A 115,343-nucleotide genomic window follows, 5' to 3' on the forward strand; every position below is an offset into this window, starting at 1 on the left:
GTCGCTCGATCGACCGTGTATCGGGCGGTGCAGCGTGCGCAGTTGAAGGACGCGCGGACCGTGGAGGTCGCGCTGGCTCTCCCGCCGGCGGACGAGTCTCTGTGAGCTCGAACGCTCGCCGGATCGCGGACGAGAGAGCTCTGGCGCGCCTGGAGCAGCTGTACGTCGAGATGCCCGCGCTGTCGTGCCTCGGGCTCTGTGAGCAGTCTTGCCACCAGCACATCGATGCCTCTGGAGCCGAGCGGCGCCGACTGCTTGAACAAGGCGTCGACCTCGACGCGCCGACCGCTGATGGCGCCTGCCCAGCGCTGACGCGAACCTTCGGCAGAGGGCGCTGCAGCGTGCATGCGATTCGGCCGACCATCTGCAGACTGTGGGGGTCGTCCGCCGCGATGCCCTGCCCTCACGGGTGCGTGCCCGAGGGTGGGCGGGTCAGCGATGCCCAGGCGATGCGGTGGATGCTCACCAGTTACGACATCGGCGGCCACGGCGATACCTCACCCGAGGTGCGCCGGCTGCTCGAGCAGTGCCTCAACGACGAGTACGCCTCCGCGCTACTCAGCCGATTCCTACGCGGCGACCGGAGCATCTCGGCACAACTCCGCGAGCGCATCCTCCAACTCCGGCGCTGAGCACGATCAGCTGTAGACGTCGGCCGAGCAGTGCGAAGGTGTTGCGTCGTGTCTGGACCTCGGCGCAGATGCGCTGCGCAGCGGACGAACCGGCCCTACTGCAACGCGAGCCGCGCCATCGCGGACGTGTTGCGCTGGCATGTACCCCAGAAGCCCCACGAGCTGATGATTCGGGAACAACCTCCGCAATCCTTCCCGAGACGACACTCGGCATGACGCCCTTCCGAGACCGCAGCCCTCCCATTGATCCGGTCCTGCTGAGCGCGGAACGACCGCCGTCGGTGAGTTGTGTAAAGCTACTGTTTTGAGTGAACTAACTCGGTCCGGCCTGCTGTTCTTCTCGAGCTTCAATCACGAGTTCGGCGATCTCCGCCGCGATCTCGTCGATGGAGGTGTCGCTGGTTGATCGAGCGAATTTGTCGGCGAGGGACGGGCTATGTGCTGAGACGGCGGCGTGGTCGACGTTGTGCCAGACGGGCAGCAGGTTCTGCCGCCCGCCAACGGTGAGGGTGACGATGCCGTCGAGTTCGTACTGCGGCCAGCCCTTCGAGAAGTAGGCGTCACTGAACACGACGGCGGCGAAGCGGCTGCTGCGGATCCCCCTGTCGATGCGACGTCGGAGGCTGTCGCCGATGCGCAGCTCGGCCTCGTCGAGCCACACCGAGATTCCCCGGTCTTGGAGGGCCTGCACGAGAGGGAGCGCGACGTCGGCTTTGTCCTCGCTGGCGTGGGAGAGGAAGACGTCCCAGGTGCGTCCATCTAAGTCCGCGTCCGACTCCGGCGGAAGCGGGCGACGGACGGAGACCTGCCCCGAGACGCCTCGTTCCGGCGCCGCTCGGTACTCGGGCAGGTTCCCGCGAGGGGGCGGCTCTACGGCGATCGTCGCGTTGATGCGACCTTTTGCACCACCAAGGTCGATGGCGAGATACCAGTGCCCATTGGATGGCACCGTGAGTCTTGCAGGGCTCCTCTTGATGAGTCCTCCGGTGTACCGGAACCGTCCACCTCGGCTTGCTGCGTAGGTGCGGTAGTTCGACGAATCCATCAGCAGGACGTTGGCCTGCTGGCGCAGGGTGACGACGACCGTCGCACCTTTCTTCAACTGCCCGAGATCCTTCTTGAGATGTTCCACACCTCGAGCCTACGAGCGGCCTCCGACACCTCGACGAAGATCGGTGGCGGCCAGGTCGTCCCGTCGGCGGTTGACCGCGCAGATCATGCAGGGATCGCTGGCGGCACCTAATCTGTCGCTCATGGACGCAACGACCCCGCGGGTAGTGACCTCTGTTCTTGTCGAGGAACGGGAAGGAGCTGTGGTTGTGACGTGGGGGCTTGGCGAGCCCGCGGGTACCGGCAGCTATTTCGGTTACGAGGTCTACTACTACGGGCCTGACGGAAACGGAGGGAAGCGCTTGGGGGTCCGGTTCGCCGAGATAATCACCGCTCACGTCTGGGACAACGCGAGCTCGACGCAGGCAAACTACGTGGCCGGCGCCGTAAAGGTGCTCGCCGACTCGATCGTCGTCACCTACCGGGACGCGGACATCGGCCTGCCCGAGGTGGGCACCATCGCTGCTGTCGCTCACATCGACGGGCGCGATATGCAGACTGACCTTCCGGTCAGTCTGCTCCGATGAGCCGAATCGCTAGCAGTATCCAGTGGCTGGCTCCCTAGACGTGACCGGGAGCATCTGCCGATGTGGCGGCCGTGGGATGTCGGACCGAGATCGCTGCGACGGAATACGGCGAAGGCCGGGCCGCTCTGCGGTCCCGGCCTTCGCTGTCTCCCCGACGGGGCGCTACTTAGCCGTCGCCTTGTAGGGGACGTCGTACTCTCGGGTCGATCCGTCCGGAGCGGTGACCGTGACCTTGGCGGTGAAGGAGGGAATCTTCTTCAGACCTGTCTTGAGCGTGAACGTCTTCGACGCGCCGGCTTTCAGGGTTCCGGCCTTCACAGTGCCGATCGGAGTGTTGATCGAGACGGTTACCGGGGTCGCGCCGTTGTTCTTCGCGGTGACGGTCATGACCTGCTGGTTACCGACCTTCTTGCTCGTCACGGAGAAGGCGGCGTCGATCGCCGTCTGCGCGGTATCGAGGGTGACGTAAGGCGCGACGGTCACGTCGGAGGCAGGATTCATCACCGTCGCCTGGGCTGCAGCGCCGGAGATGATGTCGATGGCGTTGGAGTCGGTGACGTCGGTGTCTCGGGCGTCGCTGGTGTCCGTCCACTCACCCGCGCCGCCGCCGAAGCGGTAGCCCTGGACGAAGGACGGGCAGTTCGCGCCGTTCCAGCAGTCGGCGCTGTAGACGGGGCGGACGTTGCCGATGCCCTCTCCGTCTTCGGCGTCGCTGAACATCGAGACCTGGTAGCCGGTGCTCTGCAGGTCGATGCCCTCGAGGGCTGCGGCGGGGACAGAGCTGACGATCTTCGAGGGGGTAATGACCTGCAGCTGCGCGTTGGCGGCCCGGGCCAGGTCGGCGCCGTACAGGCCGCTTCCGTAGCGGGACTCGTCGTACCGGCCGTCGGCGACGATCGCGTACTTCCAGGCTCCTTCGGCGCTCGTGTTGGTGCCGGGCAGCAGGGGCGTGGTGGCGGTCGAGGTCTTGTCACGCAGGTAGATGTTGAGGCGCTGGGTGCTCATCCCGTTTCCGCCCCAGGGGTTATTGATGGGTCCTGCGGTGGTGGTGACGAAGCGGATGGTGTCGCCGTCGCGGTAGACCTCGAAGTCGGTGAGGTCGAAGCTGCCGGCGTTGAAGGCGCTGTCGGTGGGGTAGGTGTAGGTGCCGGGCCCGTTGTCGTCTCCGCTCGGGTCGGTGATCGCGCCGATCTTCGTGCCGAGTGCATAGATCGTGCGGCGTTCCACTGTCATGACGCCGTCGGCTGCTGTCGCGGTGATGACCACGCGGTTCGAGATGTCCGGCAGAGTCACCGGGACGGTGAAGGAGCCGTTGACGACAGGGCTGGTGGTCCTGACGCCGTTGACGGTGACCGCGACGGTCGAGGCGTTGCTCGTGCCGGTCAGGGTGATGTCCCGAGCAGGTGACGTGGACCCGTCGGGGAGGCCGTTGATCGTCAGGGTGGGCGCGGTTCCGGTGGGCTGGTCGTCGCTGGTGGCGTTCCAGCTGTCCCAGGTGTCGGCGTCGAAGTTGAGTCGGCCGAGTTCGTCGGCGGCCCAGTTGTCGCCGGCCTTGAGGATGGCGGTTCCTCCGACGGTGTAGTTGTGCAGCGAGAGTCCGTTGCCGTCGGTGGTCTCGTTGCCGATGCTGACCTTCTGTCCGGTCGTGTCGGTGTAGCGCTTGAGCAAGCTCGCCTGGGAGGGGACCTCGAGGTCGTTCCAGCCATCGATGGAGAAGCCGTCGATATCGATGTTCTCGGTGTTGGAGAGTGCGAAGTCGCGGATGGCGCAGTTCGTGGTGCCTTCGACGCGGGTGTCGGTGAAGCGCATGTTCTTGATCGTGGTGGCGACGTCGGCGCGGTCTGTGGCGCCCATGTCCTCGTAGTGGGAGGAGGAGTTGAAAATGCAGGTGTTGTACTTCGCGTCCTTCCAGTACATCCGGTTGTGGATGACGTCGGTGTCGGCGACGGTGACGCCGTCGATGTCGCGCGGGGTCCATCCCCACTGGAAGACGGGTCCGTTCTCGTTCTTCCAGATGACGGTGTTCTCGATGCTGACATCGCTGTGATAGAGCTTCAGCACGTCGTCGTTGGCGTGGAAGAAGGTGTTCTTCATCTCGCCGCTGGGGTAGAGCTCGATGCCGTCGGTCTGCCAGTACCAGCTGCCGACCTGCTGGTAGTTCTGCACCTGCATGTCGAAGTCGCTCACGCCCACCTCGGTGTCGCCCTCGTGGGCGTAGACGACGAAGGAGTGGTACGGCGGGTCCGCGATCGTGACGCCCTGCAGGTCGAGGGTCTGCCCGGCGTTGGAGGATTCGAACTGCAGCATCTTCACGCAGGTGACGTGGCAGTTCTCTTTGACGTTGTGCTGATATCCGTCGGCCGTGTCCGATTCGTAGACGTACTGCTCACCGGAGAGGACCCCGAAGCCGGTGACTTTGTAGGACGGCTGAGTGTCGTCAGGGAAACGGAACGCGCCCTTCACGTAGGCGCCCGGAGCGAGGTAGATCCACTTCACGCTGGCAGGCAGGAGAGCGCGATAGTCGGATCCCATGTAGTAGGTGCCGGGGGCGAAGTAGATGATCTCCTCCGTCACGGTGTCGAGGTCGTCGACCAGGCCGGGCTCGGGGTAGTGGATCGAGCCCGACGCTTCCGTGGGGATGAGGCGATCGCGCTCGGCGCCGGTGGGCGTCGGCTGGGCGAAGACCATCATCGAGTTGCGCGGTTCCGTGTGGACCGCGCGGTTGCCCTCGGCGATGGTCGTGAGCCGGCCACTCGCACCGGAGAGGTCGTTGTAGGCGGTGTAGAGCTGGGAGTCGAACTCGACCGAGAACCGGTAGCCGTCCGGGGTGTAGGGGACCTTCACGCGAATGGTGGTCGGGCTGACGAGCTGTTTCTCGAGCTCGAGGTCGGTGGGCCGGATGGTGACCTCGTCGACGGAGGTGATCGTCTGCCCGGTCGTGAGGGTGACGTCGACCCAGGCGTCGGCGGAGTACTCGAAGCTCGACCAGCTCATCGTGAGGTCGGCGTCGGAGCTGAACTCGGCGCCGTCGTCCTCGGTGTACCCGATCTTCTCGTTCCCGCCCCGGGGGATGCTCATGTAGGTGAAGGAGTCGTTCCGAGCGTCGGGGGCGGTCGCGGTCGCGACCTGGACGTCGTAGTACGTCGACTCGCGGACCGCGTCGTCGGCGACGGGGGTGCCGGCGTTCGCTTCGGGGTTGTCGTGCCACCACGTGGTGAGCTCGGGGCTCTCGATGGTCACCGGCGCGGCGGTGGCGGTGGGGGCGGATTCCGCGTGGGCGGGGGCGAGTGCAGTGGTCGCGAGCAGCGCGGCGGTGGTGATCGCTGTCGCGGCGTGTGCGAGGTGTCGAAGTCTGGTGGCGGGCATGACGATTCTTCCCTTCATCGGTGAAGTGGTGTCGTTGGCCGGTCCCGAGGGGGATCCGTGCACGTCGTTGTGGGGATCGGGTGGACCCGGCTCGTGGCTCGGGTGTCATCGGCGCAGGACGATCACCTCCCAGGGGAGGAGTTGGTGTCCGAGACCGTTGCCGGGGTGGTTTCGGAGGAGGATGTCGGCGGTGCTCCACTGTTCGACGAGGTCGCGGTCGACCTGGGCCGGGGTGCTCGAGCAGTTGGCCGCGACGAGGATCGTCTCGTCGCGTCCGTGGCGGGAGTAGACGAAGAGCTGCTGGTCGTCGGGGGAATGCAGTTCGAAGGCGCCGTCGACGATGGTGGCGGAGGTGTGTCGGAGTGCGATGAGACTCCGGTACCAGGCGAACACGGAGTCCGGGTCGTCGTACTGGGCGGCGGCGTTGATGGTGGTGTGGTTGGGGTTGATGCCGATCCAGGGTTCCCCGCTGCTGAAGCCGGCGCCCGGGGAGGAGTCCCACTGCACGGGTGTGCGGGCGTTGTCGCGGCTGCCGCGCGCGAGACCGGCGAGGACGTCCGCCGGCGCTCTCGGGCCGGCGATCGCTTCGCGGTGGTGATTGAGGCTCTCGAGGTCGCGGAAGTCCTCGATCCGCTCGAAGGGCATGTTCGTCATACCCAGCTCCTCCCCCTGGTAGATGTACGGGGTGCCGCGCAGCAGATGCAGGACGGTGGCGAGTGCTGTCGCTGACTCGTACCAGTGGTCGCGGTCGTCGCCGAAGCGCGAGACGACGCGGGGCTGGTCGTGGTTGTTCCAGTAGAGACTGTTCCAGCCCACGTCGGCCAGGGCGTGCTGCCACCTCGCGAGGGAGCGCTTGAGGTCGACCAGATCGACGCGGGTCGGCGTGAACTTCCCCTCGGTTCCGTGGTCGAGGCCGACGTGCTCGAAGTGGAAGACCATGTCGAGCTCGCGGCGGGAGGCGTCCGTGTACAGGCGTGCTCCCTCGGGGGTCACGTCGACCATCTCGCCGACGGTGAGGAGGTCGGCGTCCCTGCCCTCGAAGACCTCGCGGTGCATCTCCTGCAGGTACTCGTGGACGCGCGGTCCTGATCCGTAGAAGGGGATGCCGTCGCCGAAGCCGCTGCTGCCGGCGGTGCCGTCGGGGAGTCCGGGGTGCTTGGAGATGAAGCTGATGACGTCCATCCGGAAGCCGTCGATGCCGCGGTCGAGCCACCAGTTCATCATCCGGTGGACCGCGGCGCGCACCTCCGGGTTGTCCCAGTTCAGGTCGGGCTGCTTGGAGGAGAACAGGTGCAGGTAGTACTGCCCTGATGCCTCGTCGTAGTCCCAGGCGGGGCCGGAGAAGAAGGAACCCCAGTTGTTCGGCTCGGCGCCCGCGCTGCCGGGTTCGGCTCCGTCGCGGGCGTCGCGCCAGATGTACCAGTCCCGTTTCGCGCTCTCGCGGCCGGAGCGCGACTCCTGGAACCACTCGTGCTCGTCCGAGGTGTGGTTCACCACGAGGTCCATGACCAGCTTCATTCCGCGGTCGTGCAGGGCGGCGATGAGATCGTCGATGTCCTCGAGTGTTCCGAAGGTGGGGTCGACGGCGTAGTAGTCGCTGATGTCGTAGCCGTTGTCGTCCTGGGGAGAGGCGTAGACGGGCGAGAGCCAGAGGACGTCGATGCCCAGTCGCTCGAGGTGATCGAGACGGTCGATGATGCCGCGGATGTCACCGATGCCGTCGCCGTCGGAGTCGGAGAAGCTGCGCGGGTAGACCTGGTAGACGACAGCGCTCTTCCACCACGCGTCTCCTTCGCGGAGGCTCGGGTGGCGCAGGGCGGGCTGGAGAGAGGTCATTTGATGGCTCCGATGTTGACGCCGCGCATGAGGGTGCGCTGGAAGAGGAGGAAGAAGATCAGCGCCGGGAGGATGCCGGCCATCGACGCTGCCGCGAGGGCCGTCGGGTCGCTGGTGTACTGACCGCTGAGCGCGCCGAGCGAAACGGAGACCGTCTGGTTCGAGGAGGAGGGCAGGAGCACGAGCGGGAGGAAGAAGTCGTTCCAGGTCCAGATGAAGAAGAAGGTGACCAGGACGGCGAGGGTCGGCCGGGTAAGGGGGAGCACGATGAGTCGGAGGATCTGGAATCGGCTCGCGCCGTCCAGTCGTGCGGCTTCGAGGACTTCATCGGGGAAGGATCCGAGGACGGAGGCGAGCATGTAGGTGCCGAAGGCGCTCTGTAGCACGGAGAGGATGATGATGACGCCGAGCAGGTTGTCGTAGAGGTTTGTCGCACGGGCGAGGACGAAGAGCGGGTAGACGAGAGCTTCCTGCGGGATCGTGAACGCGAGCATGAACACCGCGAGGATCCACACGCGGCCCTTGATGCGGCCGATGCCGATCGCGAAGGCGCTGAGCAGACTGATCGCCGCGGCGATGAGCGCGACGCTGCCGGAGAGGACGACACTGTTGAGCAGCTTCTGGTTGAAATTCACTCCGACCCAGAAGTCGACGATCGCGGAGAAGTCCAGTTCCGTCGGGACGGAGATGGGGCCGTTGGCGACGTACTCAGCGGAGGGCTTGAACGCGTTGATCAGAGCAAGCCAGAACGGGAAGATCATCAGCAGACCGGCGACGGCGATGACCAGGAGAACCACCCAGCCGCTGAGTCCGCGGCGGGAGCGAGATGTTCCTCCGCGCTTCCTGCGGGTCGGGGCGACCGGGACCGCGGCGGGGGTGGCGGTGTCGAAGCTGGTGACGCTCACTTGTCGAATCCTTCGTCGGTTCGGGTCTGATAGCGCAGCAGCGCGATGGCGATGATCGTCACGAGAATCGCGAGGACGGACGCCACGGCGGCTCCGTAACCGACCTGCGTGGTGGTGAAGAAGTTCGAGAACGAGAAGTACGCGGGCACGATGGTGCTCGTCCCGGGCCCTCCTCGGGTGAGGACGTAGATCGGCGCGAAGACCTTCAGCGCCGCGACCGAGGTGGTGATGATGACCACGGCGATCTCTGGGCGGAGCTGGTTGATGGTGATGCTCCAGAAGCGCCGGAACCAGCCGGCGCCGTCGAGCTCGGCCGCCTCGTAGAGGGCGGGGTCCACTCGTGACAGGCCGGCCATGAAGATGACGACGGTGTAGCCGATCTGCAGCCAGATGAGCACGTTCATGACGGCGAAGATCGAGACGTTCGAGTCGCCGAGCCAGTTCTGCTTCAAAGCTCCGAGACCGACGCTGTCCAGGACGGTGTTGATGATCCCGTACTGCGGCTGGTACAGCCATTTCCACAGCACGCCGGCAACGGCGATCGGGAGGATCTGCGGTAGGTAGAACGTGGCGCGGAGGATGCTGGCAACCCGGGCGCCAAATTTTGGCGCGATGTAGTCGAAGAGGACGGCGGCGATGAACACGCCGAACGCGGTGGGCACGATGGCCATCGCGATGATGAACGCGACGCTGTGCAGGAACGAGGCCCAGAAGGTCGGGTCCGCGACCAGGCGGGTGTAGTTGTCGATGCCGATGAACTGGGGCGTGCCGACGCCGTTCCATCTGGTGAAGCTGTAGAAGAGGTTCATCCCGAAGGGAATGAGGACCACTGCGAGGAACCCGATCGTGCCGGGCAGGAGGTAGATCCAGTAGCCGCGCGCGGACTCGGGCCGTCCCGCGGCGGAGGGCGTCGTCCGCGGACGGAGCCGGGTGATCACAGTCATGGGAGATCCCTTGATGGGTGCGGCGGCGCCGGTGCAGGGCGCCGCCGCACAGTTGGTCGGCGACCTAGTTGCCGGAGTTGGCCTTGCCCTGTTCGTAGGCGGTCTTGATGTTCTCGACGGCCTGGTCGGGGGTGATGTTGCCGAGCACGAGGTCGCTGTTCTGCGCCAGGAGAACGTCGTTCAGTCCGGCGACGGGCCAGTCGGGGTACCAGCCCAGGCCCCCCTCGGTGCCGGTGAGCAGCTCGTTGAAGCGGGGCGTGGTCAGCTGACCGATAGGAGTGGTGATCGCTGACTCCTCGGCGGCGACCGGGACTGCTCCCTCGTTGCCGAGCAGGTTCTGGATCTCAGGGCTCATCGTGATCTCGATGAAGTCGTAGGCGAGCTCCTTGTTGTCCGCCTTCTCCGGCACGACCCAGAGGTTGCCGCCGGACCCGGGCTGGAGGGTGTTGCCGGGGAAGAGGAACTGGTCGAACGTGAAGTCGGTGATCTGGTCAGCGAAGGTGCCGGCCCACCAGCTGCCGGAGACGAACATCGGGTACTGGCCGGCGACGAACGCGTTGCCGGAGTCCTGCGCGCTGATGCCGGTGGAGTCCTTCGCGATGAAGCCCTTGTCGGTCCAGTCCTGAACGGTCTCGGCCGCCTTCTCCCATGCGCTCCAGTCGACGTCGCCGTCGAAGCGCTGGTAGGCGTTCCAGGACTCCTCGTCCATGTTCTGCAGGGCGAGCTCGTAGAGCAGGTGCGTGCCCGGGTAGTCCTGGGACCCGAGTGCGAGAGGGGTGACGCCGTTGTCGACGAAGGTCTGCATCGCCTGCTCGAGCTCCGCGGTCGAGGTGGGGACCGACAGTCCGTACTTCGCGAACTCGTCCTCGTTGTACCAGACCGACACGTACTCGCCGTAGTTGGTGATCCCGTAGCGCTGACCGGAGCCCATCAGGCCGTTCTCGTACAGGCCGACGTCCTGAGCGGAGCTGTCCAGGTCCCAGTCCCGCTCGGTTGCGACGTCGGTGAGGTCGGTGAGCAGACCCGCCTGCGACACGACGCCGGCGGTGGCGTTCCCCTTGAGGTACTCGAGGACGTCAGGGGCGTCGTTGGAGTCGAGGAGCAGCTGACCGGACTGCTGCATCTGGTCGTAGGTCTTGAGCTCGTACTCGACGGTGACGTCGGGGTGCTGCTCCTTGAAGACCTCGACGGCGCGGTTCCAGCCCGCTGCGAGTGCGCTGTCGTCGTTCTCCCACCACCAGACCTTCAGCGTCTGCCCGTCCGCTTCGCCGCCCCCCGAGGAGCAGGCTGCGAGTCCGGTCGTGGCGAGGGTGGCTGCGAGGACGACGGTGGACGTCCGCCGCCACCGGTTTCGAGTGCTGGACACAGGTGACCTCCGTTGGTCGGGTTGCTGGTGGCCGCTCCGCTTGGCGACGGAGTTATGTCTAGACCAGAACTATTAGGAGTGTCAACGCCGTAACTGAACCGTGATCGGCGGCCGCAAATGGTGCACCACGCAACTAATAGGTGTGCGACGATGAGTCGGTGACGACGATGCCCGCCTGGACTGCACGAGCGGACGCCTCCCTCCCCGTAGCGATAGAGGTTCTCCGCAGGGGACCGATCTCCCGCGCCGAGATCGCCCGACGACTCCACCTCTCGCCCGGGTCCCTCAGCAGACTGAGCGCACCGCTGGTCGAGAACGGCCTTCTTCTCGAAGTCGGCGAGCACAACGACGGTCGTGTGGGGCGGCCCACTCGGCTCCTCGACGTGAATGCCGATGGGCAGCACTTCATCGGGATGAAGCTGCGAGCAAACGAACTCTCGTCTGCTGTCACGAATCTTCGAGGAGAGGTCAAGCATGTCGTCACCGCGCCCTTGGCCGCGCAGGACCCGGAGGCGGTCCTCGAGCAGATCGTCGAGATCGCTCGCCGCGAATGCGCCTCCCTTCCCATCAGCGGCATCGGTATCGGGCTCGGTGGCCTGGTGCGAGATCGGCAGCAGGTCGTCAGCGCACCGTTCCTCGGGTGGACGGACGTTCCGCTCGCGTCGATGGTCAGCGACGCGACCGGGATCCGCACCCTCATCGACAACGACGTCATCGCCTTCACCGAGTACGAGCATTGGTTCGGCGACGGACGCGACGACGATCGCTTCGCCGTGATCACTCTCGGCGCCGGTACAGGGTTCGGCCTGATCGCCAATGGCGCCATCGTCACGGATGACGATTACGGCATCGGTCTCGTCGGACATTGGCCACTCGATCCCACCGGCCCCCTGTGCCCGGCAGGGCATCGCGGATGCGCGGCAAGCATGCTGAACTCCGACGCGATAGCTCGTCAGGTGTCTGATGCCCTCGGGCGCTCAGTCACCTACGAAGAAGCGCTCGACCTCGCCCAGAACACGCACCCGGCAGCATCCCGCGTGATCGAGGACGCAGGCCGAGGACTCGGTCGGCTCCTCGCGGCGATCTGCAACCTCACCCTGCCGCAGAAGATCATCATCGCCGGTGAAGGTGTCCGCCTCGCGAGCGTCGCCTTCGACGCCATCACCGCCGGCATTACTCGCGACCGCGACTCCCGCACCACGACACCGCCCCTCGTCATCGCCAACGGAAACAACATCGAGTGGTGCCGCGGTGCGGCCGTGCTCGCCATCCAGGCGTTCGTCCAAGGTTGAGCGACAGTCGCCACCGGATCCTCACAACAACACGGACCGTCGTCAGAACGCCGCCACGTAGTGCTGCGAGTCACCGGTCTACCTCATATAGACACCCCGCGCGCGTGCTCGGCGTGCGCAGAGCATTCGCCGATACGGTCAGTGGCCTGGAGACGACGGCATGTTCCCGGTTTCGGAGTAGGTGACTCGTTCGGAGCCGCGGAGGATGCCTGCTGGCTCGTGTCGAATCCATCCCATCCGGTCCCAAAATCCCCGTGACCGGTTGTCGTCGTTCAGCGCCGTCAGTCTGTGCAGCGGGTATCGCCGTCGGATCGCCTGGAGGGTTTCGCGACCCACCCCGCGGCTGCGCTCTGGCACCGCAACCTCGAGCGCGAGGATGTCGAGTTGACCATGAGGCATCTCTCCCAGGACTCGATGCGACAGCGGGCCGGGGTAGAGAACGAATTTGCATCGGGCTACCTCGGTGTCGTCGCTCCGAGCCGACAGCCAATGATCTGACGCGCCGACCGCAAACTCGCGATCCCACCAAGGCTTCACGAATCGGTCGGACGATTCGAACACGTACCAGTAGGTGCGCTTCTTGTAAGGGAGAACTTCGACGAGCGTCAGTGCGGAGGGGTTCATGCTCAGACGGTAATGAGGTCACGTCGCGCGGTGAAGCCGGTCGTCGATGGGGCAGCGGTGTGCGCGCGTTCGTGATGTCCACTTTGTGGAGGTTTTCGTCGAGCCAAGGTCTGACTATCGGCGTAGCAGCTGCTGCTTCCGCTCCGGCGAGGCGGCGCTCTGATGCTCCCAGGCCGCGCCATGACGATCGTTACTGTGGAGGAGGCATCTGCGTCTCCGGTGCCGGCAGAGGAAGGGTGATCGATCGCGTGGCTTCTCGGGTGGATCTTGTCGATGATCTGACTGGCGCGTTGATCCCGCCTGGACGTGGTCGAACGGTGGATTTCTCCGTTGATGACGACGCTTACGAGATCGATCTGACTGCGGCGAACATCGGGTACCTGCACCTCGCCCTCGCCCGTTTCGTCGACGCTGCGCGGCCACTGTCGCCAGCACGAGTTGCACCTCGAGTGACAGCTGTTGCTGCGAGCGCGGGGCGCAAGAGCCCTGAGATGCTAGCGGCGATTCGGCACTGGGCGCGACGTCACGGATACGAGGTTCCGCGGTCTGGTCGTGTGCCCGCCGACGTGCAGGCTGCGTACGACGCGGCACACTAACCCGGCTCTGATCTCAGAGGTCAATCGAACCTCTGCCGGGTGTGGCGAGTGGGTGTCGCCCTCGCGCGACTTCGCGCTCGCAACCCGGTTGAGGGTCGGTCTACTGCATCTACGAATGCACTGCCGGCTCGGACGCGGCCGTGGTGTCTCCAGTACGAGGCGGCTCGCGTTGAAGCTCGGGTCTGCTTTCGATCTACGATCCGGTCGGGGTCCCGCTGTCCACCTGTGTGCAGGCCAGCGCCAGCGAGAGCTGGGCTGTGCACAGGTGGTCAGGGGGTGTCCGTAAATGACCCAGCCCGAGCCTTTCCGGAATCGCGGTCGGCCGAGGTTCCGTGCGGTCGATGCGGAGGCGCGACATCGGAAGTGACGGGGCGGCGGCTCCTGCGTCAGTGGGAACGAAGAAGCCCCCGCGAGCGAAGGCTCGAGCGGGGGCTTTCCGACGTCAGCGAGGGGGCGCTGCGTCGAGTTAACGCTACTGGGCGGGCCAGGCGGCGAGCGGTTCGTGAGGGGTAAGGGTGGGCATGCCGTCGTCGTCTTCGATGGTCGTTCCGGGCTCGGTGAAGCCGGCGGCGTGCGCGATCGCGGCGAGCACGAGACGGGTGTGCGTGTAGTCGAGTCCGGAGATGTCTTCGCGCAGATCGACGGGTGTGCCGTGACCGAGTGAGGTGGCGATGCGGGCGATGCGTTGTTCGCCGCCGCTGAGCGCGCCGATCTCGTAGCTGAGGCGGTCGAAGTCGACCGCGCTGGTCTTCCAGGCATTGTCGGTTCGGACCCACGGAGCGCCGTCATAGACGAGGCCCGAGCGGATCAGGAGCTCGACCGCAGCGGTGAGCGAGTTTGACCCCTCGGCCCACTCGCGGACCTGCGCGTGAAGCGCGTCGTTGTCGCCGGTCACGCGACCTGCTCCATCGACTCGGTGGAGACGCCGTCCGTCGATCCGGCGAGGTCGGTGTCGCCGGCCGAAGGCCGGCGAGTGCGCGTCACTCGGGCGCGGGTCTGTTCGGGTCGCGGGACACCTGCTGCGCGGAGTTCCTTCTCGGACCAGCCGCACGCGAGTGCGGTGGACCACGCCTTGGCGTGGCGGTTCTGCGCGTCAGAGAGAGCGGTCCGCGCGGTGTCGGTGTCGTTCGCGGCGCTCACGATCGACCGCACCGCTTCGACCCTTCTCTCGACGGTGGATTCGAGGAGGCGGCGAGCCGCCTCCGCTGCCTCATCAGGGTTCCGAGTCACGTCGTTCATACCCCGAGACTACCGAGAACGGCAGTCGAACGGGTACCGATTCGGGTCCTGTCGTATCAACCTGGCCGTGAACACACAGGGTTGATACGCGCAGGACTACGACGCAGAGCAAGCTGTCACTTTAGGTGTCCTAAGTTGCTTGCCGGCCTGGCGCTGTGCTTGGCCAGTGCGCATACTGGTCGTATGGTCCCCGCTGGTTGGCGGGTTCGCTGCGCTGGGCCGAAGGACGGGGATGTGATGACGGAATCGAGCCGGTTGTTCGGTCGGAAGCGTCGTCCGAACGTTCCGCCGGAGCAGCGTCGGGAGAAGAAATACGTCGTGCGGGTCTCCCCGGATGAGGATGCGATGTTGCGAGCTCGCGCCGAGGTTTTGAATGTGACGGTGCCGCGGTTGATGTTCGAGGCGGCGATCGATCCGCAGGTCCGGTCGGACGTGGAGTGGAAGTCAGTCGGTTCGGAGCTAATGCAGCTGCGAACGCTGATGGGACGGCTTTCGAGCAACATGAATCAGCTCGCTCGGTTCGCGAACACCGAGGGCCGTTTCCCTGAGGAAGCAGTGCAGGTGGCGGCGGAGTACCGGGCGTTGGTGCCGCGGGTGAACGAGACGCTGCGACGACTGGCCGGCCAGTGATCCCCAACGTCACGTACGGCGGGGACATGGGCGGTCTCGTGCGCTACCTCGCAGGGGAGGGGCGCGCGAACGAGCACACCGAACAGCACTTGATCGCGGGGGACCCGGCGATCATGGCGATGCACGGTGAGAGCGTCCTCGACCAGGCCGAGGCCGCCGCGATCGCGGCAGAGTTGAACGAGTACAAGAACTTCTTCGGCGTCGAGGTGACCCGCCAGGAGAAGGTGTTCGACAAGGACTCCGGCGAGCAGATCGGCAGCAAGCGCGTCGCCGCCGATGTCTGGCACTGCTCCCTCTCGCTGCGTGCGGAGGAGGGGCAGCTCACCGATGAGCAGTGGGGACGGATCGCGACCGATTTTGTGGACCGGATGGGGTTCGCCGGTGAGTCCTCCGGGAAGGCAGACTGCCGATGGATCGCCGTGCGGCACGGGCTGTCGAAGAACGGCAACGACCACATCCACATCGCTGTCTCCGCGGTACGCGCCGACGGGACGAAGGCGCACGTCGCGTACGACAAGGCGCTCTCGCAGAGAGTCAGCCGGCAGCTGGAGAAGGAGTACGGGCTCGAGCCGTTGCACGCGCCCGAGCGTGAGCTGGGGGAGCGCGGCATGCAGCCGGGCGCGCGCGAGTCCGCGCAGCGCCGCGGCGCCGTCGAGGTCGACGCTCACCGGCTCGAGCGCGCGGTCCGCTCGTCGGCATCAGCCTCAGCGGACGAGGCGGAGTTCGTGCGCCGGATGCGCCAGGCCGGCGTGCTCATCCGCCCGCGCTACGCGGCAGGCCGCGACGACGTCGTCGCCGGCTACTCAGTCGCCTTGCGCCCCGAGAAGGGCACGCCCGTGGTGTGGCACGGCGGCGGGAAGCTCGCCCGCGACCTCACTCTCCCGGAGCTGCGGAAGGGCTGGCCGGACTCACCAAAGTCCGCGCAGACAGCGGTCGATGAGTGGCGCGCGACGGCGAAGAACCCGTGGCGCTACCAGCCCGTCGCGCCCGGCCGTGAAGCGACGGAACTCTCCAGCGACCTCTACTCCTCCTACGCGGAGGACATGGGGCGGCTGCACGACTACCTGAGTCGAGTGAACCCCTCCGATCGCGCGACCTGGGCGCACGCAGCCCGCGAAGCCTCCGGCGCCTACGCCGCGTGGTCACGGCGCCTCGAGTCGACACCCGGGCCGCTGGCCGAAGCGTCACGGACCCTCGCCCGCTCCGCGCACCTGCGCGCGCACGAGTCGACGCCGCGGCCGACGGGGATGCCGTCCATGGCCGGCACGACGATGCTGATCCTCGCTACCGCCGGGAAGCGGAACAAGGCCGCCGAGGAAGCCATGCTGCTGCGCCAGATCGTGCGCACCACGCGAGCGATCATGGACGCCCACAAAGCCGCCGGCGACGCCCGCCGCACCCGCGAGCTCGCCGGGACGATCCGCAACCAGCTGAAGACGGTCCACGAGGGCTACAACGCCCAGATCCAGAAGAACGCCTGGGACGCCCTACCCGAGGACACCCGCCGCGCGCGCGAGACGGTGCAGGCGAGCTTCGCGACCGGCACCCCCGTCCCGACGAAGCTCACCAAGACGGAGCCGAACGTCACCACAACCGCTGCACCGCAGCGCGGCACCGAGCCGCGCGAGCGCGACGGACACGACCGCTAGACCGACACCAGCGAAGGGGAGGCATCACTATGGCTGACGACGACGGAGGCGTGGAAGAGTCCATCAACTCATCCGCGCGGATCGCGCTCACCATCGCGATCCAGCTCGGCGAAAAGCTGGCCCGCGCGTACCAAGAAGCGATGCGCGAAGCGCAACAGCGCAGCGCCATCGAGGCCCGCGAGCTCGCAGCCCGCTACGAGGGCGAACGGGCAGCTGCGCGACAGGCAGTATCGGTCGTCAACGATCCCCAGTGGTGGGATCAGGCGAGCGTGCGCGACGTCGCCCGCGTTGCGGAGACGGCGGCGGCGTGGAAGGACGCGGACCCGCAGATCGCGTCCGCCAATGCGTTGATCGCAGCGGAAGCGAAAGAGCGCTACGGCGTCGACGTCGCCACGCTGCAGGGCATCGCACGCGACACCCCGACCGAGCTGGACCTCGCGAAGCAGTGGGCCTCCACTGCCGCGCCCGATGGATATTACCGACACGACGATGACCGGCTCACGATGCCCGTCGGCGACATCCGCGAGCCCAACCCTTCGGCGGAGCGTGCGCTCATCGCGGACTACCGCGCGGCGGTCGCCGGCGACGTCCCCGCACTCGAGCTGAGTGTCGCCGAGGAGTGGAAGCGCGCCAACGATCCGATCGGCTACCAGGACTACCGCGTCGAGACAGCCGTCGCCTTCGATGACAATGGCCGCGCGCAGACGGCGGATCCGGCGGTGGCAGAATCCGCGCGCGCGGCTCTCGTGCAGGAATGGCGCACCGACCAGGCCGGCGGCCCCACCGTCTTCGCGGCGGACACTGAGCGGGCACAATCCCGGCGCGACGTCACCGAGGCCCAGGTGATGATCGCGGAAGCCGACCGCCTCGACCGCGCCAACGACGCCTCAACCCAGATCACATCGTCCGAGGTCCCCGTCGACTCCGCACGACGTGCCGACGAGCTCGAGCAGCAGGCCGCCCAGTACGACCGTGATGCAGAGGCCGGCGGCACGCCCACGCAGAGCTCCGAGGAGCTGCGCAGCCTCGCTGAGGACGCCAGGGCTCAGGTCGCCCTCTACCGCGACGACAACAGTGCGCCGCACGACCCGGACGACGTTCCGGCGCCGACTGATGAGGGGCGCGCAGTCGCGGCTCGATCCGAAGGGGAACTTGCGTACGACAGCGCCGAACGCCGCGCGCACACGGCAGCGACGATGCAGGCTCAGAACGTCCCGGTGGAGCAGGTGAACGCCCGCATGACCGTCGACGCATCCTTCGCCACTCCCGCCCGCGGCGCGGAGCCCACGAAGCGCACACGCGTTCCTTCAACCCGCGGCAGCCGTGGCCAGGGGGCTCAGATCGAACGATCCAAGCCGGGCCGCTGACACAGTGAGGTCGGGCTTCTGACATCACCCGATTTCTGAGGAACTACATAGGTATCTAGCTATCTAGATCGATGCGGCGACGTTGGTGAGGGGTTCGTCCCGTCAGCTGCTCCCGTCCGGCTAGTCGAGCGCCACAGTGATCTCCTCGGGCCGTTGGTAGCGCCGCCTGCTCTGTCGAGACGAGTGGGTCGTCGGTGTAGCTGGAGACGGCCATGGGGGAGCCGGTCGGCTGAGGGTTGAGCGGACGGTGTGCTCGTCGTGGCCGCCGCAGATGAGGATCCCGACCCTAGGTCGATGGAGATCGCGTCGCATTCGGCCCCGTCGACGACTCCGACGCAGAAACTGCGGGGGAGTCCAACAGCTTGTTGGACGCCATCCTCACAGCCGCGGCCGGCGTCTCGTCGCGGATCCGGGACAATTGCGGGATGACTGGACGCGACATCGAGCTGCCGACCGGCTACGAGCCGTTCTTGCGCTCGCTGACGTCGCGCGTTCAGGACGCGCAGCTGCGCGCTCAGCGCACCGTGAACGCGCAGCTCATCAGCCTGTACTGGGAGCTCGGCCGCGCGATCCTCGACCAGCAGGCCAAGGAGCCGTGGGGCACGAGAGTCCTTGACCGGCTCGCGGAAGATCTGCGCCAAGAGTTCCCGGCGATGACCGGGCTGTCCCGCAGCAACCTCTTCTACATGCGCGCCTTCGCCGCCGCCTGGCCTCACCGGGAGAAAGTCCCACAGGCTGTGGGACATTTGCCCTGGGGCCACGTCCGCCTCCTCCTCGACAAGCTCTCCACCCCCGATGTGCGCGCTGCGTACGCAGCCGCCGCGGTGGAGAACTCATGGACGCGGTCGATGCTGCTCAACCACGTGAAGAACCAGACCCTGGAGCGGGCCGGTCGGGCGCCGTCGAACTACGTCGATCGGCTCGCGCCCGCAGACTCCGCCCTCGCGCGGGAGATCGCGAAGGACCCCTACGTCTTCGACTTCCTTAACCTCACTGAAGATGCCGCCGAGCGCGACTTGGAGAGCGCCCTCCTCGACCGTATCGCCGAGACCCTCCAGGAGCTCGGCACCGGATTCGCCTTCGCGGGCCGCCAGGTTCACTTCGACGTGAGCGGCCGAGACTTCTACCTCGACCTACTCTTCTTCCACACCGAGCAGCTGCGCTACGTCGTCGTCGAGCTGAAAAAGGGCGACTTCGAGCCCGCGTTCACTGGCCAGCTCGGGTTCTACATCGCGCTCGTCGACGAACGGCTCAGACGACCGAGCCACGCCCCGACCATCGGCATCCTCATCTGCGGCGACAAGGACGAACACATCGTCCGCTACGCCCTCAGCCAAGCAGCGTCACCGATTGCTGTCGCGACCTACACCTACGACGCACTGCCCGACGCCGAGCGCCTCGCGCTGCCCGACGAGCAGCGCATCATTGCCGCCATCGACGTCAGCGAGGCCAGCAATGGATAGTCCCACAGCCTGTGGGACTATTGAGGAAAGCGCGGGTTTGCAACCGTTTTGAATGTGTCGCGGGTGAAACGCCGGTTGTGCTCCTACATGACGTGGCAGCCAACGAACGGTCGCGCGCTCAGCCCTTCGTCGTCGCGCTGACCGCCACCACGATCGAGGCCGCGTAGAAGCCTGCGGCGCGCTCCCGTAGCGGTCGCCTCGGGCCGCCGCTCGTCGCCGTTCTGGAGGAAGCCGTGGAACCCACGCGGCTGGAAGGCCATGCCCGACCCGTACCCGAACCACGCCTCGCGTACGTCCGATCATCAACGTGTTCCAGTCCCAGTCCTGGTCCCAGGGAGTCGGCGTACATCTGCGCCTCGAGGACTGGAGTACGCCGGCGGCTTCACCAGGCATCCGAACGAGACCTCTCGTCCACGGCCGAAGGCGCGGCCACCTCTACTGTCGGAGGTCGTCAGTACGCTCTAGCCATGGATCGGATTGTCAGCGCCAGAGGGCGACGTCTCCACGGCAGGTTCCTCATACCGGCGGCGCCACGCATGCTCGGTTGTCCCGACGATCTGGGTGTCTGATGGCCGCTACTGCAACCTCGTGGCTTAACGATCTCAGCTCTCTATTCACCCCAACTGCGACGCAGTTTGATGGAGCGAAGGGACATAAGGCCTCTATCGAAGCGCGTCTTGACTATGTGCTAGGGGTGCATCGGATGTTTGAGATTGGCTCGCTTCGGCATGGCACAGGTGTGTGGCTCCACAGCGATGCCGATTACTTGGTTTCACTTAAGGGAATTCAGCCCATCTCTCCGCTGACGATGCTCAACAAAGTCAGGGATGCGCTAAAAGCGCGGTTCGCTTCAACCACTATCAATATCCGTCAGCCTGCAGTGGTCTGTCACTTCTCGGACGGTATTGTCGAAGTCGTTCCTGGGTATATAAGCTCAGGTGGTGGCTATATGATCGCCGACCCACAGGGTGGCTGGATGAAAAGCTTCCCCGAAGAGCACAACAAGTACGTTAACGAGATCAATGGTAAGCATAGCGGCGGTGGTGCGAAGAAGCTGGCCCGGCACCTAAAAATCTGGAAGTACAAGCGGAACGTACCAGTATCATCCTGTTATCTAGAGATGCGAGCGGCCAAATTTCTTAGTGCGGAAACAGCCTATGTACCCATTATAGATCTCCATTACTCACTTAAGCATCTTGGCACCATCAAGCTTGCGTCAATGAATGACCCGACCGGCCTCGGTTCTCGATTTGGCTCGTGTTCGTCGGAGTCCACGCAGGCAGATGCACTGTCCAAGCTTGCAACGGCTGTCTCGCGCTCTGAGCGCGCCATGTCCTACTACCTGGCTGACAATAATGAGAAAGCGATAGAGCAGCTAAAGTTGCTTTTTAACCGGTGACACTTTAATGACGATTCAAGCCTCTTACACGCCCCCGCCGAGTTCAGGAATCGCGACCCGACAGAACGACGATGAGGCGCTGAGGCTGCTTCTCGCTCAGCGGCGTCTTTATACGCGAGCGAAGCGATGGCAAGGAGCGCGCTGGACTGGCCTACTGATTCTTGGTGTCGCGGCTCCATTCATTTCGCTGCTGATCCCAGGATCGGCGGTTGCAGTAGGAGCAACTACTGGAATATGGCTTTTTGTGGGCCGCACGTTCCTAACGGCGGCCGAAGTTCGGACGATGACCAAAGCGGCCGCGATCCAGGAAGAGCTTGATTTGTATATATTCCAAATGCCGGAGACAATCGAGCGTACTTCGCGACCGAATATTGAAGAAATTGAGTTGCTCGTTCGTGACAAGCAAAGTCTGCGAAGCGTCGCGACGCGTGAGCGGCTCATCGATTGGTACGACGTTGATCCGACGCATCCCGGGGCCGAGACGATCGCGATTGCGCAACGCGCCAACGCCTCCTACACCGATCGGCTCATTCGCACTGCGGTTACCGTCTGGGCGATCGTTACCATGCTGTGGCTCGCGATCCTGCTCACATGGAGCGCGCTCAGCGGTCTCACGTTCGGCTTAATCTTGCTTGGTGTGCTCTTTCCCGTGCTACCTGCCGTTTTAGATGTGGCCGATTATCTTCGCAGCACGTGGCGAGCCGCTCAAGACCGAGCCGACCTCGCCCGCACGATCGAGTCTCGCCTCGAGGAGGACAATCCGATCATCGGTCAGGAGCTAATTTCTTGGCAGACGCAACTCTACGACCTGAGGCGCACAACTCCACAAGTACCGAATTGGCTGTATAAAATTACGCGCAAGCGTAACGAGGCCGTTATGCATGCTGCCTCCAATCGACTCCGGAGAAAAAATCGATGACGTTGACGACAGCGCAAGCAATCACAAAATTTCTCGAAGACCTTACCGCAACCGAATACCAAAAGACCAAGCACATCCCGGCACGCAAAGCGTCGGTCGACAAGAACCTCGAGGAGGCCTTCCCCTCAAGCTCCGATATGCCCTTTTGGGGGGGAATCCTCATGGGGTCGGCTTCAAAGGGAACAATCATCAGGCCGATCGATGATATTGATGTCCTCGCAGTTTTTTCTAACGACAAGGGGGTTTGGCTGAGCAAATACTCTTACGACTCGCAATCATTTATCTATCGTGTGCGTGAAGCGTATGCCGGAACCCTAATTCAGCAGGTCGGTACAAGAGGCCAAGCAGTTCGTGTCTTCTTCCAAACGGGCGGGCACGTCGACGTAGCGCCGGTATTCCACCAGGGAAACAACGTCTATTGGCTACCGGACGGTTCGGGGGGCTGGATTTCGACCGCTCCTACCGTGGCCAACCAGTGGTTCACTAACAAAAACAGAGACCTCGGTCATAACCTCGCGCCGATCGTTCGTCTACTCAAGGCCTGGAACCGAGCGCACTCAAAGCGCTTTCGTTCCTTTCATCTCGAAACAGTGGCGGGATCAATGTTCGGAACGCTCGGTAGCAACTACCGTGATGCTCTTCAAAAGTTTTTTGAATGGGCACCTGGTCTGCTCGATGTCAATGACCCTGGCGGGCAAGGCGGCTTGCTTAGCATGTACCTCACCCGCACATCGAGGCAGGAGCTCATCGGCGCACTCAGCGCAGCTGCGGAACGAGCCCGTAAAGCTAACGAGGCGGAGTCCCGTGGCGACCATGCTGAGGCGAAGCGGCTTTGGCGAATCGTTCTAGGGACAAGCTTCCCGAGCTAGTCGTTTAATGCTCGACATCACACGTGCCCAATATACAAAGCTATGTCTGTGTCGTTTTTGCTTGATAAGCGGAAGCTTCATGGCGTGACGGAGGGTTGCTGATGCACGTCGTCCGGGATGATGTTGATGTCTGTCGTGTTGCATTCGGGTCTATAAGAGATCCGCTCCAATTGATAGCAGTTTAGCGATAATTGGTAAGCGCGGGCATGTTGGAACTGACGACAAAGCAAATAAGGCGCCGCGACGAAAAGGGTGACAGCGCATCGCCGCGAAGACGTATTAGGTTATCGTCATCGCCAGTGGATCCTACGGCCCTGCCATAAGATCCGAAGCGCTACAAGCGCAAGGACTAGTCCATAGTCCTGAAGCCAGTCGGTCGAATCAGTTCAAGCGACGGTTCCGGGAATTTTTGGTCCTCCCAGGGCTCCCCGACTTCCGGAAGCAGGCGAACGATCATGTGTTGTATGCCGGCTTCCTCTGCGAATTCGTCGGTCAGCTGACCAATCGCGTTCCTGATTTCCACGTCTACGGTTGCAATCGGACCAGACCTTGTTTTTATCCGCACAGAACGTATTTCGGCAAGTTCCGCAACCCCAAGGTGCTCGTAAAGAAAACCGCGAAGTGCCGGATTCACAAAATCTGATTGGATCGCATGGGTAATCATTTCCCAGAATGCATTCCTGTCCACGTCGAGCACGGAGTCGACTCCGTCTGCCGCTGCTCGGTCGTGACTACTAAAGAATTCGATTGGGGTGGCAAGGAGAACCATCACTGATGGAAAGAGAGGAGTGAGCGCACGCAGCTTCGTGTCATCTGCAGAATCAAGAGTGAATCCGGACTGAGTGATGGGCAGAACCTCTACAAGGCGGTTTATCCATGAGTCCAGGAGTCGATCCGCCAGAAATGCGAGTTGCTTCACTGAAACGCTGTTTTGAAATAGCTTTCTGAATAGTTGGCACACTGCTGCCGCTTCCAGCAATTTGGGGTCTTGAAGCCTCACTTGCCCATTCTCAGAAATACAGAATTCCTCAGCCGCCAATTCGGCTTCAATTGATTCCGGATCGTTACCGCTGGGGACGACGACAGGAACTCCGTACAGAAGGTCGTTGAGCAAGGTAAGCCAAGCAGAATGTCGAGATTCGGCGGCGACTTGTGCATCGGCAGCGGTGGCTAGTTGACCGCTGATTGATGCTTCAAGTGCGGGACGCAATTGCTCGATAACCTCGGCCGAGAGAAGCTCCCCTCGCCCCCCGATGACCGAGTACTCGTCAACGCCCCAACGAGCAATCCATCGCCAGGCTCCATCGTAAAATGCTGCTTCGACTCGTGAGGGCTTTCGGTGATAGTGGGTCATGACTGCCATTTCGGCACCATCGCTGCTTACAAGCTCCCCGCTATCTCTAGCACGATTCTCTAACGTCAACCCGTCGATTATAAGAACGGCGTGATCACGTGTACGGAGTGCATGGTAGCTCCCGCTTACGTTGCCATTTACTCCATTGAGTGCTATTAGAACTCCGAGCGCAGACGGATCTTCGGAGCGCGCCAACAGAAGCTTCCCAAGGAATCGTTGCCAGTTCGGACTAGAAACAGCATCAGCGTATGCCTTTGCTTCGCAGATCACCTGAGTGACTTGAGTGCCACCGAGTACTGGTGAAACGCGTCGAGCGACAACGTCTAGTTCGTTGCCGCCCTCCCGGATCTCGTTGCGTCGTATGTCCTGATAACCATCGGCCGTCAGCGTCACGTGCACGAGGGCCTCAAGCTGAGCGCCTTTGTCGTCGGCGGTGGTACCCAGTACTAGCATGGGTCGATTCTGTCATCTATTCGTAGTTATTGCGTGCCGACTTACTTGATGTGCTGGGCTGGATGGGCGGGCTCGCTCCCGCCGCAAGATAGTTCAAGCACGTCTGAGGTGGCGCGGGCGAGCGGCCGCTGTGTGCGCGGCGGGCGGTCGCTTCGTTATCCGATAATCGACGTTATGTCAGTTTACTCGCACGGACTCCGCTCGACGGGCTCCGAGGTGTGGTTGCACACGAACCTCGGAACCCGCCGGCTAGGCGCCGGGTGCGAGGCCGAGCTGCGTGAGGATGCCGAGCTCGTCGCTGCTTCCCCAGCGCTCGGCGAGCTTGCCGTCGACGAAGGTGCTGATCTGCATGCCGCGGATCTTCACGGACTTGCCCGTCGGCGCGTGGCCCTGGAACACACCGGTCTGCGTGCCGGTCAGTGTGTAGGCGAACGCGACGCTGTCGTCGTCCGCGACGAGCTTCTCGACCTCGAGTGCCATGTCGGGGAACGCAGTCCGCAGGTCGCCGAAGAACGCGGCGTATCCCTCCGGGCCGGGTGCCTGGCCGGGCGCCGGGTCGTGATCGACCGAGTCGGGCGCGACGAGTGCGTCGAACGCGGCGAAGTCGCCGGCGTTGACCGCCTCGCCGAAGGCCTGCTGGGAGGCGATGTTCTGCTCGCGAGTCATGTGCTGTCACCTGTTCTGCACCGGTCCGGTGCCTCGAGGAGTGGTGCGGGTCGTCAGCGACGGTACGCAAGCCCGTCGAGGGCGGTACAGGGCTTGCGCGCCCCCCCCGGGCGCTTCCCAATGCCGCTTCTCATAATCGCGATTATGTCAGTTTAGCGGGACGACTGCCGCCCTGAGGTTGACCCCGGGGCCGTTCGTCGGCTGGACGAGCGGCCTCAGAGGCACACGCGGTCTCCTGTCGAGTGAAGGCTGCGGGGTCGCTTGTCCCGGCGAATGACGCCTGCCTATCGCGATCCGGCCCCCGCACCCCCCCAATGAGGCCTGCAGCGCTGCGGTGATCGCACCGTCCCTCTGACGCAGGCTCTCGGAATGTCACGGAAACGAAACAGCCCGCACACGTAGGTGAAACGGCCTGCGGCGATGATGAGCGCATGGCGACTGTGACGGCGCGTTCTGCTGACGAGTGGGAGGCTGCCGTTTCGCGCAGCTTCGTGCCGCTGCAGGTCTCCCGGGTGTCGGAGGCGTTCGACGCGGCGATCACGCATCGGCCGCTTGCGCCGGGCACCTTTCTCAGTCGAGTGCGCTGCGATTCCTCCGAACTCGAGCGCAGCGCGGCCCAGGCCGCGCATGAATCCGTCCCGTCCGTGCTGTTCGTCTCGCACGTCTCCGGTACGGCGAGGGTCGCGCAGTCCGACAGGACGTCGTTGCAACGCAAGGGCCAGTCGGTGATGTATGTCACTCACCGTCCGTACCAGCTGAGCTTCCCCTCCCGCATCGATGAAGTCGTGCTTCAGATCCCGATCGTGGAGCTCGGCCTTCGTCATACCGTTGTCGAACAGTTGGCCGCGAGGACATTCGACGCCACGGCACCCTTCCGTCTCGTGCAGGGGTTCCTCACCGAACTGGCGGCCAGCGATGCGTCGCCCGCGGACCAGCAGCTCGCCCGAATGGCGGGCGAACTGCTGTCGCTCGCACTCGGGTCGATGACCGATCACACCGCGCCGGTCTCGGCCGACACTGCACTGGTCGCGATCAGGCGGTTCATCCGCGAGAACGCGGGTGACCGCTCGCTCGACCCCTCATCGCTCGCTGCAGCGTTCCACGTCTCACGGCGACAGCTCTATAACGTCTTTCGGTCGACCGGTGAGACTCCAGCGGAGGCGATCCGCAGCGCTCGAGTCGAGCGAGCCGCTGTCCTTCTCCGCCGCGAGCCCGACCGACCCATCGCTCAGATCGCCTACGAGTCGGGATTCGAGGACCAGTCGACCTTCGCTCGCGCCTTCGCTGCCGTTCATGGAGTGAGCGCCGCTGGCTGGCGCCGGGGCGGGCTCGCCGCCTAGCCTCACCCTCTCTCGGCATCGTGCACGCGATGCCGATCGACGTGCACGCATCGCCTCCTCGGTGACCGTCCTTGCTCCATAGCCTTTCCCCACCTGCAAGCCACTCGGTCTTGCTGCTCAAGCAAGGGCAGAGCCGTGATCCTGGTAGTCACCGCTATGCGACTACGGACCTCGGCGGGGGCAACGGTGGCTAGAGTCCGACTATGGCGCGCGATCACGTTCTGGTTCTGCCCGGTGGCGGCTACATCACGCACACCGAGCACGAGGCGGAACCTGTTGCGGAGTGGCTGAGAGGACTCGGCGTCGAAGCCAGCGTGTACCGACACCCACTGGGTACGGTCCACCCGGCACCTCTCGACGCCGTGCGTTCGGAGATCGCCCGCATGCGTCGAGCCGGGGCGGCGAGAGTCGGCGTCCTCGGCTTCTCCGCAGGGGGGCACGCCGCGGGCCTCGCCGCTCTTGCGCCAGGAGCCGGGGCAGCGGATCTCGCGGTCCTCTGCTACCCCGTTGTCTCGATGGTCCTACCCGGTCACGACGGCTCCCGCGTCGCCCTCCTGGGAGAAAGCGCCACGGATCAGGAGCGGGAGGCCGTCTCGCTGGAACGGCTCGTGACGCCCCGAACACCTCCGATGTTCCTCTGGCACACCGCCGACGACGCGACCGTTCCGGTTGCGCCGGTCTACCGCCTAGCGGAGGCGCTCAGTGCAGCAGCTGTCACTCACTCGGTGCATGTCTACCCCTCAGGAATCCACGGTCTAGGCCTCGCGCAGGGGTCTGGACTGCCCGAGAGCTGGACCACCGAGTGCGCGGCTTGGTTGCGCAGTCTGGGCTGGGGTACCACTTTCTAGGACAGCGGGCGTAGGCGTCCGCACATGCCGAATCTCGGCTCGGCCGCATCGAGTGAAGCTGTCTGCACCTGGGCCAGCGCAAGGTGGGTGAGATCCTGCGAACGCAGGGCACTCAACGCGACCTGCGTTCGGTTCAGCTGCGCCTGCGGACCCTCGGCAACGATGCGATCCCAGCCATCGACCCTCGGTGTGACCAAGCGAGCGGCATCAGCATAGAACTGCTCGAGGACGTGCACTTCTCCAGCGAGCGCGGCGGTTCGGAGAGTGAGGAATCCCGTCACTGCTCGATCCCGGCGCCGCGCCGCGTCTGCCGCTCGCTCGATCTCTGAGGGGCGGTCGGGGAGCGCGGCGATCTCGCGATAGCGAGTCGGGTCGGCGAGGTCCTCCGGTGGGAAGGTCATCACGGCGTCTCCGGCTTCGGGTAGGCCTGCGTTGCTCATCAGGACGATCACACGAAGGTCATCGTCGTTGACGGCGCGATGGATGACGCCCGGGGTGAACCAGGTGATCGTCCCCGCGGTCAGCTCGATCTCCTCGTAACCGTTCATGCTCAAGGTCTGCAGCCGACCGGCGCCGCCGATCACGAGGTAGCACTCGGTGGACGCGAGATGCACGTGCGGACTCCCGCCGCGCAAACCGTCCGGACCGATATCGGTGTACACGTCGAGGAACGACACCGAGGTTCCACCAGGAAACGTGCTCATCACGTGATCCTGACGCGGACGCGGTCGGCCAGCGCGTGAGCCCCTTCGGCACCGCTGTCGGAGATCCCGATTCCGTAGCGGAAGCGGATCGTCGAGTCGGCTGCGAAATCGAGCTCTTCTGAGAAGAACGGGGCCGGGTTCAGGCACGCGAAGTCCTCACTGCGACCGAACCACTGCGGCGGATGCCGAGGATTCTCGTGATGATCGACGATGAGCACTGTCGATGATGCGCCGCTTTCGTCGTGCTGCCCGCTGAAGCCCAGCCACTCGTGGTGCCCGCCGCGCAGCTCGTCGCCTCCAGTGGATGTCGCCGACACAAGCCGGCCTCCCGTGAAGGAGCGCGGGCCTCGCCAGAACAGCCCGCCGTAGCCGGCGTTCTCCCGGCCCTTCGTCGTCGGTGATCCGATACTGATCGCCTCGCCGGAGACGTTGGTCATCGCGGTCGAGAACTGCAGCATCCAGGCATCGTCGTCGAGCAGGACGGCCCTGATGCTCCGGTGCTCCGAGACGAGCATTCGACCGTCCTGGGCGATCCACTCCAGCTCGTGTGCGAAGAGCGCCTCCTCGCCGGCGGTGATGTCGCTGATCGTGCGGTGCTTCTGCTCGCCGTTGTTCGGGAGCTGAACGTAGAACCGCCCATGGACGTAGGTCGGACCGCCCCAGAAGTTCTCCTCCCCCAGGTGTGGGAGGGACCAGGCGATCCCCTTGTGCCAGACGTGGTCGTGCGGGCGGAACAGGCTCACCACCTGATCGCCCCGGGTGCGCAACGGGTGAAGGTAGGGCTTGGGCGACTCGAGCGTCGGCGTGTCCGGGCGGTAGACGTAGCGGAGCAGCGCGACGGCTCCGTCGAAGACGGTCAGATGGGAGTCGATCACGTGCTCGAGGCGGAGCTGATTCATGGGGTCCGATCCTTCAGAGGCGGCCACGGCACCACTCCCCCGTCCATGCTGCGAGTGAAGGGGTCTTCGCCCGTCAGGCTGCCGGCCGCAATGGGGACGCCGCGGAATGCCGAAGCGTAGGTCGCTGCTGCGAACTCCAGGGTGCGGCGGGCCTCGGTCAGGGAGACACCCGGTTCTGTCCCTGCAGTGAAGGCGTCGAAGATCGCCTCGAACTGGAGACGGTGACTGCTGATCGCGTCTGACGGGGACTCGTTCCACGACACGGCGAGCTCTTCCTGGCCGGGCGCGGGGGTGAAGCGCCAGTCCGCGTCGCGGTAGCCGTACAGGTGCTCGACCTCGACGCTCGCATGCTCGAAGTCGAAGCGCAGCGTCGTGGTCTCCCGCGGCGACACCACCGAGTTCACGATCGTCGCGAGAGCGCCGTTCTCGAAGCGGGCGAGGGCGATCGACACGTCCTCGGTGTCGGTAGGACGCGTCTGCCGGGCTGCGAATGCGCTCACCTCCGTCCACGGCCCGAGAATGGAGAGGAGCAGGTCGAACTGGTGAATCCCGTGTCCCATGGTCGGCCCGCCTCCTTCGACCTCCCATCGCCCGCGCCACGGGACGGCGAAGTAGTCGTCGCCGCGGTACCAGAGGGTGTTGCAGGTGGCGACGAGCGGGCGTCCCAGTACGCCCTCGGCAAGCATCCTGCGCAGGCGCAGCACCGCGGCACCGAAGCGGTGCTGGAAGACGGTGAGGACGGGGACGCCGTGCTCCTCTTGTGCTCGCGTGAGCTCGTCCATCTCCTGCAGGGACAAGGCGGTCGGCTTCTCGACGAGGACGGCGGTCCCGGAGCGGACCACCTGGAGCGCGAGAGGGGCGTGCGTCTGCGGTGGCGTGCAGATGTGCACGAGGTCGGGTTGCTCGGCCGCCAGCATGGCATCCGTCCGCGCGTGCACCGTCCCGCCGTGCACGGCGGCGAAGGCCTCCGCGCGAGGCTGGTCGAGGTCCACTACGGCTGCGAGGGTCGCGAGCTCCGGCAGTTCTGCCAAGGCTTGCGCGTGCGCTGCGGCGATCCCGCCGGTGCCGATGATGGCCACGCGGTACGGGGGGCGGTTCGATGTCATCGGTCGGCTTCCATCTGCGTCATCGAGCGGGGGGTGAGGTGTGTCAGGACCTCGAGAGGACCCCGTCGTGCTGGCGCCAGAGGCCGAGCGGGTTGTCGTCGGCGAGCTCCGGCGGAAGGAGCGCGGCCGGGAAGCTCTGGTAGCTGACCGGGCGAAGGAAGCGGTCCATCGCGAGAGTCCCGACCGATGTCGTCCGCGCGTTCGAGGTGGCGGGGAAGGGGCCGCCGTGAACCATCGCGTGTCCGACCTCGACGCCCGTGGGCCAGCCGTTGAAGAGGATGCGGCCGGCGCGCTGCTCGGCGGTTGCAACCAGCTCACGGACCCCGTCGTCGGTCCCGTCGCTGTGCACGGTGACGGTCAGCTGGCCTTCCATGCTCTCCAGAAGGTCGGTCATCGCCGAGGCGTCGGCGACTCGGATGACGAGGCCTGCCGGCCCGAAGACCTCCTCCTGCAGGACCGGGTCGGCGCGGAACGTGGCCGCATTGACTTCGTAGACCTGTGGAAGGCCTGCCACAGCGATCGACGCGTCGTTGGTCCCGGTGGCGATCGTGGTCACGCTGTCGTGGCCGGCGAAGGCAGCTGCTCCGTCGGCGAACGCGTCGGCGATGCCTGCGGTCAGCATCGGGGCGGCGGAGGCGGCCGCGACCGCCTCACTAGCGCCGGCGAGGAAGGCGTCCGCCCCTGGTCCGTCGGCGAGGAACAGCAGTCCGGGATTGGTGCAGAACTGGCCGGCACCCAGGGTCAGCGAGCCCGCCCACGCCTCGCCGAGCACGCGCGCCGCGTCGTCGAGGGCGGAGGGCAGCACGAAGACCGGATTGATGCTGCTCATCTCGGCGTAGACCGGAATGGGGACGGGTCGGCGGGCTGCTGCGTCGACGAGGGCGAGGCCACCGCGGCGGGAGCCGGTGAACCCGACGGCGGTGATCGCCGGATGCTGGACGAGGCGAGTGCCGATCTCGTTGCCGCGGCCGAAGACGAGGGCGAAGACTCCGGGGTGCAGCCCGTTCGCGGCGACGGCGGCGACGATCGCGCGACCGACGAGCTCGGCGGTGCCGGGGTGGGCGCCGTGCGCTTTGACGATGACCGGGCAGCCGGCCGCGAGAGCGGAAGCGGTGTCGCCGCCGGCGACGGAGAAGGCGAGGGGGAAGTTCGAGGCACCGAAGACGGCGACCGGTCCGAGCGGGATCTTCCGCAGTCGGATGTCTGCCCGAGGCAGCGGCGTGCGATCGGGTAGCGCGGAATCGATGCGGGCGTCGTGGTAGTTGCCCTCGCGGAGGACCGCGGCGAAGAGGCGCAGCTGTCCTGTGGTGCGGCCGGTCTCCTGCACGGCGCGCGCTCGTGGAAGACCGGTCTCGGCGACGATGCGGTCGGCGAGTGCTTCTCCGATGCGGGCGATGTTGTCGGCGATCGTCTCGAGGAAGGCGGCCCGCTGCTCGGGGAGCGTGCTCCGGTAGCTGTCGAATGCTTCTGTCGCGAGGTCGGCGGCGAGGTCGAGTTCGGTGGCACCGATGAGTCCGAAGACCGGCGTCAACGCGGCTCCCGTTCGCGGATCCGTGGCGGTGATGGTGCCGTCGGTTCCGCGGACGGCCGAGCCGCCGATGAGGGAGGTGCCCTCGATCGAGGAGGACGTGGCGGTCGTATCGAGGCTCAATGGGGCTCCTTGCCGAGGGTTCCAGCCGCCGTGCAATGCAGCCTCAGATCAGGCTACGAAGCCGATCGATGCACGTCCACGACAACTGCGGCATCATCCGATGCCGTAACGGCATCGGTGAGGAGAAGGTCGAGTGTGCGATGCACCAGCGGGTTGATCGAGTCCCGCGCCCACGCCGCGTCGAGCTGCACCGGGTGGGCAGCGGTCGGGCCTGGCGTGAGCGGAACGAGAGAGAGACCGTGAGGGAGCACCAGCCCCGCCGACGCCGGCACGAGTGCCACTCCGAGTCCGGCATGGACGAAGGAGAGCAGCGTCTGCACCTGGCCGGCGTGATGCACGATGCGCGGATGCTCTCCGGCGGTGGTGAAGAAGGTGAGCACGAGATCATGGAAGTACCGCGCGACGGTCGGCGAGTACATCAGGAACGGTTCCGCCGCGACGTCCGCAGCGGTGGCAGTCGTTGACCGGGCGGCGAGACGGTGCGCTTCGGGGACAGCGAGAACGAGCGGCTCCGAGAAGATCGGGCGCAGTGCGATCCCGGGTCGAGGGGCTACTGGCCGGAGGAGACCGACATCGATCGTGCCGGTGAGCAGTTCGTCCATCTGGTTCGACGAGACGAGTTCGCGGAGGACCACGGTGACGTCGGGGAGCTCGTCGGTGAGTCGGCGCATCAGCCCCGGGAGTGCCGACTGCGCGGCCATGGCGGTGTAGCCGAGGGTGATCGTGCCTGCGCCGCCGGCGGCCACCCGACGAACATCGCTCGTGGTGCGCTCGGCCAGGTTCAGGATGCCGCGTGCGCCCGCGAGAAGGGCTGCTCCGGCGCCGGTGAGCACCACCGAGCGACTTGTCCGGGTGAATAGCAGTGCGCCGAGTTCGCGTTCGAGCAGCTGGATCTGTCGGCTCAGCGGCGGTTGCGTCATCTGCAGCCGGGCGGCAGCTGCACCGAAGTGCAGCTCTTCCGCTACCGCCACGAAGCATTGCAGCTGCGTCAGCGAGAACATCGATGCCCTCCCCGTATCAATCGGTCCAAGAATCGGCTTAGACCTGCATCGATGCAGACTCTAGCGTTCCAAGCATCCGGTCCGATCCCCACCTGAAGGAGTCCCGTGCTCAACGGCATCCTGTTCTTCCCGATCACACCGTTCGACTCGGACGGTGACATCGACCACGCGGCCCTCACCGACCACATCGACACGGCGCTGCACTCCTCGCCCGGCGGAGTCTTCGTCGCCTGCGGCACGGGTGAGTTCCACGCGCTCTCGACGACCGAGATCCAGGCGGCGGTGCGGACCGCCGTGACCGTGACCGTTGGGCGAGCTCCGGTTTTCGCCGGAGTCGGCGGACCGCTCCGCTCCGCCGTCGAGCTCGCGGCGGCCGTCGAAGCCGAAGGCGCCGATGGCATCCTCCTGCTGCCGCCGTACCTCGTCTCCGGACCGACCGCTGGTCTGCTCGCGTACGTGGCCGCTGTCGCCGCGGCGACGACGCTGCCGGTGATCGTGTACCACCGCGCCACTGCCCGCTTCGATGAGGCGAGCGCGGTGCAGGTCGCGCGCATCCCGAACGTGATCGGTCTGAAGGACGGCGTCGGCGATGTCGACCTGATGTCGCGGATCGTGCGCGCCGTCACGGATGCGACGCGCGAGGACGCCGAGGAGTTCCTCTTCTTCAACGGACTGCCGACAGCCGAGGTGTCCCAGCCGGCGTACAAGGCGATCGGGGTGCCGCTCTACTCCTCCGCCACCTTCGCCTTCGCCCCCGAGATCGCGCTCGCGTACTACGACGCGCTCGAGTCCGGCGATACGGCGACGGTGGAGTTGCTCGCTCGCGAGTTCTTCCACCCGCTGGTGCGTCTGCGCGACCGCGTCCCCGGGTACCCGGTCGCACTGGTCAAGGCCGGCGCGGGTCTGAACGGAGTCGCTGCGGGAGGGGTTCGCGCCCCGCTGGTGGATCCCACGCCCGAGCACCTCGCAGAGTTGACGGCGATCATCGCCGCTGGGCGGGCCGCGCTGGCGGCCCGGAGCGCGGCGGCGACCGCCGTCTGATGCACGACGAACGGCCGAGTCGCTCCAGCGGCTCGGCCGTTCGTCGCATCTCCTCCGCGAGTCGCTCCTGCCCAGCGGGTCAGTCGGTCTCGAACAGCGAGAGGGTGAGGATCGAGCTGTACGCGCCGGACTCGACGGTCGACGGCACGCGCAGCGCGAGGTCGGCGGTCGCGGTCCACGAACCGGTCGTCACGATCGCGGCGGAGTCGGGCGCGAAGGCGAGGAACTCCTGGTCGACGAGGCCGACGTCGTTCGTCCCGCCGTCGACGGCCGAGCCGACGGGGCTGCCGGCCGAGACCTGCTCCTGGTTCGGGTCGCTGATCATCCGCGGCGTCCAGCCGAAGTACTCCGCGCCGATCGGGTCCTGACCCGTCGCCCCGGTGAAGTCCGAGGACGAACCGAGCACGTACCAGGCGGCGTCCTCGGAGATCTCGTCGGCCTCGCGGGTGTCGGTGACGGTCACGGTCGGCAGGACGCCCGTGAACTGGCGGACGGTCGCGGTCGATCCGGTCTCGGTCAGCGCGGTACTCGTGCCCGCGACGCTCATGGCGAGCATCCCCGGCTCGTCGAGCTCGGCGATGTCGACGTTCACATCGACCTCTCCGTCCCCGTACTGGATCTCCTCGGCGGAGGCGAGACCGGCTCCGGCGACGCTCGCCAGGACGAGCACGCCGAGGGCGGCCGCGCAGACGCGGGCGCGGTGGTGGTTGCGGTGGTTCATGTCGACTCCTCTGTCGGATGCACCCGGAGGCCGGGTCGGGGAGCCGACGCCGAGGACGGCGCCGGCCGTGAGTGGGGAAGGGAGTGGAGGAGGGGCGCCGGTGGGGATCCGGCGCCCCCCTGCGTCAGCAGCTGCGCGCCGTGTACGGCGCCGACTCGCTGAGCGAGACGGGCGAGCCCGCGACGGTGCCGGTCGCCGCCACCTCGACGGTGCCGGCGGGCATCGTCGACAGGCGGGTGGTGAAGGCCTGCACCGCGCTCTTGCCCGGTGCGATCGGGGCGAAGGTCTTCGACCCGTAGACCGAGGTCAGCGCGACAGTCACGGGAACCGTCGACGCGTTCGTCACCGTCGCCGTGAGGACCGACTTGCCGGCGATGCACCGCGACGAGGTCGCCACGTCGACGTCCAGCGCCGGGGCCGCCGCAGCCCGGGTCAGCGTCAGCACGTAGGTCCCGAAGTCACCCGGGTAGGAGTCGACCGAGACCTCGATCGTGTTCTCACCGGCCACGATCGGCACCGTCGCCTGCGTCGCATCGGCCGCGACCGCCAGGCCGTTCACCTGCACCTGCTGTCCCGACCACCCGCGACGCCAGCTGAGCGTCACCGCGCCGGTCGTCGCGGGGAGCTCGCCCTGGACGAGGTACGGGTTCTCCTCGCCCTGCCGCCCCGGCGCGAAGGCCGGCGACAGCTCCGATCCGGTCACCGCCAGGTCCCGCAGCTGCCGGAGTTGGTTCGGGTTCGTCTGCGCGAGCGAGACCGTGTAGCTGCGCTGCGTGCCGTCCTCGGCGGTCACGACCACGGGGACGATCGTGACGAACTCGGTGTCGTCGTTGCTCCCGGTGGCGAGGTCGATCTCGACCGGCTGGCCGTTCGGCACCGTCGTCCCGTCGACGGAGACGGTCGCGAACGGGCTCGCCGGCGCCGCGGCGATGGTCGCCGTCTCGGCGAACGGAGCGACGGTCCCGCTGTAGCCGAGGCCGTCCTCCGACGCGGTGAGGGCGACATCGGCGCCGTCGCTGACGGCGGTCGCGGAGCTGAGCCCCGCGTCGCCGTAGCCGTACGGTGCGCCGGTGTTCACTCGGAGGTAGTCCACGAGCATGTCGCCGACGTTGGAGCCGTTCGTGAAGATCTGGAAGTAGTCCAGGTCGTCCACGGCGGTGCGCAGCGGCTGGTCGGTGAGGACCGGGGTCGTCATGTCGTCGAGGTAGAAGTCGAACGTCTTCGCGTCGAGGTCGACGACCTCCCGGACGGTGTACCACTGGCCGACGGCGTAGTTGGCGACGTTCTTGATGGTGCTCGAGCCGGTCACGTTGTGCGTCATGATCTTGCCGGCGGAGAGCCCGAAAGTCGCCGACGGGCTCGTCGAGGAGGCGGGGTTAGTGGCGTTCCAGTCCTTCTCGGTGAAGGAGTACATGGCGACCTGGTTCGCCGAGGTGTTCGACGTGGTGCGCTTGACCCGGGATTCGATCGTGACGACTCCGGTCAGGTTCAGCTCAGTCGGGTTGTAGACCGAGAGGACACCGGCGGACGTGCTGCTCTTGTTGAGCCGCAGGTACTTGTTGCCGGCGTCTGCGGCGTCGTCGACGATGCTGATCGTTCCGACGGCCGGGGCGGTCTTGGATACCAGTGCACCGTCGGTCGTAGCGGTGAAGTCGCCGGTGGGCTCACCGTCGAAGGTCTCGTTGAGGGCGTACTCCGTGGGCACGTTCGTGCGCGGGAGGACGAGGTTCACCGTCGCAGTCCGGGCGGCCGTGACGACGATGCCGGACTGCGTGGCCGACTGCAGGCCGTCCTTGGTGGCGGTGAGGGTGTAGGTCGATCCTTGCGGGATGTCCGTGAAGCGGTAGGCGCCTGCGGCGTCGGTCGACTGTGTCGCGATCTCCTGGCCGTCGGTGGTGAGCGTCACGGTCGCGCCGGTGAGGGGCTGGCCGGCGGAGGTCACGGTGCCGGTGATCGTCCCGACAGTGGAGGTGGTGGCGCCGAGCGTGAGATCGCGGCGGATCGTCTCACCGGCGGTCGGTGACACGGCGACGGGCGCGCCGTCCGCGTAGCCGCCGGCCGAAGGAATGAGCGTGTAGGAGCCGGGGGCGGCCTCGATGGCGTAGCGACCGTCGGGACCAGCGGTCACGGTCTGTGCGCCGTAGGTCACGAGGGCGCCGGGGACGGCGACTCCGTCTGCTGCAGCGACAGTGCCGGTGATGAGGGCCTGACCGGTGGCGGGCTGGTAGGACGTGGGCCCGACGTTCGGCGGCGTGCCGATGCCGGTCCCGAAGAAGTCCACGGTGAGAGGGAGTCGGCTCTGGTCGGAGGCTCCGGTGACGGCGAAGCCAGGAGCGACCTTGCTGAGGTCGACGGTGGTGCCGGCGGAGATGAGCGGCGAGTCAGCGGCCGCGATCGCTGCGTTGGAGACGGCGTCCGCTGGGTTCCCTGCGATCTTCGGGTCACCGGTGATCGCGCGGGGATCAGCGGCCACGGCCGTCACCTTCGGACCGGAGTAGGAGTTGTTGCTGAAGGTCACTCCGGGCATAGTGCTCTGGAACTGGGCACCGGCGACGTCGGCTCGGGCGTTCTGGAAGACGTTGTTGTAGAGGTAGTGCCGGTTCTTGTCGAGCAGGAAGTCCGAGGCGCTGCCGGAGGATTCGAAGAAGCCGATGGTGTTGTTCTTCAGCGGCTTCTGCGTGTTGTACATCAGGTTGTTGTAGATGACGTTCACCCCGGAGTCGCCGTGCGGGTTGACGTAGTTGCGGTCGACGTCCTGGATGACGTTGTAGCGCACGACGGCGGTGCTGAAGCTGAAGCCGCAGAGCAGGACGCCTTCGCCGGAGTCGTGCAGGTAGTTGCCCTGGATGAGGATGTTGGAGGTGCCGCGGTCGGGGTCGATCGCATTGGAGTCGGCGGCGTTCACCCGCACCTCCACTTCGGCGACCTCGTTGTTCTGCACGAGGACGTCGTCCGCGTAGTACATCTCGATGCCGGAGACGCCGGTGCCGTCGATCATGTTGTTCTCGACGGTGGCGTGCTGCACGCTCGTGAGGTAAAGCGAGTCCCAGCCGTACGCGGTGTTGCGGTTCGTCAGGTAGTTATCGGTGACGTTCACGTCGGTGTGCGGGCGCCAGTCCGGGTCCTCGGTGATGACGCCGGTGTTGCTCGCCTTGCCGGCGGCGCGGTCGCCCCAGCCGGGCTTGACGTCCTTGTAGCGGTTCTCTCCCATGCCGGAGAACTGTTTGAAGGAGACGTTGGCGAAGGAGGTGTTCGCGACGATGCTGTCTCGCACGGTGACGTCGGAGAACTGCGAGACGGTCCGCCCGTCGCCCTTGAGACCCTCGAACAGGATGCCGCCGGTGCGCTTGGAGCGGTCGAGGCCGGTGTTGCCGATCGACCAGATCACGCCGCTGACGTCGTGGATGAAGACGTTGTGGATGTCGTAGCCGCTCAGTGTGCCGGCGTTCTCGCCCTGCACGTGGATTCCGCGGAGGTCGCCCGTTCTCGGGTTCTCCTCCCCCGCCTTGAGCCCTTGGTTCAGGCCCGGCTCGAACTTCGCGGGGTTGAACCCGTCAGCCACATTGCTGATCTCGAGGTTGGAGATGTCCCAGTGCTGCTGGTTCGTCAGCTGCAGGACGTCGTTGACGACGCCGCGGCCGTTGAGCTCGGGGGCTGCTCCGTTGCCGTAGCTGGAGAGGACGATGGGGTTCTCCGCGGTGCCGGAGCCGCGGGGCGCCAGGAAAGCCGTGGCGTCGGGGCCTGTGACGTCGGTGGGGGTGGTGCCGGACCACGTGGTGTAGTCGTAGGCCTCCTTGGCGACGGTGCTGCCGCTCGCCGTCCAGCTGCTGCCTGCTTTCAGCAGAATGTGGTCGCCGGCGGAGAAGACAGTTTCGTTGACGCGGGTGAGCGTCTTCCACGCGGTTGCGGCGGAGGTGCCGGCGGCGGTGTCGTCTCCGCCGTCCGAGTCGACGAAGTAGCTCGTTCCGGTGCTGACGGGCACGGACGCGGTCGTCACGGCGAGGGAGCCGCTGGCGACCACGGCGCGTCCGGAGGCTTCCAGTGCGCTCTTGTCGGTGAATCCGATGTAGGCGGACAGCGGCGCCGCTGATGCGGTGGGGGCGATCGCGAGGATCATCGACCCGGCGAGGATCGGGGCGAGCAGGGCTGCGAGCGGCCGAGCGAATGTCTTCATGACGCGTGTTCTCCTTCGAACAACGGATGCCGTGACGTGCTGGTGCGGACGCGTTGATGGCGTCCCGTTCGAGGTTCGAGGGGTCTGGGTGCAGGCTCAATGAAGGCTCCCTCCCCGTTCAAGGGGGAACGGGGAGGGAGCCTTCAGGTGGTGGGTCCTAGTTGGCGGCGTCGATCGAGGTCTGCACCTCGGCGATCAGCTGCTCTGCGGCGGCCTCGGCGTCGAGCTGGCCGAAGAGCACCTGCTGGTAGTAGCGCAGGATGACGTTCTCGACATCGCTGGCGCCGTTGGGCGTGATCGGCGGGGCGCTCTCGACCGTCTCGGCCATGGCGTTGGTGAAGTCGAGGGTGATCTTGCCGGTCTCGTCCAGGCTGGACTCGATCGCCTCCTGAGCGGTCGGGTTGGCCGGGACGCCGCGGTCGGTGCCGAACAGCTTCGCCACGTCGGGGTCGCTGGTGAGGAAGTTCATCAGCGCGGCCGCTTCAGCGGGGTGCTCGGACTTGGAGGAGGCGACCCAGTACTGGGTCGGCTTGAGGTACTGGAAGCCCGGCTCCGTGTCCGCCTCGGTCGGCCAGTTGCCGAGGATGAACTTCGCGTCGGGTGCGGCGGCCTGGTAGGCGGTGATCTGTCCGGCCGGGATGAACGCGAAGGCGATCTTGCTCAGCGCCAGGTCGGTCTGGTCGAGGGAAGCGCCGGTGGTCTCGGAGATGTGCTCGACGGTCGGTGCGGCGCCGGAGTCGATCAGCTCGAGCGACTTCTCCCAGGCGGAGACGATGGTTTCCGGGCTGATGGCGACGTCGCCGTCCTCGTTGTAGAGGTTCTCGCCGTGCTGGCGAGCCCACACGCTGAGGCTGAAGGAGTCGGCGCCGACCGTGGAGACGCCGCGGACGGCCCCTCCGGACTTTTCGGAGATCTCCTTGCCGATCGCCTCGTAGTCCTCCCACGTCCAGGTGTCGAAGTCGGGGATCGCGATGCCGTACTCGTCCAGAATCGCCGTGTTGACGATGACGCCGTTCGGAGTGCCGCCGACGGGGAGGCCGTACTGCTTGCCGCCGACCTGGCCGGTCTGCAGGATGCTCTCGGGGAGCTCGCTGGTGTCGAGCTGGTTGGTGACGGTGCTGAGATCCAGAAGCGTGCCCCGGTCGGCGTAGGAGGCCAGGTACAGCTGGTCGAACTGCATCACATCGGGCATGTCGCTTGCGGCGGTGCTCGTGGCGAGACGGTCCCAGTATCCGGTCCAGTCCGCGAACGAGGTCTCGACTGTGACGTTCGGGTATTCCTCCTCGAACAAGGCGACCGCCTCGTTCGTGGCCTGGGTGCGGGCGTCGGCCCCCCACCAGTTCAGGGAGATGGTGACGGGTTCTTCGCTCAGTTCGGCGGAGGTGCTCTGGCCGCCGCCGACGGCGCAGCCGGAGAGGGCGAGGGCGGTGATGGTCGTGAGTCCCACGATCATGATGGTGCGACGTTGCACGGAATGCATGGATGTCTCTTTCTCGGTGAAGTGCTGTGCGGGAAGGGGAGGGTTACTTGCCGCCGGTCGTAGCGATCCCCTGGAGAAGGAAGCGCTGACCGAACAGGAAGACGAGGAAGACCGGGATGAGCGAGACGACGCTCATGGCGAAGAGCGCGCCGTAGTCGGATTGGGACTGCGCGTCGATGAAGGAGCGCAGCGCCACGGGCACGGTGTACAGGTCGGGGTCAGTGATGAAGATCAGCTGGCTGAAGAAGTCGTTCCAGGTCCAGATGAAGGTGAAGATCGCGGTGGTGGCCAGGGCCGGCACCATCAGCGGCAGCATCAGCTGGAAGTAGATCCGGAAGTGGCCGGCGCCGTCGATGCGGGCCGCCTCGTCGAGCTCGCGGGGAATGCCGCGGATGAACTGCACCATCAGGAAGATGAAGAAGGCGTCGGTCGCGAGGAACTTCGGCACGATCAGCGGCAAAAAGGTGTTCAGCCAGCCGAGCTGAGCGTAGAGGACGTACTGCGGGATGATCAGCACGTGGATCGGGAGCATGATCGTCACGAGCATGAGCACGAACGCGAGAGTCTTCAGGCGGAAACGAAGACGGGCGAAGGCGTAGGCGGCCATGGAGCACGACAGAAGGTTGCCGATCACGGAGCCGAGCACGATCAGGCCGGAGTTGATTAGGTAGCTGCCGAACGGCTGCGCGAGTGCGTTCCAGCCATCCGGGTAGTGGCTGAAATCGAAGACGTCCACGAACAGACCGGGATTCGCGAAGATCTGATCGTTCGGCCGGACGGAGCTCGCGAGCATCCACAGCAGCGGGTAGAGCATCACCAGGCAGACCAGGATCAGCGCGACGTGCTTGAGGACTGAGGTCACTCGGCGCCGGCCTTCTCCTACGGGCCCCTTCGCGCGAGCCGTGGCACGCGGGACATCGGTGCCCGGAGGGAGGACGACGCCGGTGGTCTGAGGAGCGATCGTGTCAGTCATCGTAGAAAACCCAATACTTGGAGGCCCAGAAGTTCAGGGCGGTGAACGCGCCGATGATGAGCAGAAGCAGCCAGGCGAGGGCGGACGCGTAGCCCATCCGGAAGCTCGCGAAGCCCTCCTGGTAGAGGTAGAGCGAGAAGAACAGAGTCGAATCCGCCGGTCCGCCGGAGCCGCCCGAGACGATGAACGCCTGCGTGAAGGATTGGAAACCGCCGATGAGTCCGAGTACCAGGTTGAAGAAGATGATCGGGCTGAGCATCGGGAGGGTGATGTTGGTGAACTTGCGCCACGGGTTCGCTCCGTCGGTCGATGCCGCCTCGTAGAGCTCGCGCGGGATCTGCCGCAGACCGGCGAGGAAGATGACCATCGGTGCGCCGAAAGTCCAAACGTGGAGCAGCACGATCGTGCCCAGGGCGGTGTCCGGCGAGGACACCCAGCTGGGGCCGTCGATGCCGAAGATTCCGAGGAACGAGTTGAACAGTCCCTCGGCGCCGAAGACCAAGCGCCAGAGCACTGCGATGGCGACGCTGCCGCCCAGAAGGGAGGGCAGGTACAGGACTGAGCGGTAGAACGGCAGTCCGCGCAATCCCCGGTCGAGCAGGAGCGCGAGCAGCAGGGCAGCGATGAGTTGCAGCGGTACCGAGACGATCACGTAGCCGAACGTGACGAGCAGCGACTTGCCGAGTCGCTCATCGCCCAGCATGCGTTGAATGTTGTCCAGACCGGTGAAATTCGGGGTCTGCAGCAGGTTGTAGTCAGTGAAGGCCAGGTAGAGCGAGGCGATCATCGGCCCGAGGGTGATGGCGACGAGGCCGATGACCCACGGGGCGAGGAAGACGGCGGCGGCTTTGCCGTCGCGGTTGCGCTCGAGCGCGCTCTCGGTCGCTCCGCCCTTCTTGCGGCTCAGCGCTCGAATCTCTCCGATCGCGCTCATGAGGCACCACCTCTCGATGGTGCGGTGAACTGCTGCATCGATGCTCCTTCGGATCGTACAAAGCGCGGCCCGACAGCGTCGAGGGACGTCATAATATTATCGTTACCAGAAACCGCTTTCACACAAATTACACATCCCAACCGAGGATGTCAACAATTCGCGAGGACCGGCGGGCTACCGGGTGGCGGCAGGGCCGACGGAACCGCGCCAGATGACCGTGTTGAGATGTGTGAGGTCTTCCGGCTCAGCCGGCTCGTTCCTGACTGCCGCGATTAGGCGGCGCATCGAGGCGCTGCCGAGCAGGTCGTGATCGACGTGGACTGTGGTCAGCCCGGGCGGCAGGTACTCGCCGACGGCGTTGTTGTCCCAGCCGGTGATGCTGACATCGCCGGGTATGTTCCAGCCGCGGGTCACGGCCGCCTTGATCGCGCCGGCCGCGAGAGTGTCGTTCGCGCAGAGGATCGCTGTGACCCCGCAGTCCTCTGCGAGTCCGGCGACGGCGTTCTCTCCCGTTTTCCCGGACCAGTCTCCGTGTGCCGTGCCGAGGGACACCGCGCTGAGACGTTCGATGCCGCGACGGTACTCGGCTTTGCGTTCGGCCGACGGCGGGTGCCCGGTCGGTCCGCCCACCCAGAAGAAGCGGCGATGTCCGATCGAGTGAAGATGGTCCATGATCTCGGCGATGGGCGCCGCGTCGATCAGCACGCCGTTGCCCTGCAGCAGGTCGTCATAGACGCTAGAGACGATCACGGGGACGCCCCCTGTCCGCGAGTTCGAGTAGTCGTCGTCCAGAAGATCTGTCAAGGACAGCACGCCCTCGACCGATTTCGAGTCGGCCAGCTCCAGGGCGCGTTTGGTTCGAGCTGCCATGCCGCCGGCCACGTTGTAGACCTCGACCTCGTAGCCCGCGAGATGTGCTGTGGACGTCACCGCGGAGACAATGCGCGCTGACCCGAATCCATTGATGTTGGCGGGGAGGATGACCGCGAGCAGGCCGGTTCTTCGCATCCGCATCGACCGTGCCACGACATTGGGTCGGTACTCGAGCTCAGCGATCGCCGCTTCGATGCGCTCTCGGTTGACCTGCTTGATCTGAGGGTCGTGCGCCATGAACCGCGACACGGTCGTGTGCGAGACGCCCGCGAGGCGGGCGACGTCGAACATTGTCGGTCGGCGCGTCGAATCCACTTCTTCTGTCATCAGCAGCTTCGCTCCACGGCGTCCCGGGACCCTCAGGCCGCGGAGATCTCAGTGCGGCTGGCGGGGCCGCTGCTGCCGCGCACCACCAGGCGCGGTAGCACGGTGCTGCTGGCGGGGACGGGCTCACCTCGAAGGAGTGCACGCAAGCGCACCCACGCCTGCTCCCCGAGCTCCGCTACAGGAACGGCTGCGGTCGTCAGAGGAGGGGTCGTGTACCGCGCGAACGGGATGTCGTCGAAGCCGAGCACCGAGATCGCGTCGGGAACTGCGACACCGGCCTCGTGGAGCCCGCTGAGCAGCCCCATCGCGACCAGGTCGTTGAACGCCAGCACTGCGGTGGCGCCGGCTCCCCGGACTGTCCCGGTCATGGCGTGGCCGTCCTCGAAGGTGACGCCGCAGCGAAGAGTCTCCACGCGAAGATCGGGAAGGGCCTTGAGCATCCGCTCGATGCCCCGCAACCGCTGACGGTTGGAGTTGCTCGCCTCGACTCCCTGCAGGAAGAGGATGTCGCGATGACCGAGCGAGTGGACATGGCGCAGCAACGCCTCGATCCCGCGGTCGTAATCGGCTGAGACGACGGGCGTTGAGACGTTCTCCACGTTCCGGTTGATCATCACGACGGGCTCCACCTGGGTAAGAAGCATTTTCAACTCGTCGTCCGGCATTCGCGGCGCGCAGAGAACAAGCGCGTCGCACCGGCTGCGCGTCTCCAGGGCGAGCACGTGCTCCTCAGCGACGTTCTCCTGGGTGTCAGCGATGAGAACCCGGTAGCCGTCCTGCGCTGCTGCTCGGCTGAGCCCGCGCAGCGCGGCTTGGAAAGTCGGGTTCTCGAGGTCTGGAAGGACGAAGGCGATGGTGTTGGTCCTGCCGAGGGCGAGGCTGCGCGCGACGGGATTCGCGGAGTAGCCGAGTTCGGCCGCGGCCACCCGCACGCGCTCCGCGAGGATCGGATCGACTGACGCGTTCCCGTTCATCACGCGGGAGACGGTGGGCTTGGACACTCCCGCCCTCGCTGCGACAGCGGCGATCCCGGGCTTGCGCCCGCGCGGCTCGCTGTCGCCGATCGTGTCTTCCGCCCGCTTGCTCATCGCTGCTCACTTTAGTCGTCCGGCGCAACATCACTTGCCACGAGATCGGCGCAGCGTGCTACTTTCTAGAAAGCGGTTTCTACCGCGAGACAACAGGAGCAGGATGATGGCCCCCACTACACACGACTCAGCGAAGCGTCGCACGCGTTACGCGTTGATCGGATCCGGTCACCGCGCGGAGATGTACCTTCGTGCGATCGCGACGGAGCACAGCGATGTCGCTGAGCTCGTCGCGATCGGAGACTCCAACGCCGATCGAGCCGGCCTCTCGGCCCAATGGTTCTCGGAGTGGTCCAAGACTCAGCTGCCGCCGACGCTGTTCGCGCCGGGTGAGCTCGAGACGATCATTCGCGACCTCGCGATCGATCGTGTGATCGTCACCACTCCGGACGTCTGGCACGCGGAATACATCGACCGCAGCCTGCGCGCCGGAGCGGACGTGGTCGTGGAGAAGCCGTTGACGATCGATGCCGCGGGGTGCGCGCGCATCATCGCCGCGCAGCAGGACACCGGCCGATCGGTCACGATGACCTTCAACTACCGGTACTCGCCTCGTAATTCCGCCCTGAAAGCGCTGGTGCAGTCCGGCGCGATCGGCCGCGTGACCTCGGTGGACTTCGAATGGGTGCTCGACACCTCGCACGGCGCGGACTACTTCCGCCGCTGGCACCGCGACAAGGCCAACTCCGGCGGTCTGCTGATCCACAAGGCATCGCACCACTTCGACCTCGTGAATTGGTGGATCGACGACTCCCCCGAGAAGGTCTACGCGGCCGGCGGTCTCCGCTTCTACGGCGGCGCCGACCAGGAGGTGACCGCACGCTACACGCCAGATGAGACGAGTCCATTCCACCTCGACCTGGCGGCGGATCCGCGACTGGACGCTCTCTACGGCGAACCGAGGAGACTGGACGGGTACAGACGCGACCTGGGAGTCTTCGAGCCGGGCGTGACGATCGAGGACAACCTCGCGCTCACCGTCACCTACGAGTCCGGCGTGCCTCTGAGCTACTCCCTCAACGCGCACGCGCCGTGGGAGGGCTACCGGGTCGTCGTCAACGGTACCGAGGGCCGCGCGGAGTTGAACGTCGTGGAGCGCAGCGCCGTGGTGCTCGACGCCAACGGCGGCACGGTCATCGACCCCTCGGCCAACCCGCAGGAGGACCTCGACGACCCGAACCGCCCTGTCGGGGAGTCGCTGCTGCTTCAGCGTCACTGGCAGCGCGCTGAGAACGTCGAGATCCCGAGCGGCATCGGCGGCCATGGCGGGGGTGACGCGATCCTGCTCTCGGACGTCTTCAACGGCCCCTCCCCGGACCCGCTCGGCCGACCCAGCGACGCCACTGACGGACTACGGGCGGTCGCGGTCGGCATCCTCGGCAACCGCTCGCTCGTCACGGGCCTGCCCGCATCGATCGACGAACTCGAACTCGGCATCGATCTGTCCAAGCGCATCCCTGCCGGATCGGCACTGTGACATGGGCAAGGTTCTCGTAACAGGCGGCGCCGGTCGGCTGGGGCGCAGCGTCGTGACGGCACTACTCGACGACGGCTCCGAGGTCCTCTCCGTGGATCGGGCTGATGCCGAGGTCGATGCCCGAGCGCGCACCGCAACGGTCGACCTCCTGGAGGACGGCGCCTTCCACGCCCTCCTCGAGCGCGAACGCCCCGACGCCGTCGTGCACCTCGCCGCGATCGCTGTACCGTTCAGCGCACCAGAGGCGGTCATCACTCGTGTCAACACCGCCCTCGCCTTCTCAGTCATGCGAGCCGCAGCGGATCAGGGCGTCGCTCGGATCGTCACCGCCTCCAGCCCCACCGTGATCGGCTACGGCGCCCCCGGGGGGTGGGCCCCGTCCTTCCTTCCCCTCGACGAGACGCACCCGACCCGACCTTGGAACGCGTACTCGCTCTCGAAGCTCTTCGCCGAGCAGATGGCGACCTCCCTCGCCGCCGAGCTCGGAGACCGGATCGCGACGGCGTCGTTCCGTCCCTGCTACGTGATCGCTCCGGAGGAGTGGGACGGCGCCCCGACTCAGCAGGGCCACTCCGTCGGCGACCGGCTCGATGATCCGGCGCTGGCGGCACCGTCGCTCTTCAACTACGTGGATGCCCGGGATGCTGGCGACTTCGTCGCGCAACTGCTCTCCGCCATGGGGTCGATCGAGAACGGTCTGAGCTACTTCGTCGGAGCGTCGGACGCCTTCGCCCGCGAACCGCTCGCAGAGCTGCTCCCCCGCTACGGCATCACCACGGCAGCCGACGCCGCACCGCTGACGGGACGCGCACCGGCGTTCTCCAGCGCTCGGGCCGAGCGCGTCATCGGATGGCGGCCGGCCCGCAGCTGGCGCACCGAACTGCAGCCCCGCACTGCCCGGAACGTGGCATGAGCACCCTTGCCCCATCGATGGCAGCGCCGACCATCGCGGACATAACGGTGCGCCGTCTTCGACGATCGCTGCCACGACCGTGGGCATCGGACGTCCTCGACGTGCAGTTCATCGCCGTCACAGTGACCGACGTCGACGGAGCCCAGGGTCATGGCGTCTCGTGGACGCCCACGATCGGCGGCGGTGCCGTCACGGCCCTCCTGCAGGAGGACATCACCGCTTTCGCCCTGAACCGCTCGAGCGAACCCACCTCCCTCTCTGCGGCACTGTGGGAACGACTGCACGAGGCCGGCTCTGGAGGCATCACCACGATCGCGGCCGCCGGGCTCGACCTCGCCCTGTGGGACCTGGCAGGGCGACGCGTCGGCAGACCTACCCCCGAACTCCTCGGAATCCGCCACGAGTCGGTCACCGCGTACGGCAGCGGCGTGAACCGGCACTACTCGACCGACGACCTCGCCGCGCAATGCGGGCGCTGGGTCGACGCGGGCTTCGGGGCCGTGAAAGTGAAAGTCGGCGGCCGCTCCCTCCGAGAAGACGCCGAACGGCTCACCGCCGTCCGGTCGGTGATCGGGCCGAATCGGCGGCTCATGATCGACGCGAACCAGCTGTGGACTCAGGAGGAGGCCGTCGAGGCGGTCAACGCGCTCGAGATATTCGACCTCACCTGGATCGAGGAACCCCTCCGTGCCGACGACCTCCCCGGATACGCCGCACTGCGCGACGCCATCAGCGTCCCGATCGCAGCCGGAGAGAACCTGCACACGCACTGGCGGTTCCGCGAATACCTCAGAGCCGGTGCCGTCGACGTCATCCAACCCAACGTGATCCGGGTCGGAGGAATCAGCCCGTTCTTCGCGATCGCCGATGTCGCTGCCGAATTCGGAGCCGAGGTGCACCCGCACCTGTTGCCCGAGATCTCCACGCAACTCGCAGTCACCCTGCCAGGCGAGCCTCTCGTCGAGATCGTCGAGGACGCCTCCCTTGGCGACCTCGACCTATTGGCAGGGACGAACCCCATCGAGATCAGCGGCGATCGCATCCGGCTGTCCGGCGTCATCGGGCTCGGACTCGCCTGTCAGGAGGAACGATGACCCTCGAACTCGCGGTTCCGACGACCGATGAAGAACATGCGATCAAACGCGAAAAGGTGCTCGCGATCCTCGACGACAAGGGACACGACGCCCTGCTGCTGCGCTCCGCCGCCGCCGTGAACTGGTACCTGGAGGGGGCTCGTACTCACGTGAGCCTCGCCGCGGACCCCGTCGTCGCCATCCGCATCACCCGCGAGCACGACGAGATCCTCGCCACCGACAACGAGATCGAACGGCTGCGCGCGGAAGAGCTCCCCTCCGGCGCCATCGTGGTCACACGAGCGTGGCACGAGCCGCTCATGAGCGCGGACGCCCTCGATGAGAAAGAAGTGGAGGCGGAGCTCCGCGCAGCGCGCCGGGTGCTGCTGCCGCTCGAGGCCGAACGCTACCGCCGCCTCTGCGCGGACACCGCAGCGCTGCTCACCGACGCACTGCACGCCGCAACGCCGGACCAAACCGAACTCGACCTCGCAGCCGACCTCGCCGGCCGTGTCACCCGATCCGGCAGCGAAGCTCTCGTGGTGCTCGTCGGAGGAGCGAGCCGCTCCAGTTACCGGCATCCTCTCCCCACGCTCGCTCCGCTCGGGCGCTACGTGATGGCCGTGGTGTGTGCTCGAAGGCACGGACTGATCGCGAACGTCACCCGCATCGTCCGCTTCGGATCGGCGACACTCCAAGAGCGCCGAGCCGAGCACGGAATTCTGCAAGTCGAGGCCGATGTACTCGATGCGCTCCGCCATGGGCAGACGCTCGGATTTGTACTCGGAACAGCAGCGAGAGGCTACCCGCGTCACGGCTTCGATTCGGACGAATGGCTGCGTCACCACCAGGGCGGTGCGGCCGGCTACGCCGGCCGTGACCCGCGCGCCACCCCAGAGAGTCCCGACCGCGTCGCGGTCGGGCAGGCATTCGCGTGGAATCCCTCCTGCTACCGCGCAAAAGTGGAGGACACCGTCCTCCTCACCCCCGAGGGCATCGAGGTGCTTTCTACTGATCCGCGGTGGCCCTCCCGGGATGTGCGCGGTCGTCGCCGCCCCGATGTACTGGTCCGTTGAGAGCGAGTCCACAGCCCCCCGCTTGTGCGTTCGCAGACGGAGGTCTGCCTATCTGCAACGGCCGGTATCAAACGCTTCGCGTGGAACGATCTCTCGTTCCGAGGCGGGTCTCAAGTGGGCGTTTCGGTCGCCGATAGCAACGATAAATGAACGACGTTCGGGTTGTGGCACGCATGAGCAGTGCGGTGCTCCACGGTTGCGTCACACAGGTTGATGGCTACCCGGCGTCCTGTCGGTGCTGGCGCGTCATGACGCCCTTCTCGGCCAGGAATTGCGGTTGAAGTTCGAAAGGCTCGTGTAGCCGACCTCATAGCAGACCGCGGCGGTGGGACTTCCTGAGATGGATCGATCGCCGGTAATCCTTTTAGACGGTGTCGTTACGGTCTAGGTGGCCTTCGAACCACTTGGGCTGTCGTCGTTCCACAGCAGTATCCAGGACGGCCTCACGGAAACTATCCTTGCGCGCTGCACCCGGAGGGTGGACCAATCGCGCAGGCGCCCCAGCCGTGTCGTGGCGGACGAGGAGTGCTCTCCAACGACGACGGTTTGCGCGCCCGCGTTCAGGCCTGACGCGATTCCGGCTTCAGCGTCTTCGAAGACCACACAGGCGGCGACATCGACTCCGAGGAGCTCCGCGGCGAGCAGGTACCCGTCCGGCGCAGGCTTCCCACGGCCGACGTCTTCCGCGCTGACTACAACCGGAGGCATAGGCACCGCCGCTGCGCGCATTCGCGCGACGGCGAGCTCGCGAACGGCACTGGTGACCAGCGCGACCGGTATGCCGGACTCCATGAGCTTGGCCATCGCGTGTTGCGCGTGGGGGATCTCGAGAATTCCAGTGACATTGTCGGCCTCCTCGCGCATGAGCCCGGCGACGATGCTCCTTCGATGCTCGTCGGGAAGCTGCGGCAGGAATTCGCTGACGGTGTCGACGATCTGCCTGCCGCGCGAGCGGCGGATGACCTCTTCGGCATCGAGGTTGAAGGTGTTGGCGAAGCTTGTCCACAGTCTCTCGACGAACGCGGTCGAATCGACAAGGGTGCCGTCCATGTCGAAGAGCACGGCGGCGACCTCGACGGCTGAATCGTTGATCATATGGTCCTACTCGGGAGGGGGTTGTCGGAGTGCTGGGAATTGAAGGAAGGGCGGCGCCCCGTCCATCAACCCTCCCTGGTGATGAACGGGGCGCCGCGGCCTGGCGGGCTACTGATCAGCCGACGGTGACGAGGACCTTGACCTGCTCGGGGTCGTCGGAGGTCTTGAACGCGTCCGCGGCGTTCTCGAGGTCGAAAGTCGACGTGATGACCTCCTCGATCGGGAAGGAATGCCGACGAAGTATCTCGATGGCGTGGAGCATGTCCTCGCGGACGTACATCAGGTTGCCCATGATGGTCAGCTCGCGGTCCTGCACGAGGTCGAGGTCGACCATCGTCGGTCCGGCCGGCACGCCGACGGTCATCAGCGTGGCGCCCTTGTCGAGCACGTCGATGGCGAGCTTGACGGTGGAGGCGCGCGAGACGCAGTCGAACACGATGTGCGCCTTCCCTCCGAGCGCGGCTAGCGCCTGCTCGGCGGCGTCGTCCGCCGACGAGTCGAACGAGCCGTGCGCGCCGAGGCGTTCCGCGCGGGCGCGCTTGCTCTCGAGCAGATCCGCGACGACCACGCGCTCGGCGCCGGCGTCGAGGGCCGCTATTGCGACGAACAGTCCGATGGGTCCGGCGCCGAGCACGACGACGCGCTTGCCGTGCAGATCGCCGGCGCGGCGGACAGCGTGTACCGGCGTGGCGAGCGGCTCGATGAGGGACGCCCACGTGTCGTCGAGGTCGTCCGGCAGCGGGATGACCCGGTCCGCGTCGATGGTGAACAGGTCGGTCATGCCGCCCGGGGTCTGGCAGCCGAATACGGCCAGAGTGGAGCAGATGTTGTAGCGGCCGGCGAGGCACTGGTCGCACGTGCCGTCGTACAGGTTCGGTTCGATGACGACGCGCTGACCGGTGAGGTCCGCGTCGACGTTGTCACCGATCGCGGCGATCGCGCCCACGACTTCGTGGCCGGGACGGAAGGGTAGGTCGATGAAGGGGTGGCGGCCGTGTGCGGCGTGCATGTCGGATCCGCAGATGCCGACGACAGTGCTGCGGACGAGAACCTCGCCGGCGGCGGGGGTGGGAGCGTCGAGGTGTTCGACGACGACGTCGTCGACGGCGTTGACGAGGATGCGTCTGATCTCGGTCATGGTGATGGTTCCTTCGAAAGTCAGGGGTTAGACGGCGGTGTAGCCACCGTCGACGACGAGGACGGAGCCGGTGATGAAGGAGGCGGCTCCGCTGGCGAGGAAGACGACGCTGGGCGCGATCTCCTCGGGGAGGGCGAAGCGCTGCTGGGGGGCGTCCTCGATCCAGTAGCGCTTGAAGTCCTCGCGGTCCACGGGCGCCATCTCGGTTTTGACGTAGCCGGGGGCGACGGCGTTGACGCGGATGTTGTGCGGGGCCCACTCGACGGCGAGGGACTTGGTGAGGTGGTGCACGGCGGCCTTGGATGCGTTGTACGCGGGCTGCCACTGCGGTCGGTTGACGATGAGGCCGGACATGCTGCCGATGTTGACGATTGACCCGGATCCGGCGTCGCGCATGTGCTTGCCGACGGCGATGCTCGTCTTCCACAGGGCGCGGACGTTGAGGTCGAACACGTTCGCCCACTCGTCGTCGGTGACGTTGAAGGACTCGTTGTGGTAGCAGGTGCCGGCGTTGTTGACGAGCACGTCGATGCCGCCGAGCGCGGCGATCGCTTCTTCGGTCATGCGGTCGACTTGCGCGTCGTCGGTGATGTCGGCGGTGATGGTGACGAACTCGTGTCCGGCGGCGGCGACTTCTTCGGCGACCGCTGCGTTGCGGGCGGCGCTGCGTCCGGCGATCGCGACGCGGGCACCGGCTTCGGCGAGTCCGATCGCGAAGGCCTTACCGAGGCCCTGGTTGCCGCCGGTGACGAGGGCGGTCTTGCCTTCGAGGCTGAAAGGGGAGGTCATGGTGTTGCCTTTCGGTGGTGGGAGGGTGACGTGCTGGGGATGGCAGGGTCTACGAGTTGGGGTAGACGATCGCCTTGAGGCTGGTGGGGTCGAGGTCGCTTTCGAGAGCGTCTTCGACGTGCTCGAGGTCGAAGCGGCCAGTGACGAGGGAGTCGAGGTCGATCTGACCGGTGGAGACGAGGTGGATGCCGGTGGGCCAGGTATCGGTGTAACGGAAGATGCCGGTGACGGAGATCTCGAGGTTCTGGATGTGCTCGATGGGGAGTGTCATCTCGGGGTTGCCAAGGCCGACGAGCACGGCGGTGCCGGCGGGGCGGACGGCCTTGATTCCGGAGAAGACGGCCCGCGGGGAGCCGCTGGCGTCGATGAACGCGTTGACGTCGAGGCCAGCGGTGGCGACGTCGGTCTCGACTGGGTCGATGACGCGGGTCGCGCCGTAGCGCAGGGCGCGCTCGCGCTTCTCGGGGACGAGATCGCTGACGATGACCTCCGCGGCGCCGAAGGCACGGGCGGTCTGTGCGCAGATGATGCCGATGGGACCGGCGCCGGCGATGAGGACACTCGAGCCGGGGACGATGCCGGCCTTGCGCATCGTGGTGATGGCGACGGAGAGGGGCTCGAGCAACGCGGCGGCCTCGTCGGAGAGATTGTCCGGGACGGCGTGGGCGAAGATCGACTCAATGGCGACGTAGCCGGCGAACGCGCCGTCGATCGGCGGAGTCGCGTAGAACTCCATGAATGGGCAAAGGTTGTACCGGCCGGCGAGGCATTCACGGCAGTGATGACACGGCTTCTGCGGTTCGACGGCCACGCGCTGTCCGATGCGCTCGGGGGACACGTCCTTGCCGACGGCGACGATGACTCCGGAGAGCTCATGGCCGAGGATCAGGGGGCTGTTGACAACGAAGTCGCCGATCTTGCCGTGGCGGAAGTAGTGCACGTCCGATCCGCAGACACCGACGGCGGCGACCTTGATGAGCACGTCGTGGCGGTCCACGGCGGGGACGGGGCGCTCCTCGATGCTGAGGGCGCGTTCGCCGGTGAGGACGCTGGCGCGCATCGTGTCGGGGAGGGTTGGGCTCATGAGTGATGTTCCTTTGTGATCGTGGCGGTGGGGTGCGTGCGAGTAGCAACGGGGGGTACGTCCGTCGGTCCGCGCAGGAGTGCGCGTCCTGAGACGATGTAGGTCGCTCCGGCGTCCGCGCAAGCACGGGCGAGGTCGGCGGTGATGCCCCCGTCGACGCCGACAAGGGTGCGCTGGGCAAGGACGGGGATCTTCTCGAGGATGCTCGGGTCGGCGCGGTCGCTGCTGCCGGGTCGGATGAACATGACCAGGGCGCCGTCGGCGTCCTCGACGCGTGAGCGGTCGTCGTCGGGAGCGATCTCGGTCCAGATTGCGATGTTCTGTGAACGTAGGACAGCGAATTCCTCGGCGCACGCAGCCCGGATCTCATCCGCTGCCGTCACCCAGGTGGCGCCGATGGCGGCGGCGTCGTGGAGGATTTCGCTGATGGTGAGGCGGATCGCAGTCGTGTAGTTCTCGGTCAGGACGATGAGGTGGATGTCGATCCGGGCTGCGGGAAGAGCGGCGCGGACTGCGGCGACCTCCTCAAGCTCGACGCCGACTGAAGCCCCGGAGCTGTCCAGGATCAGATCGATGTGGACGGCGCATCCGCTCTCGTGCAGCAGCCGTGCTGCTGCGACGCGGTCGGTGGCGCCGACCGCGTAGAGGCTTCCGCCGAGGTTGGTCGGCGCGAGAGTGGTGTACCAGGGCGCGAGCGGGCCACGTCCGGGCTGGTGGCGGCTCACTGCCGATCCAGAGTGGTGACGGAGGCGGTCGCGGTGTACCGCTGCCACGGGTCGCGAGTGTGCGTGCGGGGCTGAGCGATGATGGTGGTCTCGGGTGCCCATTCGTCACGGACGCTGACGACACTGGCGCCGGCGGCGACGGCCGCGGCTTGGACAGCCGCACCGCGCGCGGTCGACTCGGGGACGTCCGCGGTGAAGATCTCACGCTGAAGCACGTCGGCGAGGATCTGCGTGTAAGCCGGTGATTTCGCGCCTCCGCCGACCGCGATGATCGTCCCGTCCGTGCTCACACCCATCTGCTCGAGCTGGCGTTGCCCGCTGGCGAGGCCTAGGACAACCCCCTCGTAGGCCGATCGGGCGATCTGTTCGCGAGTGGTAGCCGAGGTGATACCGGAGAGCAGTCCTGTGGCACCTGGCCGGTCGGGGGTCCGTTCTCCGTCGAGGAACGCAGCAAGGACAGGGCCGATGTCTGACGTGTCCGCGGCGAGGGCGAGCGAGGAGAGGGTGGCGTGGTCGACGCCGAGGATGCGGGCGAAGGTGTCGGTCACCTTCGCGGCGTTCAGGGTGGATACAAGGGGCATGAAGCCGTCGGTCATGTCGGCGACACCGTCGACGGCGCCGGTGAGGTCGTAGACGGGTGTGCGGCTGAGGGCGGATACGACCCCGGAGGTGCCGAAGGAGTAGACGACATCGCCGGGGCGGATGCCCAGGCCCAGGGCGGTTGCGTGCTGGTCGCCGCCGCCGGCGCCGACGGTGACGGTGCCGTGGAGTCCGAGTTCCTCGAGTACCGCGGGACGCACGGTGCCTGCGGCAGCGTCCGGTGCGAGTACTTCCGGTAAGACGGTGTCCCAGTCGAGATCGGTGGTGATCAGGTCGAGGAAGTTGGGCAGGTACGCGTTCCTGGCGGCGTCGAAGTAGCCGGTGCCGGATGCTTCGGAGCGGTCGGTGACGTACGCCCCGGTGAGGCGGAAGGTGAGGTAGTCGTGAGGTAGGAGGATGTGCGCGATGCGAGACAGGTGAGCAGGCTCGTTGCGAGCGAGCCATGCGAGCTTGCCGATGGTGAAGGCGGAGGTGGGAAGGGTTCCGACGGAGCGGAGCAGGGTCTCGTCGCCGATCTTCTGGCGCAGCTGGGCGATGTCTGGGGCAGAGGTGGTGTCGTTCCAGAGTTTCGCGGGTCGAATGACGGTGTCGGTTGAATCAAGGGTGACTAGGCCGTGGCATTGGGCGGCGACGGAGATAGCGACAACGGAGTCGGCTGCCGCTCCGGTGGAGGCGAGAGCTGCGCGGAACGCGTGAACGAAGGCGGACCACCACATTTCCGGGTCCTGCTCGCTGATCGGCGGGAACACGGGCGGGTGAGTCGCGGAACCGGAAGCGATGAGAGTTCCGGTGATCGCGTCACGCAGCTCGACCTTGCAGGACTGGGTGGAGGAGTCGACGCCGGCGACCAGCTGTGCGGCGGTCATGCTCGCGTGCCCTCTGTCGTGGCGTCTGCGAGGTGAGCGGCGGCTCCGACCCGGTAGATGCCGAGCGGCGAGGCGGTGCGGGGAGCTTCAGGAGTGACTGCGGGGAGCGCTGTGGGCGCGTCAGCCTGTCCCGGAGCGGGGACGGTGCCGACGGTGGGTGCACCGTCCGAAGGCGTAGGGGTCATGCTGGTCAGCCAATCTGGTGGAGGGGGTGGGGCCGCGGTTGTGGTCGCGGCCCCACCGGTCAGCGGGGGCTACTTCTCCTGGCCCGGGAGGCCCTCGTAGGCGATGTTTCCGGTCTTGAGGTTCTCGTTGATCAGGTCGGTCAGGCCTGCGAGGAAGGAGTCGCGGTCGGTGACGACGTGCTCCATGGCGGCGTCGACGTTGTCCGCGGTGATGGCCGGCATGATGTAGACGGGATTGTCGTTGGTGGACTCGCCGCGGGCGACCTGTGCAGCGACTGCGAGGCCGGTAGCGAGCTCGACGGTGCCGTTCTGCAGGGACGTGCCGATGAAGGAGCCGTCCTTGACGGCCGCCAGGCCGTCCTCGATGCCGTCGATGCCGACGATCGGCACGTTCATCCCGGCTTCCTTGAGCGCCTGGAGCGCTCCGAGGCCCATGTCGTCGTTCTGGGAGATGACGCCGTCGATGTCGTCACCGAATGCGGAGATCCAGTTCTTCATCTTGTTGACGGCTTCGTCGCGCTTCCAGTTCGCGGTGTCCTTCGCGAGCACCTTGATGTTCGGGTTCTCGGCGAGGACCTGGTCGATACCCTGACCGCGGTTGATCTCGCCGGACCCGCCGAGGGGGCCTTGGAGGATGACGACATTGCCAGTGTCGCCGATCTTGTCGATCATCATCTGCGCCTCCTGGGCGCCGGCGGCGACGTCGTCGGGCTGGACGCTGGCGGTGATGTCGGGGTTGTTCAGCGTCGCGTTGACGTCGAGCAGCGGGATCCCGGCGGTCTTCGCGGCGGAGACCTGAGGCTGGAGGGTGTCGGCCTGGACGGGGACGACGACGATCGCGTCGACCTTGGCGGAGACGAACTGGTCGATCTGGCTGGCCTGGGTACTGACGTCGTTGTTGGCCGAGTTCCAGAGGACCTCGATGTTGTTCTCTTTGGCGTAGGTGTCGATGCCTTCCTTTCCTTCGGTGACGAAGGAGGACATGTCGTAGACGCTGATGCCGACGGTGATGGCTTCCTGGCCGTTCTCGTTGGTGCCCTGGGCGCTGGGGTCGCCGGCGCCGCAGGCGGTGAGAGCGGTCAGGGAGAGAGCGACGACGCCGAGGGTGAGGGCACGCTTGGCGGTGCGAGTGATCTTCATTGATGTCTCCGGTGCTGAGTGGGTGGAGGAGCGGGTGGGTGGGTGGGTAGGGAGAGAGAAGACTGGGTCAGTGGCGCCGTTTGGCGGCCCATACGTCGACGGCGACGGCGGCGACGATGAGGACACCCTTGATGACGTCCTGCCAGTAGGCGGGGACGGTGAGGATGTCGAGGCCGTTGTTGAGGGTCTGAATGAGCAGGAGTCCAAGGGCGGTGCCCCAGACTGTGCCGCGTCCGCCGAGCAGGCTCGCTCCGCCGATGACGACGGCGGCGATTGCGTCGAGCTCGTAGCCCTGACCGAGGGTGGGCGATCCGCTGATGACGCGGGAGGCGAGCATGACGCCGGAGAGGCCGGCGAGGGCGCCGCTGATGGCGTAGACGCTGAAGAGGACGCCGCCGGTCTTGACGCCGGCGATCTGCGCGGCGAGCGGGTTGCCGCCGACGGCGTAGATGCGCATGCCGAAAGCGGTGCGGCGCATGATGATCCCGAAGCCGACGATGCCGACGATCATGAGGATGACCGGGATGGTCAGGCCCAGGATTTGGGTGTTGGCGATGGCGCCGAAGCTGGCGGGGAGGCCGTTGATGGGGGCGCCGTTGCCGACGACGTAGGCGAGACCGGAGGCGAGGGTGAGCATGCCCAGCGTCGCGATGAAGGGCGGGACGTTGATCTTCGAGATGACGAATCCGTTGACGGATCCGGCGATCAGTCCCACGAGGACGGAGACGATCAGGGCGATCCAGATCTGGTCGGGGAAGCTCTTGGCGGCCAGCGCTCCGGACATGGAACTCAGGGCGATGACGCTGCCGACGGAGAGGTCGATGCCGCCGGTGAGGATGACGAGCGTCTGCCCGAGGGCGATGAGCGCGAAGGGGGCGGCGGCGATGAGGATCGTCGTGACGTTGTCTACGGTGCCGAAGCGGGCGCTGCGGTACATGAAGTAGGCGATGACAACGAGCAGGACCAGCACCATCGCGTAGCGGATGAGGAGGTTCTGGATGAACGCGCCGTCGATGCGCCGACGGCGGTCTGTGGTGAGAGTGTCGCTCGTCATCGTGCTGAGTCCTTGTCGGTCTGGGAGGAGAGAGTTGGTGTGGGGTCGGCGGCTGCGGGGAGCTGGTCGGAGAGGCCGCTAGCGAGGCGGAAGATCGTGTCCTGCACGCTCGGCTGAGCGAGATCGTCACGGTCGAGTTCGCCGACGATGCGGCCGGCCCGCAGGACGAAGGCGCGGTGTGCGAGGGAGAGGATCTCGGGCATGTCGCTGGAGGCCATCACCACGGCCATGCCTTCGGAGGCGAGCTTGGTGATGATGCGGTAAATCTCGCTCCGGGCGCCGACGTCGACACCACGGGTGGGTTCGTCGAGGAGGAGGACGTCAACGTCGCCGGTGAGCCAGCGGGCGAAGACGACCTTCTGCTGGTTGCCCCCAGAGAGGGTCTCCATCGTCTGGTTCAGGCCGCGGCTACGCAGCTTCACCGACTCGGTCGCCTCGCGGACAGCCTTGCGGCGCGCTCCCTGCTGGAGCCAGCCGCCTACCGTGAAGGAGGACAGTCGGGGCAGGCTGCCGTTGTCGAGGATGTCCATCGATAGCACTCCGCCGGATCCTTTGCGGTCCTCGGGGACCAGGGCGACGTTCGCGGTGATCGCGGCCGAGGGGTTGTTGCGCTTGAGGGGTCGTCCGTCGATGGCGATGGTGCCAGAGAGAGTGCGGCGGACGCCGAAGATCCCCTCGATGAGTTCGGTGCGACCGGCGCCGACGAGGCCCGCGAGGCCGATGATCTCTCCCCGGCGCACGGTGAAGCTCACTGGCTCGGCTGCGCCCTCGACCTGCAGGTCCGTCACTTCGAGGACGGTGGTGTCGCTGTGCTGGGGCCGATCGGGGAAGAGGTCCTCGAGCTCGCGGCCGATCATCGCAGTGACGATGTCATCGTCGGTGACCTCGAGCATCGGCTTGTCCATGACGAGTCCGCCGTCGCGGAGGACGACGATGTGGTCGGCGAGCTGCCGGATCTCCTCCATCTTGTGCGTGGTGAAGAGGAGAGCAACGCCGGTGTCGCGCAGTTGCCGCATGACGGCGACGAGGCGGGCGACTTCACGCTCGGCGATCGCGCTGGAGGGCTCATCGAGCAGGATCGCTCGGGCACCGGTGTTCGTCGCCTTAATGATCTCGACGATTTGACGAAGCCCGACCGGCAGGGTGCGCATCTTGCGTGTGGGGTCGACGTCGATCCCGAAGGTTTTCAGGTTTTCCTTCGCGCGGGCGATCATCTCTCCGCGGCGAAGGCCTAGCGGACCGCGCAGCTCGCGGCCGATGAAGATGTTCTCGTAGATCGCCATGTCCAGCAGTGAGGCGAGCTCCTGGGGCACGATCGCCACACCCAGACGAGCGGCGTCCTGCGCATCGCCGGCGTGCAGCTTCTCGCCACGGACGAGTACTTCCCCGGTGTCGGCCCGGTACTGGCCCGACGCGATCTTCATCAGGGTCGACTTGCCCGCGCCGTTCTCACCGGCCAATGCGGTGATCGTCCCCGGACGAAGGCGCAACGACACTCCCTTGAGGACGGGGATGCCGGAGAAGCCCTTCTCGATGTTGATGCACTCGAGCGAGGCGGGATCCGCGGAAGCCGTGCTGGCGGCGCTCTCGCCGGTCGTCCCGATCGTTGCAGACATGGTGCTCGCTTCCCTGGCGAGCTACGTCGCCTCATCGCGGTGGCCGCCCGATTCGCGACGACGTCTGAAAGATACACCCCCCGCTCATGCGCGCAACAGCTACGCTCATGTGAGCACCTGACCTCCGATCGGTAGTGTGCCTCTTACAGCCCGTCCCGAAGGAGCAGTACGCATGGGTCCAGACGAAGCGATCCGCATCAGCTACGCGGCGAAGCGGTTCTACCGAGACGGTCGGACGAGGATTCAGATCGCGGACGAGATGAAGCTGTCGCGATTCAAGGTCGGCCGGATGCTGGACCAGGCACAGGAGCTCGGCATCGTCCGCATCGAGATCGTGAATCCCGGCGGGGTGGACCTCGATCTCTCGATCGCATTGCAGGAGCGCTTCAGCCTCAAACGCGCTCTCGCGGTGACCGCACCCGGAGAGACTCCGGAAGTGATCCAGGACGCTCTCGGACGGGTCGCTGCGAACCTACTGATGGAGATCGTCTCCGAAGGCAATCTCATCGGGTTCACCGCTGGCCGCACTTTGAACGTCACCGCGCACCACGTCACTTCCCTCCCCGACTGCGACCTCGTCGCCCTCGGCGGAGTCGCCGGCGCGGCGAAGGAGCACGGCGTGGAGATCCTCCGGCGCATCGGCCAGATCGCAGGAGGAACCGCGTACCCGATCTTCGCGCCGCTGTTCGTGGCGAGCGCGGACACCGCTCGCGCTCTGCGAGCAGACCGGATGATCTCCACCGCCTACGCGAAGTTCGATCGCGTCGACATCGGAGTTGTCGCGGTCGGAAGCTGGTCTCCGCCGGACTCCCAGCTCTACACCGCCGCTGAGGAGGCGGGTATCGCCCACGCTCTTCTGGATCAGGGGGTGGTGGGGGAAGTCGGTGCAACACTGTTCGACGCCGAGGGCCGAATCATCCACTCCATCGATGATCGATCGATCGCGATCACCTCCGAGCAGCTGCGCGCTATTCCTGAGGTCATCGCTGTGGGCGGCGGAGCCCGCAAGACCGCGGCCGTCCGCGCTGCACTCAAGTCGGGTCTGATCGACTCTCTCGTCACCGATACCGCTCTCGCTCAGCGTCTCCTCGCTCAGGAATCACGGTGAACGCCCACGATGCAGAACGCTTTCGTGCGGACGTCATTGCAGAGATCGGCGACTTGACCTCCACCACTTCGCGCGCCGACGAAGCCGCCATTCTCGCCTCCATCTCCCCCGTCTGCTTCGGGCAAGCGCTGCGTCTGATCTTCCCTCGCCGCCGTTCCGCTGTAAGCGTCGACGACTGCGTCGCGCTCGAGAGCTGACGGTCCGAGCCCGCTCACCTCGGTGGAAGAGACCCGCGGAATCAGATGCTCATGTGAGCACACCCGGTTGACGGATGAGCAACCACCTGTCAGGGTCTCGACATTCACCTCCGCGCCTCGGGAACTCCGGACGCTCGTGAATGAAGCCCGTCGGGAAACAGCACCTCGACGTGGCGGATACCCATCACCATTGGAGGTATTGCAATGAAGCAATCGCGTTTGATCGCCCTCGGGGCCGCGGCGGTTCTCGCTCTCTCGGGATGCTCCGCCGGATCTGGCGGCAGCGGCGGGGACGACGCCCTGACGATCGCATTCCTGATGCCGGAGTCGAACACGACCCGGTACGAGCAGTTCGACACTCCGCTGTTCGAGGCCGCCGTCGAGGAGATCGCGCCGGGATCCACGGTCCTGTACTCGAACGCGAACGGCGACCCGACGCAGCAGCAATCGCAGCTGGAATCCGTTCTCGCTCAGGGACCCGATGTCGTCGTCCTCAACGCTGCGGATTCCGTCCAGGGCGAGCGTCTGGTCGACACGGCTACCTCCGCAGGCGTGCCCGTCATCGCCTACGACCGTCTGATCAAGAACCAGGACGTCGGCTACTACGTCTCCTTCGACAACCCCAAGGTCGGAGCGCTACAGGCGCAGAGCCTTGTTGACCACCTCACCGAAGAGGGCATCACCAGCGGAGACCTCCTCATGGTCAACGGCGCCCCCACCGATCCCAACGCCGCCCAGTACAAGGCCGGCGCGCACAGCGTGATCGACGACACCGACTTCTCGGTCGTCGGAGAGTTCGACACCCCGAACTGGGCCGCGGCCGACGCGCAGCAGTGGTTGGAGGGCCAGCTCGGGACGATCGACCGCAGTTCTCTCGTCGGTGTCTACGCCGGCAATGACAGCACCGCGAGCGGCGTCGTGGCCGCGCTGACCGGAGCGGGCGTTTCGCCCGTTCCCCCGGTCACCGGTCAGGACGCTGAACTCGAAGCCGTACAGCGCATCGTCGGCGGTACGCAGTACATGACGGTCTACAAGTCCATCAAGGACCAGGCCACCGACGCGGCCGCAGCAGCAGTCGCCCTCGCCCGAGGCGAGGACCCGAAGAGCTCCTCCGACACAGACGGCATCCCGACGACGCTGCTGACACCGCTGGCCCTCACCGCCGAGAACATCAAGGACACGGTGATCGCAGACGGCGTCTACAACGCCTCGGATATCTGCACGTCCGAGCTCGCCGCAGCCTGCACAACGCTTGGCCTCGAGTAGAGCGCCCCTCTACCTCGAGCACTCGTCCGGGGCGGCGCGACACCGCCGCCCCGGATCCCCTTTCGACTTCCGCACCCTTCCAGGAGCACGAACGATGACGTCCACAGCATCCGCGGCCACCACAGCCTCCGGCTCGTCAGGCACGACGCCGATTCTCGAGTTGCGGGGGGTGAGCAAGCGTTTCGGCGCCGTGCAAGCCCTTTCCGACATCAACCTCACCGTTGCGCCCGGCGAAGTCGTCGCTCTCGTCGGCGACAACGGCGCCGGTAAGTCCACCCTGGTGAAGATCATTGCCGGTGTGTATCAGCACGACACCGGCGACATCCTCATCGACGGCGCCCCCGTCAACTTCGACGGCCCCGGAGCTGCCCAGGCTGCCGGCGTCGCGACCGTCTTCCAGGACCTCGCGCTCTGCGACAACCTCGACGTCGTCGCGAACCTCTTCCTCGGCAAAGAGACCAAGCGCGGCCGGATGCTGGACGAAGCGTCCATGGAGCAGCAGTCCTGGAACCTGCTCAAGCAGCTCTCCGCGAGAATCCCGTCGGTTCACATCCCGATCGCCTCCCTCTCCGGTGGACAGCGTCAGACCGTCGCCATCGCCCGCTCCCTGCTGGGCGACCCGAAACTGATCCTCCTCGACGAGCCCACCGCCGCTCTCGGCGTCGCCCAGACCGCCGAGGTCCTCAACCTTGTGGAACGCATCCGCGACCGCGGACTCGGCGTCATCCTCATCAGCCACAACATGGCCGACGTGCAGGCAGTCGCCGACAGAGTCCTCGTGCTTCGCCTGGGTAAGAACAACGGCATCTTCGAGGCCACCGCCTCCACGGAGACCCTCGTCTCCGCCATCACCGGCGCCAGCGACAACGTCGTCACTGCCCGCAACCGCCGCATTGCAGAGACCGCTGGCATCCACACCATCGCGCGAGAGGCGAACGACGCATGACCACCACCGGCACCAAGCCCGACCCGACGGCCGCTCCCCTGGACCGCCAGGACGAGCGCCTCATCTCGGGCGGCGGACTGCGCGGACTTCTCGCCACCGCTAAGGACCGCGTCACCAGCGGCGAGCTCGGGCCGCTTCCGGTCATCGTCGGGCTCGTCGTCATCGGCGGGATCTTTCAGATCCTCAACCCCAACTACCTCTCCGCCTACAACGTCTCGAATCTGCTTTGGCAGGCCGCAGCCGTCGGCCTCATGGCCCTCGGAGTCGTCGTGGTTCTTCTCCTGGGCGAGATCGACCTGTCCGTCGGATCCGTCGCCGGCCTCGCCAGCGCCATCTTCGCCGTCGGCGCCGTTAACCAGGGCTGGCCCGAGATCCTCGCGTTCCTCGCCGCACTGGGCTCCGGCGTGGTCGTCGGATTGCTCTATGGCCTCTTCTATACCCGCTTCGGAGTGCCGAGCTTCCTAATCACCCTGGCCGGGCTACTCGCCATCCAAGGGCTGCAGCGCCTGGTCATTTCCACCGGCCCCGCGAACTCCATCGCCCTCCCCCGCGAATCCTTCCTCAGCCAAATCGGTCAGACCTTCGTCGCCGCGCCCCTCGTCTTCGCGCTGCTCGCGCTGACGATCGCCGTGCACCTCGGACTGGGCCTCCGCGCCCGCAGCCGACGCCTCAGCTTCGGTCTCTCAGCACCATCGACGCAGTCCATCGTCATCACCTCGGGGGTGCTGTTCGTGCTGCTCTCCCTGCCGATCCTCTTCACCTACGCGAAGGGTGGACGAGGCATTGCCGTCCCGGTGCTGATCTTCATCGCCCTCACCATCGTTCTGGACATCGCGTTGCGCCGCACCTCCTGGGGCCGATCCGTCTACGCAATCGGAGGCAGCGTCGAAGCAGCTCGCCGCGCCGGCATCAAGGTGCAGCGCGTCTACATCTCGGTCTTTGTCCTCTGCTCCACCCTCGCCGCCCTCGGCGGGCTCATGCTCGCCGCACGAGCAGGAACCGCCTCGGTCGCCACGGCCGCCGCCGACGAGAACCTCAACGCGATCGCGGCCGCAGTCATCGGCGGCACCAGCCTGTTCGGCGGCCGTGGTCGTGCATGGTCCGCGCTTCTGGGCATCCTCGTGATCTACGCGATCTTCAGCGGCCTGAACCTGCTCTCGCTGCCCGACCCCGTTCGCTTCATCATCATCGGCGGTGTGCTGCTCATCGCGGTCGTCACCGACAGCCTCTCCCGCCGAACCCGACAGGCCTCTGGACGCGCATGACCCTCCGCTCCGGCGCACCCATCACTCGACAGACGCGCCGGAGTCTTCGACACCCGCCCGGTCGCAGGCCGGCCGACCATCAAAAAGGACCTTCCCCGATGACTGACCGGCTCCTCCCCTCCCCTGTCCTCGCCGAGATCGAACAGGCCCTGGCCGGAGTCGACGATGAGGAGTACGCGACCCTCTCGAGAGAGCTGCTGACGACCCCGCGGCGCTGGTTCTTCTCCGGGATGGGACGTTCGGGCCGCGTCGCATCGATGAGTGCGATGCGACTGATGCACCTGGGGTTCGACAGCTTCACCGTCGGCGAATCCACGACCCCGGCGCTCGAGGCAGGAGACGGCCTAGTCGTGTTCACCGCCTCCGGCACGACCGCATCAGTTCTCGCACATGTCGAACTCGCCAAAAGGCTCGACGCTGTCGTCGTCGCGATCACGAGAAGTTATGACAATCCGGTGGCCCGCCTTGCGGACACCGTCGTGATCATCCCGAACGGACAATCGGAGCAGTTCGCTGGAAGTCTCTTCGAACAGACGTCCCTGATCCTGTTCGACAGCATCATCCACGACGCCATCCAGCGCGATGCGACACTGCTGACGATCATGCATTCCCGACACGCAAATCTTCAGTAAGGACACCGCCGAAGCCCAGCGCTTCGGGTGTGCGGCCCAGGACGCTTCTATGGGCTCAGCCGCCCATATCTGAAGGAAACATTCTCGTCGGCAGTGCGACGTAAGGCAGCATGTCGCCAGCCCTGTTCTCGTCCAACGACGTCACAAAGGGGCCGTTGTGAGAAAGCAGGACTCTCATGTGGGGTTGAGGTGGTTGATCCAGTAGGCGCTCAAATCAGCAGGGCTCTTTCCATATCCGCGGAGAGCCTCGATGCGCGTCAGCGCTTCGCCGTTGCCTCACCACTCCGCGGCCCACCGCTCGCCGCCGTTCCGACCCTTTGGCCGTCACACGGCGCCGGTGGGAGGGCGGGAGGAACTTCCGGACCCTCCTCCTCCGCCTACGTTGACGCCCTTCCGGCGTCCCGTCGATGCTGGCGGGGCGTGACGCCCTTCTCCGCCAGGAACTGCCGGTTGAAGTTCGAGAGGTTGGTGTAGCCGACCTCGTAGCAGACCGCGGCGATGGGCAGCGTCGTCGTGGTGAGCAGGCGCCCTGCGTGGGCAATGCGGAGCTTGCGGATGAGCTCGCTGAAGTTCTGGCCGGTGGCCTTCTTGAAGTACTTCGAGAACGTCGCCTCGTGCATGCCGACGAGGTCCGCTGCTTCGCCGACGCTGACCTGGCCGGCGTGGCCGGCGAAGGCGTACTCGAGGACGATGTCGACGATCGCGGCCGCGCGGTCGTCGAGCTGCGGCATGAAGAACTCCGTCGCCAGCGGGGTGCGGTCGCCGGCGGGTGAGCGAGCGAGCAGCGTGAGGAGCTCGAGGAGGAGGGTCAGGCGCTCGAGTCCGGTCGTGAGCCCGATCCGGTTGATGATCGGTGCAGCGACGTCGGCGGTCGCGGGGGCGAACTCGATGCCGCGGGCGCTCTCGGCGAGGAGGGGCCTGATCTCCCTCGCCTCCGGCATGAGTTCGGTCCATTTCGCGATCCACGTCGGGTCGATCTGGATCACGGCGTCGCGATTGACGATCACCTCGTCGGGGGCGAGGTCGCTTACCCAGTCGTGCGGCAGGCCCGAGCCGACGATCGAGACGTGGCCGGCGGCGAAGGTGCCGACGTGGTCTCCGACGATGAACCGCCCGGTCCCTTGGCGGATGAGGTGGATCTCGTACTCGGGGTGGTAGTTCCAGCGCGCGGCGGGCGTGGGGTAGTCGTGCTCGATCCAGCGGACGGAGTGGTCCTCGTCGAGTGTGATGACCTCGCGGGCCGCGCGCATGCCGGTGAGACGTTCCGCGAGCATCGTCGCGTGATCGTCGTCTCTGACGGTAGCCACGAACGTAACCGTACAGATTTGCATCAGTTCTGGCCAGGGAGCGAGCTAGAACGCGTCGACGGCTCGATTCACACTCTTCTCCAGGCAGTACGGCTCCCGTCAGGGAAATCAGCTCGGATGCCGGCCGGCTCACCACGACGGTGCGTCGATGCTCGAAGAACGAAGGAGTCCTTTGATGATCACCCGAGGCAGGCGTTTCGCCTCCGCCATCGCCGGGACCACGGTCCTCGCGTTCGCTCTCACCGCCTGCGGCGGTGCCGGAGGCGACACCGCTTCCTCCGGTGGCGGCAACGAGGTCAACGTCCTCATGGTCAACAACCCGCAGATGACCGACCTGCAGAAGCTCACCGCCGACAACTTCACTAAGGAGACCGGCATCAAGGTGAACTACACCGTTCTCCCTGAGAACGATGTGCGCGCGAAGATCGCGCAGGAGTTCTCGGCCCAGGCCGGTCAGTACGACGTCGCCAGCATCAGCAACTACGAGGTGCCGACGTTCGCGAAGAACGGCTGGCTGACCCCGCTGGACGACACCGTCGCCGCCAGCGCCGACTTCGACCAGGCCGACGTGCTCGAGCCGATCACGAAGTCCCTCACCGCCGAGGACGGCAGCCTCTACGCCGAGCCGTTCTACGGCGAGTCGTCGTTCCTGATGTACCGCACCGACGTCTTCGAGAAGGCCGGCGTCACGATGCCTGACAACCCCACCTGGCAGGAGGTCGCCGACCTCGCCGCGAAGGTCGACGGCGTCGAGCCCGGCATGAAGGGCATCTGCCTCCGTGGCCAGCCGGGCTGGGGCCAGGTCTACGCCCCGCTCACCACCGTGGTGAACACCTTCGGCGGGACCTGGTTCGACGAGGACTGGACCGCGCAGGCCGACAGCCCCGAGTTCACCGAGGCCGTTCAGTTCTACGTCGACCTCGTGCAGCAGCACGGTGAGAGCGGCGCTTCGCAGGCGGGCTACACGGAGTGCCTCAACAACCTGCAGCAGGGCAAGGTCGCGATGTGGTACGACTCCACCGCCGCCGCCGGCTCGCTGGAGGCCGACGACTCGCCCGTGAAGGGCAAGCTCGGCTACGTCGCCGCGCCGGTCGTGGAGACCGAGAGCTCGGGCTGGCTGTACTCGTGGGCCTGGGGCATCCAGAAGGCCGCCAAGAACCAGGACGCCGCCGCGAAGTTCATCGAATGGGCCTCGAGCAAGGAGTACGAGCAGCTCGTCGGCGAGCAGATCGGCTGGTCCAGCGTCCCCGCCGGCAAGCGCGCTTCGACCTACGACAACGCCGACTACCAGGCGTCCGCTGGTGCGTTCTACGAGCAGACCCGCGACGCGATCCAGAGCGCGACTCCCGACAACCCGGGTGTCCAGCCGCGTCCCGCGCCCGGCATCCAGTTCGTCGCGATCCCCGAGTTCGCCGACATGGCCACTCAGGCGTCGCAGTCCATCAGCTCGGCCATCGCCGGGCAGACCTCGGTCGAGGACGCTGTCGCCGACGGCCAGGCCCTCGCGGAGAAGGTCGCCGCGAAGTACCAGAAGTGATCTGACCCTCGGGCGGCGGCCGCTGCCGGCGGCCGCCGCCCCTCCCCCGCACGCTTTCTCCAGCGAGACAAGGACGTCACGATGACCATGACCGAACCGCGCTCCGACGCGCCGACTGCGACCGGATCCGCTCATCCGTTCCGCCGCAGGCCTCAGAAGGACCGCGCGACGACGCTCGCGCGAGCCGGCGACTGGGCCCGCCGCGCTCCCCTGCTCCCCGCTCTGATCTTCGTGATCGCGGTGACCCAGGTGCCGTTCCTCATCACGATCATCGTGTCCCTGTTCAACTGGGAGGCGCTCTACCCGAACGACATCGGGTTCGCCTGGCTCTCGAACTACATCACCGTCTTCTCCGACGAGGCCCTCCGCGGAGCGGTGGTCACCACGATCCTGCTGACCGTGACCGTCGTGCTCGTCAGCCTCCTCTTCGGCCTCGGCATCGCGCTGCTACTCGACCGCACCTTCTTCGGACGCGGCATCGTGCGCACGATCATGATCGCGCCGTTCCTCGTCGTCCCCGTCGCTGCCGCCCTCGTCTGGAAGCACGCGCTCTACAACCCCGAGTACGGCCTGCTCAACGGCGCCCTGAACTGGTTCTTCGGCCTGTTCGGCGCGACCGCCCCGCAGCCCGACTGGATCGGCAGCAACGCCCTCGTCGCCGTCGAAGCCTCCCTCATCTGGCAGTGGACGCCGTTCATGATGCTGATCCTGCTCGCCGGCCTGCAGAGCCGCCCCCTGGACGTCCTCGAGGCCGCCCGCGTCGACGGCGCGACGACCTGGCAGATCTTCATCCACATGACGCTCCCCCACATGCGCCGCTACCTCGAGCTCGCAGCACTGCTGGGCTCGATCTACATCGTGCAGAACTTCGACGCCGTCTTCACCATCACCTCCGGCGGCCTCGGCACCGCCAACCTGCCGTACACGATCTACCAGCAGTTCTTCCAGGCACAGAACTACGGAGCGGCGTCGGCCGCCGGCGTCGTCGTCCTCATCGGAACGATGGCGATCGCCACCTTCGCGCTGCGCAGCATCTCCACCCTCCTGAAAGAAGAGAACCGATGACCGCCCTCATCACGCGCCGCAAAGCGCCTCGCCCCGAGCTCACCATCGCCGGGTCCGGCACCCGCACCCGCGTCGGGAACTCCCTCCTCGGCCTGCTCGCCTGGGTCATCGGGCTCCTCTTCGTCACCCCGGTGCTCTGGATGATCCTGACCAGCCTGCACAGCGAGACCGACGCCGCGACCAACCCGCCGTCGCTGTTCGCCCCGCTCACTCTCGACGGCTACGCGAACTTCTTCGGCGCGAGCTCCGGCGCGAGCCCCTGGCCCCCGCTGATCAACAGCGCCACCGCCAGCGTCGTCTCCACCGCCCTCGTGCTCCTGCTCGCCCTGCCCGCCGCCTACGCCCTCAGCATCAAGCCGGTGAAGAAGTGGTCGGACGTCATGTTCTTCTTCCTCTCCACCAAGATGCTGCCGATGGTCGCGGGCCTGCTGCCGATCTACCTGATCGCCAAGCAGATCGGAGCGCTGGACAGCATCGGGCTGCTCATCGTGCTCTACACCTCGATGAACCTGCCGATCGCCGTGTGGATGATGCGCTCGTTCCTCTCCGAGATCCCCGTCGAGATCCTCGAGGCCGCCGCGATCGACGGAGCCAGCCTGATCTCGATCTTCCGCCGCATCATCGTCCCGATCTCCGGCCCGGGCCTCGCTTCGACCGCACTGATCTGCTTCATCTTCAGCTGGAACGAGCTGCTCTTCGCGAGCGTCCTGACCAGCACCAAGGCCTTCACCGCCCCGGTGTTCCTGACCAGCTTCGTCACCAGCCAGGGCCTGTTCCTCGCCCAGGTCTGCGCCGCAGCAGTCGCCGTGTCGCTCCCCGTGCTCATCGCCGGCTTCGCCGCTCAGGACAAGCTCGTCCAGGGCCTCTCGCTGGGAGCGGTCAAGTGAGCGCCGACGAGCTGCGCTCCCTCGCCGACGAGTGGGCGCACCCGAAGGTCCCCGTCCCCACCTACGACCGGCACGGCCTGACCGCCGGCATCGTCCACTTCGGGGTGGGCGGCTTCCACCGCGCCCACCAGGCGATGGTCGTCGACCGGCTCCTCGCGCAGGGCGAGGCCCGCGATTTCGCGATCTGCGGCGTCGGCGTCCTCGAACAGGACCGCCGGATGAAGCAGGTGATGGACGCGCAGGACGGCCTCTACACCCTCGTGCTCAAGCACCCCGACGGCACCCGCGAAGCGCGCGTCATCGGCAGCATCATCGAGTACCTCCTCGCGGTCGACGATCCGGAGGCGGTCATCGAGAAGATGGCCTCCCCCTCCACCCGCATCGTCTCCCTCACCGTCACGGAGGGCGGCTACAACTTCCACCGCATCACCGGCGAGTTCGATGAGACGACCCCCGCAGTGCGGGCTGACGTCGAGGCGGCCGGCGAGGGGCGGGCGCCGCAGACGGTCTTCGGCCTCGTGAGCGCCGCGCTGCAGCGACGACGAGAACGAGGCATCGAGCCCTTCACCGTGATGTCCTGCGACAACATCGCCGGCAACGGCCACGTCGCCAAGAAGATGTTCACCGCCTACGCCCGCCTCATCGACCCCGACCTCGCCGACTGGATGACCGAGGCCGTGCACTTCCCCAACAGCATGGTCGACCGCATCACCCCGGTCACCAGCGACGAGGATCGGACCGAGGTCCGGGATGTGCACCGGATCGACGACGCCTGGCCGGTCGTCGCCGAGCCGTTCTTCCAGTGGGTGCTCGAGGACGACTTCCCGCTCGGCCGGCCCCCGTTCGAGGACGCCGGAGTGCAGCTCGTCGAGGACGTCGAGCCGTACGAGCTGATGAAGCTGCGGCTGCTCAACGCCAGCCACCAGGGACTGTGCTACCTCGGCTACCTCATGGGCTACCGCTTCGCCCACGAGGCCACCGCCGACCCGCGCATCGCCCGGTTCCTCCGCGCCTACATGGACGACGAGGCCACGCCGACCCTCCCGCCGGTCCCCGGCATCGACCTGGAGCACTACAAGGCGACGCTCATCGAGCGGTTCCAGAACCCGGAGGTGCGCGACACCCTCGCACGCCTGTGCGCTGAGTCGAGCGACCGCATCCCGAAGTGGCTCCTCCCCGTCGTCCTCGCGAACCTCGAGACCGGCGGCAGCATTGTTCTCTCCGCGGGGATCGTCGCGAGCTGGGCGCGCTACGCGGAGGGCTTCGACGAGGACGGCGAGCCGATCGTCGTCGTCGACCGGCTGGCCGAGCAGCTCACCCGGGCGGCACGCGAGCAGCACGAGGACCGGCTCTCGTTCCTGCGCGATCGCGACGTGTTCGGCGATCTCATCGACCAGCCGCGGTTCGTCGACGCCTACGTCGACGCGCTCGACTCGCTGCTCCTGCAGGGAGCGGCTGAAACCGTCGCCGGCTTCCTGAGGGCCGCCGACGAAGGGTGACTCTCCGACACCCGACATGAAGAAGAGGGAGGAGCGTCAGCTCCTCCCTCTTCTTCGTCTGCGCAGGACCCGGCCCACATGCAGACCGAGCCGGGGCTCCTCCGGCGATCAGGTCCCGACGAGGTCCCGTATCCACGGCAGGTCGGCACCCCGCCGACGCACCGTGATGGCGGCGCACGTCCGCGCGGTCTCCCCGAGCGCCGCGAGAGCGGCACCTGTCAGCACCGCACCCGCCCGGAACCGCTCCAGACCTGCTGCGTCCAGGTGTGCGGTGAGTCCGTGCAGAAGACCGGCCATGAAGGAGTCGCCCGCTCCGATCGTGTCGACGACGCCCGTCGAATCCGCCGTCTGCTCCACTCGCTCGCGGCGCGTGCGCAGGACCGCGCCGGCACCTCCCCGCGTGATCGCGACGAGCTCGGGCCCGGACGCGAGCAGACGATCGGCGACGTCGTCGAGGGACGAGCCCGGGTACAGCCACTCCGCGTCCTCATCGCTGAGCTTGACGACGTCGGATGCGGCGATGAAGCGCTCCGTCCGGACGAGCTGCTGCGCGTGCGGGCGCATCAGAGCAGCTCGGACGTTGGGGTCGAACGACACCAGCGAACCGTCGCGCGCGTCGCGGACGAGGCGCAGCGCGACCTCGTCACCCGGCGCGAGCACCGCACCGAGAGAGCCGGTGTGCACGATGGCCGGGAGCCTCTGCGTGGTCGATGGCGTTTCGGGGAGGTCCCAGCGCAGGTCGAAGTCGTACTCGGCCGAACCATCAGCGGTGATGGTCGCGGTCGCGGTCGACGTCGCGCCGTCGCGACGACCCGCAGGGTCGACCTCGACGTGGGACTGCAGGAGATGGGAGCGGATCGCTACTCCTCGGGGGTCGTCCCCGATCGAGGTGAGCAGCCGCACCCGATGCCCGAGCCGGCCCAGGCCCACGGCGACGTTCAAAGGCGAACCGCCCACCCGTTCGGAGACGGTCCCGTCCCGGTCCAGGACGACATCGATGAGGGCCTCGCCGATGACGAGGACGTCGCCTCCCGTCACGAGCGGGGCGAGACGAGGAGCTTGCCGGTGCTGTCCGCGTTGGCCGCGGCGAACGCGTCGGAGATGTCCTCGAGCGCGTACCGGCCCGAGACGACCTCGGCGGTCGGCAGGCCGCCGTCGACGGCGATGGAGATCGCGGTCTCGACATCGGCTTCGGTGTAGGCAGCGCAGCCCTGCACCCGGATCTCGAAGTCCTGGATGATCGGCATCGGCAGCACGGCGTCGCGCGCGGGAACGCCCACGACGACGAGGGTGCCGGCACGGCGCAGCAGCGACACCGCCTGCGCGTAGGAGCGCTCGTTCGCGACGCAGTCCAGAACGACGTCGGCCGGCCCGCCGAGGGCCGCGGCGACCTGCTCGTTCGCGTCAGCGTCCGATGCCTTCACCGCGCGGTGCGCTCCGATGCGCGTCGCGCGAGCGAGCTTGCCCTCGTCGAGATCGGTGGCGACGACGGTGCCGGCGCCCGCGTTCAATGCGGCGACGACGCAGAGGACACCGATGGTGCCGGCGCCGAGGACGACGACGCGCGCTCCGGCGAGATCGCCCGCGATGCGGGCGGCGTGGACGGGCGTGGCGAGGCACTCGACGAGTGCGGCGGTCTCGTCGTCGACGGAGTCGGGGACGGCGTAGAGGTTACCGGCGGGGGCGACGAAGTACTCGGCCATCGCGCCGGCCCAGTGACCGGACGGGTCGCAGCCGATCCAGGAGAGCCGCTCACACGCGTTCGAGCGCCCGGCGCGGCAGTTCAGGCACGTGCCGCAGGCGACGTTGGGCTTGAGGAGCACACGCTGACCTACCTCGACGCCCTCGACCCCCTCGCCCAGCGCAGCGACGACACCGGTCGCCTCGTGGCCGGGGAGATAGGTCGAGGCGAGGAACGGATGGTGCCCGGCGATCGCGTGGATGTCGGAGCCGCAGATCCCGACCAGGACGCTCTGCACGAGGACCTGGCCGGCCGCGGGCGTCGGCACATCGGCGGTCTCGAGGCGGACGCCCGAGAGGGGCTCGGCGACAGCGCGGTGCATCGTCGTGGAAGCAGTGGGAGGAGTGGTCATCGTCGAGTTCCTTCAGAGCAAGGGCGGAGGCATGCAGGCCGGTTCAGGTCGGCGGGGTGTCCGCTGTCGTCGACTTCGACGAGAACGGTGCCGCGAGACCTGGCAGATGCTCATCGTCGAACGCACAGCCGACCCCGTCTAGACGATGCCTGCGCACCTTCTAGTACTAATCTGCCGATGGCTGCCCGTCGTCTTCACGCCAGATCGTGGTGCGCACGAAGGCAGTCTCCGATGCTCTGGTTCAGCTCGTTTCTACCGCGCGCCATCCGAAGGCCGGAAGGTCGAAACCAAGGACTGATGCTCCGGTGATCACGTCTGTCCCGAGAACGTCGACGTGCTGATCCTCCGAGCCGTGGTTGATGACGGTGAGAACGTCTCCGCGGCGAGCGACCTCCACCCAGGGAGACAGCCCGCCGATCTCCGGGGCGATACCTGCGCCTGCGAGAAGCCAGGCGAGGACGGTTCTCATTCCAGCGTCGTCGGGAACGGTGCCCAGATAGACGCCGAGGCCGTCGCCGTAGGCGTTGCGGGTGAGTGCTGGGCGTCCAGCGAGGCGTCCGTCTGCGAAGTGGCCGATCACGTCGCCATGCAGAGGTCTGAGTTCTTCGGCGAAGTACTCGCCGCGCAGCTCGCCGAAGGGTCCGGTCACAGCGGCGGACGACTCCCCCTCCCCTGGTGCCGGGGTCGCGAAGCCGGGGCTGCCGGCTGAGGAGGGCCCGGAGGGTCCCGAGGGCGGGACGAGGGCGCCGAACTCGTCGACCGTGACGCCCAGTACGTCGCGTAGGCCGACGAGGTAGCCGCCGTCGCGGAAGGCGTCGTCCTGGTCGACGACGTCGCTGAAGGCGCAGACGAAGAGGTGTCCACCGGCTGCAGTGAACGCGGTGAGGTTGCTGGCTCCGTCGTCTTTGAGCAGGTAGAGCTGCGGGGCGATGACGAGGGCGTAGCTGCTGAGATCGGTGGTCGGCTGGACGATGTCGATGGAGACGTGCTGCGCGTGCAGAGCGGCGTACCAGCGCTGGATCAGCTGGAGGTAGTCGAAGACGACGGGGTGGTCGGGGTGCGCGAGTGCCCACCAGTTCTCCCAGTCGAAGACGATCGCGACTCGGGCGCCGCTGTCCGGAGCGAGGGTGGGGAGCTTCTGCAGCGTGTCTCCGAGCGCGACGACGTCCTTCCAGATCTGGGTATCGGTGCCGCTCTGCGGCAGCATCGCGGAGTGGAACTTCTCGCTGCCGCGGCGGCCCTGCCGCCATTGGAAGAACATGATCCCGTCGGCGCCGTGGCCGATGGCCTGTGCGGAGAGTGCTGCCATCTGGCCGGGGGCTTTGGGCGGGTTCGTCGGTCGCCAGTTCAGCGCACCGGTGGACTGCTCCATCAGCAGCCAGGGGGTGCCGGGCTTGAGGGAGCGCATCAGGTCGCGTGCGAAGGCTGCGACGCGGAACGCTTGGGGGTCGTTGGGGTCGGGGTAGCAGTCGTCCGTGATGACGTCCACTTCGCGAGCCCATCGCGCGTAGTCCAGCGGAGGGAAGGCTCCCATGAAGTTCGTCGTCACCGGCTGGGTCGCGCCCGCGGCGCGGATGGTGTCGCGTTCGAGGATGTAGAGCTCGAGCATCGCATCGGAGGTGTAGCGCTTGAAGTCGAGAGCGTGCGCTGGGTTGGCGGCGAGTGGCGCCTTGCGGGGAGGGAGGATCTCGTCGAACGCGCTGTAGATCTGCGACCAGAACGCGGTTCCCCATGCGGTGTTCAGCGCCTCGATGGTGCCGTACCGGTTCTGGAGCCACGTCCGGAAGGCGTCTCGGGCGTTGTCGGAGTAGTCGTAGTGGACGTGCGCGCCGTACTCGTTGTTGACGTGCCACATGACGACGGCGGGATGCTCGGCGTATCGGGCGGCGAGGGCGGCGACGAGCTCGCCGACGAGGCGCCGGAAGATGGGTGAGCTGGGGGCGTAGTGCTGTCGGCTGCCGGGGCTGAAGGTCATGCCGTACTCGTCCTGCGGGAGGATCTCGGGGTACTTCTTCGTCACCCACGGCGGCGGCGAGGCGGTCGCGGTGGCGAGGTTCACCTGGATCCCGCCCTCGTGCAGCAGGTCGAGGATGCGGTCGAGCCAGCCGAATTCGAAGACGCCTTCTGCGGGCTGGAGGCGGGCCCAGGAGAAGATGCCGACGCTGACGAAGTTGACGCCCGCCTCTCGCATGAGCCGGACGTCGTCGGGCCAGACGTCTTCGGGCCACTGCTCGGGGTTGTAGTCGCCGCCGTAGTACATGGGTGATGCCTCCTGGTGGGGGTCAGGCCGCTCGGTTGCCGGGTTCGAGCCTCCGAGCGGCCTGTCTGGTGTCAGCGGGTGGGTCTGGTGTCAGCTGGTCGGCGCCCAGGGACCGTTCGGGTCACCGGGGGCCTGGTTCCGCGTCCACCACTTCGCGGTGTACCGCTGGCCGTTGTGAGTGACGACGTAGCCTGCGACGAAGGTTCTCGAGGCGGTCCAGACGGCGACGCCGTTCTCCTGCCGGATCTCCTGCCAGGGCCCGTTCGGGTCACCGGGGGTCTGCGCCTTGGTCCACCAGGAGGCGAGCCAGACTGCGCCGTTGTAGGTGACCTTGTCGCCGGCGACGTAGGTGCTGGACGCACTCCACGCCGTGAGCACCGTGATCGGGAGGGAGGCGGTGAGAGGGGCCGCGCCGGTAGCGGTGAGCGCGGACGCCACGGTGATGGTCGCGGTCCGCTCCCCCGGGCTTGCTGAGGAGAATCCGGAGACCGTGTACTGCTCGGGCGTGAGTGCGGCGGTGGTTCCGTCGGCTCTCGTCGCGGTGACGGTGGTGGAGGCGCTGTCGAACGACTCCCCGACGCCGTACACCGTCTTCGTCGTCGTGACGCCGATCGCCATCACTGCTGAGGTGAGAGCGGTCGCCGCGCTCCGAAGGGCCGTGGTGGCCTCGTCGATCGCGATCTGGGTGGCGGCGGGGGACGCGAGGACAGCTGCCGCGTCCGTCCGGGCGGTGTCGAACGGCGTCCAGCTGCCAGCGGAGTAGTCCTCGGCCGTGGCGTCCTGGTTCTCGTCGTAGGCCGCCTGCAGTGCGGTCGTGTCGGTGGCCTGCTTCACGAGGGAGAGGGAATCGACCTTGACCGACTTGCTGCCGCCGGCGCTGCGGGCTTCGATGGAGATCGTCGCGGTGCCTCCGGTGAGCTGCAGGTCGCCGAGCTCGACGTCCTGCCATCCGGTGGTCGCCTGGTTGATGTCGAGCGTGTAGCTCTCACCTGTTGCTCCGGTGATGACGATCCGTGCGTAGTCGAGGCCTCCGGCGGTGTTGATCTTCCCCTTCAGGCGGTAGCTGCCGACGGGCACGGCGTTCTGCTGGGAAACGGAGCCGGAGAAGGCGTTCGCGTTCGCGAGCTGCAGCGCGAAGCGGGACGAGTCCGCGCCGGGGCTGGAGTTGCTGACGAAGGTGTTGCTGGAGTAGGCGGTGTCGACGTTCGTCGTCCAGCCGGTGATCTGCGGGACGGTGACGCGGTCGGCGGCGAAGTCGGGGTTGAGGACGTAGTTGTTCTCCGCGCCGACCCGCCATTCTCCGGTGACGGCGTTGAACTCCCAGTTCGTGAGGGAGTTGAAGGACAGCTCGCCGCCGTCGGCGGAGAGGGGCACCCACTGGTTGTAGCCGTTGCCGTTCCAGGCGAAGTCGGCCCACCGGTCGCCGGCGTAGAGGACGGTGTCCTGCTTGGTGCCGTGGACGGTGACGAAGAAGCCGGTCTGGGAGACGAGGCTGTAGTCCTTCTCGCTGCCGGCCAGGGTGTATTCGCTCGAGTAGGCGCCCTGGATCGCGCTGGTCTGCGACTCGATGACGTGGTTCGCGGAGGCGTTCCAGCCGTGCAGGTCGGAGGTGAGCATGTAGTACTTGCCGTCGAGCTTGAACATCGCGTTGCCCTCACGGCCCGCGACGACGTAGCCGACGCGGACGGCGGGTTCGATGGTGAGCGAGTCGTTGTCGGAGAGCTTGCTGATGAAGGCGTTCGCGCGGCCGCTGCTGTTGGAGAAGATCAGGTAGTCGGTGCCGTCGTCGTCGGTGAAGACCGTCTGATCGCCTGTGGAGCGGGTCGGGGAGTTCTCGATCTGCGGCTGGATGTTGGCGTAATCGAAGTCGTCGGTCGGCGAGTCGCCCTGCAGCATCAGGACCATGCCGCGCTGCTGCCCGTTGGGGTCGAAGTTCTGACCGCTCTGGACGTAGAGCGTGTACTTGCCGGTGTTCTCGTTGTAGGCGACGCCGAGCCGGCCGACCCAGATCGCGTCGGCGAGGGTCTTCATCTGTGCGAAGTAGTGGCCCTTGGACTCGGGAACGTTCATCGGGGTGGTGCGGTCGGCGATGTCGTTCTCGAAGGTCCAGTTGACGAGGTCCTTCGAGGAGTAGACCGGGATGGACGCGAACGTCTGCGTCGCGTAGGTCTTGCTGGGGCTGGTGCGGTAGGGCTCGGCCTCCTGGTAGTGCACGCCGTACCAGAAGTAGGTGTCACCGAATTGGAAGATGCCGCCGCCCTGGGAGTAGATGGGGTTGCCGTCGGTGTCGGTCCAGAAGGTGTTGTTGGTGATCGGCTCGAAGCTGCCCGCGGAGACGGTCACGAGCTGTGCTGCGGTGTCCTGCAGGGAGTTCTTCGCAGCGACGACCGCCGCGTGGGTCGCGTCGGTGGTGTCGGCGACGGTCTGGGCGGAGGTGAGAGCGGCGGCGAACGCGGACCACGAGTCGCTGGTGAAGTCCGACGGTACGCGCGTCTGGTAGTCGGTGATCAGGTTGCGCAGGCCCTGCACCTCGACGAGCGCTGCCGTTGCGGCGCGCAGACTCTGGATGGCGGCGTCGCGCTCGGCGCGGGTTCCGCCGGTACCGAGGTTGACGGCCGTCGTGAGGGCGCTCTGGAACGCGGGCCAGGAGGCGGCTGTGTAGTCGGCCTGCTTCCGGGCGGATCCTTCGCGGGTGAGCGCGGGGAGGTCGTCGAGGATCGTGCTGTCCTCGACTTCCGCGGAGACGATCGCGGCAGCGTGGTCGATGAAGCCGCCCTCGACCTGGACGCGGAGGGTGTGCTGCGCTTCGGCGAGACCGTTCTTGGTGAAGAGGACGCGAGCGGTGCTGTTCTTGGCGGCGCGGTAGTTGACCGTGCCGACCTCGGTGTCATCGATGAAGACGCGGCCGATGCCGTGTCCGGTGTCGGTCAGTCCGGTGAGCTGGACGGTGTTGCCGACGAAGACGACCTCGAACGACGCTCCGGTCGTGGCGTAGTGGCTGCGCGAGGTGGACGCCCACCCGGCGGAGTACCAGGTCTTGTTCACCGTGCCGCGTGTCGTGGTGGTGGCGCTGTGCGCGATGGTCGTGGTGACGGGGGCTGCGACGGCGGCGGGCGCGATCGCAGCGCCTTGGACGACCAGTGCGGCCGCGGCGAGGAAGGTGGCGGCGAGAGTGACCAGCCGCTTCCCTCGAACGCTCAGTGGTGTGGACATCGGAGACGGACCTACTTCCTTGTAGTTTTCGGGCTCTTCGTGGATCTCAACGGGTGGCGTCGAAGGAGCGTCCGCTCGGACGCCAGGAGGCGTCAGTGGGCGGGAGCTCGTCGCCGAGGGTGAGGTAGATGCGGTCGACGCGCAGGGCCGACTTGCGGGCGAGGACGGAGAACGTGTGCGGGCCGGCCAGAAGGTCGATGTCGGACACGGCGACCCAGATCCAGCGCTGACGGAGGCCGTACGCGCACATCTCTGCGCCGGAGAACTGCTTCTCGAGCGGCTGCGGCGTGCCGTCGACCGCGAGGACGCAGGAGTCGTCCTGGTCGTTGTCGAACTTCACCAGCAGCCAGGCGCGGTAGCGGCCGGCGGTGCCGACCGTGAGCGCGTAGTGCAGACCGGGGGCGTGGGTGGAGTCGTCCCAGCGAAGACCGCGGGTACGGACGTGCATCGCGAGTCCGCTGCCGTTTCCGGTCTCGGCGGCGGTGTGCGACCAGGTCCAGGTCGAGCTGGTGTCGGCCGTGGACCACGCCGAGGCGCTCTGCTCGAGGACGGTCTCCGCGTCGAAGGCGATGATCCCCTCCGACTCGACGATGCGGCCCTCTCCCGTGCTGTCGTCGGAGCGCTCGCGTCGACGTGCCGCCTGCTGGGGGACGGTGATCGGCAGACGGAACGTCGTCGGCCCTTCCCAGAAGAGGCTGTCGGCGTACGCCTGATCCGGCAGCGGCAGCGTCGCGGGGTCGGCGCCGTAGAGGCGCCGCGTCTGCGCGTCGATCGAGGAGGGGGAGGCGAGTGCCGGGTCCTCGACGGTCTCGAGCGCGCGGGGTCGTGAGCTGTGGCTGCTGAACGTGGGGCCGAGATTGCTCGGCCGCGCGGGCTCGGTGTAGACGACGATCTTGGACAGGGTGACGTCGTCGTCGATCGCGTGCAGGCGGAGGCGGTGTGCTCCGGCGCTGAGCCAGGGAAGTCGCGTGTGCAGCTTCTCGACGTTGTCCTGGATCGCCTGCGACCACGTTCCGCGGTGCTCGTCCGTCGTCGGGCTCTCCAGGGTCATCGGCGGGTGTCCGTCGGTGCTGACTCCGACGCGGATCCGGCCGACGGAGTTCAGGGTCGGCAGCCGGTGCAGCTCCAGGAGGTGCGCGCCTTCGGTGCGGAGGTGGATGTCGAAGGTCAGCGGGTCATCGCTGAGGTCGGAGGCGTCCAGGGGCAGCGCCTTCACGGCGGGGTTGCCGTAGCGACCCAAGCCGGGGACGGCGGCCCAGCGGGAGCTGCCGGTCAGCGGTCGGCCGTCAGGATGGGACGGGTCGATGCTGATCGAGCCCTCCGCTTCGATCCAGCCGCGGAGCTCCGTCGGCGGTGTCGCTGCGGGCCGGGCGCTCACGCGGACGTCGATGATGCCGGTAGCGGAGGTGATGCGGATGCGGCCCTCGGCGCCGTCGGGCGTCGGCTGGACTCGAACCGGGATGCGGGTCTCCGTGCTGACGGAGGACGGGTGCGGGCCCATTTCGATCCAGGGGTCCGCGTCGATCGTGACGTCGAGACTGTCGCGTCCTCGGTTGGCGATCTCGATCCATTTCGTGGCGGTGCCGGCAGGGTCGAAGATCAGCGACGGTGCCGGCTCGGGCGCGTCGGCGCCCCAGACGGTGACGGCCAGTCCCGGTTCGCCGAAGGAGAGGGCCGGGGTCGCAGCCGGGTGCATCGGCATCACCGGTGGCGGGAACTCCTGCGGGGTGAACATCCCCTCCCATCGGCCGCCGGCCAGACGGTGGTTGTAGAAGTCGATCAGCGCCCGGATGCTGCGCCCGAAGGCACGCGAGACGGCGAGGTAGTGGTCTGCAGCCGCGGCGGCGCCGTCGTCGGCGCTGAGGGTGCTGCGGTCCGCGAAGTAGAACTCCGCACTGGTCAGATACGCGAGGTGGATCTTGACGGCGAACAGCTGGAAGAACGCATCGCGTTCCTCTGCCGGCAGCGCCGTCCAGATCTCGTTGGTGTCCTCGAAGAGGCGACGAAGCTGCGCGAGCCGATCGCCGGCTTCGTCGCCGTACCCGCGCTGCGGGAACACGCCTGAGGCGAGGTGCTCCAGCTTGCGCTGGTTGTTCAGCTGGTAGTACTCGTCATAGATGCGGCCGGCGCGTGCGCCGTGGCCGCCGGTGAACTTCGCGTCGATCCACTCGGCGGTGAAGGCCGTGATGTTCGCGGTGCTCGTCTCCCGGCCGGCTTCCCACGCGCTGCGCAGGAAGAACTCCATCTCGATCTCCAACGGCTTCAGACCGCCGATGTTGTCGACCCAGAGCTCACGGATACCGCCGTCCCACGCCTTGCGCAGCTCGGACTTCATCAGCGCCAGCGGCGTCGAGGAGGTGGCGAGGTAACTGGTGGTGTAGTTCGACCAGTAGGACGAGTGGTAGTAGAGACCATGTCCTCCGCGGCGTCGCTGCTCGTTCTCGTCGGGAAGGCGGCGGATGTGCCCGAAGCTGTCGTTGGCCCACACGATCGTGATGTCGTCGGGCACCTGCAGTCCGGCGTCGTAGAGCGGCAGGACTTCCTTGTAGGGGATGAACAGCTGCGGTGTCGTCTCGGCCGGGCGGGACAGGCCCTCGGTGAGGAGAGCGCGCTGGTCCCGCATGACCGATTCGAGCAGATGGACGCGAGCGGTCAGCTTTTCGGACTCGGAGAGCGAGTCGTCGTCGTCGATCGCGGTGGTGACGAAGCCGGAGTCGTGCACGCCGCGCATACCGACGGTCCAGGTCACCTCGTAGCCGCGGTTCTGCGCGACGCTGCCCCGCCAGTACTGCTGCAGCAGTGCGCGGTTGCGGCCCTCGATGGAGTAGTCGTAGTCCACGTCACCGCCGTGCTCGGCGACCCACGAGGGGAACTCGCGTTCGTTGCTGCGCAGCAGCATGTCGCAGTGGCTGGTGCCGATGACGACGCCCATCTCGTGCGCGAGGCGGCCGTTCTCGGGGTCGTGGTTGAAGGCGCCGACGTGCATCGCGGGCCACAGGTAGTTGCCCTTGAGGCGCAGGATCAGCTCGTAGACGCGCTCGTAGGTGGCCGGGCCGATGGTGTCGTCGCTGGTGTGGATGCGGGCCCAGTGGTCGAGCTCCTCTTCGTCGTTGAGGAAGATGCCGCGGTAGCGCACCGAGGGCCAGTCGGCGATGGAGGTGTCGGGGCGGAGGGTGATGTGGTCGCGGGGTCGAACCGGGACGTCTCCCCACCAGGTCCAGGCGGACACGCCGATCGCGTCGGTGAAGTGGTAGATCGCGTAGACGGTGCCGCGGCGGTCGGTGCCGACCAGGTAGAGGACGTCATCGACGACGGCGACGAGGAATCCCTCCCACCGTGCAGCTCCGTCCTCGTCGTAGAGCGCGGACACGTCGAGCCGTCCGGCGTCGATGGCGGCGTCGACGGCGGCGGAGTGGCCGATCGTGCCGATGACGATGCGGGCGGCGGCCGTGTCGGTCGAGATCACGGCGTGAGCGCCGCTGACCTGGGCAAGGTCTCGGGCGAGGTCGGCGGTGGCTCGGCGGACGGCGCTGTCCTCGGTGTCCTCGACGGCGAGGCGCACGATCTGTCCGCGCTCTGCGACGGTGATGCCGTCCGAGGCGAGGTCGGTGAGGAGGGGGATCGAGCGGGTGGGCTCCGCGGGTGGGCGCACGGTGGTGGGGCCGGTCGTTCCGGCGTCGATGAGCATGGTCGTTCAGATCTCCACGGTGTAGCGGCCGGCGGTGACCTCGAACGTGACGCTGCTCGTGCCTCGTGTCGCGGTGCCGGTGTGCTCGACGGTGTCGCCGTCGACGGTGAGGCCTCGCAGGTGCGCGAGGGCTCCGGACGGGCTGGGGACGGTGATGGTTCCGCCGGTGCCTGCGGGAGCGACGACGTCGACGGTGAGGCCTGACTCGTCTCGGTGCCAGCTCGCCTCGATGGCGCCGAAGGGGGTGGGGACCTGACCGCGGGCCCAGGTGAGGGATCCGGTCTGCGGTGCGATACGCCAGGTGCGGAAGGCGGTGCTCGTCGGAGTGACTCCGAGGACGGAGGCCGAGAGCGCGACGGTCGGGGCGCACGCCCAGCCGTGGGCGAGGCTCGTGGTGCTGCCGAAGCCAGGAGTGCCGTCGATGTTCAGCAGCTCCCAGACGGTGCCGGCGGCGTAGGGGCCGGAAGCGGCCATGTGACCCCACAGGTCGTGCAGCAGCTCGAGCGCCCGGTCGGTGAGCCCGGCGGAGAAGAGGGCGCCGAGGTGGAATCCGGACGTGTAGGGGCTGACGTTCTCGCGGAAGCCGGCCGCTGCATCGAACGGCTGCGGTCCGTACGGGGTCTGCGGGAGCGCCTCGTCCAGCGCGAGCAGGATCGCCGCGGACGTGCCGGGTGCCGCGATGCCGTGCAGCACGGCGAGGGAGTTCGCGTCCTGCGCGATCGCGTCCTGCCGCTGGTCGGAGAGGACGTAGAGGGATCGGCCGGGATCGAAGAGGTGCGCGTTGATCGCGGCCTTGTTCCGATCGGCGCGCCCGGTGAGCTCGGCGGCGGTCTCGTCCTCGCCCAGCGCGGCGGCGAGGACGGCGGCCTGGCGGAGCACGTGGTTGTAGACGATGTTGTAGGCCGTCACGGCGCCGGTCTTGGGGCCGTCGTACCAGTCCCAGTCGAGGCCGTTCTCGTCGTCGGTGATGTAGAGGTCGCGGTCGTCGACGAGGGCGCGGTCGTAGGCGAGCTGTCGCAGGACAGCCGGCCACTGCGACCGCGCGAAGTCGAGGTCGCCCGTGTGCTCGAGGTGCAGGGCGACGTTGGTGATCTGGTGCATCGAGTAGACGGCGGAGTACACCTGGCCGTGCTGCGGGGGGACAGCGGGCGGGAACAGCGGAGGCATCCGTGCCGGGAGTCGGCCGTCAGGCTCCTGGAAGCTGTTCAGGAAGGCGATCGATCCGCTGACGTACTCGGCGGCGGCGGTCGTGTAGAAGACGTTGGGAATCTGCACGATGAGGTCGCCGCTCCATACGGAGCGGTCGCGTCGTGCTCCGTCGAGAATGACGGGCAGCGGATCGGGTGAGACGACACCGTCTCCGGTGAAGAGCTCGAGCGCGGCGGCGTCGTCGAGGCGGTGCTGGAATAGCTCGTCGCCTGCGGGGTTGGTGAGGCGCAGCTCGCGGAACCGCGCCTGCTCCCCCGGGACCTTGCTGGTGTCCCACGCCTCGTGGAATCCGAAGGAGCCTCGCTCGATGCGGGGCGTGGCAGGGTGCTCAGCGAGGTCGAAGTGGGCGATGGGGGCGCCGTCGATGCTGACGGCGATGGTCGTTCCCTGGACTGCGGTGCGGATGCGGTGCCAAGAGCTCGCGTCGAAGTCGCTCGCGAGCGCGACCTCAGCGAGCGTCGTGTAGCGGCGGACGGTGTCCTGCGGACGGTCTTCGTAGCCGTCGTCGATGTGCGACAAGCGCAGGAGAGAGGACGCGTCGTCGGTGGGAGCGCGCAGCTCGAGGAGGTAGCCGTGGGCGCCGTGCTCAGCGGCTCTGACGATCCATCCTGCGGCGTGATCGAGGATCCGTGCCTCGAACTCGACGGTGACGTCGTCCCACTCGCCGTCGCGCAGGACCGCGAGGGTGCCGCCGGTGATGTGGAGGCTGTCCTCGTCGATGGTCCAGGCGATTGGGAGGGTGTCCGCGGGGAGCTGGTTGAGCTGCGTCGTGTAGGCGCTCTCGTACCAGATGCGGTTCAGCTCGTCGTCGCTGCAGACGAACCAGCCTGCGTAGTCGCGAGCCGCGGCGGCGAAGGCGGAGAACCGGAATCCGATGCCGGCGAGGGAGAGGGTCCCGGGGGTGTCGAGGGAGAGTCGGACGTAGCGCTGTCCGCCCTGGATGAGGTCGGTGTCGATCCGGCCCGGGCGCTCGATGGTCAGTGACCGGCTGCGGCGCCGGTCGGCCGACGCGTTGTGACCGCCGCGCTCGTCGCCGTCGGCGCCGGCCCATGCGGCTGCCTCGCTGTAGGAGACGTCGAGGGTGGTCGGTCCGTCGACGGTGGCGATGTCGAACCAGGGGCGGCCGGCGACGTTGCGGCCGAAGTCGAGGACGATGCTCGCCGGCGATCCGTGCTCGGAGACGGAGAGGGTGAGCGAGCCGGTCTTGGCGAGGAAGGTCTCGGTTCCGCTCACGTCGCCCGTGCTGCTCAGGACGGAGATGGGGTGCACGTCCGCTGCGGAGGGACCGGGCACGTAGCGGTGCCAATCGGTGTCGCTGGGGAGTTGATCGGCGATGTCGCGGGTCGAGTGCGCGAGGGAGTGCACGGTGTCCTCTCGGGGGAAGGGAGCCGTGGCCCCGCCGGAGCGGGGCCACGGATGGTGCGTCGAGCGGCTCAGCCCTGGAAGGCGGAGTCCATCTTGGTCAGCAGTCCGTCGACGGTCTCGGAGTCGTTGAACAGGGCCTGGACGCCGTCGAACACAGCCGGCTGCACCGTGGTGCTGGGCCAGAGGCGGTCGGGCCAGGTGGTGACCTTGTTCTCGCCGGCGTACTGGGCGACGAGGGTGCTCACGGCGTCGGTGGCGGGCTCGTCGCCGGGCATCGCTGCGGCATCACCGAAGGCGTTCGCGAAGATGATCTGCGCTTCGGGGGTCGCCAGGTAGTCGACGAACGCCTGAGTGGCCTCCGTGTTCTCGCTGGCCGCGTTGACGGCGAAGCCGCTGACCGAGGTGGGCAGGTACTCGTCTGCGGTGTCGTCCGTCGCGGGGAAGAGGGCGTAGGTCAGCTTGAGGTCGGAGGGGCCACCGGTGGCGATGTTCTTCGTCTCCGCTGCGATGCTGACGGTGCCGAGGGTCGTGCCCTGACGGATGGCGTCCTGCACCTGCGAGTACGGGGTGCCGTTGGGGCTCTCGTTGAAGCAGCCGGCGTCGCGCATCTCGAGGTACTGATCGAACGCGTCCTTCCACTTCGAGTCCGCGAAGGTGGCGTCGCCGTCGACCTGCTGGTCGATGAACTCGGGGTCCGGCCCGTAGACGAGGCTCGCGGTGAGGGCGTAGGGGATCAGCTGGGTCGTCCAGGTGTCGGAGAGGCCGAGGCCGTAGGCGGTGAGGCCCTTCTCCTTCGCGTCGCCGCAGAACTGCAGCACCTCGCTCCAGGTGGTCGGCACGCTCAGGCCGGCCGTGTCGAGGGCGCCCTGGTTGTAGATGCCGCCGATGGAGGAGAGCACCATCGGGACGCCGACGAGCTCGCCGCCGTCGAGGGAGAGCTGCTGGCGTGCTGCCTCGGGGATGTCCGCGGCCCAGGAGCTGTCCGCGAGGTCGGCGTAGAAGCCGCGGTCACCGGCGACCCGGGCGCTGATGACGTTGCCGCCGCCGCCCGGGATCTCGATGAGGTCGGTGGCGTTGCCGCCGGAGAGCTGCGTGCCGACGACCTCGCGGTAGTTCTGGGCGTACTCCTTGACCTCGACGGTGATGTCGGGGTTCGCCTTCTCGAACGCGGCGACGACCTCCTTGGTCGCGGGGCCGTGGTTCGTGCTGATGCTGATGCTGCCTCCGGCCGCGGCGGTCTCGGAGGCGGGTTCGGTGGAGCAGGCCGCGAGGGTCCCGCCGAGCAGGAGTGCCGCGGCGGAGACCGCGACGGAGCGGCGCAGTGTCGTCGATGACAAGGTCGTACCTTTCAGGGTTGAGGGTGCTGTGACGGCTGATCGCACGATCAGCCTTTGAGTCCGGATGCGAAGCCGCGGAGGATGAAGCGCTGCATCAGGAAGTAGGCGATCAGGATGGGGATGACGGACGTGATCAGGGCGGAGAAGACCAGCGGCCAGTTCGCGCTGTACTCGCCGACGAAGGTGTAGACCGACAGCGGTGCGGTCCTGCTGGAGCCGCCGGTCAGGTAGAGCAGCGGGTGCAGGAAGTCGTTCCAGATGCCGAGAGCGGCGAGGATCGCGACTGTTCCGGTGACCGGGCGCAGCAGGGGGAAGACGACGGTCCAGAACGCGCGCAGCGGGCGGGCGCCGTCGAGCATCGCGGCTTCTTCGTAGTCCTTGGGCATGTCCCGGAGGAAGGCGGAGTACAGGAAGATCGTGAACGGCAGGTTCCCGGCGACCGAGATCAGGATGACGGAGAGCGGGTTTCCGACGAGGCCGAGCTTGGAGAAGGTCAGGTAGAGCGGCAGGAGAGCCAGCTGACCGGGGAAGAGGAAGCCGGCGAGGAAGAGGTAGAAGACGCCTCTCGACCACTTCTCGGTGCGGCGGGTGAGGGTGTAGCTGGCGATCGAGGCGATCACGATGATCAGCAGCACCGAGGTGACGGTGATGACGAGGCTGTTGATGATGCTCGCGCCCATCGCGGACTCGGTCCACGCGATCGCGATGTTCTCGAACTTCAGCGGCCAGGTGAAGCCGAACAGCCCCACTGCAGCGTCGGGGTCGCGCAGCGCGACGGCGACGAGCACGATCATCGGGATCATGAAGATCACCGCGGTGACGATCAGGATCGTCTCGATCAGGGCGGTTCCGCGGGTGTAGGTGGTGTTCACGAGAGCGCCTTCCGCTGAGTGATCCGGAACTGCACGAAGCCGATGACGCCGACGAGGATCGTCAGGATCACGCCTTGAGCGAGCGCGTTCGGGTACTGCAGGTAGAGGAAGGCCGTCTTGTAGACGATGGTCGCCATCGTCTCGCTGGCTCCGGAGGGTCCGCCGCCGGTCATCGAGAACACGGTGTCGAACTGCTTGAGGTTGCCGAGCACGCACAGCAGCAGGTTCACGACGATCGAGCCGTTGATGAGCGGGATGGTGATCGACCAGGTGCGACGGAACGGGCCGGCGCCGTCGATCGCGGCCGCCTCGAGGGTGTCGGCGGAGACCGCCTGCAGCCCGGCGAGGTAGATGACCATGGAGTAGCCGGCGCCCTGCCAGACGATGGTCGCGCAGACCGCGTAGAGGACGAGGTTGGGGTTGCCGAGCCAGTCCTGCTGCAGGGAGTCGAGGCCGAGGTCCCCGAGCATCGTGTTCAGCGTTCCCTGCGGGGTGAGCAGGTACTTCCAGAGGTAACCCGCGACGATCGGGGTCAGCACCACCGGCAGGAAGAACACCAGTCGCAGGACGTACTTGCTCTTCACCTGCGTGTTCAGTCCGAGGGCGAGGAGCAGGCCGATGACGTTCTGCGCGAGAGTCGCGACGATCGTGATGACGAAGGTGTTGATGATCGCGCGGACGGAGTTGTCGTCCGCCAGCACTGACTGGTAGTTCTCCAGCCCGACGAACGCGGGCACGCCACTGGCGCCGTTCCAGTCGGTGAAGGAGAGGACGATGCCGCTGATGTTCGGGAGGAGGGTGACCAGCGCGTACAGCAGCACGGCCGGAACGATGAACCAGAACGGCGTGCGCACTCCTGCCACGAACCGGCGGCGCGCGGGACGGCGGCGCTTGTCGGCTGCGGGCGGCGGCGTCACGGTCGTGGGCCGGTCGTCGAGAGTGGCACTCATCGAGCGCTGTCCGTTCGACGCGAGAAGGTACTCAGGACACTCATCTCCTTTGATGACGTAGTGGGCGACTGCAGTGGACGAGCCGGCCGTGTGGAGGCGAATCGGGCGATTCGAGCAAACAGTGATCGATCACGTTTGGCGGTGAGTTGAACATAGTGATCGATCACGTTCTGTGTCAAGATGAGTTTCGCAGAGATGATCTGCACCGAACCGATGCTCGTGAGGGAGGCCAATGTCGGCCACAGCACCCGCTCGCCGCGCGACGATCTTCGAGGTCGCCCGCCTGGCCGGCGTTTCACACCAGACCGTTTCGCGCTACCTCAAGGACAGCAACGGCCTGAAGGTCGCCAACCGCGAGCGAGTCGAATCCGCCATCCGCGAGCTCGACTACCGGCCCAGCCTCACGGCCCGCGCGATGCGCACCACCCGCACCGGCCGTCTCGCGATCCTCTTCCCCTCAGGTAACGCAGCGAGCTCGCTCCGCATGCTCGAGGGTGCCACCGAAGCCGCGCGGCAGGCCGGCTTCCAGGTCGACGCGATCACCGTCGCCGGAAACACGGCCGAGCGGTCGGAGCGAATGCTCGAGCTCGCCGAAGCCGGCCTCTTCGAGGGCCTGCTCGCGCTCACCCCGCTCGCCGCAGAGAGAGAGGCGCAGATTGCGTCTCGAGTCCCCGTCGTCGTCGGCGCTGAGTACGACGACGAGATGCGCGGCATCGGCGACCTCGCTGACGCCTCCCCCGTCGCGGAGATCATCGAGAGCCTCGCCGGTCAGGGGCACCGCACCTTCCTGCACATCGCCGGCGATCGCAGCTACACCACCGTGCGAAGCCGCGAAGAGGCGTTCTTCGCGACCATCGAGCGCCTCGGCCTCGAATCGGCCGGCAGCGTGGGCGGAGACTGGCTCGGCGACACCGGACGCCGAGCCGTTCTCGATCTGCCGGACGACACCCGCGTGACCGCCATCATCGCCGCCAACGACCACCTCGCCGCGGCAGCCATCCACGGTGCGATCGAACGAGGCTGGCGAGTACCCGAGGACATCAGCGTGAGCGGCTGGGACGACGACCCGGTCGGTGCATGGCTGCCGCCGACACTCACCACGGTGACGATCGACTACGAAGAGCTCGGCCGACGATCCATGGCGAAATTGCTCGCCAGCATCCGCGACGAGGACTCCCCCGTCCCCACCGATCCGGTCGCGTCCGTCATCTGGCGCGGCTCCACAGCCCCCGCGCGCACCTAGCCCTCGCACCCCTCCTCCCGCAGTGCACGACCATGCGTCGCCGCCTGCTTCCTCGTCATGCCCGAACCCCTACAAGGAGGCACGCCCGTGCCCGACGGTCCACGACGCCCACGTCGCGGCGGCAGCCCGACCATCTACGACATCGCCGATGCCGTCGGTGTCTCGGCATCATCGGTCTCCCGAGCTCTGACGACGCCAGGTCGACTGAGCGCAGAACTGGAAGGCCGCATCCGCGCAGCAGCCACCCAGATGGGGTATCGGTCGAACCCGGCAGCTCGCGCGCTGCCGACGGGCAGGTCCGGGGCCATAGGCCTCGTGCTTCCCGATCTGACGGATCCGCTGAGTCTAGGACTGATCGCCGCCGCGGAAGCCGCCGCCGCCTCCGCCGGACGCCATCTGATCGTCGCCGACGCACAGCGCGCCCCAGGCCCAAGGACGACTCTGGAGCTCGCCGACGCCACAGGTGGTCTCGTTCTCTTCGACAGCCTCCTCAGCGACGGCGAGATTCAGGGCCTCGCGGCCACCCACGAGACGGTCTCCGTCGCGCGAGAAGTTGCCCAGGTCCGCAGTCTCATCCCCGATTACACGCCGGGGATCGATGGCGCATTCGATCACCTCCTCCGCCTGGGCCACCGGTCGATCGCCTACCTCACCACCTCCAGCGGATCTCGGATGCGCGGAGCAGCGGCGGAAGCGATCACCACACGCGCAGCGGATCGAGGTATCCCGCTCGAGGTGGTCAGCGTCACCCACGGACACCTCGATGGAACCCTGGCTCGCCTGCACGCCGCAGAGATCAGCGCCGTCATCACACAGGACGGCATCCTCGCCCTCGCCATCGCGGAGGCGGTCAGGAAGTGGGGCGCCGTCGTCCCCGACTCGTTGAGCGTCATCGGAATCGACGACCTGCACGTCTCACCCCTCACCTCGCCGGCGATGAGCAGCATCCGCCTTCCGCTCCCAGAACTCATCACCCGTGCCGTGCGATCCGTTCTTACGCCGGCCGACCTGCCAGCGGGCAGCCCACTTTCCACGCAGTACATCCCGCGGGACTCCGTCGGGCGCCACTCCCCTACCTCCCCTGAAAGGGCGCTCGTCCATGCAACTGTCGCCTGACCCCGACCGGCTTCTCCCCGTTGATCCGAGGACTCGAGCGATCGCTCGAGATCTCTACGACCGCGTCGCCGCTCTGCCGATCCTGTCTCCCCACGGCCACGTCGACCCCCGGATCCTCGTCGACGACATTCCGTTCGATGACGCATCGCAGCTGTTCATCCGCTACGACCACTACGTCACCCGGCTGATGCACGCCGCTGGCGTCGGCCTCGACGAACTGGGCATCCCCGGGAACGGGACGATCGCTCACCCGCGCGAGGTGTGGCGCACCTTCAGCCGACACTGGCCTCTGTACGCGGGCACGGCTTCCGGGTTTTGGCTGCAGAACATCCTCGCGGAGCAGTTCGGCATCACCGAGCACCCCGCCCCTCACAACGCCGACCGGATCTTCGATCTCATCACCGCCGCACTCACCACCCCGGAGTTCCGACCGCGAGCACTGTTCGACGCCTTCGGCATCGAGGTGATGGCGACGACGGACGATCCGATGGACGATCTCTCCTCCCACGCCGCACTCGCCGCGGATCCGACGTTCCGCGGCCGCGTGCTGCCGACGTTCCGCCCCGACGCGTACCTGGACCCGGCAGCGCCGGGATGGGCGGAACGCATAGCCCGTCTCGCCGACTGGAACGGCTCCGCCGACTCCAGCTACGCCGGCTACCTGAACGCGCTGGAGGGTCGGCGCCGCTACTTCCTCGAGCATGGTGCCGTCTCCGCTGACCACGGGATGCTGCAGCCGCTGACGGTCGAACTGGAGGGTCCGGACGCCGCCGCCCTCTTCGAGAGGGCACTCTCGGGCGGCCTCGGCACCGCCGACGCGCGGATCTTCGCCGGGCACATGCTGTTGCAGATGGCGCGGATGAGCACCGAGGACGGCCTCGTCATGACCGTGCACCCCGGCGTGCTTCGCAACCACGACACCGCCACCTTCGAGCGCTACGGACCCGACACCGGGCACGACATCCCCGTCGCGACCAGCTACGTCGAGAATCTCCGTCCCCTGCTGCAGCGATACGGCAACACCAAGGACTTCCACCTCGTCCTGTTCTCGATCGACGAGACGATCTACTCCCGTGAGATCGCCCCGCTCGCCGGCTACTACCCGTCCGTGTTCATCGGCGCCCCGTGGTGGTTCCTCGACGCGCCTGACGCGATCCTCCGCTTCCGAGCGGCGACCACCGAGACCGCCGGATTCTCCCGCGGCTCCGGCTTCATCGACGACACCCGCGCCTTCCTCTCCATCCCCGCCCGTCACGACATGGCGCGGCGCCTGGACTCCGCTTTCCTCGCCCGACTCACCGCCGAGGGCCGCATCGATCTGCCCACCGCCGAGCGCACCATCGTCGACCTCGTCGACACCCAGCCTCGAAAGGTCTTCAAACTGTGAGCACCGACGCCCCCCGCCGCCTCTCACGAACCGACGTCGATCGGCCGACCGCCCCGATTCGGATCGTGCATCTGGGACTCGGCGCCTTCCATCGAGCCCACCAGGCCTGGTTCACCGACGTCGTCGACCGCGACCACGAGTGGGGAATCGCCGCCTTCACCGGGCGCACCCCCACCGCCGCCGACGAGCTCGCGCCACAGGACGGCCTCTTCACCGTCATCGAACGCTCGGCCGACAGCGACACCGCTCGCATCGTGGGCAGCATCGTCGAAGCCACCCCCGGAACCGACATCGACCGGCTCGTCACCCTCATCGCCGCACCCACGACCGCGATCATCACCACCACGATCACCGAAGCCGGGTACCGCCTCCTCCCCGACGGCTCCCCCGACCTCCACGACGACGACCTCCGAACGGACATCGCAGCCCTCCGCGGCGATGGCCGGACGAGCACCGCGCTGGGACGGATCCTCCTCGGACTCCAGGAGCGGCGCTCGTCGCACGCCGGCCCGATCGCCGTCGTCCCTTGCGACAACATCCCGGACAACGGCGCCTGGCTGCGCCGCGGCATGCTCGCCCTCGCCGCCGACATCGACCCCGACCTCACCCAGTGGATCGAGGACAACGTGTCCTTCGTGTCTACGTCCGTGGACAGGATCACACCGAAGACCACGCACGCCGACCTAGCCGTCGCCGGTGACCTCACCGGCTTCGCCGACGCCGCCGCCGTCGTCACCGAACCCTTCCGCGACTGGGTGCTCTCCGGTTCCTTCCCGGCCGGACGACCGGCATGGGAGGAAGCCGGTGCACGCTTCGTCGAGGACATCGAGCCGTTCGAGCGCCGCAAACTCTGGCTGCTCAACGGCGCACACACCCTCCTCGCGTACTCCGCCCGGCTCCTCGGACACGAGACCGTATCTGCCGCTATCGCCGACCCCACTGCGCGCGCCTGGGTGAACGAGTTCTGGGACGAAGCCGTCCGGCACCTCCCCGCCGGCCTCGACCTCGACAGCTACCGTGCCGCGCTGCTTGACCGCTTCGACAACGCCCGCATCGTCCACCGACTCGACCAGATCGGCCAGGACGGCGTGACCAAGCTCCGAGTGCGCATCGTGCCGACCCTGCTCGCCGAGCGCGCTGCAGGACGCGACGGCGCCGCGAGCATCCGCCCGATCTCCGCCTGGCTGACCACGCGCCTCACCGGACTCGAGCTACCGGACTCGGCTGCTTCGGCCATCGAGGGCGCGCTCCACGCCCCCGACCCGACCATCGCGCTCCTCTCCCTCATCGACCCGCGTCTCACCGCCGACCCGGCGCTGCTCGACGACATCCGCACCGCAGCCGCCGACGCTTCCGTCCCCGACTCCCCTACCGAGAAAGACCTCTCATGATCATCGACAGAGCCGACGTCATCGTCACCAGCCCCGACAGGAACTTCGTCACCCTCAAGATCACGACCGCAGACGGCCTGACCGGACTGGGCGACGCGACCCTCAACGGCCGCGAACTCGCCGTCGTCGCCTACCTCCGCGAGCACGTCGTCCCCCTGCTCATCGGAGCGGACGCCTCGAAGATCGAGGACACCTGGCAGTTCCTCTACCGCTCCGCCTACTGGCGCCGCGGCCCCGTGACCATGGCCGCCATCGCCGCCGTCGACATGGCCCTCTGGGACATCAAGGGCAAAGCCGCCGGCATGCCCGTCTACCAGCTGCTCGGCGGCGCCTCCCGCACCGGTCTGATGGCCTACGGCCACGCCTCCGGCAAGGAGCTGCCGGAACTGTTCGACAGCGTCCGCCACCACCAGGAGCAGGGCTACAAAGCGATCCGCATCCAGACCGGCGTGCCGTCGCTCAAAGCGATCTACGGCATCGCCTCCCAGGGCGGAGACCACGGCGACGCGGAGATCCGCTACGACCACGAACCCGCCCGCCGAGGCGCGAAACCCGTCGAGGAGGACTGGGACACCCGCGCCTACCTCACCCACCTGCCCGGCGTGTTCGAAGCCGTCCGCAACGAGTTCGGCCCCGACATCCCCCTGCTACACGACGGCCACCACCGGATGACACCCATCCAGGCCGCGAAACTCGGCAAGGCACTCGAACCCTACGACCTCTTCTGGCTCGAGGACTGCACCCCAGCAGAGAACCAGGAAGCCCTCCGCCTCGTGCGCCAGCACACCACCACACCGCTCGCGATCGGCGAGATCTTCAACACGATCTGGGACTTCAAGGACATCATCCGCGACCAGCTCATCGACTACGTCCGCGGCGCCGTCACCCACATGGGCGGCATCTCACCGCTGAAGAAGACCCTCGACTACGCCGCGATGTACCAGATCAAGTCCGGCATGCACGGACCCACCGACATCTCCCCCGTCGGCATGGCCGCCGCCATGCACCTCGGCCTCGCGATCCACAACTTCGGCATCCAGGAGTACATGCGGCACGGCGCGAGGACCGACGCGACCTTCGAGCAGTCCTTCACCTGGACAGACGGGTTCCTGCACCCCGGGAACAAGCCGGGCCTCGGCGTCGAGCTCAACCTCGACGAGGCCGGCAAGTACCCCTACGAGCAGGCTTACCTGCCCTACAACCGCCTCCTCGATGGCACCGTCCACGACTGGTGAGCGTCCTCAGAGGAAGTGCAAGCTGAGGCACCTTCTCGGCTACTGATGTCGACATCCGGGGCTCGGACCGGACGGTCTAAGCCCGTCGCCGACGTCGAAACGAGGGAAGGGCCCGCGACACCTAACGGTGCGCGGGCCCTTCCTCGTTGGCGGGCCTCAGCCCTGCACGTCGGGCGGGAACATTCCGGTCGGTGGGGCGGTGTAGGGCAGCATGTCGCCTGGCCGGTTCTCGTCAGTCGAGGTCGCGAACGGGCCGCTGGGTGAGAGCAGGACTCGCATGTGCGGATCGAGGTGATTGATCCAGTAGGCGCTGAGAGACCCGGCGCTGGTGCGAATTTCTTCCCACATCCGCCAGAGGGCTTCGATGCGGGTCAGTGCCTCGACACTGCTCCACCACTCAGCCGCCCACCGGTCGCCGGCGGCCTGGCCCTTGGCTGTGACCCGGCGCCGGTAGGAGGGCCGGAGGAACTTGCGGACCCACTCGTCGGCGGATCCGAAGTACGTCGCCGGCACCTCCTCCTCGTCCACGTCCTCCACCTCGACCGGGTGCAGGCTGACGGGTCGAACCGGGGCCGAGAACGCATCCGTGTCGACGTCGAACAGGTCCTCGTCGCTCATCGCTCACCCGGCAGAGTCGCGTCCTGCGCCGTATCGAGGTCCGCCGCTTGCTGCGCCTCGAGCGGAGGCATCACCGTCACGACGGGCGAGACGGGTGCGGTGTTCGCGGGTCCGCTGCTGGCGTCGTGTGCGGCGATGGAGGCGTTGATCGCGGCGACCTGCTCCTTGGGGCCGTTGTACCAGGGCACGGTGTCGACGAGGGCGGCGCGGGAGCCGGAGGAGAGCATGATCGCGCGTCCGCGGCCCATGCTGGTGAGGTCGGCGACTTCGAGGATCTTCTCTCGGCGCAGCGCTGAGGTGGTCGACCGGACGCCTTTGTTGTAGCTGGCGGAGGTGGTCTCCTTGTCGTAGGTGCCGATCAGTTCGGAGAGGGTGCGCAGGAACTCGTCCTCCGCGACTCCGCCGGCGTACAGCTTCACGTTCGCGGCGGACCAGAGCTTGAGCATGCCTTCCTTGCCGAACACGCCGACGCCCTGGGACCAGGACTGGAAGACGGCCATGATCGGGATTCCGCGGGAGCCGTAGTGCGAGTACAGGTCGGGGAGGTCCTTCCACCGGCAGACGTTCGCGGCCTCATCGAGGACGGCCACGAGGGGCGTCGCGAGGCGCCCGCCGCGGGAGCGCGCGGCGTGCTCTTCCGCGGCCTCGATGGTCGCGGCAGTCAGGGCGGTGACGAGGGGGCCGGCGGTGCCGGCGCCTTCCTTGGACAGGGAGTACAGCGTCTGGGTCGACGTGACGAACGTCTCGGGGATGAACTGCGGGCGGGTGTCGTTCGGGCGGGCGTTCACCCAGTCGGCGGTTGCGGCGCTCTTCAAGCACACGGCCATGCCCTGCGCGGTCGAGTAGATCCCGTCGCGGGCTTTCTCGGCGGTGTTCATGATGCCGCGGACCGCTCGCGCGTTGGTCGGGTAGCCGTTGTCGTGCAGGAGCTCGACGGGGGTTTCGTCCTCGACGGAGGTCAGCCAGAGCAGCACGTCGCTGATCGGCCGGTTCCCGGCCGCGGCTGCGAGCAGCAGGTCGGACAGCAGCTCTTGGCCTTTGCCGTCGAAGTAGGCGTCGGTCTTCGCGTTCATCGCCCGGGTGCCGGAGGCGAAGTGCGTCGCGAGCTTCGCGGCCTTGGTGTCGTCTGTGACGTAGGAGAGGGGGTTCCACCACCAGGTCGCGTCCTCGAACGCGACGCGCTGCGGGTCGAACACCCACACGTGGCCCTTGGCGGCGCGCACGTCGCGGGTTGCGTCGAGCACGTCGCGCTTGTTCGACGTCGTGACCACGGCGCCGGGGGCGGCCATGATCGCGGGGATGACGAGGGAGGTCGACTTGCCCACGCGGGGGCCTGCGATCAGCAGCATCATGTCCTCGAACGAGGCGTAGAGCATCTGCTTCCCCAGGTGCAGCCGGCCCACCGGGACGCCGGGGTTCTCAGCGACGCCGAGGCGGGCGGACTTCTTCAACGCCTCCTTGCGCATCATCGGCGCCAGATCGCGCGGCGTCGCCATGTATTGGGCGGCGTGGTCCACGCTCGAGCGGTTCTTGCGTCCGAGTGAGCGCATCCACACGAGCCAGAGGCCGACGAGGACGATGACGGCGACGGCGGCCGCGGCGATCATCGTTGCGGACGTCGACCACACCACTCGGCCGCGGAACAGGCCCGAGATGATTTCGAACGGATCGGAGGGCAGGCCCTCGTTCACTCCGTCGAGCTGCGACCCGACCGCGACGGCCACCCAGACGATGCCGATCGCAGCGATCGCCACGAGGGCTGCGCCGAGCATCAGGGCGTCGTTGCCTGCCTTGCCGGGTTCGCGGCGGCGGTTGTTGGCGGTGGCGCTCATGCGGACTCCTCCGTGTAGATCGGGCCGGCCCACCGCGGGGTGCAGTCGTTGGCGGGTGCTTGGTGCGAGGTCCCCCAGGAGAGGACCGCGAGGCCCCGCTCCGCGAAGGAGACGGGGAGGTCGGTTGTGTGGAAGCCGTGCTCCCCCGGAGCGGACCGCTGGCAGGTCCAGCGGTAGCCCTCGAACGCGAGCGTCGACGGGCAGCTCACGCGATCACCCGGTCCCACTGGTCCCAGGCGACGAAGCTCGCCATGAGCCCGACGCCGGTCCAGCAGAGGGTGAGCAGGAACCGGTCGCGGTCCGCCGTCCGCTGGCGGGCGCGGAGCGCGCTGATGATCGCGGCCCCGCCGGCGCCGGCTGCGACGCAGCTCGCGCCGAGTGCGACGAGGACGCTCACGGCAGGATCTCGACGTTCACGGGATCGGTGGGCAAAGGCTCCGCTGCGCGTCCGGCGCGGGAGGTCGCGTGCCAGAGCTTGTTGGTGTCGTTGACCTCCTTCTCTGCTGCGGTCAGCTCGACGCGCACCGGGATCCCGGGGCGTCCGCCGACCTTGATCAGGAAGCGGCCGCGGCCGGGAGGCTCGGACTCGTGCCCGGATACGGGGTCCCAGGCTGGCGGGTCCTGCCAGGAGGTGAGCATCCCCTGCTCCGCGATCGACATCGGCACGGCCGAGGTCAGCAGCGGCATTTCCGCGCCGGGGAGGCCGCCGCAGATGACCATGCCGGAGCGTTCTACGAAGCCCTTCGCCTTCATCTGGTCCTCCTGGGAGGCCAGTGCGAGGAGGTCGGACATGGTGTGGCTGATCATCGCCAGGCCGACGCCGCGCGCGCGGTTGAGGCGGGTGAGCGCGTCGACGCGATCGACCATGCCCTTACCCGCGCGCAGCGCCCGCCACAGCTCGTCCAGGATCACGAAGTAGTGCCGTTGCGGTTCGAGCTCCGCGTCCGCGAGGGCGGCCGCGACGTTGACGGTCCCGAATCCGGCGGACCAGCAGGCGAGGAGGATCGCGGCCTGGAGGTCGCCTTCGGAGTCGTCGATCGAGGACACGTCGTAGACGACGGGCCGGTCCCGGCGCATCGGCGTGGTCGTCTGCTTCGAGAACACCTCGCCCAGACGTCCACCGGTGGTGAGGCCGATGAGCGATGCTTCGAGGTTCTCGGTGACGTCCTTGTACTTCTCGATGTTCCCGCGGTCCAACGCGACCTGACGAACCTCGTCCGGCGCCTCCTGGATCACGCGCAGCAGATCCGCGAGGACCGGCACGCCCTGGTGGTGCTCGTCCAGGTACTTCAGCGCCCGGTCGATGATCGTCTCTTCACGGTCACTCGGCGGCTGGGAGCGGAGGATCGTCAGCAGCGCTGCGACCATCGTGTGCCGGCGGCCGTGGGCGTCCGCGAGGACCTGGTGCGCGAGGCGCTGCACCTTCGCGGCGTGCTTGCGCAGCCGGCCGACCTCCGCGATCATCGCCGCTGTGTCGTCGGAGACGCCGAGCGCGTCGACCTGGTGCGCGAGCTCGTCGGCCCGCTCGAGCGAGCGGTCGGCCTCGTCACGGAGGCGCTGCGCGGCCTCCGACGCCTCGCCGGGATCGAGGATGTTCAGGTAGCCGCGGCCACGGCCGAGAGGGATCACCTGCCCGTCGAGGGCTTCGATCAGATCCACGTAATCCGGCTTGAGGTCGCCCAGCACGAGCGGGATCGTGCCGTACCCGGCGAGGCCGGCGGCCATGCGGCGGGTCAGCGAGGACTTCCCCAGGCCGGGCTTGCCGAGCACGAACATCGACGGGTTGCTGATCAGGTTTGCGCGCTGGAACCAGCTGATCGGGTCGCAGCAGACGGAGGCGCCGGTGGAGAGGTTCTTCCCCAGCGGCACCCCGATCATCGGCGTACCGGTGCCGACCGAGAACGGGTAGAGCCCGCACACCTGCACGGTCGTCCCGCGGAACTCGTCTGCGGCCGTGACGTTGACGGCTTCACCTCCGCCGCGACCGAGCCACCCGCGGATGCTCGGGCGCAGAGGACGGCGCAGCGCCGTCCCCTGGCTCTGCTTCTTCCCGCCGTGCGGGATCTCGATCTTCTTCCCTTCCCGGCGCCGGGTGCGCGAGGTGGTGCGCTCCCTGGTGAGTGTCGGCCGCTGCACGACCGCCGCGGCCGGAGCTCCGCTCTGCCCGCGCGCTGCTCGCTGCGAGGGTGTGGCCGTGTCGGTCCCGGGCACTGCCGAGGACGACACGGCACCGGTGGGCAGGCCGTCGCCGGTCAGCTCCTCCGCCGCCGTGTCGCCGTGGGCGGCGGTGACCGCTCCGTCCGGCAGGACGTCCTCGCCGGGTTCGAGCTCGTTGTCGCTGTTCGAAGAGAACAGGCGGGTGATCAGGCTCACAGGGACTCCCTCACTTCGGTGGGCAGGCGCAGGTGACGCGGGAGCACGAGGCCCAGCGGCAGACCCGCAGCGAAAACGGTGTCCTGCGACCCGAACGCCGGCCGCACCCGAAGACGCGCCGCGGCGGTCAGCGAGTCGATCGCCGCGCGCGCGTCCGCCTCGTGCACGGCGTCAGTGGTCGTCGCGGTGACGATCAGGCCGAAGTTGAGCAGGCCGGCGCCGGAGGCCTCTTCCGCCGCGGTCGCCTGGGCGGAGCGGGTGGAGAGGGTCGAGCGGGCGGTGGGCTTGGTGGACGCGGAGCTGTTGAACTGCGCCGCGTTCAGGTCCGCCTCCACGATCGCCGCGGCGCGGGCCGGGTCGATGGGGCGGTAGAGCAGGGTGACGCGCTTGCGGGCGACGTCGCGGTGCGGAGCCAGGAGGCGCGCGAGAATCCCCGACTGCACGACTCCGCGCGGCGGGGAGGTCATCGTCCACGACGTCGACACGGCGCCGTCGTGCCGGTACGACTCCCACCGGGACTCCGCGGCCGCGGGGCCGACGTCCGTCCAGGACAGCTCCGGCACATCACCGGAGGCGCGGGCCTCATCGATCAGGACGGCGGCGGCGGGGTCGTAGGCGATCCGGATCACCTCGCACAGTTCCTGAGCGCCGAGCGGCCGTGCAGCGCCGGCGCCGGTCGCGGCGAGGCTCGTCGTCAGCCCGGGGAGGCGGGCGGCGAGATCGGCGGCGACCTCCTTTGCGTTGCGTCGCTTCCCGCCGATGCGGGAGAGAGAGGAGAAGGTGATCGCGACGTAGGCGCGGATCGTGGCCGACCCGACCGGGTAGCTGCTGACGACCTCCGAGAGCATCGCTTGAGCGAACTCCGGCGCATCCGGGTCCATCGACCCCTCGACCTCCGAGCGCAGGCGCGTACCGGTGTCGGGGGCCGTCTCGACGGTGACGGAGGCGGCCTCGATGCCGGGCTCGTCTCCGAGGTTGGAGAGCCAGATGCCGTACTCCGCGACCTGGTTGTTGACCTGCTCCTGATCCACCAGCGCGGCGCCGTCCGGCTCGGTGGCGATCACGACGGTGTAGTGCTTGGTCGAGGGGACGTGCACGAGAGCGAACCGGCGCCCGTGCGAGTCCTCGTGCTCGGAGAGCTGCGACGCCGCGGCCAGTCCAGGGAGCTGGAACGTGCCCCACTTCGCTCGACCCGTAGGGCCGGAACGGTAGACGTTCGCTCCCTTGGCCTTCGTCCGCATCCAGTTCACGCGATTCACCGTCCTTCCGAGGGCGCTCTGCCCGTGCTTGTCCTTCACTGAAACCGTCAGCAAGATCCCGCCGAAGATCGCGGCGACGACGAGCGCGGCCCCGAGGCCGGAGAACATCGACGCGATGATCGAGGAGAGGATGCCGACGAACAGCACGCCCGTAGCGAGCTGTCCGAGGCCACCGAGTCCCGCAGTCTGCGGGCGACGCCAGTTGCCGTACGTGCGCGGCGCCTCAGCGCTGCGCGTGGGAGTCGTCGTGCTCATCAGTTCCCGCTTCCGTTGCCGCCAGTGGCGTCGTCCGTGGCGGCCTTGACCGCTCCTGCTGCGTGCTTCGCGCCCTCGGCGGCCTTCCCGGCCACCGCAAGGCCGACACCGATCGGGCCGCTCGCCGCGGCCGCGGCACCACCGCCTGCCGCCGCACCGCCCGCTGCCGCGCCACCGCCCGCCGCAGCTCCGCCAGCTGAGCCACCGCCTGCTGCTGCGCCGCCGCCTGCACCGGACGCGGCCGGGGTCGCAGCGGGTGACCCCTTGCTGCCGGCGGAGGCGCTACTGCCGGACGGTGCAGAGCCGAAGCCACCGCCGCCGGGCGTTCCTCCGCCCCCGCCGCTGTCACCTCCGCTGCGCGAGCGGATCGCTCCGCTGGCAATCTCCGCCGCTCCACCGGCCGCGGCCGCACCGAGCAGGAGGCCCGCCCCGCCACCACCACCGCCCACCGAGGCCACAGCGGGGACGAGGAAGCGCATCAGGGCGGGCAGTGCGACGAGCGCGATGAGCATCAGCGCTAGGCCGGTGACGATCTGGAACAGCCCGGTGCCGTCCGACTTGAACAGGTCAGTGCCGGTCATCCGGAAGGCGATCGCGTAGACGATCGCCGCGGCTGGCTTGTAGAGGATGAAGGCGAGGGTCCAGGCCATCGTCTTTTTGAACCACTGCTGCCCGATCTCGGTGTTCGTCGCGGCGGCGGCGATGGGGAAGATGCCGGCGAGGACGACGAGCATCGCGCCGCGGAACACCATCAGCGCGACCTGGACGTAGGTCATCAGCACGGCGAGGATCCCGAGGAGGAAGAGGCCGATCAGGCCGATGGGAGCGGTCGCGGTGAGAGAGATCATCGCGAAGACGTTGGTGCCGAAGCAGTTGCTCTCGCCGTTGGTGACGTCGCAGTCGGTGGAGTTGTTGAGGATCCAGACCGAGAAAGCGTCTCCGGCTTGCGTGGCGAGGCGGATCACGACGAGTCCCGCTCCGGCCACGGCGATCAGCGTCAGCACCGACCGGGCGAGGGTGCGCAGCTCGCCAGCACGATGCGTCCACACCATGCGGCCGGCGGCGACGAGGATCGAGAGGATCGCGAGCCCGCCGGCGTACCACTCGAGCTGCCCCTGCACCCAGCCGACGGTGCTCGAGGACTCGTTCAGGTGCAGGGCCAAGGGCAGGAACCCTGTCACGAGCGCGGAGGCGGAGGAGAGCAGGAAGACGGCGAAGATGATAACGCCGATGCGGCCCATGTGCGCTTCGCCGTCGCCGTGGCGATGACGGGTGCTCATCATCACGCCGGCGATGATCAGCGACATGACCGCGAGGCCCGCGGCGACCCACGTCACGTAGCCGAGGATCGTCTCGAACGCCTCCGGCAGGGGCGGCGTGCCGCCGCCGTTAACGCCGCCTCCCCGGTCGACGACGGTCACCGGGGAGGGAACGTTCACCCAGAGGGTGCCGAGCGAGACGACCGCTTTGCCGAAGCCCTCCAGGATGTTGTTGACGAACTGCTGCAGAGCGTCGTTCGACGCCTGCGAGACGACGTTGCCGATGCCTTCTCCGGTCCAGCAGAGAACGTCGACGACGGAGCACGGCTCTTTGTCGGGGACTGGGGTCATGTGGTGCCGCTCCAAGGGAGGTAGCCGCCGAGGCTCTGCAGAGCGACCGGGCGGAAGGTGGGGAGTCCGTCGTCGGTGAGCACGAACTTCCAGTCGCCCTCGGACCAGCTGAGGGCGTAGGGGAAGCTGATGAGACGTCCGTCGGAGATCTGGAAGGCGATGTCGATGGTGGCGTTCTGACCGTCGTAGGCAAGGACTTTCACGCCGGCGATCTGGGAGCTCAGGCCGGTGTTGCTCTGAGTGGTCTCCCGGGCCAGCGCGGCGTCTCGACCAGGGCCAGGGACGGTGAGGCGTTCGGTGACGAGATCGCTCAGACGGCCATCCGTTCCCATCGCCCAGAGATTCGCCACGGCGAAGGCTGCGCCTTCCACGGTGTGCGCGTAGCAGCTGCGAACTCCGTCGGCGTCGACGACGCCAGGCCCTGCATCGTCCGAGGAGGGCGCTGCCATGGTCCCGACGATGGTCCACTCCGCGTCGGGTGCGGCAGCGAGGCTGCCGCTCTCCTCGAGTCCAGGGAGGCCGCAGATGCTCGCAGCATCGGCGTCGAGCTCTGAGGCCTGGGAGGTGGGCGTTGCAGTGGTGGCGGGCACGGCGGTGCCCTGCCCGCCACCACTGTCCAGGGACGTGACGGCGAGCAGGATCGCGGCCAGGACGAGGATTCCGAAGACGATTGCTCCGAAGATGAATCCTCGACTGGTGAACGGGTTGCGGGACTGCGTGTCGCTCATGACGTCGTGCCTCTCGTTGGTGAGCCGGTCGGTGTCCTCGTGCGCTAGCTGCCCATGAGGAAGCCGACGATCGTGAACGCGGCGGAGACGATGATGACGCCGACGAGGAGTCGGCCGAGCCAGCCGCCGATCTCTCCGCCTTCGCCGCGGCGGGCGGAGACGGTCATGGTGACGCCGAGGATGATCAGGCCGACGACGGCGACGCCGAGGCCGACCCACTTGGCCCAGCCCATGACGGTGGTGAAGGCCTCGAATCCGGGCGGCATGCCCCCGGGGCCCGGGTCGGGGACGACGGCCCCGAAGCCGCCGGCGGCTGTGATCAGGTCGGAGGTGAGGGCGAGTACAGACATGGTGTTCTCCGTTTCGTGTGGTGGTGGTGCGGGGTGTTCGGCGCCGCCGGTTAGGGCGCCGAAAAGGTCCGGCTATCCGGTGGTGAGGGGGCCGTCGGCGTAGGCGACGTCGAAGTGCAGGTGGTTCGGGGTGTCTGTGAACTGGGTGATGTGCTGGTAGCTGGTCGAGCGGCACTGGATCTGCCCGGCACGCGAGCCCGCCGGAGCCTGTGGGTCCAGGACGGTGAGGAGCGTGAGCGCGTTCGCGTCGCAGCCGGTCGTGGCCGTGCCGTCGAAGGAGAAGAAATCGACCGCGTTCCCACCGCCGTTCATCCAGTGAGAAGAGCCGGTGCCGGCGCCCAGGAGGGATCCGGTGCACTGGCGGTTGAGGTCGGAGACGCCCACCTTCCCGAACGTGTTCAAAGCGATCGTGATGATCTGGAGAATCCGCACATCGATGCCGCAGTTCTCCTTCGCGGTGCCGGCGGCCATGTCGCGAATCTGCTGCGCGTAGCGGTCCTCGAGCAATCGCAGGCGCCCCTCGTCCATCGCCGTCACGAGGCCGGCTGCGAGGGACTGCGCGTCGCCAGATACGGCGACGCATCCACCGATCGGCGCAGCCGTCGTAGGTGCGGTGCTGGCCGGCGTAGAAGGAACATCGACCGGTGCAGCGGTCGTCGCAGGTGCGGTCGCGCTGCTGCCGAGGCCGTTGAGGTAGGTCATGATCCCCACGGCGTCGGCGCGGTACTTCGTGTAGTGGTTCGGGTCGGCGTTGCGCTGGACCTTGTTGATAGCGGTCGAGGGCTCCATCGACTGCCAACCCTCGACCGCGACGAGGCGGTCGTAGAAGAAGCCCGCCGAGGTCGTCGGGTTCATTCGCTGCTCAACGGTGCCCCAGCTCGACTGCTGCTGGAACAGGCCGATCGAGTCGGCAACTGACCCGTCCGGGTTGATCGCACCGTCCCCGTAGGTGATGTTCACCAGGGATGACTCCCCGATCGCCGTCTGCACGCCGAGCGTCTGCCCGTCCGCGCCGAGCCCCTTCGCTGCCCCCGCATTCACGATCAGGGCCGCGTTCACCAGCTGGTCGTGCCCGTAGGCGCCGACCTTCGCGTCCGCAGGGATGGCGGAGACGTTGACGGGCCCCCCGCCCGGCAGGCATGCCGCGGCAGCAGAGCCGCCGAAGAACAGCACCCACAACAGCATCACAACCGCCACGACGGGCACCATGACCGCCGCCAGTACCCCCAGTCCCCCCTTCTGCATTTGGCTATTCCGAGGCCAGAGGGGTGATCTGCTCGACGGCCCAGGGAGTGTTCTCGCTGGTGCGGTGGACGTACACGCAGTACTCCCCCGCATCGGTGGTGACGAGGATGCGCATCGTGAACGCGCCGTCACCGTCGCGGACGGTCGCAGCGCCCGTGAGGCTCGTGCAGGGCACGTTCGCCGGGTCGACCGTCTCGTAGGCCACTGCGGCTCGCTGGCTCAAAAACGGGTAGAGCTCGCTGATCCAGGTGTCGTAACTGAGCGTTGGACGGCAGAACGCCACCACCGCCTCCGACGCAATCGCGACGGCTGTGCTCATGAGAGACGGTTCTGGGGACGGCTCCGTGTCGACCGGTTGTACGCCCTCAGGGGTCGGCGTCGGCGATGAGAGTCGGGTGTTGGGGAGAGGCGAGGCGGTCTGCGGTGACTCGTTCTCACGTGACGCCTCACCTGGCGAAGTCGACGAGCAGCCGCTCACGAGGAGGGAGGTGACGAGGGCGAACAAGACGGTTGAGTACCGAGACGAAGAAGCGGGCACACGACAAAACTACCGATTTCGGTAGCTATTGCAACCCGGCTCGGTTACCGAAATGGGCTTATATCATCTTTGGTACATTCCAGGGGTGGCTAGACGACCGGCGCCGGGACCGACCGACTTTTCGCGACGCGTGGTCCGCGCGGTCGAGACGCTCCGCGATCGTGCACGACTAACCAACACCGAGCTCATCCGTGCTGCAGGCATCTCGGCGAACTACTTCTACATCCGTCTGCGCGGCGAAGCGCCGTTCACCACCAATGACATCGAGAAGCTCGCTGGAGCCTTCGGGGTCGAACCGTACGAAGTGCTGCAGCTCGCGTCTTCTCCGAACCCGGAAGACGGTGGCGGAGAGCTCACTGCTGAGCGCATCGACGGCAGGGAGTTCGCTCGACGACTCCGATTCCTCGCCGAAGGGCCGACGAGTGCGGATGCTCAGATCTTCACGCTCGACACCCTCGTTCAGTCCATCCGCGGTCGTGACATCAGCTTCGAGCCGAAGGACTGGGATGAGCTGCTTGAGCTGGAAGGCTCCACGCGGCTCCCGGTCGATCTGCTCGTCGGTCTCAGCGAGTTCTTCAGCGTCAGCTACGAGTACCTGACCGCAAGGCGTGAAGACGAAGCCAGCGAGCTCATCGAAGCGGAGATCCGCTTCCACCGGGCGCTACTGGCTACCGGAGCCACCTCGATCAGTGCTCGAGCGCTGGGGGGCATGAACGCGAAGCAGCTCGCCGCCGTGACCAAGGCGATTCTGTCGATCGAGCGAACTCCGAAGGAGGGCACTACCGAATGAGCACCACCCAGAGCAACGAAGCCCTGTGGTTCGAACACGCCGACGTCGCCGCACGCACGACGCAGACGTTCGAAAAGAACCGGTTTCAGGACGATCAGACCCTGGATGCCCTCCTCAAGCATGTCTCTGACCTGCACGGCAAACCGATCCACGTCGATGCCATCGACGACGATGACTGGCAGACGCTCACAGCTCTCTGGGTCGATTTTCCCGACGAGGCCCAGATTCTCTACCGCTCGACCGATACCCGGCTCTACCAGATGCACTGCATCCTGCACGAACTCGCTCATATCGCCCTCCGCCACCCCGGCTGCAACGTCCTTGGGGACGACTCTTCCGTCGCCTCCTATCGGGGGACGAACGGAGTCGTGCGCGGCCGGCTCCTAGAAGCAGGCGGCTTGGAGGACCTCGAGAACGTTGATGGGGACCGGCGCATCCTCGAAGGCGAAGCAGAGCACCTCGCCCATCTTCTTTCCCGCTCACTCCTGCGTCCTCGTTTCCGGGAGGACGAGGAGGTCTTCGGGTAGATGCAGGCTCTAGCCCTGATCGCTCTTGTGGTCCTCGCCGTCGTCTTCGTCGCCCGGATCCCAGCTGCTGTCTCCCAGCCCTCGAGCCGGTTGTCCTGGCTCGCGAGCGGAGTCGGCTCCCTCGCGCTCCTCACCCGAGTCCACCCCGGATTGGACCGGTTTCTCGGTGGTGAGAACTACATCAACCTCGCCCAGAACGTCCTGGCGACCACCGCGTTTTGGTTGGTCATGAGAGCAGCCCTCCTTCAATCCCGCAGCACCCCGCGATTCTGGACGAGGAAGCTCATCCTTGCCGCCATGCTCGTGTCCTTCGTCGTGCCGTTCCTGTTCATCACCGACAAGGAACCCACCTCGAAAACTTTCATCACCGAGCACATCTCCCAGACAGGTACCTGGCTTTACGCCAGCATCTACATGACGGCGATCCTCGCGATCTCGACGATGCTCCTGCTCGGTCTCCGTCGCAGAAAAGCGCGCTCCTACGGCTTCTTCGTCGCAGGCAGCAGCCTCGTCATCCTCGCCTGCATCGACGAGATCATCGTCTTGTCCCTCGACCACTTCGAGGTCACCGACCTCGGTTTCCGCGTCCTCCTGCGGAACGCGTTCGACTTCCTGTTTTACTGCGGCGTGATCCTCATCGTCACCGGAATCGCCTCATTCACTCTGCAGAAGGCCATGCGCGAGGCGCGACTCAGTCGGCATGCACGGCGACTTCGCCGCCTCGCCGGCAGACTCGCGGTGATGCCGACTACGAACGGGTCAAGTCGCGCTCGAGACGAATCATCGATCGCGGTCGTGTACGACCTGGTCATCGCGCTACGCGACTTCGAGAACGCTCACCGCGGCCGTCTGACACCAGCCGACGCTCGTCACGTTGCAGCGGCGGAGGCCATCGTGATGGAACAGCTCCCCTCCCCCGCGACCACAAGAGCTTGGACTCGATGAGCGCCCGGCAAGTCGGCGTGAGAGCTGTCGTAGGAGTAGCGGGAGCCGCTGTGACTGCCCTCTCCCTGCTGGCAGGCGTCGGTGTCGTCCTGGGGCGGCGAGTCGTGATGCCCGGGCGCAAGAGGACCGTGCAGGTCCTCTCGGCGACCCCGGACAGCCTCACTCTCCACGCCACGCCCGAAACCCTTCACGACGGCGAGTACGGCTTCTGGTTCGACTCCGATCGGGGCCACGCGCTCGTCGGCCGGATCCTTCATCACGACGCGATCGAGCGGACCGTTCGGCGCGAGGTTCTTCGAGTTACCGGCGGCGATCTCTCTACCGCTCACGAAGGCCGATGGACCGGGCACGTCTTCGCGCGTCCTGAGGACATCGACCCGCGCGTGCGCGAGATCCACGTCGACGCGCCAACAGGCCCATGTCCGGCGTGGCTCTTCCCGTCGACCGGCGGCGAGGGCGAAACAACCTGGGCGATCCACGTGCACGGCATACGCACCACCCGCATCACCGCGCTGCGCTCAGTCCCGGCAGCACGCAAGCTCGGCTACACGTCGCTCGTTCCTTCGTTCCGAGGTGACGGAGATGGGCCACCAACGAAGAACAGGGCGTCGACTCTCGGTCAAACCGAATGGGCTGACGTCGATGCTGCGATCAACTACGCCGTGGAGCACGGAGCGCACAGCATCGTTCTGTTCGGCTGGTCCCTCGGTGGCGGCATCGCACTTCAACTCACCGAGCGGTCTCGACACCGCCAACTCATCACAGCCCTCGTCCTCATCGCGCCCGCCACCGACTGGCGGCAGGTCATTCGGGCTGGAGCGCGCCGCGCTCATCTGCCATCGGTGGTGGGTGCGCTTGGGACGTTCGCGCTCTCCACTCGCCCCCTCAGCACCCTCGTAGGACTTCCCGGGCCCATCGATTTCGATGCCCTGGACTGGACCCGAGGACCAAGACTCACCGTTCCGACCCTCCTCATCCACTCAGTCGGAGATCGGGAGGTGCCTGCCTCGTTGTCACGGGTCTTCGTGAGCGTGAACATCGAGCGGAGCGCGCTAGCCCTGCTCCCGCCCGCTGCGCATGCCTGGGAGTACAACGTCGCGCCGGACGCATTCGACGCCTCGGTTCGTGAGTGGCTGCAGAGTCCTGGCTGACCCTCTGGAGGGTGTACCTGAGTCGGTACGGGAGCGGCACCTATTTTGGTAGGGTGCCGACATGGTTGTTCGATGGGAGTCTCATGCCTCGGCGGGTGGGGGCCGTCACGGCGTGACTTGGACTGACGCCCCTGTCCCTCGGCAGCAATCGCGCTTAATCCCGGGATTGATCCGCCCTACGCGCGGCGTGGCGCGCACAATCCCGGGGTTAAATCACCACTCTGGACGCATGGCTCCGATCAAGCAGAAGCGACGCGCGCGCAACGGCGCCGTCACCGTGCCCGTCGAGTTTCAGATGCCTCACGTGCTGAAGGACGACGTCGACGGCGCCGCCAAGGCCTCAGGCGTCTCCCGCTCGCTGTACTTCGAGCTTCTGGCAGATCAGCTCCGCGACTCCACCGGGCGCCTGCCCGTGCTGGCACCGACGTTCGATATCGACCAGGAGGCGCACATCTCCGCCGCTTAAACGAAGGAGGCCCGCCGAAGCGGGCCTCACCAAGTTTCGTAGCTCGTACCCCGACACCGACCAAAGCAACGGGTCCGAGCTAATCAAGTCACCACCCTCACGGGAGGCTTCTCTATGCCCGAAAGATTACACGACGGGCTGAGAGATTCAATGATGGATCTTTCGGCGCGCCGTAGCAGCTCGTCGACGCTCGGCGGCGACGCATGGGCCCTGACGCGTCGGCTGAGCCCGCGCGGCACTGTCCGGACGATGCGCGGCGACGCCTACGGGCGCTTGGACGAGAACGCGTATCCCACGGCGTTCCTGATCTCTTCAGTCGCCCCGAGCACTCCCTGGGCCGTCTACCTTGCGGACGACGCCGGAGCGTTCCGGCTGCTCTGCTTCGACTTCGACGGCAAGGACTCCCAGGGCGTCGACGCGGACCTCATGGAGCAGGCTGCGGACGACTGTGACGCTCTCTCCGCCGTTCTGGACGCGCACCAGGTCGCTCATCTCGTGTGCCAGTCCTCCGGGACTGGCGGCCGGCACCTGTGGATCGCACTCGCCGAGGGTGCTTCGGCCGAGTTGGTGGCTCGGCTGGCGATCGCCGCTCGCGCGAACTTCCGCACGCTGGATCACGGGATGCTCTGCAACCCCCGCACCGGCGCCGCTCGACCTCCCCTGTCCCCGCACCGCGACGGCAGCTTCTCGAGCGTTCTGCGCGGTCGCGCGGAGGAGCTGCTGGATGCGACCGTCACCGCGGCCGCCATCGAGGCCGTGACCGCTGCGCTGCAAGCCTCCCGCCCGCCGCGCGCCATCGACGCTGCTCCCCCGGCCGTCCCGACCACCACGCATCGGGCACACCGCCAGCTCAGCGCTGCCGGCGCCGGACACATGGCGGCCGCTGGTGGCGGTGCGAATCCGTCGTGGACGGCGTTCATGTGTCTGCTTTCCGCGGCGCACGCCGGCTGGTCCTTGACCGACGTCGAGCACGCCGCTCGGACCGCTCCCGGGATGGAGCACTTCCGGACCAAGAACACCGGTCGCGGCCACCGCCGTCCGCGCTCGCGCGACGAAGCGGCGGAGCGCCTGACGCGGCAGTGGGAGAAGGCGCTCCAGTACGCGGCGCTGCACGCTGTTCTCCCGTCCGAGCGCGAGCCGGGCGACCTGGTGGAGCTGGAGAGTCTCGTCGGCTCCGTCAGCGCTCTCCTCGAGCGGTTCCGGGTGAGCCCGGGCCGGTGGGGTCGGACCGAGCGGGCGACGTCGGAGAAGACGATCCTCACCGCTCTGGCCTACCTGACCCTGCACACCGGCAAGCGCACCGTGGCCGCGTCCATCCGTGACCTCGCCCTCCTCGCGGGCCTGGGGCGCACGACCGCGGCCAGCGCCCTGCGGACGTTGCGCGAGGACGGCTACGTGCAGCTCGCCGTCCGCGCTGACGGCTCGAACGCCAGCGAATGGCGACTGTCCGAGCACCTTTCCACAGGCTCACTGCAAGGTCCGGTCACAACCACTAATAACCCCCGCCCCCCCGGGCCGATCTTCACCGAACGAACCGTGCTCCTCACCATGCTCGAAGCGGACCTCACCGACACCCGGCACGACCTCTTCACCCGCGCCGGCCTGGGACACCTCGCAGGCAAGGCCTACGCGCTGCTGCGCCGCGAAGGGACCCTTCCCCTCGACGCCGCCGCCACGTTGCTCGGAGTCACCAGCCGTACCGCCGCCACCGCCCTCTCCCGCCTGCGCACACACCGGCTGATCATCAAGCACACGACCGGGTGGACCCGCGCCAAGCGCGACCTGCGCACCGCCGCAGCTCGAACCCTCGGCGTTGACGGAGCCCTCGCAGATCGAGCCCACCGTTACGACGTCGAGCGCGAAGTTTGGGCCTGGTGGCAAGCCGAGCTGACCCACCGCTCCTCCTCCCCCAGGCAACGCCCTCGACGCCGACACGTCACGAGCCGACCCCTGTTCGAGGACACCACACCAGGTGAGCGCGTCTGGCCGCTCTACCCCCGCGACGCCGCCGGCCGCGGTGATCACCGCGAAGCACTGCACTGGGGACGCACCGGCATGCTCGCCCCCGGATCACTCTGGTGGTCCTCCACCGCTGCCTAGCCCCGACGCTGACCCTCGAGGTCGACGCGGATTCCCGACGAGCTCGACGCGCCCGAGACGGCTCCGCCGACCGGCCGAACGACTGGCGCACACGAGCGCTGTCGGACCCTCCGACCTACACTCAATTTGCATCGAACATATGTTCGAATGAATTGGGAGGCACCGACATGACTGTGACGATCGTGGATCGGATCTCGACTCCGATGCTGGACGCCGTGGCGATCGCGTTCCTCGTCGCCGGCGACGCGGTAGCCGCCGGGTTCCCCTCCCCCGCGCAGGACTACTTCGACGGCTCCCTCGACCTCAACGACCACCTCATCCGCGACAAGACGTCGACCTTCATCGTCCGCGTCTCCGGGGAGAGCATGATCGACGCCGGCATCAGCGACGGCGATGAACTGGTGGTTGATCGCTCCCTCTCCCCCAAGCACGGCAACGTCGTCGTCGCGATCCTCGACGGCGAACTCACCGTCAAGCGCCTCGAACTCTCCCCCGGCGGCGTCATCCTGCGCGCTGAGAACTCCGAGTACCCGCCGATCCTCGTCCCCGAGCTCAGCGACCTCCAGATCTGGGGCGTCGTCACCGTCTGCCTCCATCACCTCCACCGTGCGCTCTGAACAGCGCAAGCGTCATCCTCACCAACCTCTCCCCCAAGAACTCCCACGCCTTCCTCGACGTCTTCGACACCGCCTTCGACACCAAGGGCCTCGGCGCGACCATCGATGCCGTGACCAAGCGCCACGGCCGCTCCGCTGTCGGCCTCGGACTCGCCGGGATCCGCAAGGGACCCGTCTGGACGATGAAGCGCGGCGTGCTTTCCCCACGCTCCACAACCCACTGGGGCGAACTGGCGACGGCGTTCGCGCACTGACCGCAGCTGCCGGCGCACGGAAACCTGAACCAGATTGCGGTGTGAGTCCAAACTTCGGAAGGTTCAGAACTACGAAGTCTGTAACTCTGTTCACGCTTCTCGTGCCGTTATCTGTAAGTTACAGAATGACGAAGTCAGTAAATTACAGAATCACGAACTCTGTAAGTCACATTGCAGGGGGAGCCCAGTGCGTCTGCGGAGACGGAGGAGGACAGATCTACAGAGTTACAGACCTTGTAGTTCTGTAGATTGAGGCTTAGCTGCCGGCCGAAGCTGTTGGTAGCGGCAGTGGGGGTTCCGCGTGGCACCTGGACCTGATGGAACGAACCGGTTCAAGCGTCGGAAGAGACTTGCTGCGTGAGCATCGGTCGATGTGCCAGCCCTGCTCGGAGGGTGACCGGGTGCAACTTGGGTCGTCGGCGTAGCGGTCGACCGTGCACTTCGTAAGTTACAGACTTCCGAAGTTAGAGATCTTCAGCCGAACTTTGGTAGTCTGTAATTACCGAAGTGATAGGAGCATCCATGCGCATCGTGTCCCTGGCGAATCAGAAGGGCGGGGTCGGGAAAACGACGAGTCTGATGAACCTTGCGGCCGTCGCTGCCAAGAACGCGCGAGTGCTCGTGGTCGACGTCGACCCCCAACAGTCGACCACCATGTGGGCGGCTCGGGCGGGGGAGCGGCTGCCCTTCGACTTCGCGGAGAACACCGACCCCAACACGCTCACACGCCTGCGGGAGCTGCCGTACGACGTGGTCTTCGTAGATACACCAGGAAACCTGACTGATACGGCGATCCTCGGTGCCGTTCTCGACGTCTCCGACTTCGCGATCGTGCCGATGGTTCCAGAAGCGCTTGCTGTCGATCCGACGCGCAACACGATCAGCAAGCTCATCGAGCCGCGAGATGTTCCGTACCGAGTCCTGCTCGGCAAGGTGGACATGCGTGTACCGAACCTCCTCGAAGACTGGGTCAATCTCGTGGATGTAAGCCTCAAGCTCCCTCGCTTCAAGCAGCACATCCGACAGTACAAATCGATCAGCGATTCGCCGCTCACCGGAGACGTTGTGACGCAGTACCCCGACACCAGGCAAACCGCCAATGCGATCTACGACTACAACGCAGTCGCCCTGGAGCTCACCTCCATCTGGGCGCACTCGACCACGAGGAGCTCCTAATGGCCCGCCAGGACCTCAGTGCAATGCTGTCTACGCCGCCTCAGGCGGATCTGTCTCTCACTCCCCCCGAAGCATCCCCAGAGGTGGTGAAGCCTCTTCAGCCGTCGAAGTCGCCGGGAGTGGAAGACGACGCCTCTGCAACTCGACAGGACCCAGCTGAGGGAGCCGGCTACCGGTCCTTCGCCAGGAAAGAAGCGAAGATCCGAGACGACCAGTACACCGCACTGACTGCGCACGCACGTCGACTCACGCGAACCAGGCCTGCTGGGACCGAGCGAATCACGGAGAACACCCTCATCCGAGTAGCGATCGATCTTCTTCTCGAGAGAAGTGACCAGATCGCGGGCGGGTCGGAGGCCGAGATTCGGAAGTCTGTTGGTCTGTAAGTAACAGACTTGAGGGGGGCAGACGTCCATGGCCGCCATCCTTGAGCACGCCATCCGCTCAGGCATTTTCACTGGCCGTGACGGTCTTTCGATAGAATGGTCTATAGGAGGTGGTTGCGATGGCGATCGCTCAGATGCCCGATGGGGACACCGTTCGTCGGCTGCGCAGCCGTCAGGTCGTGACGAGAGTGTCGTACCTGCGGGAGCTGCGCCGGGCCGCGCAGGACACCACGCAGAGGCAGCTCGCGCGTCTGATCGGCATCTCTCAGCCCTCCGTGAACAGTGCCTTGAAGTCCGCGGCCGCCGTGCCGGACGTGCGCCCCGGCTTCTCCGGCGCTACCACGTACGAAATCGCCCAGCGTTACGACGCCGGTGAGCTGACGCGCGAGCAGACCATCGACGAGCTCGGCCGCTGGTCCTACCGGCCCGGATCGCCTAGCGACGGCTTCGACTGGACGACCGCGGACGCGGGGGAGTTTGAGGACGTCGAGCGCGCCTTCAGCGAGCACCTGATCGACGCGGAGATGTACGACGAGATCCTGACCCGCTACAGCGAGCAAGGTCGGTGACGGGCGAAGACGCGTCAGCGATCGCCGCGCACCGCGAGACGGTGCGCGAGTGGGCTCGGGCGGGCGGCCCGCTGAGCCCTGCCAGTGAGCGGGCGACGGTCAACAACCGAAACTGGTTCGTCCGCGGCCCTGACGGCGTGAACCGGCCGCGCGCTGCGCGCCGGCAGCTGCACGACCGCCTGGTCGCCTCCTACCGCGACGAGTTCCCCGACGTCCGTGCGGAGCGGAAGGCGATCATCCTCGCCGGCCCGCCCGGGGCCGGGAAGTCGACCGTCCTCGCGGACGTACTCGGCGCCGAACGCGGCGCATGGATCACTGTCGACGCGGACGAGTTCAAGCGTGCCCTGCTCACCGAGGCAATCAAGGACGGCAGCTACGACCACGCGATCATGCCGCCCGAGGTCCGCGCTGCCGAGGCGGCGGGGGAGCGGTTCTTCCCGCTCGAGCTGGCCTCCCTCGTGCACGAGGAGTCCTCGCAGCTCGCGATCCGCGTCCGCAACGAAGCGGTGCGGGACGGGCTGAACGTCGTGATCGACACCGTGCTCTCCTCGCCCGAGAAGGCCGTCGAGCTGGGGCAGCGACTCGGATCTGTCGGCTACAGCGTCGAGGTCATCGACGTGGAGGTCCCGTTCGAGCTGTCGGAGTCGCGGATCGCCGGCCGCTGGCAGCAGTCCTACGAACGCGCCCTCGACGGCGCCGACGAGCTCGGCGGTCGATGGGTGCCCAGCGAGTACGCCCGCGGCGTCTACGCCGGCCCAGACGGCCGCTCCCTCCCCGAAGTCGCCGCCGAGCAGCTGGCCGACACCGGACCGACAGTCATGCGCTACCGCCGCTACAGCACCCCCGCTGAGGGACAGCTGCGCACGCTCGACGTCGACAAGTCGCGCATCGCGTTCGGAGAACCCCTGATCGACACGGCCCTCGCGCAAGCACGAGCGACCGTCACCCGCAGCTTCCCCACGACGCCGGCGCAGGCGCCGGACCGCGGCGACCGAAGCCGCTAGACCCACCGCCGGCGGCGCACGTCAGCAGCTCGCGCTCTTCCGCTACCCGTTCCGGGGGCCGCTAGACGCGGTACCGGCGAAGCCGGGGGATGGAGGCCGCTGCGCGGCCCGTTCTTGCGCGTTTTCTTCACCTCTCCGCGGTTTCAACCTATTTCGCTCCATCGGCTGCGTGCCACCGATCCCGAACGCGGTCGCTGCGCTCCCTCACATCGCTCGTGATCGGCGTCACTCCGCCGCCTCCACTCAAACGGTCTTCCCCGCCGGAGAGGCAAAGAAAAACGATCA

96 protein-coding genes are annotated in these 115,343 nt (G+C 67.0%); 44 read left to right on the forward strand and 52 right to left on the reverse strand.

What is annotated here, in order from left to right; all coding sequences use genetic code 11:
- Positions 1 to 101: 101 nt before the first annotated feature.
- Positions 102 to 632, forward strand: coding sequence for a YkgJ family cysteine cluster protein (locus HRK28_RS19005; RefSeq protein WP_173252712.1), 531 nt, complete (start codon positions 102 to 104; stop codon positions 630 to 632).
- 313 nt (positions 633 to 945) lie between these two features.
- Here HRK28_RS19005 and HRK28_RS19010 read toward each other — a convergent pair whose 3' ends face one another.
- Positions 946 to 1,764: a DUF1883 domain-containing protein gene (locus tag HRK28_RS19010; protein ID WP_173252713.1), complete on the reverse strand. Its 819-nt coding sequence runs from the start codon at positions 1,762 to 1,764 to the stop codon at positions 946 to 948.
- 121 nt (positions 1,765 to 1,885) lie between these two features.
- Here HRK28_RS19010 and HRK28_RS19015 point away from each other — a divergent pair, with 121 nt between their 5' ends.
- Positions 1,886 to 2,269: a hypothetical protein gene (locus HRK28_RS19015; RefSeq protein ID WP_173252714.1), complete on the forward strand. Its 384-nt coding sequence runs from the start codon at positions 1,886 to 1,888 to the stop codon at positions 2,267 to 2,269.
- 162 nt (positions 2,270 to 2,431) lie between these two features.
- Here the strand turns inward: HRK28_RS19015 and HRK28_RS19020 are convergent, their stop codons facing one another.
- The 5 genes from HRK28_RS19020 to HRK28_RS19040 form a co-directional block, all read right to left on the reverse strand.
- Positions 2,432 to 5,635 (reverse strand): glucodextranase DOMON-like domain-containing protein, encoded by a 3,204-nt coding sequence (locus HRK28_RS19020; RefSeq protein ID WP_173252715.1) that lies wholly within the window; start codon positions 5,633 to 5,635, stop codon positions 2,432 to 2,434.
- A gap of 105 nt (positions 5,636 to 5,740) precedes the next feature.
- Positions 5,741 to 7,471 (reverse strand): alpha-glucosidase, encoded by a 1,731-nt coding sequence (locus HRK28_RS19025; RefSeq protein WP_173252716.1) that lies wholly within the window; start codon positions 7,469 to 7,471, stop codon positions 5,741 to 5,743.
- A complete protein-coding gene (locus tag HRK28_RS20360; RefSeq protein WP_367948482.1) occupies positions 7,468 to 8,376 on the reverse strand; it encodes a carbohydrate ABC transporter permease in 909 nt (302 codons plus the stop codon). Before HRK28_RS20360 ends, HRK28_RS19025 begins: the two co-directional genes overlap by 4 nt.
- Complete coding sequence (locus HRK28_RS19035; protein WP_173252717.1) at positions 8,373 to 9,320, reverse strand: carbohydrate ABC transporter permease; 948 nt, start codon at positions 9,318 to 9,320, stop codon at positions 8,373 to 8,375. The genes HRK28_RS20360 and HRK28_RS19035 overlap by 4 nt, the downstream gene beginning before the upstream one ends.
- Positions 9,321 to 9,384: 64 nt before the next feature.
- The gene (locus HRK28_RS19040) at positions 9,385 to 10,686 is read right to left on the reverse strand and encodes an ABC transporter substrate-binding protein (RefSeq protein WP_173252718.1); all 1,302 of its coding nucleotides are present in this window, start codon (positions 10,684 to 10,686) and stop codon (positions 9,385 to 9,387) included.
- 167 nt (positions 10,687 to 10,853) lie between these two features.
- On the opposite strand from HRK28_RS19040, the gene HRK28_RS19045 reads away from it, so the two are divergent.
- Positions 10,854 to 11,978 (forward strand): ROK family transcriptional regulator, encoded by a 1,125-nt coding sequence (locus tag HRK28_RS19045; RefSeq protein ID WP_254305056.1) that lies wholly within the window; start codon positions 10,854 to 10,856, stop codon positions 11,976 to 11,978.
- A gap of 138 nt (positions 11,979 to 12,116) precedes the next feature.
- Here HRK28_RS19045 and HRK28_RS19050 read toward each other — a convergent pair whose 3' ends face one another.
- Positions 12,117 to 12,602 carry a hypothetical protein gene (locus tag HRK28_RS19050; RefSeq protein WP_173252720.1) on the reverse strand — a complete coding sequence of 162 codons (486 nt, stop codon included), beginning with the start codon at positions 12,600 to 12,602 and terminating at the stop codon, positions 12,117 to 12,119.
- 74 nt (positions 12,603 to 12,676) lie between these two features.
- Here HRK28_RS19050 and HRK28_RS19055 point away from each other — a divergent pair, with 74 nt between their 5' ends.
- Complete coding sequence (locus HRK28_RS19055; protein WP_217274956.1) at positions 12,677 to 13,198, forward strand: Lsr2 family protein; 522 nt, start codon at positions 12,677 to 12,679, stop codon at positions 13,196 to 13,198.
- Between the two features lie 472 nt (positions 13,199 to 13,670).
- On the opposite strand, the gene HRK28_RS19060 is transcribed toward HRK28_RS19055, so the two are convergent.
- On the reverse strand, positions 13,671 to 14,093 hold the full coding sequence (locus HRK28_RS19060; protein ID WP_173252721.1) for a hypothetical protein: 423 nt from the start codon (positions 14,091 to 14,093) through the stop codon (positions 13,671 to 13,673).
- Between the two features lie 581 nt (positions 14,094 to 14,674).
- Here HRK28_RS19060 and HRK28_RS19065 point away from each other — a divergent pair.
- From HRK28_RS19065 to HRK28_RS19095, 7 genes are all read left to right on the forward strand, one after another.
- Positions 14,675 to 15,067: a plasmid mobilization relaxosome protein MobC gene (locus HRK28_RS19065; RefSeq protein WP_173252722.1), complete on the forward strand. Its 393-nt coding sequence runs from the start codon at positions 14,675 to 14,677 to the stop codon at positions 15,065 to 15,067.
- A gap of 26 nt (positions 15,068 to 15,093) precedes the next feature.
- On the forward strand, positions 15,094 to 16,716 hold the full coding sequence (locus HRK28_RS19070; protein ID WP_217274950.1) for a relaxase/mobilization nuclease domain-containing protein: 1,623 nt from the start codon (positions 15,094 to 15,096) through the stop codon (positions 16,714 to 16,716).
- A gap of 29 nt (positions 16,717 to 16,745) precedes the next feature.
- Complete coding sequence (locus tag HRK28_RS19075) at positions 16,746 to 18,083, forward strand: hypothetical protein (RefSeq protein ID WP_173252724.1); 1,338 nt, start codon at positions 16,746 to 16,748, stop codon at positions 18,081 to 18,083.
- Between the two features lie 425 nt (positions 18,084 to 18,508).
- On the forward strand, positions 18,509 to 19,546 hold the full coding sequence (locus HRK28_RS19080; protein WP_173252725.1) for a YhcG family protein: 1,038 nt from the start codon (positions 18,509 to 18,511) through the stop codon (positions 19,544 to 19,546).
- A 568-nt stretch (positions 19,547 to 20,114) separates the two neighbouring features.
- Positions 20,115 to 20,945, forward strand: coding sequence for a hypothetical protein (locus HRK28_RS20365; RefSeq protein ID WP_254305050.1), 831 nt, complete (start codon positions 20,115 to 20,117; stop codon positions 20,943 to 20,945).
- Positions 20,946 to 20,952: 7 nt separating this feature from the next.
- A complete protein-coding gene (locus tag HRK28_RS19090; RefSeq protein ID WP_173252726.1) occupies positions 20,953 to 21,864 on the forward strand; it encodes an S-4TM family putative pore-forming effector in 912 nt (303 codons plus the stop codon).
- Positions 21,861 to 22,733, forward strand: a complete 873-nt coding sequence (locus HRK28_RS19095) for a hypothetical protein (RefSeq protein WP_173252727.1) — start codon at positions 21,861 to 21,863, stop codon at positions 22,731 to 22,733. Before HRK28_RS19090 ends, HRK28_RS19095 begins: the two co-directional genes overlap by 4 nt.
- Before the next feature lie 349 nt (positions 22,734 to 23,082).
- Here HRK28_RS19095 and HRK28_RS19100 read toward each other — a convergent pair whose 3' ends face one another.
- Positions 23,083 to 24,540, reverse strand: coding sequence for a hypothetical protein (locus HRK28_RS19100; protein ID WP_173252728.1), 1,458 nt, complete (start codon positions 24,538 to 24,540; stop codon positions 23,083 to 23,085).
- 249 nt (positions 24,541 to 24,789) lie between these two features.
- Positions 24,790 to 25,206: an ester cyclase gene (locus HRK28_RS19105; protein WP_056045707.1), complete on the reverse strand. Its 417-nt coding sequence runs from the start codon at positions 25,204 to 25,206 to the stop codon at positions 24,790 to 24,792.
- A gap of 431 nt (positions 25,207 to 25,637) precedes the next feature.
- Between HRK28_RS19105 and HRK28_RS19110 the strand changes: the two genes are divergently transcribed.
- Positions 25,638 to 26,546, forward strand: a complete 909-nt coding sequence (locus HRK28_RS19110; RefSeq protein ID WP_173252729.1) for an AraC family transcriptional regulator — start codon at positions 25,638 to 25,640, stop codon at positions 26,544 to 26,546.
- A 203-nt stretch (positions 26,547 to 26,749) separates the two neighbouring features.
- Complete coding sequence (locus HRK28_RS19115; RefSeq protein ID WP_173252730.1) at positions 26,750 to 27,394, forward strand: alpha/beta hydrolase; 645 nt, start codon at positions 26,750 to 26,752, stop codon at positions 27,392 to 27,394.
- Here HRK28_RS19115 and HRK28_RS19120 read toward each other — a convergent pair.
- From HRK28_RS19120 to HRK28_RS19140, 5 genes are read right to left on the reverse strand one after another with little or no spacing between them, the layout of a single operon-like run.
- Positions 27,391 to 28,098 (reverse strand): cupin domain-containing protein, encoded by a 708-nt coding sequence (locus tag HRK28_RS19120; protein ID WP_173252731.1) that lies wholly within the window; start codon positions 28,096 to 28,098, stop codon positions 27,391 to 27,393. The two genes, HRK28_RS19115 and HRK28_RS19120, sit on opposite strands and share 4 nt — an antisense overlap.
- Positions 28,098 to 28,997: a PmoA family protein gene (locus HRK28_RS19125; RefSeq protein WP_173252732.1), complete on the reverse strand. Its 900-nt coding sequence runs from the start codon at positions 28,995 to 28,997 to the stop codon at positions 28,098 to 28,100. The genes HRK28_RS19120 and HRK28_RS19125 overlap by 1 nt, the downstream gene beginning before the upstream one ends.
- Positions 28,994 to 30,103 carry a Gfo/Idh/MocA family protein gene (locus tag HRK28_RS19130; RefSeq protein WP_173252733.1) on the reverse strand — a complete coding sequence of 370 codons (1,110 nt, stop codon included), beginning with the start codon at positions 30,101 to 30,103 and terminating at the stop codon, positions 28,994 to 28,996. The genes HRK28_RS19125 and HRK28_RS19130 overlap by 4 nt, the downstream gene beginning before the upstream one ends.
- 43 nt (positions 30,104 to 30,146) lie before the next feature.
- Positions 30,147 to 31,754: an aldehyde dehydrogenase (NADP(+)) gene (locus HRK28_RS19135; protein ID WP_173252734.1), complete on the reverse strand. Its 1,608-nt coding sequence runs from the start codon at positions 31,752 to 31,754 to the stop codon at positions 30,147 to 30,149.
- Between the two features lie 53 nt (positions 31,755 to 31,807).
- Positions 31,808 to 32,755, reverse strand: a complete 948-nt coding sequence (locus HRK28_RS19140; RefSeq protein ID WP_173252735.1) for a LysR family transcriptional regulator — start codon at positions 32,753 to 32,755, stop codon at positions 31,808 to 31,810.
- 105 nt (positions 32,756 to 32,860) lie between these two features.
- On the opposite strand from HRK28_RS19140, the gene HRK28_RS19145 reads away from it, so the two are divergent.
- On the forward strand, positions 32,861 to 33,796 hold the full coding sequence (locus tag HRK28_RS19145; RefSeq protein ID WP_173252736.1) for a 5-dehydro-4-deoxyglucarate dehydratase: 936 nt from the start codon (positions 32,861 to 32,863) through the stop codon (positions 33,794 to 33,796).
- A 79-nt stretch (positions 33,797 to 33,875) separates the two neighbouring features.
- Here the strand turns inward: HRK28_RS19145 and HRK28_RS19150 are convergent, their stop codons facing one another.
- The 7 genes from HRK28_RS19150 to HRK28_RS19180 all read right to left on the reverse strand — a co-directional run bounded on the left by HRK28_RS19150 (position 33,876) and on the right by HRK28_RS19180 (position 44,366).
- Positions 33,876 to 34,517, reverse strand: a complete 642-nt coding sequence (locus tag HRK28_RS19150) for a hypothetical protein (protein ID WP_173252737.1) — start codon at positions 34,515 to 34,517, stop codon at positions 33,876 to 33,878.
- Positions 34,518 to 34,641: 124 nt separating this feature from the next.
- Positions 34,642 to 38,691, reverse strand: a complete 4,050-nt coding sequence (locus tag HRK28_RS19155; protein ID WP_173252738.1) for a carboxypeptidase regulatory-like domain-containing protein — start codon at positions 38,689 to 38,691, stop codon at positions 34,642 to 34,644.
- A 157-nt stretch (positions 38,692 to 38,848) separates the two neighbouring features.
- A complete protein-coding gene (locus tag HRK28_RS19160; RefSeq protein WP_173252739.1) occupies positions 38,849 to 40,138 on the reverse strand; it encodes an extracellular solute-binding protein in 1,290 nt (429 codons plus the stop codon).
- Between the two features lie 76 nt (positions 40,139 to 40,214).
- Complete coding sequence (locus tag HRK28_RS19165; RefSeq protein ID WP_173252740.1) at positions 40,215 to 41,144, reverse strand: carbohydrate ABC transporter permease; 930 nt, start codon at positions 41,142 to 41,144, stop codon at positions 40,215 to 40,217.
- On the reverse strand, positions 41,137 to 42,078 hold the full coding sequence (locus HRK28_RS19170; RefSeq protein ID WP_173252741.1) for a carbohydrate ABC transporter permease: 942 nt from the start codon (positions 42,076 to 42,078) through the stop codon (positions 41,137 to 41,139). The genes HRK28_RS19165 and HRK28_RS19170 overlap by 8 nt, the downstream gene beginning before the upstream one ends.
- Before the next feature lie 174 nt (positions 42,079 to 42,252).
- The gene (locus HRK28_RS19175) at positions 42,253 to 43,278 is read right to left on the reverse strand and encodes a LacI family DNA-binding transcriptional regulator (protein ID WP_173252742.1); all 1,026 of its coding nucleotides are present in this window, start codon (positions 43,276 to 43,278) and stop codon (positions 42,253 to 42,255) included.
- 32 nt (positions 43,279 to 43,310) lie between these two features.
- On the reverse strand, positions 43,311 to 44,366 hold the full coding sequence (locus HRK28_RS19180) for a LacI family DNA-binding transcriptional regulator (RefSeq protein WP_173252743.1): 1,056 nt from the start codon (positions 44,364 to 44,366) through the stop codon (positions 43,311 to 43,313).
- 103 nt (positions 44,367 to 44,469) lie between these two features.
- On the opposite strand from HRK28_RS19180, the gene HRK28_RS19185 reads away from it, so the two are divergent.
- From HRK28_RS19185 to HRK28_RS19200, 4 genes are read left to right on the forward strand one after another with little or no spacing between them, the layout of a single operon-like run.
- Complete coding sequence (locus HRK28_RS19185; RefSeq protein WP_173252827.1) at positions 44,470 to 45,843, forward strand: Gfo/Idh/MocA family oxidoreductase; 1,374 nt, start codon at positions 44,470 to 44,472, stop codon at positions 45,841 to 45,843.
- 1 nt (position 45,844) lies between these two features.
- On the forward strand, positions 45,845 to 46,756 hold the full coding sequence (locus HRK28_RS19190) for an NAD(P)-dependent oxidoreductase (RefSeq protein WP_173252744.1): 912 nt from the start codon (positions 45,845 to 45,847) through the stop codon (positions 46,754 to 46,756).
- Positions 46,753 to 47,850 (forward strand): mandelate racemase/muconate lactonizing enzyme family protein, encoded by a 1,098-nt coding sequence (locus HRK28_RS19195; RefSeq protein WP_173252745.1) that lies wholly within the window; start codon positions 46,753 to 46,755, stop codon positions 47,848 to 47,850. Before HRK28_RS19190 ends, HRK28_RS19195 begins: the two co-directional genes overlap by 4 nt.
- Positions 47,847 to 48,905 (forward strand): Xaa-Pro peptidase family protein, encoded by a 1,059-nt coding sequence (locus HRK28_RS19200; protein ID WP_173252746.1) that lies wholly within the window; start codon positions 47,847 to 47,849, stop codon positions 48,903 to 48,905. The genes HRK28_RS19195 and HRK28_RS19200 overlap by 4 nt, the downstream gene beginning before the upstream one ends.
- Positions 48,906 to 49,289: 384 nt before the next feature.
- Here the strand turns inward: HRK28_RS19200 and HRK28_RS19205 are convergent, their stop codons facing one another.
- The 9 genes from HRK28_RS19205 to HRK28_RS19245 form a co-directional block, all read right to left on the reverse strand.
- Complete coding sequence (locus tag HRK28_RS19205; RefSeq protein WP_173252747.1) at positions 49,290 to 50,000, reverse strand: HAD-IA family hydrolase; 711 nt, start codon at positions 49,998 to 50,000, stop codon at positions 49,290 to 49,292.
- A 115-nt stretch (positions 50,001 to 50,115) separates the two neighbouring features.
- Positions 50,116 to 51,138, reverse strand: a complete 1,023-nt coding sequence (locus tag HRK28_RS19210) for a zinc-binding dehydrogenase (RefSeq protein ID WP_173252748.1) — start codon at positions 51,136 to 51,138, stop codon at positions 50,116 to 50,118.
- Positions 51,139 to 51,165: 27 nt separating this feature from the next.
- Positions 51,166 to 51,927, reverse strand: a complete 762-nt coding sequence (locus tag HRK28_RS19215; RefSeq protein WP_173252749.1) for an SDR family NAD(P)-dependent oxidoreductase — start codon at positions 51,925 to 51,927, stop codon at positions 51,166 to 51,168.
- A gap of 49 nt (positions 51,928 to 51,976) precedes the next feature.
- Positions 51,977 to 53,011, reverse strand: a complete 1,035-nt coding sequence (locus HRK28_RS19220) for an NAD(P)-dependent alcohol dehydrogenase (protein WP_173252750.1) — start codon at positions 53,009 to 53,011, stop codon at positions 51,977 to 51,979.
- Positions 53,008 to 53,736 (reverse strand): hypothetical protein, encoded by a 729-nt coding sequence (locus tag HRK28_RS19225; protein ID WP_173252751.1) that lies wholly within the window; start codon positions 53,734 to 53,736, stop codon positions 53,008 to 53,010. The genes HRK28_RS19220 and HRK28_RS19225 overlap by 4 nt, the downstream gene beginning before the upstream one ends.
- Entirely contained in the window at positions 53,733 to 55,202 is a 1,470-nt protein-coding gene (gene xylB, locus HRK28_RS19230; RefSeq protein ID WP_173252752.1) for a xylulokinase, read from the reverse strand. The genes HRK28_RS19225 and xylB overlap by 4 nt, the downstream gene beginning before the upstream one ends.
- Positions 55,203 to 55,456: 254 nt before the next feature.
- A complete protein-coding gene (locus tag HRK28_RS19235; protein WP_173252753.1) occupies positions 55,457 to 56,527 on the reverse strand; it encodes a substrate-binding domain-containing protein in 1,071 nt (356 codons plus the stop codon).
- Positions 56,528 to 56,594: 67 nt separating this feature from the next.
- Positions 56,595 to 57,581 (reverse strand): ABC transporter permease, encoded by a 987-nt coding sequence (locus tag HRK28_RS19240; protein ID WP_173252754.1) that lies wholly within the window; start codon positions 57,579 to 57,581, stop codon positions 56,595 to 56,597.
- A complete protein-coding gene (locus HRK28_RS19245; RefSeq protein WP_173252755.1) occupies positions 57,578 to 59,197 on the reverse strand; it encodes a sugar ABC transporter ATP-binding protein in 1,620 nt (539 codons plus the stop codon). Before HRK28_RS19245 ends, HRK28_RS19240 begins: the two co-directional genes overlap by 4 nt.
- A 172-nt stretch (positions 59,198 to 59,369) precedes the next feature.
- Here HRK28_RS19245 and HRK28_RS19250 point away from each other — a divergent pair, with 172 nt between their 5' ends.
- The 6 genes from HRK28_RS19250 to HRK28_RS19275 all read left to right on the forward strand — a co-directional run bounded on the left by HRK28_RS19250 (position 59,370) and on the right by HRK28_RS19275 (position 64,611).
- Positions 59,370 to 60,305 (forward strand): sugar-binding transcriptional regulator, encoded by a 936-nt coding sequence (locus HRK28_RS19250; RefSeq protein WP_173252756.1) that lies wholly within the window; start codon positions 59,370 to 59,372, stop codon positions 60,303 to 60,305.
- Positions 60,302 to 60,502 carry a hypothetical protein gene (locus HRK28_RS19255; RefSeq protein WP_173252757.1) on the forward strand — a complete coding sequence of 67 codons (201 nt, stop codon included), beginning with the start codon at positions 60,302 to 60,304 and terminating at the stop codon, positions 60,500 to 60,502. Before HRK28_RS19250 ends, HRK28_RS19255 begins: the two co-directional genes overlap by 4 nt.
- 204 nt (positions 60,503 to 60,706) lie before the next feature.
- Positions 60,707 to 61,768 (forward strand): substrate-binding domain-containing protein, encoded by a 1,062-nt coding sequence (locus HRK28_RS19260; protein ID WP_173252758.1) that lies wholly within the window; start codon positions 60,707 to 60,709, stop codon positions 61,766 to 61,768.
- Positions 61,769 to 61,862: 94 nt separating this feature from the next.
- Positions 61,863 to 62,714 carry an ATP-binding cassette domain-containing protein gene (locus HRK28_RS19265; RefSeq protein ID WP_173252759.1) on the forward strand — a complete coding sequence of 284 codons (852 nt, stop codon included), beginning with the start codon at positions 61,863 to 61,865 and terminating at the stop codon, positions 62,712 to 62,714.
- Positions 62,711 to 63,979, forward strand: coding sequence for a sugar ABC transporter permease (locus HRK28_RS19270; protein WP_173252760.1), 1,269 nt, complete (start codon positions 62,711 to 62,713; stop codon positions 63,977 to 63,979). Before HRK28_RS19265 ends, HRK28_RS19270 begins: the two co-directional genes overlap by 4 nt.
- A gap of 98 nt (positions 63,980 to 64,077) precedes the next feature.
- Positions 64,078 to 64,611: an SIS domain-containing protein gene (locus HRK28_RS19275; RefSeq protein WP_173252761.1), complete on the forward strand. Its 534-nt coding sequence runs from the start codon at positions 64,078 to 64,080 to the stop codon at positions 64,609 to 64,611.
- 377 nt (positions 64,612 to 64,988) lie between these two features.
- Here HRK28_RS19275 and HRK28_RS19280 read toward each other — a convergent pair whose 3' ends face one another.
- Positions 64,989 to 65,918 carry an AraC family transcriptional regulator gene (locus tag HRK28_RS19280; RefSeq protein WP_367948483.1) on the reverse strand — a complete coding sequence of 310 codons (930 nt, stop codon included), beginning with the start codon at positions 65,916 to 65,918 and terminating at the stop codon, positions 64,989 to 64,991.
- A gap of 175 nt (positions 65,919 to 66,093) precedes the next feature.
- Here HRK28_RS19280 and HRK28_RS19285 point away from each other — a divergent pair, with 175 nt between their 5' ends.
- The 4 genes from HRK28_RS19285 to HRK28_RS19300 all read left to right on the forward strand — a co-directional run bounded on the left by HRK28_RS19285 (position 66,094) and on the right by HRK28_RS19300 (position 70,906).
- Entirely contained in the window at positions 66,094 to 67,455 is a 1,362-nt protein-coding gene (locus tag HRK28_RS19285) for a sugar ABC transporter substrate-binding protein (protein WP_173252762.1), read from the forward strand.
- A gap of 87 nt (positions 67,456 to 67,542) precedes the next feature.
- Complete coding sequence (locus tag HRK28_RS19290) at positions 67,543 to 68,520, forward strand: carbohydrate ABC transporter permease (protein ID WP_133963554.1); 978 nt, start codon at positions 67,543 to 67,545, stop codon at positions 68,518 to 68,520.
- Positions 68,517 to 69,407 (forward strand): carbohydrate ABC transporter permease, encoded by an 891-nt coding sequence (locus HRK28_RS19295; RefSeq protein ID WP_173252763.1) that lies wholly within the window; start codon positions 68,517 to 68,519, stop codon positions 69,405 to 69,407. The genes HRK28_RS19290 and HRK28_RS19295 overlap by 4 nt, the downstream gene beginning before the upstream one ends.
- Positions 69,404 to 70,906 (forward strand): mannitol dehydrogenase family protein, encoded by a 1,503-nt coding sequence (locus tag HRK28_RS19300; protein ID WP_367948484.1) that lies wholly within the window; start codon positions 69,404 to 69,406, stop codon positions 70,904 to 70,906. The genes HRK28_RS19295 and HRK28_RS19300 overlap by 4 nt, the downstream gene beginning before the upstream one ends.
- Positions 70,907 to 71,014: 108 nt before the next feature.
- On the opposite strand, the gene HRK28_RS19305 is transcribed toward HRK28_RS19300, so the two are convergent.
- From HRK28_RS19305 to HRK28_RS19345, 9 genes are all read right to left on the reverse strand, one after another.
- The gene (locus HRK28_RS19305) at positions 71,015 to 71,944 is read right to left on the reverse strand and encodes a carbohydrate kinase (protein WP_173252764.1); all 930 of its coding nucleotides are present in this window, start codon (positions 71,942 to 71,944) and stop codon (positions 71,015 to 71,017) included.
- The gene (locus HRK28_RS19310; protein WP_133963518.1) at positions 71,941 to 72,999 is read right to left on the reverse strand and encodes a zinc-binding dehydrogenase; all 1,059 of its coding nucleotides are present in this window, start codon (positions 72,997 to 72,999) and stop codon (positions 71,941 to 71,943) included. The genes HRK28_RS19305 and HRK28_RS19310 overlap by 4 nt, the downstream gene beginning before the upstream one ends.
- A gap of 241 nt (positions 73,000 to 73,240) precedes the next feature.
- The gene (locus HRK28_RS19315) at positions 73,241 to 75,259 is read right to left on the reverse strand and encodes a beta-galactosidase (RefSeq protein ID WP_173252765.1); all 2,019 of its coding nucleotides are present in this window, start codon (positions 75,257 to 75,259) and stop codon (positions 73,241 to 73,243) included.
- Between the two features lie 90 nt (positions 75,260 to 75,349).
- Positions 75,350 to 78,472 (reverse strand): carbohydrate-binding protein, encoded by a 3,123-nt coding sequence (locus HRK28_RS19320; protein WP_217274951.1) that lies wholly within the window; start codon positions 78,470 to 78,472, stop codon positions 75,350 to 75,352.
- Positions 78,473 to 78,518: 46 nt separating this feature from the next.
- The gene (locus HRK28_RS19325) at positions 78,519 to 82,160 is read right to left on the reverse strand and encodes a glycosyl hydrolase 115 family protein (protein WP_173252766.1); all 3,642 of its coding nucleotides are present in this window, start codon (positions 82,158 to 82,160) and stop codon (positions 78,519 to 78,521) included.
- 6 nt (positions 82,161 to 82,166) lie between these two features.
- Positions 82,167 to 84,734, reverse strand: coding sequence for an alpha-L-rhamnosidase C-terminal domain-containing protein (locus tag HRK28_RS19330; protein WP_173252767.1), 2,568 nt, complete (start codon positions 84,732 to 84,734; stop codon positions 82,167 to 82,169).
- Positions 84,735 to 84,802: 68 nt separating this feature from the next.
- Positions 84,803 to 86,071: an ABC transporter substrate-binding protein gene (locus HRK28_RS19335; protein ID WP_166674180.1), complete on the reverse strand. Its 1,269-nt coding sequence runs from the start codon at positions 86,069 to 86,071 to the stop codon at positions 84,803 to 84,805.
- A 47-nt stretch (positions 86,072 to 86,118) separates the two neighbouring features.
- Positions 86,119 to 86,943: a carbohydrate ABC transporter permease gene (locus HRK28_RS19340; RefSeq protein WP_133963513.1), complete on the reverse strand. Its 825-nt coding sequence runs from the start codon at positions 86,941 to 86,943 to the stop codon at positions 86,119 to 86,121.
- Complete coding sequence (locus tag HRK28_RS19345) at positions 86,940 to 87,893, reverse strand: carbohydrate ABC transporter permease (protein ID WP_133963512.1); 954 nt, start codon at positions 87,891 to 87,893, stop codon at positions 86,940 to 86,942. The genes HRK28_RS19340 and HRK28_RS19345 overlap by 4 nt, the downstream gene beginning before the upstream one ends.
- Positions 87,894 to 88,125: 232 nt before the next feature.
- Between HRK28_RS19345 and HRK28_RS19350 the strand changes: the two genes are divergently transcribed.
- The 5 genes from HRK28_RS19350 (at position 88,126) to manD (ending at position 94,265) form a co-directional block, all read left to right on the forward strand.
- Complete coding sequence (locus HRK28_RS19350) at positions 88,126 to 89,136, forward strand: LacI family DNA-binding transcriptional regulator (protein ID WP_133963511.1); 1,011 nt, start codon at positions 88,126 to 88,128, stop codon at positions 89,134 to 89,136.
- A gap of 87 nt (positions 89,137 to 89,223) precedes the next feature.
- Entirely contained in the window at positions 89,224 to 90,252 is a 1,029-nt protein-coding gene (locus HRK28_RS19355) for a LacI family DNA-binding transcriptional regulator (RefSeq protein ID WP_166674179.1), read from the forward strand.
- A complete protein-coding gene (gene uxaC / locus HRK28_RS19360; RefSeq protein ID WP_173252768.1) occupies positions 90,236 to 91,639 on the forward strand; it encodes a glucuronate isomerase in 1,404 nt (467 codons plus the stop codon). The genes HRK28_RS19355 and uxaC overlap by 17 nt, the downstream gene beginning before the upstream one ends.
- Before the next feature lie 65 nt (positions 91,640 to 91,704).
- Positions 91,705 to 93,030: a mannitol dehydrogenase family protein gene (locus tag HRK28_RS19365; RefSeq protein ID WP_367948485.1), complete on the forward strand. Its 1,326-nt coding sequence runs from the start codon at positions 91,705 to 91,707 to the stop codon at positions 93,028 to 93,030.
- The gene (manD, locus tag HRK28_RS19370; RefSeq protein WP_173252770.1) at positions 93,027 to 94,265 is read left to right on the forward strand and encodes a D-mannonate dehydratase ManD; all 1,239 of its coding nucleotides are present in this window, start codon (positions 93,027 to 93,029) and stop codon (positions 94,263 to 94,265) included. Before HRK28_RS19365 ends, manD begins: the two co-directional genes overlap by 4 nt.
- 156 nt (positions 94,266 to 94,421) lie before the next feature.
- Here the strand turns inward: manD and HRK28_RS19375 are convergent, their stop codons facing one another.
- The 11 genes from HRK28_RS19375 to HRK28_RS19430 form a co-directional block, all read right to left on the reverse strand.
- Positions 94,422 to 94,883, reverse strand: a complete 462-nt coding sequence (locus tag HRK28_RS19375) for a DUF4913 domain-containing protein (protein ID WP_173252771.1) — start codon at positions 94,881 to 94,883, stop codon at positions 94,422 to 94,424.
- On the reverse strand, positions 94,880 to 96,715 hold the full coding sequence (locus HRK28_RS19380; RefSeq protein WP_173252772.1) for a type IV secretory system conjugative DNA transfer family protein: 1,836 nt from the start codon (positions 96,713 to 96,715) through the stop codon (positions 94,880 to 94,882). The genes HRK28_RS19375 and HRK28_RS19380 overlap by 4 nt, the downstream gene beginning before the upstream one ends.
- Entirely contained in the window at positions 96,712 to 96,924 is a 213-nt protein-coding gene (locus HRK28_RS19385; RefSeq protein WP_104234427.1) for a hypothetical protein, read from the reverse strand. The genes HRK28_RS19380 and HRK28_RS19385 overlap by 4 nt, the downstream gene beginning before the upstream one ends.
- Positions 96,921 to 97,112 (reverse strand): hypothetical protein, encoded by a 192-nt coding sequence (locus tag HRK28_RS19390; RefSeq protein ID WP_104248357.1) that lies wholly within the window; start codon positions 97,110 to 97,112, stop codon positions 96,921 to 96,923. Before HRK28_RS19390 ends, HRK28_RS19385 begins: the two co-directional genes overlap by 4 nt.
- Positions 97,109 to 98,716: an ATP/GTP-binding protein gene (locus HRK28_RS20370; RefSeq protein WP_197409460.1), complete on the reverse strand. Its 1,608-nt coding sequence runs from the start codon at positions 98,714 to 98,716 to the stop codon at positions 97,109 to 97,111. The genes HRK28_RS19390 and HRK28_RS20370 overlap by 4 nt, the downstream gene beginning before the upstream one ends.
- Before the next feature lie 368 nt (positions 98,717 to 99,084).
- Complete coding sequence (locus tag HRK28_RS19405; RefSeq protein WP_173252773.1) at positions 99,085 to 100,602, reverse strand: SCO6880 family protein; 1,518 nt, start codon at positions 100,600 to 100,602, stop codon at positions 99,085 to 99,087.
- The gene (locus tag HRK28_RS19410) at positions 100,602 to 102,212 is read right to left on the reverse strand and encodes a hypothetical protein (protein WP_173252774.1); all 1,611 of its coding nucleotides are present in this window, start codon (positions 102,210 to 102,212) and stop codon (positions 100,602 to 100,604) included. Before HRK28_RS19410 ends, HRK28_RS19405 begins: the two co-directional genes overlap by 1 nt.
- Entirely contained in the window at positions 102,209 to 102,940 is a 732-nt protein-coding gene (locus tag HRK28_RS19415; protein ID WP_173252775.1) for a hypothetical protein, read from the reverse strand. Before HRK28_RS19415 ends, HRK28_RS19410 begins: the two co-directional genes overlap by 4 nt.
- 44 nt (positions 102,941 to 102,984) lie before the next feature.
- On the reverse strand, positions 102,985 to 103,290 hold the full coding sequence (locus HRK28_RS19420; protein WP_173252776.1) for a hypothetical protein: 306 nt from the start codon (positions 103,288 to 103,290) through the stop codon (positions 102,985 to 102,987).
- A 72-nt stretch (positions 103,291 to 103,362) separates the two neighbouring features.
- On the reverse strand, positions 103,363 to 104,535 hold the full coding sequence (locus tag HRK28_RS19425) for a hypothetical protein (RefSeq protein ID WP_173252777.1): 1,173 nt from the start codon (positions 104,533 to 104,535) through the stop codon (positions 103,363 to 103,365).
- Between the two features lie 4 nt (positions 104,536 to 104,539).
- Positions 104,540 to 104,854, reverse strand: a complete 315-nt coding sequence (locus HRK28_RS19430) for a hypothetical protein (protein WP_173252778.1) — start codon at positions 104,852 to 104,854, stop codon at positions 104,540 to 104,542.
- Positions 104,855 to 105,158: 304 nt separating this feature from the next.
- Here HRK28_RS19430 and HRK28_RS19435 point away from each other — a divergent pair, with 304 nt between their 5' ends.
- The 11 genes from HRK28_RS19435 to HRK28_RS19485 all read left to right on the forward strand — a co-directional run bounded on the left by HRK28_RS19435 (position 105,159) and on the right by HRK28_RS19485 (position 115,058).
- The gene (locus HRK28_RS19435) at positions 105,159 to 105,863 is read left to right on the forward strand and encodes a helix-turn-helix transcriptional regulator (protein ID WP_173252779.1); all 705 of its coding nucleotides are present in this window, start codon (positions 105,159 to 105,161) and stop codon (positions 105,861 to 105,863) included.
- Positions 105,860 to 106,390: a hypothetical protein gene (locus HRK28_RS19440; protein ID WP_173252780.1), complete on the forward strand. Its 531-nt coding sequence runs from the start codon at positions 105,860 to 105,862 to the stop codon at positions 106,388 to 106,390. Before HRK28_RS19435 ends, HRK28_RS19440 begins: the two co-directional genes overlap by 4 nt.
- The gene (locus HRK28_RS19445; protein ID WP_123734136.1) at positions 106,391 to 107,335 is read left to right on the forward strand and encodes a hypothetical protein; all 945 of its coding nucleotides are present in this window, start codon (positions 106,391 to 106,393) and stop codon (positions 107,333 to 107,335) included. It begins immediately after the preceding gene.
- A 50-nt stretch (positions 107,336 to 107,385) separates the two neighbouring features.
- The gene (locus HRK28_RS19450; RefSeq protein WP_173252781.1) at positions 107,386 to 108,486 is read left to right on the forward strand and encodes an alpha/beta fold hydrolase; all 1,101 of its coding nucleotides are present in this window, start codon (positions 107,386 to 107,388) and stop codon (positions 108,484 to 108,486) included.
- Positions 108,487 to 108,715: 229 nt separating this feature from the next.
- Positions 108,716 to 108,952 carry a hypothetical protein gene (locus tag HRK28_RS19455; protein WP_056045669.1) on the forward strand — a complete coding sequence of 79 codons (237 nt, stop codon included), beginning with the start codon at positions 108,716 to 108,718 and terminating at the stop codon, positions 108,950 to 108,952.
- Between the two features lie 153 nt (positions 108,953 to 109,105).
- On the forward strand, positions 109,106 to 111,052 hold the full coding sequence (locus HRK28_RS19460; RefSeq protein WP_173252782.1) for a hypothetical protein: 1,947 nt from the start codon (positions 109,106 to 109,108) through the stop codon (positions 111,050 to 111,052).
- 167 nt (positions 111,053 to 111,219) lie between these two features.
- Entirely contained in the window at positions 111,220 to 111,669 is a 450-nt protein-coding gene (locus tag HRK28_RS19465) for a LexA family transcriptional regulator (RefSeq protein WP_254305052.1), read from the forward strand.
- A 101-nt stretch (positions 111,670 to 111,770) separates the two neighbouring features.
- Entirely contained in the window at positions 111,771 to 111,923 is a 153-nt protein-coding gene (locus HRK28_RS20930) for a DUF4113 domain-containing protein (protein ID WP_320529222.1), read from the forward strand.
- A gap of 522 nt (positions 111,924 to 112,445) precedes the next feature.
- Positions 112,446 to 113,099 carry a ParA family protein gene (locus HRK28_RS19475; RefSeq protein ID WP_056045660.1) on the forward strand — a complete coding sequence of 218 codons (654 nt, stop codon included), beginning with the start codon at positions 112,446 to 112,448 and terminating at the stop codon, positions 113,097 to 113,099.
- Positions 113,100 to 113,604: 505 nt separating this feature from the next.
- A complete protein-coding gene (locus HRK28_RS19480; protein ID WP_173252784.1) occupies positions 113,605 to 114,054 on the forward strand; it encodes a winged helix-turn-helix domain-containing protein in 450 nt (149 codons plus the stop codon).
- Entirely contained in the window at positions 114,051 to 115,058 is a 1,008-nt protein-coding gene (locus HRK28_RS19485; RefSeq protein WP_173252785.1) for a zeta toxin family protein, read from the forward strand. The genes HRK28_RS19480 and HRK28_RS19485 overlap by 4 nt, the downstream gene beginning before the upstream one ends.
- Positions 115,059 to 115,343: the final 285 nt, after the last annotated feature.

This window comes from Rathayibacter sp. VKM Ac-2835 (assembly GCF_013266705.1).
Classification (GTDB): Bacteria; Actinomycetota; Actinomycetes; order Actinomycetales; family Microbacteriaceae; genus Rathayibacter.

What these genes read in the sequence shown, in the direction of transcription:
- HRK28_RS19420 (WP_173252776.1), bottom strand. Translation starts at nt 103,290, where the DNA reads ATGTCTGTACTCGCCCTCACCTCCGACCTGATCACAGCCGCCGGCGGC.
- HRK28_RS19165 (WP_173252740.1), bottom strand. Translation starts at nt 41,144, where the DNA reads ATGACTGACACGATCGCTCCTCAGACCACCGGCGTCGTCCTCCCTCCG.
- HRK28_RS19350 (WP_133963511.1), top strand. Translation starts at nt 88,126, where the DNA reads ATGTCGGCCACAGCACCCGCTCGCCGCGCGACGATCTTCGAGGTCGCC.
- HRK28_RS19140 (WP_173252735.1), bottom strand. Translation starts at nt 32,755, where the DNA reads ATGTTCTCGCTGACGCAGCTGCAATGCTTCGTGGCGGTAGCGGAAGAG.
- HRK28_RS20365 (WP_254305050.1), top strand. Translation starts at nt 20,115, where the DNA reads ATGGCCGCTACTGCAACCTCGTGGCTTAACGATCTCAGCTCTCTATTC.
- HRK28_RS19050 (WP_173252720.1), bottom strand. Translation starts at nt 12,602, where the DNA reads ATGAACCCCTCCGCACTGACGCTCGTCGAAGTTCTCCCTTACAAGAAG.
- HRK28_RS19215 (WP_173252749.1), bottom strand. Translation starts at nt 51,927, where the DNA reads ATGACCTCCCCTTTCAGCCTCGAAGGCAAGACCGCCCTCGTCACCGGC.
- HRK28_RS19090 (WP_173252726.1), top strand. Translation starts at nt 20,953, where the DNA reads ATGACGATTCAAGCCTCTTACACGCCCCCGCCGAGTTCAGGAATCGCG.
- HRK28_RS19125 (WP_173252732.1), bottom strand. Translation starts at nt 28,997, where the DNA reads ATGAATCAGCTCCGCCTCGAGCACGTGATCGACTCCCATCTGACCGTC.
- HRK28_RS19315 (WP_173252765.1), bottom strand. Translation starts at nt 75,259, where the DNA reads ATGTACTACGGCGGCGACTACAACCCCGAGCAGTGGCCCGAAGACGTC.
- HRK28_RS19150 (WP_173252737.1), bottom strand. Translation starts at nt 34,517, where the DNA reads ATGAACCACCGCAACCACCACCGCGCCCGCGTCTGCGCGGCCGCCCTC.
- HRK28_RS19320 (WP_217274951.1), bottom strand. Translation starts at nt 78,472, where the DNA reads ATGTCCACACCACTGAGCGTTCGAGGGAAGCGGCTGGTCACTCTCGCC.
- HRK28_RS19080 (WP_173252725.1), top strand. Translation starts at nt 18,509, where the DNA reads ATGACTGGACGCGACATCGAGCTGCCGACCGGCTACGAGCCGTTCTTG.
- HRK28_RS19115 (WP_173252730.1), top strand. Translation starts at nt 26,750, where the DNA reads ATGGCGCGCGATCACGTTCTGGTTCTGCCCGGTGGCGGCTACATCACG.
- HRK28_RS19015 (WP_173252714.1), top strand. Translation starts at nt 1,886, where the DNA reads ATGGACGCAACGACCCCGCGGGTAGTGACCTCTGTTCTTGTCGAGGAA.
- HRK28_RS19075 (WP_173252724.1), top strand. Translation starts at nt 16,746, where the DNA reads ATGGCTGACGACGACGGAGGCGTGGAAGAGTCCATCAACTCATCCGCG.
- HRK28_RS19025 (WP_173252716.1), bottom strand. Translation starts at nt 7,471, where the DNA reads ATGACCTCTCTCCAGCCCGCCCTGCGCCACCCGAGCCTCCGCGAAGGA.
- HRK28_RS19175 (WP_173252742.1), bottom strand. Translation starts at nt 43,278, where the DNA reads ATGACAGAAGAAGTGGATTCGACGCGCCGACCGACAATGTTCGACGTC.
- HRK28_RS19460 (WP_173252782.1), top strand. Translation starts at nt 109,106, where the DNA reads ATGGATCTTTCGGCGCGCCGTAGCAGCTCGTCGACGCTCGGCGGCGAC.
- HRK28_RS19325 (WP_173252766.1), bottom strand. Translation starts at nt 82,160, where the DNA reads ATGCTCATCGACGCCGGAACGACCGGCCCCACCACCGTGCGCCCACCC.
- HRK28_RS19120 (WP_173252731.1), bottom strand. Translation starts at nt 28,098, where the DNA reads ATGAGCACGTTTCCTGGTGGAACCTCGGTGTCGTTCCTCGACGTGTAC.
- HRK28_RS19020 (WP_173252715.1), bottom strand. Translation starts at nt 5,635, where the DNA reads ATGCCCGCCACCAGACTTCGACACCTCGCACACGCCGCGACAGCGATC.
- HRK28_RS19260 (WP_173252758.1), top strand. Translation starts at nt 60,707, where the DNA reads ATGAAGCAATCGCGTTTGATCGCCCTCGGGGCCGCGGCGGTTCTCGCT.
- HRK28_RS19275 (WP_173252761.1), top strand. Translation starts at nt 64,078, where the DNA reads ATGACTGACCGGCTCCTCCCCTCCCCTGTCCTCGCCGAGATCGAACAG.
- HRK28_RS19070 (WP_217274950.1), top strand. Translation starts at nt 15,094, where the DNA reads ATGGGCGGTCTCGTGCGCTACCTCGCAGGGGAGGGGCGCGCGAACGAG.
- HRK28_RS19465 (WP_254305052.1), top strand. Translation starts at nt 111,220, where the DNA reads ATGACTGTGACGATCGTGGATCGGATCTCGACTCCGATGCTGGACGCC.
- HRK28_RS19265 (WP_173252759.1), top strand. Translation starts at nt 61,863, where the DNA reads ATGACGTCCACAGCATCCGCGGCCACCACAGCCTCCGGCTCGTCAGGC.
- HRK28_RS19065 (WP_173252722.1), top strand. Translation starts at nt 14,675, where the DNA reads ATGACGGAATCGAGCCGGTTGTTCGGTCGGAAGCGTCGTCCGAACGTT.
- HRK28_RS19210 (WP_173252748.1), bottom strand. Translation starts at nt 51,138, where the DNA reads ATGACCGAGATCAGACGCATCCTCGTCAACGCCGTCGACGACGTCGTC.
- HRK28_RS19295 (WP_173252763.1), top strand. Translation starts at nt 68,517, where the DNA reads ATGACCGCCCTCATCACGCGCCGCAAAGCGCCTCGCCCCGAGCTCACC.
- HRK28_RS19195 (WP_173252745.1), top strand. Translation starts at nt 46,753, where the DNA reads ATGAGCACCCTTGCCCCATCGATGGCAGCGCCGACCATCGCGGACATA.
- manD (WP_173252770.1), top strand. Translation starts at nt 93,027, where the DNA reads ATGATCATCGACAGAGCCGACGTCATCGTCACCAGCCCCGACAGGAAC.
- HRK28_RS19035 (WP_173252717.1), bottom strand. Translation starts at nt 9,320, where the DNA reads ATGACTGTGATCACCCGGCTCCGTCCGCGGACGACGCCCTCCGCCGCG.
- HRK28_RS19205 (WP_173252747.1), bottom strand. Translation starts at nt 50,000, where the DNA reads ATGATCAACGATTCAGCCGTCGAGGTCGCCGCCGTGCTCTTCGACATG.
- HRK28_RS19055 (WP_217274956.1), top strand. Translation starts at nt 12,677, where the DNA reads ATGTCCACTTTGTGGAGGTTTTCGTCGAGCCAAGGTCTGACTATCGGC.
- HRK28_RS19455 (WP_056045669.1), top strand. Translation starts at nt 108,716, where the DNA reads ATGGCTCCGATCAAGCAGAAGCGACGCGCGCGCAACGGCGCCGTCACC.
- HRK28_RS19170 (WP_173252741.1), bottom strand. Translation starts at nt 42,078, where the DNA reads ATGAGCGCGATCGGAGAGATTCGAGCGCTGAGCCGCAAGAAGGGCGGA.
- HRK28_RS19475 (WP_056045660.1), top strand. Translation starts at nt 112,446, where the DNA reads ATGCGCATCGTGTCCCTGGCGAATCAGAAGGGCGGGGTCGGGAAAACG.
- HRK28_RS19110 (WP_173252729.1), top strand. Translation starts at nt 25,638, where the DNA reads ATGGCGACTGTGACGGCGCGTTCTGCTGACGAGTGGGAGGCTGCCGTT.
- HRK28_RS19185 (WP_173252827.1), top strand. Translation starts at nt 44,470, where the DNA reads ATGATGGCCCCCACTACACACGACTCAGCGAAGCGTCGCACGCGTTAC.
- HRK28_RS19045 (WP_254305056.1), top strand. Translation starts at nt 10,854, where the DNA reads ATGCCCGCCTGGACTGCACGAGCGGACGCCTCCCTCCCCGTAGCGATA.
- HRK28_RS19180 (WP_173252743.1), bottom strand. Translation starts at nt 44,366, where the DNA reads ATGAGCAAGCGGGCGGAAGACACGATCGGCGACAGCGAGCCGCGCGGG.
- HRK28_RS19100 (WP_173252728.1), bottom strand. Translation starts at nt 24,540, where the DNA reads ATGCTAGTACTGGGTACCACCGCCGACGACAAAGGCGCTCAGCTTGAG.
- HRK28_RS19430 (WP_173252778.1), bottom strand. Translation starts at nt 104,854, where the DNA reads ATGAGCACAGCCGTCGCGATTGCGTCGGAGGCGGTGGTGGCGTTCTGC.
- HRK28_RS19285 (WP_173252762.1), top strand. Translation starts at nt 66,094, where the DNA reads ATGATCACCCGAGGCAGGCGTTTCGCCTCCGCCATCGCCGGGACCACG.
- HRK28_RS19245 (WP_173252755.1), bottom strand. Translation starts at nt 59,197, where the DNA reads ATGTCTGCAACGATCGGGACGACCGGCGAGAGCGCCGCCAGCACGGCT.
- uxaC (WP_173252768.1), top strand. Translation starts at nt 90,236, where the DNA reads ATGCAACTGTCGCCTGACCCCGACCGGCTTCTCCCCGTTGATCCGAGG.
- HRK28_RS19270 (WP_173252760.1), top strand. Translation starts at nt 62,711, where the DNA reads ATGACCACCACCGGCACCAAGCCCGACCCGACGGCCGCTCCCCTGGAC.
- xylB (WP_173252752.1), bottom strand. Translation starts at nt 55,202, where the DNA reads ATGACCGCCGCACAGCTGGTCGCCGGCGTCGACTCCTCCACCCAGTCC.
- HRK28_RS19425 (WP_173252777.1), bottom strand. Translation starts at nt 104,535, where the DNA reads ATGCAGAAGGGGGGACTGGGGGTACTGGCGGCGGTCATGGTGCCCGTC.
- HRK28_RS19405 (WP_173252773.1), bottom strand. Translation starts at nt 100,602, where the DNA reads ATGAGCACGACGACTCCCACGCGCAGCGCTGAGGCGCCGCGCACGTAC.
- HRK28_RS19290 (WP_133963554.1), top strand. Translation starts at nt 67,543, where the DNA reads ATGACCGAACCGCGCTCCGACGCGCCGACTGCGACCGGATCCGCTCAT.
- HRK28_RS19220 (WP_173252750.1), bottom strand. Translation starts at nt 53,011, where the DNA reads ATGAGCCCAACCCTCCCCGACACGATGCGCGCCAGCGTCCTCACCGGC.
- HRK28_RS19415 (WP_173252775.1), bottom strand. Translation starts at nt 102,940, where the DNA reads ATGAGCGACACGCAGTCCCGCAACCCGTTCACCAGTCGAGGATTCATC.
- HRK28_RS19375 (WP_173252771.1), bottom strand. Translation starts at nt 94,883, where the DNA reads ATGAGCGACGAGGACCTGTTCGACGTCGACACGGATGCGTTCTCGGCC.
- HRK28_RS19105 (WP_056045707.1), bottom strand. Translation starts at nt 25,206, where the DNA reads ATGACTCGCGAGCAGAACATCGCCTCCCAGCAGGCCTTCGGCGAGGCG.
- HRK28_RS19190 (WP_173252744.1), top strand. Translation starts at nt 45,845, where the DNA reads ATGGGCAAGGTTCTCGTAACAGGCGGCGCCGGTCGGCTGGGGCGCAGC.
- HRK28_RS19310 (WP_133963518.1), bottom strand. Translation starts at nt 72,999, where the DNA reads ATGACCACTCCTCCCACTGCTTCCACGACGATGCACCGCGCTGTCGCC.
- HRK28_RS19410 (WP_173252774.1), bottom strand. Translation starts at nt 102,212, where the DNA reads ATGACCCCAGTCCCCGACAAAGAGCCGTGCTCCGTCGTCGACGTTCTC.
- HRK28_RS19095 (WP_173252727.1), top strand. Translation starts at nt 21,861, where the DNA reads ATGACGTTGACGACAGCGCAAGCAATCACAAAATTTCTCGAAGACCTT.
- HRK28_RS19130 (WP_173252733.1), bottom strand. Translation starts at nt 30,103, where the DNA reads ATGACATCGAACCGCCCCCCGTACCGCGTGGCCATCATCGGCACCGGC.
- HRK28_RS19155 (WP_173252738.1), bottom strand. Translation starts at nt 38,691, where the DNA reads ATGAAGACATTCGCTCGGCCGCTCGCAGCCCTGCTCGCCCCGATCCTC.
- HRK28_RS19250 (WP_173252756.1), top strand. Translation starts at nt 59,370, where the DNA reads ATGGGTCCAGACGAAGCGATCCGCATCAGCTACGCGGCGAAGCGGTTC.
- HRK28_RS19380 (WP_173252772.1), bottom strand. Translation starts at nt 96,715, where the DNA reads ATGAGCGCCACCGCCAACAACCGCCGCCGCGAACCCGGCAAGGCAGGC.
- HRK28_RS19440 (WP_173252780.1), top strand. Translation starts at nt 105,860, where the DNA reads ATGAGCACCACCCAGAGCAACGAAGCCCTGTGGTTCGAACACGCCGAC.
- HRK28_RS19345 (WP_133963512.1), bottom strand. Translation starts at nt 87,893, where the DNA reads ATGAGTGCCACTCTCGACGACCGGCCCACGACCGTGACGCCGCCGCCC.
- HRK28_RS19480 (WP_173252784.1), top strand. Translation starts at nt 113,605, where the DNA reads ATGGCGATCGCTCAGATGCCCGATGGGGACACCGTTCGTCGGCTGCGC.
- HRK28_RS19200 (WP_173252746.1), top strand. Translation starts at nt 47,847, where the DNA reads ATGACCCTCGAACTCGCGGTTCCGACGACCGATGAAGAACATGCGATC.
- HRK28_RS19240 (WP_173252754.1), bottom strand. Translation starts at nt 57,581, where the DNA reads ATGACGAGCGACACTCTCACCACAGACCGCCGTCGGCGCATCGACGGC.
- HRK28_RS19235 (WP_173252753.1), bottom strand. Translation starts at nt 56,527, where the DNA reads ATGAAGATCACTCGCACCGCCAAGCGTGCCCTCACCCTCGGCGTCGTC.
- HRK28_RS19445 (WP_123734136.1), top strand. Translation starts at nt 106,391, where the DNA reads ATGCAGGCTCTAGCCCTGATCGCTCTTGTGGTCCTCGCCGTCGTCTTC.